We start from the raw sequence: 115,343 nt of genomic DNA on the forward strand, positions 1-115,343 counted from the left end.
GGAAAAGACCCGCGTGGTTCACATAGACGAGGGCTTCGATTTCCTCGGCATGACCATACGCAGAATGCGGAAACGAGGAACACAGAAGTACTACGTCTACACCAAACCGTCCAAGAAAGCGGTACAAGCGATCAAGGACAAGGTGAAGGAGAAGACGTATAGGTCGACCCTCCATATGGACCTGGACAAGCTGATCCTCAGCCTCAACAGGTCACTGGTGGGGTGGGCGAACTACTTCCGGCACGGAGTGTCCAAGGACGTGTTCGACGCGATCGACAGCCACGCCTGGTCGAGGCTGATGCGCTGGATACGCGCCAAGTACAAGGGCAAGAACCGGATCAGCCTGAAGGAAATCCGACGCCGCTTCTGCGGCACAGGATGGAGATTCGCCTACAACGGGGTTGTGTTCACCGGCGCATCCAGCGTCGCCGTGACCCGGTACCGCTATCGCGGTAACAAGATACCAACCCCATGGACCCCGAACCCAGCAACCGCAGTACCAACGGGTTGACCGGCGGGCAAGACACGTGGAGCGCCCGGTGCGGTGAGAGTCGCACGCCGGGTGCGGGGGGGGACTTGCGGGAAACGACCGGCGGCAACACCGGCACCGCGCCCGCAGGTCTACCTCACGGGAGTTTGGCCGGCGCCACTGCGGCGGATAGCCGATCTTGGACTGTTCTGCGGCTTGATGCTGCATGATCTTGATGGTTACTGGGATTCGCCGCGCTCAAGAACGAACGAGTCCACCGCACGCGGTATCCGACCCGCGAACACGCCCGTCGTGACATCATGCGGTACATCGAATTATGGTGTAAGTCTCGACGTCGCCACTCGGGACTCGACTATCGGACCCCGCTAGAGGTCCGCACCGAGTACGAGAACCGGCAGCTCGCAGCGTGAATTACCCGTTAAACAGCTGTCCGGAAATTTCGGGGCGGGCCAATGCCGAGCACGGTGAGGAGTCCGGACATGGTGTCCCGCTTCTCCTCCTCGGCCGCCGGAGGCGAAGATGACCCTAGACGCCACCGCGCACCTCCCATAGTTCGGGGAAGACCGGGCGGGCCGCGCGCTTTTCGAGCCAGGCGAGGCCAGTCGAGCCGACGCTGCCGCTCTTGGTGCCCATGGCACGGCGTACGACCATGATGTGGTCGAAGCGCCAGCGCAGAACGAGTTCGGCGATGTCGGTGAGCCGTTCCCCGAGGGCGAGCAGCGGGTGGTGCTGGGGAGTGGCGTAGATCCGTCGCCACACCTCGACGACGCCCGGGTCGCCGCTGTAGGGGGCGGTCACGTCCCGCTCCCTGACATGGTCGGGGACCGGCAAGCCCTGTCGGTGCAGGAATCCAAGCACCTCGTCGTAGAGGGACGGTGCTCGGTGCGTCTCGCTGAGCGCCGCGTGCAGGGCGGGGTCGCCCTGGTGCAGTCGGAGCATCGAGGCGGACTTGTCGCCGAGAAGGAACTCCATGTGCCGGTACGTCGCCGACTGGAAACCGGAGGCTTTGCCGAACGCCGCCCTGAAACCGTTGAACTGGGCGGGCGTCAGAGCGGCGAGGGGGGCCCACGCGGCGTTGAGGGCGGTCAGAGCGCGCCGGCTGCGCACCAGGGCGTCCATGGCGGCGTCCAGGTTGTCGTTGGCGAAGGCCTTGCCGGCCATGCGCCACTCGTGGACGATCAGGGTGAACCACAGCTCCATCACCTGGGTGGTGACGATGAACCCCATCTCGTCGGGAGCCTCGGTGAGGGGATGTTGGAGGGTGCTGAGGACGGACGCGTGCACGTAGGCGTCGTAGGGACTCTTTCCTTGGGAAGGCTGGGTCAGGGGATCGTCCGCACCCTGCCGGGTGAGTACGGACGTGCTGTCGTCCATGTGTGTGTCTCCTGGTGTTGTGGGCTGCCGGCCGGCGGGATCAGGCCGATGGGCAGCCCGGTCGTCCGGCCAGGCCGCCCTCACCGACCTTGCGTACGTGGCGCGTTGCCGCCGGCGTCAGGGCTGGTAGGAGTACCCGGCTGCGGCAAGTCGTGCGAGTGCCTCGATGAGGACCTCCTGGGGCGGGCCGAGGAAGACGCGGAAGTTCGCCGGTTCCTGCGCTGCGGCACCGGACGGGTCGGTGGCCCAGCGGTCGATGCCGAGAAGGACTCCGGTGCGGTTGAGGCATTCCTCACGGAAGGCTTCGAGTGACTCTCCGTCGCGAGGGCCGGGAAAGGGTATCTTCATGCGCAGGAAGGCGGTGCATTCGCCGAGTTGGCAGGCGTCGGGTGGATAGGCGAGGTTCCTGCGGATGAACTCGCCGATGGCGGCGCGTTTGGCCGCGTACTGCTGGTTCATGTGGTCGAGATAGTGCTGCGCCTCGGGGTTCTCCAGCCAGGTGCCCATGGCTTCTTGGAGAGGGACGGCCGCGGCGAAGCCGCGATGCAACTGGATGGTGTTGAGGAGCGTGTCCAAAGTCGCGGGGTCGGCGGTGGCCGCGCCGAGTCCCCAGCCGTTGCAGTGGAACTGCTTTCCCAGGGAACGTACGGCCAGCCAACGGCGGCGTGCGGCCGGAGGGGCGTGCTCAAGCTCCTCCAGCAGCAGGCGCAGTGCGGACGTCGGAGTGAGGCCGGGGTCGTGGACGGCGTAGTAGGCGTCATCGATGAGGACGGCCGCACCGGCGTGCAGTGTGCGGCGGATGAGATGACGGACGGTATCGGCGGGCCAGTTGATGGCGGTAGGGCTGTGCTGGGCGTTGATGACCACCACGGCGAGCTTGTGTCGTGGGTCGGCCATGACGGAGTCGAGTAGTTCGTCGAAGGCTTCGAGGGAAGGCTGGCAGCCCTCGTCGTCCCGCAGTGGCAGGAAGCGTGTCCGGTAGCCGAGGCTGTCGGCGATGCCGGCATACCCCCAGCCCGGGAGAGGAGCGACGAGCACGGGGGTCTGGTCGGGTCGGTCGACGGCGCCGACGGTGGGATCGTTGCGGAGCATGCGGAGGAAGTCGAACATGGTGTTGCGGGTGCCGCCGCTTGTCGCCGCGACCTCGTAGTCGCGTCCCGCTTCGATCCCGGACGGTAGCCGGTGGGTGGCCGAGATGTAGGAACGGAGGATCCGTTGGAGCCGGGGCAGGCCGTACTGGGAGATGACGTAGCCGTGGCTGTGGCTGGGCAGCGGAGTGGCGAGAGCGGCGGCGAGGCCGGGGGCCACGTTCGTCCAGGTTTCACCGAATCCCAGGTAGATGATGTCGCCTGCCGGGCTGCCCGCGTCGAGGTAGCGGTGCATCATCGCCACGTCGGTGAATCCGGTCGGCAGATCGGGCGCGGCGATGACCTCTCGGAAGGGGATTGGCACGATGTGACTTCTCACTGAGTGGGCCGGGGCAGCAGGCCGAAGACGCGCTCGCATGCCTGCCCGATGCTCAGCAGCGTGCGGTCGCTTCCCGGCAGCCCGTCCAGGGCCAGTCCGATGGGGAGGCCAGAGTCGTCCAGGCCGGCCGGCAGGGTCAGGCCCGGACAGCCGGTGGCACTGCCAGGTCCGGTGGTGCGGGTGTAGGCGGGGAACAGCGGGATTCTCTCCTCTCCCAGACGCGCTTCCTGCGTGCCGACGGGCACAGCGGTCAACGGAGTGGTGGGGCTGATCAGGGCAGCAAGACGGTGGGCGGCGAAAAGGTCACGGAAGACGTCCTGCAGAGCGGGCCGATGCACCGTGATCGCGTCCCTGTAGACATGGACCGGAATCCCGTCCTTACCGCAGATCCCGGAGAGGATCTCTCTGACGTCCGGGCTGGCGCACTGTTCGACGACGTCGGTCAGGCTCGGCGCCGTCGGCCAGGAGTCGAGATAGGCCCGCAGGGTGAGCGGAGTTTCGTGGAAGGCGATCGGAATGCCGGTCTGGACGATCAGTTCATGGGCGTGTTCCGGCAGTTCCACGTCCACCACGTGCGCGCCCTGGCTTTCCAGTTCAGCGCAGCGGGCCTCCAGGACACGGGTGAGATCGTCGGGGAGGCCGGCCCAGAACGGATCCCGGATCACGCCTAGGCGCAGGCCGTGGAGGTCGACCGGCTCCGGTAGGGGTGTCCCGGTGCCGGTGAGCGCCGCGTCGAGGACGGCGAGCTCGGCGACACTGCGCGCGAGGGGGCCTGCGGTGTCCCGTGTCGTGGACACCAGGATGATCCCTTCCTGGGAGTATCGGCCCATGGTGGGTCTGAGACCGGCGACTCCGCAGAGCGCGGCGGGAATGCGCACGGAGCCCCCGGTGTCGGTGCCGAGACCGGCGGGCGCGAGCCGTGCGCTGACGGCGGCGGCCGTGCCACCGCTGCTGCCCCCGGCGATCCGGCCCCGGTCGTAGGGGTTGCGTACCGCTCCGAAGGCCGCGTTGTCGCTGGTGATTCCGTAGGCCAGTTCGTGCAGATTCGTCTTGCCGAGGACGAGAGCCCCGGTGCTGCGCACCGCGTGGACCACGGCGGCGTCCCGCGTGGGCCGATGCCCACGAAGAGACGGTGTCCCGCCGGTGGTGGGCAGGTCGAGTGTGTCGATGTTGTCCTTCACCGCCAGGGGCACCCCGTGCAGCGGTCCGAGGGATGCGTGGCGGGTGCGGGTGAGCGCGTCGGCGCGCCGCGCGTCTGCCAGCAGCGCGTCGGCCGACACGGTGATGAAGGCGGCGAGATCACCGTGGGAGGCGATGGAGTCCAGCAACGCCTGCGCGTACTCGACGGCGGAGATCTCGCGGCGCCTGATGAGATCCGCCGCCTCGGTCAGGCTCAGTGCGGTCAGCTCCATCAGGCCGCTGCCGTGTCTCGGAGCAGGTGCGGGAGCTCTCGTGCGATGTAGGGCTTGAGCTCGGTGAGTGCCTCGCGCCAGGCCGTGACGAAGTACCGCAGGTCCTCCCGCGTCATCGGGAGGGAGAGGCAGAGCACGCCCCGGCGGGAGACGAAGACGCCCCGGTTCAGGAGCGCGAGATGCAGTAGTTCCGGCAGATCGGCCACGGAGGTCCAGCGGTCGCGTGCGTCGTTGGCGTTCGCGATGGGGCCCTCGCCCCAGTGCAGGTGGATCAGGGAGCCGATGCCGGTGATGTCCAGTTTCAGGCCGGCGGCCCGCGCTGCGTCGGTCAACTCGGTCTTCAGCGCTTCGCCCGTGGCGTTGAGGCGGGCGACCTCATCGGGGCCGTAGGTCTCCAGGGCAGCGAGTCCCACCGTGAGGCTGAGACCGTTCCCGCCGAACGCGCTGGCGTGGTACAGCGGGTCGGGTCGGGTGGGGTCGAACTGGGCCATGATGTCGTCCCGGCCACCGAACGCTCCCAGTGGCAGCCCGCCGCCGATGATCTTGCTCAGTGACATGAGGTCGGGGCTGACTCCGTAGCTCAGCTGCAAGGGACCGACCCGGAAGGTGGCACACTCATCGAAGATCAGCAGCGCTCCCTGCTCGGCAGTCAGGCGCCGCAGTCCCCGCAGATACGCTGCGGTGGCCGGGATGCATCCGGCGGCACCCAGCATCGGCTCCACGATGATGGCCGCTATTCGACGGCCGTGCCGCTCGAAGAGGTACTCGGCGGCTTCGAGATCGTTGTACGGCAGGAGAAACACGTCACGCAGGGTGCTGTGGGGGACGCCCCGGGCGAGGGTGGCTTTGGGGAAGGTGTCGGGCAGCCCCTCTTGGGCATGGTGCGGGCCTGTCATGGAAGTGAACATGTTGACCTGCACGTCGTTGTGCATGCCGTGGTAGCCGCCGACGATCTTGACTATCGCGTCCCGCCCGGTGAAGGCTCGCGCGGTCCGGATGGCCAGCATGGTGGCCTCGGTACCGGAATTGCAGTAGCGGACCTTCTCCAGCGCCGGGATGCGGGAGCACAGGTGCTGTGCGTGCTGGGCCTCCACTTCGCCCGGCGCACCCAGCGCGGTGCCCCGTGCGAACTGCTTGGCTGCCGCGTCCACCAGTGCGGGATGGGCGTGGCCGTGCACGATGGCGCTCATGTTGTTGACCAGGTCGAGGTACTCGTTGCCGTCCTCGTCGGTCAGGATGCAACCCCGGCCACTGGCCATGAACGTGGGGTGCGGAGTGAAGTGGTTGATGGTGCGGGTGTCTCCCCCGGGCAGGTAACCCTTGGCCTGCTCGAGCAACTGCCGGGACCGGGGGGTGCGCGCACGGTAGGTGTCGATGATGCTGTGTGCCTCTGGTGGGCGAACGTCGAGCATGGTTACTCCTTGGGAATGGGCGCGTAGTGCGGCTCACACCGGTCGACTGTTGAGGTGACGTCAGACAAGCGGGAAGATGTGGGAGTTCTGTGGCGGGAAGAGCACCGGAAGAAGCAGGTGGGCCGTGCCGGTCTGAAGACGGCAGTCGGGGAAGGCGGGAGCGAGCTGTTCCCACCGTGCGTGCCCGAAGACCATCTGCAGGAACATCTGCTCGGGCAGGGAGGCGTCGGATCCTCGGCGGTTGTGCCCGGCCCATGGCCGTACGGCGGTCAGCCGACCTGCTTCGAAGCGCATGTGCAGACCGTGCTGGTAGAAATGCAGCCGGAGGTCACCCGTGAAGGACTCGGCGGGAGTGTTGACCAGCCGCTGTTCCAGCACCGGTGCGATCCGGCGGAGCAGAGCTGCCACGTCCGGCACACGCAGGAACCAGCCCATGGACGGAGGCCGGCGTACCAGCACATCCCCCAGCACGTCGTAGGCGGGATGCTCGGCCCCGAGCCAGAGCATGTACTCCTCCGCCCCACCACCGCCGGTGCCGGAGGTGCCGCGGGCCGTCAGCTGCCGCAGCACGCTGGGCACTGCCTCACACCAGGGCACTTCGGGCAGCAGCTCGAACCCGGATACCGAGATCGCTGGTTCCGGGCAGGGCAGACCGGGCAGCCAGCTTGGGATGGGAAAGCTGGGGATCCCTCCGTACCCGAGCACCACGTAGCCCGCCGGTCGCGTGCCGGCCTCCACCATCACGACCTCGTTGTGCATCATGGCGCCGGGGCTGCGGCCGGTGAGCTCGTGCCGCCACTCGGCCTCATTCCGCAGGCACGACATCAGCACCCGCCGGCGGAGTTGACTGTCCGCATGGATGAGTGCCGGAACGTCGTCCACCGTGGCCGGACGCAGCGACACCGGCTCACCCTCCGCCGGCGCCGGCGGCAGTGTGTGGGCCTTCCCCCCTCGGCCCGCCCTGGCGACCAACGCCGGGTGGAAGTCGACGCTGCGGAAGTACAGGATGTCGACCAAGGCCTGGACCAGGTCCCCCCGGCCGGCGCTCACTGCCAGCAGCGCCTCCAGCTGGCGACTCATCAATCCCAGCCGCCGGTAGTCCGGATGGGTGGCCGCAAGCTCGATGGCGCTCACCCCGAGCGGCACACCCCCGTAGCTCCAGGTCTGCGGGATCACCATGAGGCAGGCGACCGGCATGCCGGTGTGCTGGTCCTCGACCACCGTCATGTCGTCGAAGCCGACCGTGGGGTGTTCGCGGTCGAAGAGGTCCTGCTGCCACTGGCCGACCGAGGTCGCTGGAGTGCCGTCAGGCCCTCTGTGGGCATCGGTGAGTAGCGACACCAAGGCCTCCCGATCCTTCGGGGTGGCCCGACGCAGCACGAGGCCGCCGGGCAGCACGTCACGCGGGGAGTCACCGGTCTGCAAGGAAGAAGACATTGACCCTAGCCCTTACTCATTGCGCATGAACGTTTCGCCGGGCGCCTTCCCCTGCAAAATTGGACACCAGTTCGTTTCGTTATGCGACAAATGTGGTGATAATTGATGCGTGCTCGTGGTTGATCGGCGACATCTGTGCGGCTGCCGAGTGCCGCTCGCGGTGTCGCACCGGGTGGTCCGGCGGAAGACCGTCAGCCGGCAGACGCGCGGTCCGTCGTAGTGACGGGCGCCTTGCAGCGTCTTGCGTTCCAGGGCCGCATTGAACGACTCCGCGGCGGCGTTGCCCGCGCTGGTGTCCACCGCACCCATGGACTGGTTAACATCCGACTCTGCTCAGACCGCGGCGAATTCGTGGCTGGTGTACTGCGCGCCGTGATCGGCGTGGAAGACCGCACCGGCCAGTCGATCGCGTCCGGCGCGATCGGAACACGATGATCCGCCCAGCGGGGATCTTCGATCGTGTCAGCGCCTCCAACAGGCACACCGCCGACGCGCCACCTCCGGCAATCGCTATGTCGGCACGATCTATCGGAGATTGAGCCGTAGTGCCCACTCGCCCCTTGGGTGCGGAAACGGGCATCCGGCGATGCGTGCGTCCGGGAGCGGACAGGGGGATCGGGCCGAGGACACCGCGCGCTGTGGCAGCGAAACGTCGGGACTACTGGCTGTAGGGGAAGGATCGAGCCGAAGCTCGGGCCGCCCATCTCGGTCGGCGTGCTGCAGCCGGGATCATTGAAGCTCTGGACCACGACGAACACGCCGGTTCCACTCGTCAGCCGAGTCGTTTGACTTCTCATAGTTTCACCTGCGCTATCCCCCGATGAGAAGCAGACCCGCAGGTCCGAGCCGACGACCAAGTTATGGCATGACCATAAATCCCGTCAAGGGTCATCCTTATTAGGGAGTGGGTCGGGCGCTGGGAAGACCGGACGGTAAACGCAAGTGAATCCTTGATGAAGCCTTGTCGTTGGCACTCCCGTAGGTGAGCGGGAGATGGGGGACGGTCGCTGGAAGGCGGCAGGTGGTCTTGCCGGCCCAGGGCTGACCGCATTCTCATTCCGTGAGACCAAGGACGATGAGCGGGCGTGCGAAGTCGTCTCGTGCCCAGCGGGTTCCTTCGGCGATGTTGGTGAAGCCGAGCAGGCGTAGCGCGCCGATGGTGTGGCTGCGCATGACGGCCAGGATCAAGGGCAGCGCGCTCCGCGATGGCCAGCGAAGCCGTGGCACCCGGGGAGGGCGCGTTGAGCACTTCTACGAGTGGGCCACTCGAGCGAATCGCGAAATCATCGAGCAAGCGCCCGGCCGGCGTCACCGCTTGGGCACGCACGCCCCGACCGGCCGGCGCCACATCGGCAGGCCGGAGGTCCGGAAACATCGTCTGGGCGTCGCGGACCAGGAACCGTGGCGTGAGCACCGGACCACAACACCACCCCGGCCACATGCGAAGACCCAGTAGCCCCGGCGGTGTGATGAACGATTCCGCAGTGCAGTATTGCCGAGGTGAGAACCCATTCGATACTCGTCATCCTGTTCGACGGAGTACAGCCCCTCGATGTGGCGGGGCCTCTGGACGTGTTCTCGGCGGCAGCGCGCTTCACCGGAAGCGCGAGCACGCCTCCCTATGTCGTTCGCACGGCTTCGCTTGGAGGCGAGACCGTACGGTCCGCCGGGGGTCTGCGACTGGCTCCTGATCTTGATTTGGCTGATGTCGAGGATCCCGACCTTCTTCTTGTACCAGGTGGGCCGGGCGTGGGAGACGTCGACAACCGACTCGTCACATGGCTACGCGAGCGTGCCCCTAACGTGAAGCGTGTGGTGTCGGTGTGCACCGGGGCGTATCTCTTGGCTGAGGCCGGGCTGCTCGATGGCCGCAGAGCGACGACTCACTGGGCATCCTGTGACTACCTCGCGAGCAACTATCCCCAGATACAGATTGATCCGAGCCCGATCTTCGTCCGGGATGGCTCCATCTCTACGTCGGCGGGAGTGACGGCCGGGGTGGACCTTGCCATGGCCTTGGTCGAGGAGGACTTCGGTCGCGCGGTGGCACACGAGATCGCTCGGCTCCTGGTGGTCTTCTTGCGTCGGCCAGGCAACCAGGCACAGTTCAGCGTGCCGCTTTCGGCGCAGATCGCCCGCTCGGATCCGCTTCGTGAGGTCCAGTACTGGGCCGTCGCCAACCTGGCTTCCGACCTGTCGGTTCCTGCAATCGCGCAGCGCGCCGGCTTGTCCACCCGTCAATTCGCTCGCGCGTTCGCCGAGCAGGTCGGGATGACCCCAGGCCGCTACGTGGACCTCATCCGTCTGGAGGCCGCGCAGCGCATGCTGACAGACACCCGCGACGGCGTAATCCGTATCGCGCGCCGTTGCGGATACGGGACGCCGGAGGCGATGCGTCGCGCGTTCATGCGTGAACTCGGCGTCTCGCCCACGGAGTACCGCCGTACATTCGCGAAGTCGTCGACGCTCAACCCTGACCCTCGATAGGACGACGTCGGCGATCTACTTCGGAGCCGAGCGCCCTACACGGAAAGCCGCCATCCAACGGCGTTGTCGTCATGACTCGATGTCATTCGGTTATCCGCTTGGGGCTGGGCGGACTCGGTAGGTGACCAGGTCGCGGGTGACGCGGCGGCCGTGATGGCCGGGCCGGCGTGCGGGGTAGCGGTGCCAGGCCTTCTTGAGCGTGCGTGGCCAGACGCGGGGGTCGCGTTGGGGATCAGCCGTGCATGCGGGTGCGGGTGATCGCTTTGGCCAGGCGGCCGGGGGGTACGGGCTCCTTGTCCCGCCACACCAGCGCCGCCGGATTCACCACGCAGGACGGCGTCCTCCCATCCGGACAACGATGGCCTTCCGGACGGCGCGCGACCGGCAGTAGCCGCACCGTCTGCTCGCGTCTTCCCGATCTACGAGATGGCAGATTTGTTGGTCTGCATGACATAGACGTCATGGTGGGACGCTTTTACGCTTGGTGAATCCAACGGTTGATCGGAATTGAGGCACTCATGACCCTGACGTCACGTCGAATTTTCGGCGTAGACATAAGGATGCTCTTGATATCGCACGGGTCCGTGCGACCGAACGCGAAGCGGTGTGTTGTCGTGATGCTCACGGCCACGTTGAGCCTGCTGATCGCGGGCTGCGGGTCCGACGACTCGTCGGGATCCGATTCAGGCAGCGCGGCAGCCACGGAAAAGCACGCCGCGCCGACCAGGACACCGTATCCGTTGACGATTGACAACTGCGGCCGGAAGGTGACGTTCGACGGGCCACCCAAGCGTGTACTGATCATGAATGGTGCGTCCGTCGGAGAGGAGCGCTGGTTCGCAATCCGCTCGCAGATCCCTACATGCTGGGGATAACTCCTGGTGCGTCTCTCGGCGCAGTACTCGTTCTGGCGACCGGCTCCGCGGCGTTTCACGGACTGGGAGTGACCGGCGCCGCCTTCGCCGCGGCGGTGCTCACCATGACTGCGGTGTTCCTGATCGCCCAGCGAAGCGGCCAACTCGCTGACACGCGGTTGATCCTTGCCGGAGTCGCAGTAGGTTATCTCGCAGTCGCAGCCACGAGCTTTGTGCAGCTGCAAACGAACGCGAACCAGCTTGCTGGCATCATGTTCTGGCTCATGGGCAGCCTCGCGGGGGCCGCGTGGTCTGACCTTCGCATACCGACAATTGCACTCGCGCTGGGCGTCATCTGGCTATTCGCTCAGGGGCGCGCCCTCAACGCGCTCATGATCGGCGATGACGCGGCGGCCGGGCTCGGAATCGACGTGCACCGTCTGCGACGTCGGCTGCTCGTGGTGACGTCGCTGATGACCGCGACCGTCGTCGTGGTCGCCGGCGGGCTCGGATTCGTCGGACTGATGATCCCCCACATCGCTCGCCTCGTCGTGGGCGCCGAACACCGACGCGTATTGCCAACGTCCATGCTCGTAGGGGCGACCTTCCTCGTGCTCGTCGACCTCGCAAGCCGCACGGTCGCTCGTCCCAACGAGTTGCCGGTCGGCATCTTCACCGCCGGTATCGGCGTGCCCGTGTTGCTGTGGTTGCTCCAACGCACCAGGCGATGGGAGGGATCGTGATGCAGCTCGAAGGCGTCAGCATCAACATCGCCACAACCCGAATCGTCTCCGACGTGTCGTTGCGCATCGCGCCAGGTGAGATGGTGGGACTTGTCGGACCCAACGGCAGCGGGAAATCCACGCTCCTGCGCAGCGCGTACCGGGTGCTTCGACCCAGCGGTGGGGCGGCGCTCATCGGCGGCGAGAGCGTGTGGAGTATGTCTGCGCGGGAGGCCGCACGCCGTCGCGCGATCGTCACCCAGCACACCGTGCTCGGTGCCGAGTTCTCCGTCAAAGAGGTTGTCGCCATGGGCCGAACCCCTCGAAAGGGGATGCTCGATCGAGACAGCGACCGGGATCGCCAGATAGTCGAACAGGCACTTGACGATGTGCACATGCGCTGGGCGGCTCAGCGATCGTTCAGGACGCTCTCCGGCGGCGAACAACAGCGTGTCCTGCTCGCTCGCGCGCTCGCGCAGGAAGCCGGGTTGCTGATACTCGACGAGCCGACGAACCACCTCGACGTGCGTGCACAGTTCGAGGTCCTCGACATGCTTCGGCACTTGGGCATGACGACGCTCACGGCACTGCACGATCTCGACCATGCGGTCTCCTACTGCGACCGCGTCGCGGTCATGGCGGAGGGCAAGCTCGTGGCGGTGGGGGTCCCGACCGATGTACTGACGCCCGACCTCGTGCATGACGTGTTCGGGGTGCGTGCGGTACTCGACACCCACCCGATCACAGGCCGGCCTCGCATCGCGGTCGCCTCCGCCACCGACGGTCCGATGACTACCGTAGGCGATGACGAGCGCGTATGAGTGATGAGCGAGGTCAGTCCCGCAGGGCCCTGGTCGCGGCACTGCCGGATTTCGACCGGCCGAGCCGACGTTTCCTGTCCATCGCCGGCACGCCGCCCGACCTGGGTGAGTTCCTGGCGGGGCCGCCGGTTCCGGGCCCCGGCTTAGCCGGCCGCATGGCCGGAAGTTTTCGTCCGCTCGAACTATTCCAGCACCAGAGCAACTGAAGGAGCCCCTGTATGCAGGTCGCGATCGTTCTCTATCCCGAGTTCACTTCGCTGGACGTTATCGGACCCTATGAGGTCTTGGGTCGCCTCCCGGACACCGAGGTCGTCTTCACCGCTGAGAATCCGGGCCTTGTCATCAACGACTTGCGTAGTCTGTCGATCAACGTCGTCGCAAGTCTCGCCGACGTGCCGAACCCGGACGTGGTGATCATCGGTGGAGGCCCGGGTCAGGCGGAGCAGATGTCTGACGGGAGCCTGCACGAATGGTTGCGAACGGTCGATCGGACCTCTGCGTGGACGGCTTCCGTCTGCACGGGGTCCTTGATCCTAGCCGCCGCTGGAGTCCTCAATGGTCGTCGGGCGACGACCCACTGGGCTGCGCTCGAGCAACTCGCCGAGTTCGGTGTGACGCCGACGAACGAGCGGGTCGTCATCGACGGTCACTACGCGACCGCAGCAGGTGTCTCGGCGGGCATCGACATGGCTTTGTCCCTGGCTGGTTTGATTGCGGGCGACGACGTGGCGCAGACCGTTCAGCTCATCATCGAGTACGCACCAGAGCCGCCTTATAACGCGGGATCCCCGGACTCTGCTCCAGCGGAGGTCGTTGAGAAATTGTTCAAGCGGTTCCCACCTCGCTGACTGCAGGGGTCGCCGGCCGGGCCACTTGTGGCGCCCGGAGTCGCCCGGTGAGGCGCCTCAGTGCACCTCGCCGGGAACCGCCAGTTCTAGGTGTGATGTCCGGGAAGGTTGGTCAGCCAGGTCATGGGTGGCTTGTACTACAGCCTCAGCCTCGATCCACCGCGTGGCCGGTCACGATCCTGTGCCAGGCACCGGCACGCCGACGGCGACGCCACAGCTTGTACGCCGTCTGCCGTAACACTCCTGCACATCCCGCCAGGGATATCTCAACGGTTCAGGATTCCCTGAATTCAGGAAATCCTGTACTTTGAGGGTGTGTTGACGCTCGCTTCGGACATCGAGGTGCTCGCGCGGTTCGGCCGCGCGCTGGCCGACCCGATTCGCTGCCGGATCCTGGTCTCGCTGCGCCGGGCTCCCGCGCATCCCGCCGAGCTGGCCGAATCGCTGGGCATCTCACGATCCCGCCTGTCCAACCATCTGGCCTGCCTGCGCGACTGCGGTCTGGTGGTCGCCGTGCCGGTCGGCCGCCGCACCAGATACGAGCTGGCAGACGAGCGGCTCGGCCGCGCGCTGGACGACCTGCGCGGCGCGGTGCTGGCGGTGGCCGCCGACCGCACCTGCGTCGAAGCGGACCATGAAGGCTGCTGCGGATGAGCGCGATCCCCCTGGTCGGCGCTCAAGGGTCCTCCGCGCAGCGTCGTGGCAGGCTCAGGCGCCGGATTCGGCTGCTGGTGGCCGCCACCATCACCTACAACCTCATTGAGGCCGTCGTCGCCATCACCGCCGGCACCGTTGCATCCTCGGTGGCGCTGATCGGCTTCGGGCTGGACTCGGTCGTCGAGGTCGCCTCCGCGGCCGCGGTGGCCTGGCAGTTCTCCGCCGCCGACCACGAGCGCCGCGAGAAGACCGCGCTGCGCGTCATCGCCGTGTCGTTCTTCGCGCTGGCCGCCTACGTCACCGTCGACGCTGTGCGTGCTCTTCTCGGCGCGGACGAGGCCGGGCACTCCACGGCGGGCCTGATCCTGGCCGCCCTGTCCCTGGTCGTCATGCCCGTCCTGTCGCAGGCGCAGCGCCGCGCGGGACGCGAGCTCGGCTCGGCCTCGGCCGTGGCCGACTCAAAGCAGACCCTGCTGTGCACCTACCTGTCGGCGGTGCTGCTGGCCGGGCTCGTGCTCAACAGCCTGCTGGGCTGGTCGTGGGCGGACCCGATCGCGGCCCTGGTCATCGCCGCCGTCGCGGTCAAGGAAGGCCGCGAAGCCTGGCGTGGGGACACCTGCTGCGCCCCGCCCACCACCTCGCCGGCCTCGTCCACCCCGCTCGCCGGTTCCGCCGCCTGCTCGGACGGCTGCTGCTCACCCGCCGAAAAGGACCAGCTCCGCTGATCGGCTGGGGCTGGGCGTGAAGGCGGCGCGTCGGTTGCCTGGGTGGTGCCGCCACCGCTGCCTGTCAGGATCGGAGCAGCGGTGGCGGCGTGTGTCACGCCGGCGGGTCGATCAGACCGTGTTGGTAGGCGCGGACGAGGCGGCGGGGCACCAGCAGTTCTCGCCCGTTCATGGTGATCGGGACGAGGTCGGGGCGCTGTGCCTTCCACTGGGCGCGGCGGTGCCGGGTGTTGCTGCGGGAGGTCTTGCGCTTGGGTACGGCCACGGTTACCAGCTCGCCTTCCTGACGCCGGGCAGTTCGCCGCGGTGCGCCATCTCACGGAATCGGACGCGGGACAGGCCGAACGCGCGCAGGTGGCCACGAGGACGGCCGTCGACGGAGTCGCGGTTGCGCACCCGGGTGGCGCTGGCGTCGCGCGGCTGACGGCTCAGCAGCCGTACGGCCTGGGCCCGTTGATCCGGGGTGCCGGTACGGATGAGCTCCTTCAGCTCCGCGCGGCGTTCGGCGTGGCGGGCGACGACCGCCTTCCTGCGCTCGTTGGCCGCGATCTTGCTCTTTTTCGCCATCAGACGCGTTCCCCCCTGGCGCGGATGAGGGCCACGGCGCTCTCGATGCCGATCTTGTCGATCGTCTTGATCGCTCGGGCGCTCAGCGTGAGCCGTACGAACCGGTTCTCGGTCGGCAGCCAGTAACGGCGGTGCTGGATGTTGGGGTTCCAGCGCCGCCGGGTGCGGCGGTGGGAGTGGGAGATGTTGTTGCCGAAGACCGGTTTGACGCCGGTGAGCTGGCAGTGGGCGGACATCAGCTTCTCCCGTATCGCTGCTTGAACCGCTCGACCCGGCCGGCGGTGTCCAGGACCCGGTTGCGGCCGGTGTAGAAGGGGTGGCTCGCCGAGGAGACGTCGACGTCGACCACCGGGTAGATCTTGCCGTCCTTCCACACGATGGTCTTGCTGCTGCTGATCGTGGATCTGGTGAGGAAGGCGAAGTCCGCGCCGGGGTCGCGGAACACGACCGGCCGGTATTCGGGATGGATGCCCTTCTTCATCGTTCCTCCCGGAACTCGATGTGGCGGCGAATGATCGGGTCGTACTTGCGCAGTGTCAGGCGGCCGGGGTCGTTTCGCCGGTTCTTGGTGGTCACGTACGTGTAGCCGGTGCCCGCGGTGGACCGCAGCTTGATCACCGGTCGTAGCTCGTTTCTGGCCATCCCTCTCGTCCTTCTGGTCGACGGTCGTGTAATGATAACGACAACCGTTTTCGTTTTGGCCTTGGGAGGTCACATGCCCACGCCCGTCGTCCTCGTGGCAGGCCTGTACGGCGACGCCCGGGCGACCGTGGTCGATCGGCTGCTCAGCGCACACCCGGGAGCCGTCGCGATCCACCACGATCTGACCGCCGTCGCCGCCGGACGGGTCGAGCGGGTCACCCGCGACGCCTCAGGCATCCTGGATCGGACCGAGGTGCGCCTGGCCCACGGCTGCGTCACCTGCACGGTCCGCGAGGACCTCCTCCCCTGGCTGATACGGCACGCGGAAACGGCGTCCCTGCTGATCGCCGACCTGTGGGACTCGGTCGAGCCACGCCCGGTGGCCGAGGCGGTGGGCCACGAGGACGCGGCCGACCTGCTGGCCCTGACCGGCGTGCTGACCGCGCTCGACGCCGCGCTGATGCCGGTGGACATCTGCCGCGGCGAGACCCTGGCCGAGACCGGGCAGCGTGCCGCCGCCGGCGACCAGCGCTACCTCGCCGAGGTGCTGGCCCGCCAGGTGGAGTACGCCACGGGGCTCTTCCTCCTCGGTGACGACGAGGAGGACATGGAGCTGTCCGCCGCGGTGCTCGGCCACCTGGCTCCGCACACCCCGGTCTTCTCCACGTCGCTGCCCGAGGTGACCTCCACCACTGTGTGCGTGCACGAACTCGGCGAACGAGTGGACCCGGCGACCGCCCAGCTTCCCGGGGAGGCGCGGACCGGCGAGATCACCACTGTGGTGTGGCGCCGGCTGCGCCCGCTGCACCCGGGACGACTGTTCGACGCGATCGACGAGCTGGTGACCGGCTCCGTCCGCTCCCGTGGCCGGTTCTGGCTGGCCAACCGGCATGAGCGGATGCTGGCCTGGGACGCCGTGGCCGGCGTCGTCTCGGTCGAGGACGCCGGGCCTTGGCTGGCCGCGCTGCCCGAGGCCGCCTGGGACCTGGCCTCTCCGGCACGCCGCACCGCCGCCGCCCTGGACTGGAACCCCGTCACCGGCGATCGGATCCAGCACCTGGTCTTCACCGGGCCCGACCTCGACCGCGAGGACATCTGCGCCCTGCTCGACTCCTGCCTGCTCACCGAACGAGACGCCCTGCCCGGCTCCGCGGAGTGGGCCGCCTACTCCGACCCGTTCGCCGACCTCATCGACATGAAGGAGATCGCGTGAAGCCCCGCCGTACTCCCCGGAAGAAGAGCAACCCGCTGCTCGGGGTCACCTACATCGACTACAAGGACACCGATCTGCTGCGCAGGTTCATCTCCGACCGGGGCAAGATCCGCAGTCGCCGCGTGACGGGCGTGACCGTTCAGCAGCAGCGGCGGCTCGCCCAGGCCATCAAGAACGCCCGGGAGATGGCCCTGCTCCCGTACTCGTCTCGTCCCCGGTGATCGATCTCCGCCGAGCCTCCGCTCCTTGAGCGTCCCCCCGCCCCGCCCGGACTTCCCATAGCCGGGCGCCTGCCTACAGGAGAACCATGTCTCGCCCTCTCAACCGACGTCTCTTCATGCGCCAGGGGGCCCTGGCCGCCGTGACCATCGCCGCGGGAGGCGGCCTGATCTCCGCCTGCGGCTCCGGCGAACCGGTGGCCGCCCCGTCCGCCGGCGCCTCCTCCGGGACGCGCCGGGCCGGTGGCACGTTGCGCGCGGCCTTCGTCGGCGGAGGCGCGTCCGAGACTCTCGACTTCTTCAACGGGCCGACCCCGCTCGACCTGGTGCGGGCCCGCGCGTGGCACGGCGGTCTCGGAGATCTCGACCCCGGCGCCGCGGACGGCGTGCGCTACGGGGTGCTCCAAGGCATCGACGTGTCGCAGGACCTGGGCACCTACACGCTGCACCTGCGGCCCGGGGTGCGGTTCACCGACGGGTCCACGCTGACGTCCGCCGACGTGCTGTACTCCCTGACGACGCTCGCGTCCGCGAGCAAGCTGCCGGTCTTCCGGATGGCCGCGGCCAACTTCGACCTCGCCAAGGCCAAGGCGGACGGCGACCTGAAGGTGGTGCTGCCGGCCATCCGCCCGATCGCGGACGGGCGCATGATCCTGTGCCAGGGCAACTTCCTCGTGGTCAAGGAGGGGACGAAGCAGTTCTCGATCGGAATGCCGAGCTGCGGGCCCTTCAAGCTCACCGCCTTCACCGCGGGGCAGGGCGCCGCGTTCACGCGGAACGACGACTACTACGGCCCCGCCCCTCGCCTCGACGGGCTGGAACTGCGCTCGATCGCGGACTCCGATGCCCGGGCGGGCGCGCTGACCAGCGGCGAGGTCGATTTCGTGCACGATCTGGCCCCCGTCACCGCGCACACGTTGTCCGGCAACAGCGCGATCGACGTCGTGCCGTCCAAGAGCCCCTACCTGGTGGGCCTGTCCTTCCGCATGAACATGAACGTCAAGCCGTTCGACGACCAGCGGGTCCGCGAGGCGTTCAAGCTCGCCGCCGACCGTGAGGCCATGGTGCGGACGGTGTTCTACGGCAACGCCACCGTGGGCAACGACCTGCCCGCGCTGGGTTTCCCCGACTACGCCGAGGGTCTTTCGCAGCGCGCGCACGACCCGGACCGGGCCCGCGCCCTGCTGAAGGAGGCGGGTGCCGAGGGCATGGAGGTCGTGCTGACCACCGGCCCGGAGACCCCCGGCATGGTGGAGGTGGCGACGCTCTACGTCGAGGACCTCAAGAAGATCGGGGTGAAGGCCACGCTCAAGGAACTGCCGCCCGGGCAGCTCTTCGCCGACTTCGCGTCCTACGCGCGGTTGCCGCTGGCGGCGTCCTACCAGGTGCCGGTCCCCGCCCTTTCGACCTACCAGATCACCACGGCCGGGGGCACTCCCGCAGCCTTCGGCTGGAAGCGCCCGGACGTCGACGCGCTCGTGTCCGAGGCCCGCGCGCAGAGCGATCCGGCGGAGGCGAAGAAGACCGGTGGCGAGGCGCAGAAGAAGCTGTGGGAGGGCGGCAACACCGTGGTGCCGGTCTTCAAGCCTTACGTCAACGCCCAGGTGAAGGGGCTGACCGGTATCCAGGACGACCTGTTCGAGCAGTTCCCCGGCTTTTCCCGGGCGGCTCTGCCGTGAGCTGGGCGGTCTTCGTGGGCCGCCGTCTCGCGCTCGCGGCCGCGTCCCTCGCCGTGCTGTCGGGCGTCGTCTTCGCCGCCACGGCGGTGCTGCCGGGGGACGCGGTGAGCGCCGTCGCGGGGGTGAACGCGTCCGCGGAGGACCGGGCCCGCGTGCGGGCGAGCCTCGGCCTGGACCGGCCGGTGGTCGAAAGGTACGCCGCGTGGGCGTCCCACGCGCTGCGCGGCGATCTGGGCACCGGGTTCGTCGGGAACCGGCCGGTCGCCCAGGTGCTGGCCGACCGCCTCCCCAACAGCGTGATCCTCGCCGGCCTGACCCTCGTCGTCGCCGCGCCGGCGGCGGTGCTGCTCGGGCTGTGGTCCGGGCTGCGGGCGGGCGGCGCCGCCGACCGGTTGGTCACCACCTCGGCACAGGTGGCGGCGGGGGTTCCGGAGTTCGTGTCGGCGGCACTGCTGATCACCGTGCTGTCGGTGCGCCTCGGGCTGCTTCCCCGGGTCTCGCTCGTGCCGCTCGGCGGCGGGCCCTTCGACGCCCCGCGGACCCTGGTGCTGCCCGTCCTCACCCTCACCGGGGTCGTGACGGCGACCGCCACCCGCCTGATCCGGGCGTCGGTGGCGGACGTCGTCGCGTCCCCGTACGTGGAGGCGGCCCGGCTCAACGGCGTGCGCGGCCCGCGCCTGGCGCTGCGTCACGTCCTGCCCAACGCCGCCGGCCCCGCCGTCCAGGCGCTCATGCTCGCCGCGGGCGCGCTGGTGGGCGGCGCCGTGGTGGTGGAAACCGTCTTCGACTATCCGGGGATCGGCAGGGAGCTCGAACAGGCCGTCGCCGCCCGGGACATCCCCATGGTGCAGGGCATCGCGATGGCGTCGGCCGCGATGATGCTGCTGATCCTCCTGCTGGGGGACGTCTGCGGGCGGTCGCTCGACCCGATGCGGGGGGAGCGGCGGTGACGGCCAACCTGGAGGCGCGGGTCCGGCCCGGCGGTCCGCGGGCGCGGCCGGGCCGGCGTCCGCCGCTGCTCGCCGCGGCCGGGACACTCGTGGTCGTCGCGATCGCCCTGGCCGGACCCCTGATCGCGCCGTACGGTCCGGCCGAGCGGCTCGGACTTCCCTTTCAGGGCCCCGGCGGCCGGCACCCACTGGGCACCGACTTCCTCGGACGTGACGTGCTGAGCCGCGTGCTGTGGGGAGGCCGGACGCTCGTCCTCACCGCGATCGGCGCGACCGTCGTGGCGACGGTCGTGGGAATGGCCGCGGGCGTGCTGGCCGGGCTCGCGTCCCGCCGCACCGGCGAGGTCGTGTCGCGGCTCGTGGACATGCTGACGGTGCTTCCCGCGCTGCTGCTCATCCTCGTGCTCGCCGCCGGCTTCCCCGGCAGCGACCTGGCCGTGGTGGCCGCCGTCGCGCTCGCCACCGCCCCGTTCTCGGTGCGAGTGCTGGGCGCGGCGACCCGCCGGATCGCGACCACCGGTTACGCCGAGGCGGCGCTGGCCCGCGGAGACGGCAGGTGGGCCGTGCTGCTCCATGACGTCCTGCCCAACATCGCCGGACCGGCCCTCGCGGACGCGGCGCTGCGCCTGGTCGCGGCCCTCCACCTCACGGCGACGGCCGGCTTCCTCGGCCTCGGCCGCGGGGCGCCGACTGCGAACTGGGGGCGCATGGTCAGCGAGAACCTCTCCGGTGCCTCCCTGTCCGCCGCGCCCTTCCTCGCGCCGACGCTGCTCCTCGTGCTGCTGTCGGTGTGCGTCGGCCTGCTCGCCGACCGGTTCGCCGGCATCGCGTCGGGCGGCCGGCGGTGAGCGGGGACGCCGAAGACCTCCTGCGCGTGGCGGGGCTGACGCTCGGCCCGGTCGGCGGCGGCCGGCCCGTGCTCCGGGAGGCGACGCTCACTCTGGCACCTGGACGGGTCCTGGGCGTGGTCGGGCGGTCCGGCTCCGGCAAGAGCAGCCTGGCGCTGAGCCTGCTCGGCCGCGTGCGGCCCGGTCTTGAGCGCCGGTCCGGCACGGTGCGGGTGGCGGGGCTCGATCCGTTCGACCCGCGGGCGCCGCGCCTGCTACGCGGCCGGGTGGTGTCGTACATGGGGCAGGACCCGGCGGCCTCGCTCAATCCCGCCCTGCGGATCGGCGCACAGGTGGCGGAGGCGGTCCGGGTCCGCTCCCCGGGGACGGCGGACGTCGTCGGGCAGGTCCGCGAACTCCTGGCGTCGGTGCGGCTGCCGACCGACCGGGCGTTCCTGCGGCGCCGTCCCCATCAGGTCTCCGGCGGGCAGGCGCAGCGGGTGGCCCTCGCCGCCGCCCTCGCCGGCGCGCCGCGGCTCCTGGTGCTGGATGAGCCGACCAGCGGACTGGACGTCCCGCTGGCCCGCCAGATGCGGGAACTCGTGGCCGCCTCGCTGCGGCGCGCCGGCCGCGCGATGGTGCTCGTCAGCCATGATCCCGGCTTGGTGGCGGACCTGGCCGACGAGGTGGTCCGGCTGGAGGACGGACGGATCGTCGCGTCCGGGTCGCCGGCCGAGGTGCTCCCCGCGCGCGTCACGCCGGAGGCGGACCACGCGCGCGCCGCGACCCGCCGGGCGGGCGCCGCTGGAGCCGGCGTGCTCGAGGTGCGCGGCCTGTCCGCGCGGCACGGCCGCACTACGGTCCTCCGGGACGTCTCGCTGACCGTCCCCGGTGGCACGTGCACCGCGCTGGTCGGGCCGTCCGGCTCCGGCAAGACCACGCTGGCCCGCTGCCTGGCCGGGCTGCACCCGATCGCGGGAGGCACGGTCTCGTGGAGGGAGGCGGAGACGCCGCACGCCCGGGGGCGCGGTCGAGCGGTGCAGTACGTGGCTCAGGATTCCGTCGGCGCGCTGAATCCGCGCGAAACCGTGCGGACGGCTCTGCTCCGGCCGCTCAGGGGCCTGCGCGGCATGCCCGCGCGGGACGCCGCCGCCGAGGCGGAGCGGACGCTCGGGCTCGTCGGCCTGGCTCCGGGTTTCCTCGCGCGGCGGCCGGGGGAGCTGTCCGGAGGCGAGCGGCAGCGGGTCAACCTCGCCCGCGCGCTGGCGGGCGCACCCCGCGTGCTGGTCTGCGACGAGATCACCTCCGCGCTGGACCGGGAGATCGGCGACGGCGTCCTCGACCTCCTGACCTCGCTGCGCCGGACGCTGGGCCTGACCGTGCTCCTGGTGACGCACGACCCGGCCGCGGCGGCGCGGTACGCCGACCAGGTCGTCGCGCTCGACGGCGGCCGGATCGCCGAGGCGGGCGTGCCGGGCCTGGTGCGGGCTTCGCCGAGCCCCGGCCGATGACCCGTTCCGTGTTCCACTCCTGCGTCCGGCGGCGGACCCGGCGGAATGAACGGGGCCGGGAGGACGCGTGGTGGTCGCCTCCTCCCGGCCCCCTGCGGGTGCCTCACATCGGAGGGACCATCTCGGCCAGGGCCTGCTTGTCGATCTTGCCGACGGGTGTCAGCGGCATGGCCGCGACCTCCACCACCTGGTCGGGGCTCTTGTAGCCCGCCAGGCCCCGCTCCTTGAGGAAGGCGGCGAGCTCACGCGTGCCAGGAAGATCTCCCGAGGAGACCAGGAACGCCACGGACCGCTCACCCCACCGCTCGTCCGGAGCCCCCACCAGGGCCGCGGACGCGATCGCGGGGTGGGCGAGCAGGTGCTCCTCCACCTCGGCCGCCGCGATCTTCTCGCCGCCGCGGTTGATCTGGTCCTTGACCCGGCCGACGACGACGAGATGCCCCGAGGGGAGCACGCGTACGACGTCTCCGGTGCGGTAGAAGCCGTCCGCGGTGAAGGCGACGCGGTTGTGCGCCTCGGCCCGGTAGTAGCCGCGCGGGGTGTACGGGCCGCGGGTGAGCAACTCGCCCGCGACGCCGTCCGGCACCGGGGCGCCGCCGGAGTCGACGACGAGGATCTCGTCGTCCGGGGAGATCGGGCGGCCCTGGGTGGTGCAGACGAGGTCCTCGGGGTCGTCCAGCCGGGTGAGGTTGATCAGCCCCTCGGCCATGCCGAAGACCTGCTGGACCGTCACGCCGAGCGCGGGACCGAGGGCGCGGGCGACGTCGTCGGGGAGCCGCGCCCCGCCGACCTGGAGCACCTTCAGGCTGCTCAGGTCCGCGCCGGTGGACGCGGCCTCGTCCATCCAGTGCGGGACCAGGGGCGGGGTGAGCGAGGTGATGGTCACGCGCTCACGCTCGATGAGAGGGAAGGCGGTCTGCGGGCTCGGGTCGGGCGACACCACGACCGTGCCTCCGGCGGTGAGCGTGCCGAGCACGCCCGGGCAGGCCAGGGTGAAGTTGAAGGCGATCGGCAGGACGGCGAGGTAGACCGAGTCGTCGCCGAGACCGCAGATCTCGGCCGCGGCACGGGCGTTGTAGGCGTAGTCGTCGTGCGTGCGCGGGATGAGCTTGGGCAGACCCGTGGTGCCTCCGGAGTGCAGGAGCAGGGCCAGGTCACCCGCGGCCGGCCCGCCCTGGGGCCGATCCCGCGGCACGTCCGCGGAGCCATGGGCGAGACCGTCCGCGGTGCCGGCCAGGAGGTCGCCGAACGCGGTGAACAGCGGATGGTTCCCGGGATCGCCGAGCACGATCGCCCGCCGTAGCGTGCCGCCGCCCGGCTGCCCGGCGAGGACCTCCAGGAGCATCTTCCGGTAGTCGAAGCGGGCGTGCCTGTCGGGGATGACGCAGACCGTCGCGCCGGAGACGTGCAGCAGATGGCCGATCTCGGTGCGGCGGTGTCCCGGCATGGCGTGCACCGGCACGGCGCCGATCCTCTGCAGGGCGAACCAGAGCAGGACGAACTCCGCGCGGTTGGGGAGCTGGACGACCACTCGATCACCCTGACGCAGCCCCAGCCGCCGCAATCCCGCCGCGAGCCGGTCCACGTCCGCCTGGAGACGGGAGTAGGTCCAGCAGCGGTCACCGTCGACGAGGGCGGTCCTCAGCGGACGGTCCGCGGCCCATATGTCCAGCAGGTCGCCGAACGTACGGCCGGTCCAGTGGCCGGCGGCGCGGTACCGCTCCGCGGCGTCGCCGGGCCAGCCCGGGTGGGTTGTCGTCATGGTGATCCCTTCTCGAGTTCTGATCCGTTGTGGCGCGTGCTCGGGTTTTGTGTCTAAGATCGGGCGACGAAAATGATAACCATTTTCCTTACTATGGCGCTGGATGTCCGTCCCGGATGGCCGTACCGGCGAGAACCCGCGCAAATCCGAGAGCCCGACCCGAGGGGTGTTCATCCGTGAGTGACGAGCAGTCCGTCATCGAGTACGCGCCGGACCATCCCGAGTCGCCACCACCCACCGGAGCAGTGGACGACGTGCGCGCCGCGGTGGCCGAGGCGCTGAAACTGCCCGCGGAGGAGATCGGTGAGGAGCGCGACCTCTTCGAGATCGGCCTCGACTCCCTCGCCCTGATGGGGCTCGTCGGCGCCTGGCGCAGCGAGGGCAGCGCCGTCACCTTCCAGGACCTGGTCGAGGAACCGACGCTCAGCGCCTGGTCGGCCCTGCTGAGGCGGAGATCGCCGCGGCCCGAATCACCTGGGCCCGTTCCGGCGCCCGCCGCCGAGCCGGCCTCCGAGGACGACGAGAAGACGCCGTTCCCTCTGGCGACCATGCAGCACGCCTACTGGATCGGCCGGCAGGACGGTCAGCCCCTCGGCGGGGTCGCCGCCCACTTCTACGTCGAACTCGACGGCGCGGGCGTCGACCCCGGACGGCTCGGCGTCGCCCTGCGGGCCCTGACCGAACGCCACGGCATGCTGCGGGCCCGGTTCGACGACGACGGCCGTCAGCACGTCGGCGACGCCACGGGCGGCCTCATGGTCCACGACCTGCGGGATCAGGAGCCGGACGACGTGGCGCGGACGCTGGAAAGCCTGCGCGAGCGGCAGACCCACGGCCGGCTCGACATCGCCGCCGGACAGGTGTTCCAGGTCTCCCTGTGCCTGCTGCCCGGCGGGCGCACCCGGCTCCAGCTCGACCTGGACATGATGGCCGGGGACGCCATGAGCCTGCGCGTTCTGCTCGCGGACCTGCGCCGGCTCTACGAGAACCCCGGCGAGCCGCTGCCCGCCCTGAGCCTCGACTACCGGCGATACCTCGCCGAACGCCCCCGGAGGCGGGGCGGCGAACGCGAGCGCGCCGCCCGATGGTGGCGGGAGCTGCTTCCCGAGCTTCCGCGGGCGCCCCGGCTGCCGACGACCGTCGACCCGCTGCGGCCGGTGTCGGCCGCCGACTCCGTGCTCACCCACTCGCGGCGGCTGCACTACTGGCTCGACCCCGACGCCAAGGCCGCGCTCTACTCCCGGGCGCGGGAACGGGGCATCACCCCGGCCGCGGTGCTGGCCACCGCGTTCGCCGAGGTCATCGCCGCCTGGAGCGACACCCAGCGCTTCCTGCTCAATCTCCCGCTGTTCGACCGGGAGATGTTCACCCCGGATGTGGCCGGACTCGTCGGCGACTTCAGCGGTTCCATCCTGCTCGACGCCGACCTGCGCGCCGCGCTGCCCTTCGCCGAGCAGGCCCTGCGGCTCCAGGGCGGCCTGCGCGAGGCGATCTCCCACGGCGCCTACGGCGGCGTCGAGGTGCTGCGCGACCTCGCCCGCGCCGAAGGCGGCCCGGTGCTCGCGTCCGTCGTCTACACCAGCGCCATCGGCCTGGGCGAGATCTTCGCCCCCGACGTGCAGGCGAGCTTCGGCCGCCCCGTCTGGATCATCTCCCAGGGGCCTCAGGTCTTCCTCGACGCCCAGGTGACCGAGCTCGACGGCGGCCTCCTGCTCAACTGGGACGTCCGCGACGGCGTTCTCGCCTCCGGCGTGCCGGACGCGGCCTTCGACGCCTACCGCCGCCTGGTCACCGACCTCGTCACCACCGGCGAGGCCTGGCTGCGGCCGTTCGAGCCGATGCCGGCCGATCGCCTGCCGGCGGTCCGCGCCGTCGCCGCGCTGCCGCCGTCTCCGCCGCCGGGCCATGCCGTGCACGTCCCGTTCTTCCGGCTGGCCGACGAGCACCCCACCAGGATCGCCGTCGTGCGGGAGGACGGCTCCACGATGACCTACGGCGAGCTGTCCACCTCGGCGCGCAAGATGGCCGCCCTGCTGCGCCGACACGGTGTGCGGGACGGCGACATCGTGACGGTCACCCTGCCCAAGGGGGCCGACCAGATCACCGCCGTCCTCGGCGTGCTCGCCGCGGGCGCCGCCTACGCGCCCATCGGCGTCGAGCAGCCGGCCGTCCGCCGGGCCCGCATCCACGAGGTGGCCGGCGCGTCCGTCATCATCACCGACGACGCTCACGCGCACCTGTCGGCGGACGTGCCCGGGCTCACCGTCGTCCGGCTCGCCGACGCGGAGGCCGAGGCTCCCGCGAGCGTCGCGCGTCCGGGGCCGGACAGCCCCGCCTACCTGCTGTTCACCTCGGGGTCGACCGGCACCCCCAAGGGGGTGGAGGTCCCGCACCGCGCCATCGTCAACACGGTCGAGGCGATGGGCGCCCAGTTCGATCTCGGCCCCGGCGACGGCACGCTCGCGATCTCGGCCCTCGACTTCGACCTGGCGGCCTACGACATCTTCGCGCCGCTGTCGGCCGGCGGGCGGGTGGTCGCCGTCGGCCAGGAGTACCGGCGCGACGCCCATCACTGGGCCCATCTCGTCCGCGAACATGGCGTCACCATCGTCCAGTGCGTGCCGGCACTCCTGGACCTGCTCCTCGCGGCCGCCGCCGGCCCCGGGCTCGGTGACACGCCGCGCCTGGTCCTGCTCGGCGGCGACTGGGTCGGGCTCGACCAGCCGGCCCGGCTGCGGGCGCTCGTCCCCGGCTGCCGGTTCGTGGCGCTCGGGGGCGTGACCGAGGCCGCCGTCCACTCCACGGTCTTCGAGGTGACGCGGGTCGACCCCTCGTGGCGGTCCATCCCATACGGCGTGCCGTTGCGCGACATGCTGGCCCGTGTCGTGGACGGACGAGGCCGGGACTGCCCCGACCACGTGCCGGGGGAGCTGTGGTTCGGCGGTCGCGGCGTCGCCACCGGGTACCGGGGCGATCCGGAGCGCACCGCGGACCGGTTCGTCGAGCACGACGGCGAACGCTGGTACCGCACCGGCGACCTGGCCCGTTACCGGCCCGACGGCGTTCTGGAGTTCCTCGGCCGCGCGGACCACCAGGTGAAGATCGGCGGGCACCGCATCGAGCTCGGCGAGGTCGAGGCGGCGCTCGAGGAACATCCCGGCGTGCTGCACGCCGTGGCCGCCGTCGTGGAGACGCCCGCCCGCCGTCTCGCCGTCGCGGTGTCGCCGGTGGGCGGCGAGCTGGACCCGGAGGCGTTGCGCGACCGGGCGGCGGAACGGCTGCCCGCCCACATGCTGCCCGATCGCGTCCTGGTGCTGGACACGATGCCGCTCACCGCCAACGGCAAGCTCGACCGCGCGGCCGTCCAGCGGGCCCTGGAGGCCGCCGCCCGGGATCGCAGCGCACGCTCGGAGGAGCCGGCCGGACCGGTGGAGGCCGCGGTCGCGCAGGTGTGGCGCGAGCTCCTGGACGTCCCCCACGTGGGACGCGGCGACGGCTTCTTCGCCCTCGGCGGTGACTCACTGGTCGCCACCCGCGTGATCGGCCGCCTGCGCGTCGCCGGCCTCGCGGGCGCTCGCGTGGCCACGCTGTTCGCCAACCCCGTCCTGCGCGAGTTCTGCGCGCACCTTCGGGACGGGAGCGAGCCCGGCGACGCCGCGCGGGCGGTCGTCACCCCGGATCGCCGTCACGCCCACGACCCGTTCCCGCTCACCGACGTGCAGGCCGCCTATCACACCGGACGCGACCCCGGGTTCGCCCTCGGCGGCGTGGGGACCTGGCACTACAGCGAGTTCGACGGCACGGACGTCGACGTGGAACGGCTCGGCCGGGCCTGGCGCGCCCTCGTCACCCGCCACGACATGCTGCGCGCCGTCATCGAGGACGGCACGCAGACCGTGCTGGAGACCGTGCCCCCGTTCGTGATCGAGTGCGAGGAGGCGGACGCGTCCGGAGCCGCCCACGCCCTCGCGACGCTGCGCGAACGGATGTCCCATCAGGTGCGCGACCCGGCGCGGTGGCCGCTGTTCGACATCGCCGCCGTCCGCTACCCCGGGCCCGCGGGTGAGGCCCGCACCCGCGTCGCCGTCGGTCTCGACTACCTCGTGCTGGACGCGCTGTCCATCACGAACCTCTACGCCGAGCTCAACACGCTCTACGCCGATCCCCAGGCCGAGCTGCCCCCCATCGACCTGTCGTTCCGCGACTACCTCACCCAGCTCCCGCTCGACCCGGCGTCCGTGGATCGGGCCCGGTCCCACTGGGAGAAACGACTGGAGGAGTTGCCGCCCGCTCCCGCGCTGCCGTTCAGCCGGGATCCGGCGCTGCTGGGACCGCCCCGGTTCACCCGCAGGCGACTGCGCCTCGACGCGGCGCGCTGGGGGCGCGTCAGGGACCGGGCGGCGCGCCATGGCCTGACTCCGTCCACCGTCCTGCTCGCGGCGTACGGGGAGGTCCTCACGACCTGGAGCGGCGCCGAGTCGGTCACCGTCACCCTCACGCTGTTCAACCGCCGTGACGTGCACCCGCACGTCCATCGCGTGCTCGGCGACTTCACGTCCCTGTCGCCGGCCGCCTATCACCGGGACGAGGGCGGCTGGCCGGCGGCGGCCTCCGCCCTGCAGCGGCGGCAGGCCGAGGACCTGGACCACCAGGACGTGCCGATCGCGTGGCTGCTGCGGGAGTTCGCCCGCCGCGCCGGCACCGTGGACGCCGCCGCGCCGGTGGTGTTCACCAGCGCGCTCGGCGTCGGTGACGCGGCACTCGCCGACCCCGCCAAGGGGTTCCCGCGGAAGGTATGGGGAATTTCCCAGTCGCCCCAGGTCTGCCTGGACAACCAGGTCACCGAGGAGTCCGGCGAGCTGGTCGTCACGTGGGACGCCGTCGAGGAGGTGTTCGGCGAGGGCGTGCTGGACGCCATGTTCGCCGCCCACACGCGGCTGCTCCACCACCTGGCCGACGGCGACTGGGCGGCGGCCCTTCCCGGCCTGCTTCCGGCGGCCCAGCGGGAACGGCGCGCCGCGGCGGCTCTGGAAGAGCAGGGCATGCCCATCCCGCCGCGGCTGCTCCACGAGGGCTTCTTCGCGCACGCGGCCTTGAGGCCGACGCGGGTCGCCCTGGTCACCGCCGACGGCGCCACCACGTCGTACGGCGCGCTGGCGGACGGGGCGCTGCGCGTCGCCGCCGCCCTCCGCTCGCACGGCGTCCGCGAGGGCGACCTGGTCGCCGTCGCGCTCCCCAAGGGGCCCGACCAGGTCATGGCGGTGCTGGGCGTCCTCGCGGCCGGTGCGGCCTACGTGCCGATCGGCCTCGACCAGCCCGCGGAGCGGCGCGACAGGATGCGGGCCGCCGCGGGGATCCGCCTCACCATCGGGCCGGCCTCGCCAGGGGAGGCCACGCCGCGATCCGCCGGGCACCGGGTGCTGGCCCTCGGCGAGGCGCTGGAGCATTCCCCGCTGGACGGCCCCGCGCGCCCGCCCGCCCACACGCTCGCCTACGTGATCTTCACGTCCGGCTCGACCGGGGAGCCGAAGGGAGTGCGGATCACGCACGCCGCGGCCTGGAACACCGTCTCCGACATCAACGCGCGCCACGGCGTCGGCCCCGCCGACCGGGTGTGCGCGTTGTCCGCGCTGGACTTCGACCTGTCGGTCTACGACGTCTTCGGCCTGCTGTCGGCGGGCGGCTCCCTGCTGATCCCCGGCGACGACCTGCGGCGCGAACCCGCGAAATGGCCCGAGCTCGTGCGCCGGCACGGCGTGACGGTGTGGAACACCGTGCCGGCGCTCCTCGACCTCCTCCTGGAGGCCGAGGAACACGCCCCCACCGGGGCCCTGCGCGGCCTGCGGGCCGCGTTGATCTCCGGCGACTGGATCGGCCTCGACCTGCCGGGCAGGCTGCGCGAGCGCGCGCCCGAGTGCCGTTTCGTCGCCATGGGAGGCGCGACCGAGGCGTCCATCTGGTCCAACACCTTCACCGTGGACGAGGTGGACCCGAGCTGGGCGTCCATCCCCTACGGGCGCCCGCTGACAGGTCAGCGTTACCGGGTCGTCGACGGCGGCGGCCGCGACTGCCCTGACTGGACGGCGGGGGAGCTCTGGATCGGCGGTGCGGGACTCGCCGACGGATACCAGGGCGACCCGCCGCGAACGGCGGAGAAGTTCGTCATGCGGGACGGGGAGCGCTGGTACCGCACGGGAGACCTCGGCCGATACCGCCCGGACGGGCTCATCGAGTTCCTCGGCCGGATGGACACCCAGCTCAAGATCGCCGGGCATCGGATCGAGGCCGGCGAGGTCGAGGCGGTCGCCGAGGCCCACCCGCACGTCACGCGCGCCGCCGTGGTGGCCGTGGGCGAGCGCACCGCCCGGCGGATGGTCGCCTTCGCCGTCGTCCGCGACGACGTGGACGGTGCTGTGGTCGGTGCTGTGAATGGTGCTGTGGACGGTGCTGTGGTCGGTGCTCCGGACGGGCCCGGCTCAGGTGTCCTCGCCGACCGCCTGCACGCCTGGTTCGGTGAGCGCCTGCCCGCGTACGCCGTCCCCTCCCAGGTGCTGACGCTGCCCGCGCTGCCGCTGACGGCCAATGGCAAGGTCGACCGCACCGCCCTGACCGCCCTGGCCCTGCGGGAGGTGCGGTCCACTGCGGCCGAAGCTCCTCAGGGCGAGGTCGAAACCGCTCTGGCCGAGCTGTGGGAGGCCCGGCTGCCCGGCGCGGCCCGGGACCGGAACGCCAACTTCTTCACCATCGGCGGGGACAGCCTGTCCGCGATCCGCCTTCTCACCGCCGTGGAACGGCGGTTCGGGGCCGGCGTCCCGATACGCAGGTTCCTCGCGGCACCGACCATCGCCGCCCTGGGCGCCGAGATCACCAGAACCGTGGCCGCCGACGCGGCCGAGATCGAAAGCGGGGAGCTGTGACCATCACCGAGCTGCTGGCCCGGTACGCACGTGACGGCGTCGACCTGTGGGCGCAGGACGGCCACCTGCGGTTCCGCGCGCCGAAGGGCTACCTGACCGAGGAACGGCGCGCGGAGCTGCGCGCGCACAAGGACGCGATCCTTCGCCAGCTGGCCGAGACGGAGGAGGCCGCCACGCTCCGCCACGACGAGGCCGCACGTCACGACGCCTTTCCCCTGACCAGCGTCCAGGCCGCCTACCTGATCGGCCGCGCCGACGCCTACGCCTACGGCGGCGTCGCCTGCCACGCCTACGTCGAGCTGGACTACCCCGACCTCGACGAGGAGCGCGTCGCCGCGGTCTGGCGCAGCCTCATCGCACGACACGACATGCTGCGCGCGGTCGTGCACGCCGACGGCTACCAGCGGGTCCTGCCCGAGGTACCCGGCCTGGCCGTCACCGTCACGCGCGCGGCCGGCGCGCCGGAGGCCGAGGCGGCCCGCCGGGAGACCCGCGCCAGGATGTCGACGCGCCGGAGCCCGGCCGACCGGTGGCCGCTCTTCGACGCGCACATCACGCGCGGACCAGGTGGGGCCGTCCTGCACCTGTCGTTCGACATGCTCGCCGTCGACCACGCCGGCGTGCGGATCCTCCTGGCCGAGTTCCACGCCCTGTACGAGGGGAGCGCGGGCGAGCCGGCGCCGCTCGCGGTGACCTTTCGCGACGTGGTGCTCGCCCGGCGGGCCCTGGCCGACACCCCCGCCTGCGCCCGCGACCGCGAGTACTGGACCGGGCGGCTGGAGTCTCTCCCGCCCGCTCCGGAACTGCCGCTCGCCGAGCCCTGGGCCGCCGGCGAGCGGCCCGCCGCCGGGCCCGTCGCGTTCCACCGCCTGGAGCGGTCGCTGTCTCCGGCCGCCCGGGAACGCCTGATCCGGCGCGCCGCCGAGCACGGCCTGACCCTGCCGACGGTGCTCCTCACCGCGTACGCCGAGGTCGTCGGCCGTTGGTCGCGCGGCGCCAGGTTCACCCTCAACGTGCCGACGGTCGACCGCCCGCCCCTGCACGAGGACATCGACCGGATCGTCGGCGACTTCACCACGCTCGAACTGCTCGAAGTGGACCTGACCGAGCCCGTCGGCTTCACCGAGCGGGTGCGGGCCGTGAGCGCCCGCCTGCTCGAAGACCTGGAGCACACCCTGTTCACCGGGTCCGACGTGCTGGCCGAGCTGTCCCGCCGCGCCGCCGCGCCGGTGCTGATGCCCGTCGTGTTCACCAGCGCCCTCGGGACGGCCGTACCGGACGGGACAGGGCCGGACGGGACAGGGCCGGAGGTCTCCTACGCGATCACCCAGACCCCGCAGGTGTGGCTGGACTGCCAGGTCATGGAGCGGGGAGAGGCCCTCGTCCTGTCCTGGGACGTCCGCGACGGCGTCCTGCCCGAGGGCCTCGCCGAGGACATGTTCGGCAGCTACGTCGCTCTGGTGGAGCTTCTGGGCGCGGAGGGCGGCGAGGCGCTCGCCGCGTGGACGGCCCCGGCCCGCGTCGAGCCGCCCCCGGCCCAGATCGCCCGGCGGGCCGAGGTCAACGCCACCGAGGGCCCGCTGCCGGACGGGCTGCTCCACGAAGCCTTCCTCGCCCGGGCGCTCGCCGCCCCCGGCGCGACCGCGGTGGAGACGCCGGACCGCACCCTGACCTACGGCCGGCTCCTCGGTCGGGCGGCGGCGGTCGCCGACCGGCTGGCCGCCGCGGGCCTGCGCCCCGGCGAACCGGTGGCCGTGTGGATGGACAAGGGCTGGGAACAGATCGTCGCCGTCCTCGGCACCCTGATGGCGGGGGGCGCCTACCTGCCCGTCGACACCGCGCAGCCCGTGGTCCGCCGCGACGCCATCCTCGCCGACGCCGCCGTGCGGATCGCGCTCACCCAGTCGTGGCTGGCCGAGATCGGCGACCTGCCCGCGGGCGTGTCCGCCGTCGTCGTGGACGGGCTGCCGGAAGGCGCCCCGCCCGATGCCCTGCTCGATGATCTGCCCGCACGCCGCGTGGCGCCCGACGATCTCGCCTACGTCATCTACACCTCCGGCTCCACGGGCACGCCGAAGGGCGTGATGATCAGCCACCGGGCCGCGTTGAACACCGTCGAGGACATCAACCGCCGATACGGCGTCACCGGGGACGACCGCGTGCTCGGCATCGCCGGCCTCGGCTTCGACCTGTCGGTCTACGACATCTTCGGCCCGCTGTCGGCCGGGGGCGTCCTCGTGCTGCCCGACGCGGCACGCCGCGGCGACCCCTCCCACTGGGCCGAGCTCATCTCCGGCCAGGGTGTCACGGTCTGGAACTCGGTGCCCGGCCAGATGCAGATGCTCTGCGACTGGCTGCGCTCCGAGCCCCCGAGCGCCGGCCGGACGCTGCGCCTGGCCATGTTGTCCGGGGACTGGATCCCGGTGGCGCTGCCCGACGAGGCGCGCACGCTCCTCCCCGGCCTGCGGGTCGTCTCCCTCGGCGGCGCCACCGAAGGCTCCATCTGGTCGATCGCCCACCCGATCGGCGAGGTGGACACCGCCAGGCCCAGCATCCCGTACGGCAAGCCCCTGACGAACCAGTACTTCGCCGTGCTCGACCACGCCATGCGGCCCCGGCCCGACTGGGTCACCGGAGAGCTGTACATCGGCGGCGCCGGGGTGGCCATGGGCTACCTCAACGACGACGCCCGTACGGCCGAGCGCTTCGTCACCGACCCGGCCGACGGCGCGCGGATCTACCGCACCGGCGACCTCGGACGTTACCTTCCGGACGGGACCATCGAGTTCCTGGGCCGCGAGGACGCCCAGGTGAAGATCCGCGGCTACCGGATCGAACTGGCCGAGGTGGAGGCCGCCGTGCAGGCGCACCCGGCGGTCGCCGCCGGGGCGGTCGTCGTGGACGACTCGGCCGCCGTGTCGGGCCGGCACGGTGGACGCCGCCTGGCGGCGTTCGTCGAGACCGCGCGCCGCGACCCCGGCGCCTCCGGGTCCCGGGCCGCCGCCGGAGTCCACGAGGCCGCGGCCGGCGCCGTACGGTACGCCTCGGCGGAGGTCGACGCCGAGCGGCTGGCCGCATTCCTGGAGGCGCTCGACGAGGTCGCGCTGTCGGTGATGAGCCGGGTGCTCACCGAGGCCGGGCTGTTCGCCGGCGGCGCCGCGCACACGGCCGAGGAGGTCTGCGCGGCGCTGCGCTCCACCCCCCGTCACCGGCACGTCGTGCGCCGCTGGCTGCGCGTGCTGTCCGGACGGGGCCGCATGGCGCCCGACAACGGAGACAACGGCACCTTCACCCTGCTGCGCGCCGCCTCGGCGGAGGAACTGGACGACGCCTGGAAGCGGGCGGCCGACCTGGAACGCGAGGTGGGCTGGAGCACCGAACTGCTGGAGGTGATGCGCACCTGCGCCGATCGGCTCGCCGACCTGGTGGCCGGCGACGTCGACATCCGCGCGCTGCTCTTCCCCGGGGCCGGCACGGACGCGGCCGACGCGGCCTACCGCGACAACCTGGCCATCCGGCACCTCAACCAGGCCGTCGTGGCCGCCGTCCGGGAGATCGCCGCGGGCCACGCGGGGGAGGAGCGGCTGCGCGTCCTGGAGGTGGGCGGAGGCGTCGGCGGCACGACCGGCGAGCTCGTGCCGGCGCTCGCGGAGTTCGGCGTGGACTACCTGTTCACCGACTCCTCCGCGTTCTTCCTCAACGAGGCGCGGGAACGGTTCGCCGACCACCCCTGGGTGCGCTACGAACGCTTCGACGTCGACGAGGACATCCGCGCACAGGGGTTCGTGCCGAACTCCTTCGACGTCGTGGTGTGCGCCAACACGCTCCACGCGGCGTCCGACGCGGAGACGGCGATGTCCCGGCTGCGTGAGCTGCTGGTCCCCGGAGGCCATCTGGTGTTCGTCGAGAACACCAAGGACGACCACGCGCCGCTGCTGGTGTCCATGGAGTTCCTGGAGGTCGCCGGGCGCGCCTGGACGGACCTTCGCGCGCACACCGGGCAGTCCTTCCTCACCACCTCCCAGTGGCGAGAGGTGCTGGCCCGTCACGGCGCCGCGGACGTCCTCACACTCCCCGAACCGGGCGACCCGCTGGCCGCGACCGGCCAGGAGCTGTTCCTCGCCCGGATGAAGACCGACCGCGTCCACACGACCATCGGCGAACTCGCCCGCGGCGCCTCGACCCGGCTGCCCGAGTACATGGCGCCCTCGGTGTGGCAGATCGTCGACGCGCTTCCCCGCACCGCCAACGGCAAGACCGACCGGGCGCTGCTGCGCTCCTGGCTGCCCCGCGAGACCGCCCAGGCCGCCTCGCCCGCCGACGACCGGCCGATGGACGAGCTGGAGAGCAGGCTCGCCGAGCTGTGGGCGGAACTGCTCGCGACGGAGCACGTCGGCCGCGGCGACGACTTCTTCGCGCTGGGCGGGGACTCCCTGCTCGTCGCCCGCATGGTCGGCCGGCTGCGGGAGCGGATCCCCCAGGCCGCCGAGCTCGAGTGGGAGCTCGTGCTGCGCCACATGCTGAGACGGCCCACGGTGGCCGGGCTCGCCGCGTTCCTGCGCGGCCTGACCGGCGAGACGCCGGCCGCCCGGTCCGAGGGGCCGCGCGACCCGGTCATCCACCTGCACGGCGCGCGCTCGGCCGACGAACCCACCACGGTCCTGGTCCACGCGGGCACCGGGACGATCATGCCTTACCGGGCGCTGATCACCGAGATCAGGCGCCGCTCCCTGGGCGTCGCGAATGTCGTGGGTGTGGAGGTGCCCGAGCTCGACGGCTACCTGGCCGCCCCGCCGGAAGGGCTCATCGAGCGGCTCGCCGCCGACTACGCCCGCGCGCTCGACGCGGGCGGCGGCGGACGGTTCCACGTCGTCGGCTACTGCCTCGGCGGCCTGATCGCGACCGAGGTCGCCCGTAACCTGGCCGAGTCGGGCGCGCGGGTGGAGACCCTGACGGTCATCAGCAGCCACAGCCCCCGATTCCGCCTCGACGACGAGCTGCTGTCGGAGTACGCGTTCGCCGTCATGATGGGCATCGACCCGGCCGACCTGGGTTTCCCCGGAGACCAGTACCGGGTGGCCGCCGCCGCGGACGCCGTCCTGGCCGGCAGCCCCGGTGTCATGCCCGACGGCGGGCTCGCCGCCCTCACCGGTGAGTTCTCCGACGTCGCCGAGCGGTTCCGTGCCCTCGCCCGCATGCCGCGCGCCACCCGCATCGCCCGGATGTGCGACGCGGTGCCCGCGTCCGCCGGGAACTACGAGCCGGACCACATGACCCGGCTGTTCTCCGCCTTCCGCCAGAGCGTCTTCGCCATCACCCGCTACAACGCCGAGCCGTATGCGGGCGACATCACCTTCCTCCGGCACGACGGGGCGTACCCCTTCCCCGGCAGCAAGGCCGCCGTCACCGAGTACTGGGAGGAGCTGACCCTCGGCGACCTGGACATCATCGACATCGGCGGCGACCACTTCAGCTGCCTGTCGGTCGAACACGCCCCCGCGATCCTGAAGATCCTCGGCGAGCTGACCGGCGGGGCGGTGATCCGATGACGGGGCGGCGTGTCGTAGGAGTGCTGGGCGCCTCCGGAGCGGTGGGCCGGGCCGCCGTGCGCGAACTCCGGGACCTCGGCCACACCGCGCTGCGCCTCGGTGGCCGCCGCGTGGACGCGCTGCGGGAGGTGAACGACTCCGCCGGCGATGTCGTGCGGACGGACGTGGAAGACCCCCGGAGCCTGGCCGCCTTCGCCGGCGGATGCGACGTCGTCCTCAACTGCGCGGGCCCGACCTACCGGCTGAGGGCCACCGTGGCCTCCGCCGCGCTGGCCGCCGGAGCGCACTGCGTCGACGTCGCCGGCGACGACCCCGCGGCGGAGGACCTCCTCGCCGCGGGCGACCCCGCCGAGAACGGCAAGATCGTGGTCCTGTCCGCCGGGGCGCTGCCCGGGCTGTCCTCCATCCTTCCCCGATGGCTCGCCCGGCAGGGCCTGGACGAGGTCTCCGCGCTGACCGCCCACTGCGGCGGGCTGGAGTTCTGCTCCCCGACCGTGGCCGTGGACCTGATGCTCTCCCTCACCTCCGGCGGCGCGGACGGCGCCGCGTACGGAGAGCCGCTGGCCGCCGTCCGCGCCGGGCGCCGGGCCTCCCGGGCGCTGCGGGCCGCCGAGGACGCCGAGGCGCCCGGCTTCCCCGGCCGCGTCGCCGTCCAGCCCTACCTCAGCGGTGAGACCGAACGCCTCGCCGCGCGCCTCGGGCTGGACCGGGTGGACTGGTTCAACGTCCACCCCGGCCCTCAGGTGTACGCCCTGCTGAACCTGCTGCCGGCCCGCCTCGCCGCCGGGGAGGACATGGACGGGCTCGCCCGGCGGCTGATCCTCGCCGCCGAGCTCGACCTCGCCGGGCGCACGCCGTACTACGTGCTCGACTTCCGCATGTCCGGCACCGCGGGCGGGGAGCCCGCGGAGCGCCGCCTGACCGTGCGCACCGCCAGCAGCTACCGGCTCACCGCGGCCGTCGGCGCCCTGGCGGTGGACGCGGTCCTGCGGGGAACCGTGCCGCCCGGCGTGCACTTCGCCTGCGACGTGCTCGACCCCGGCGTCGTCGCCGGACGGATCCGGAGCGGCGGGGCCGCCGACCGGTTCGAGCTGTCCGGCGGGTCGCACGATCTGGTGGAAGAAGGGGTGCTGTGAGCGGGCCGCCTCCCCTGCGCGTGGTCGTCTGCGGCACCAACTTCGGCCGCTTCTACATCCAGGCCGTGCTCGACCACCCCGGATACGTCCTGGCCGGAATCCTCAGCCGGGGCTCCGCCGCCTCCCGCGACCACGCCCGGCGCCTCGGCGTGCCGCACTACACCGACGTCGACCGGCTGCCGGACGACGTCGACGCGGCGTGCGTCGTGGTCGGCTCGTCGATCCAGGGAGGCGAGGGGACCGGTCTGGCCAAGGCCCTGATCGGCCGGGGCGTCCACGTCCTGCAGGAGCACCCCGTCCACCTCGGCGAGCTGACCGAATGCCTGAAGCTCGCCCGCGCCCACAAGGTGCAGTACCGGCTCAACACGCACTACCCGCACGTCGCGCCGGTGCTGTCCTTCATCGAGGCCGCCCGCGCGCTCGCCGCCCGCCAGAAACCCCTGTTCGTGGACGCCGCCACCCCGATCCACCTGATGTACCCGATGGTGGACATCCTCGGCCGGGCGGTGGGCTCCCTGCGCCCGTGGCGGTTCGCCGCCCCGGCCGCCGTGCCCGAGGAACTCGGCTCGCAGCCGTTCCGCGTCCTTCAAGGACTGCTCGGCGGCGTGCCGCTCACCTTGCGCGTCCACCACCAGATGGATCCGGCGGACCGCGACAACCACGCCCTGCACTGGCACCGGGTGTCCCTCGGCACCGAGGGGGGCGTGCTCACGCTCGCCGACACCCACGGGCCGCTGCTGTGGAGCCCGAGGCTGCACGTCGGCCGGGACGCCGACCACCGGTTCGTCCTGGACGGGCCCCGCACCGGGGACCTCGATCACGCCACCACCACGGTCGCCGGTCACACCGGGACGTTCCGCGACGTGTTCGCCCAGATGTGGCCGCGTGCCATCGGCCGCGCGCTCGACGGGCTGCGCGACGCCGTCACGGAGGGCGGGGACACGCTGCGGGCGGCGCAGTACGACCTGGCGGTGTGCCGCATCTGGTCGGACCTGGCCGCGCGGCTCGGACCACCGGAGATCGTCCGGCCCCCCGCCCCGCGCCCGCTCCCCGCCCGCGAGGTGTTCGCCGACCTGCCGCCGGACGACGGAGTACGCGAGGTATTCCGCGACCTGTCGCCGGACGGCGGAGCCCGGGAGCCTTCGGTTGCCGTCGAGGAGCGGGAACCGGCGCCGTCACCGGAACCCCCGGGCGCCGCGGAGGCGGCGGCGCCGTACGCGGCGTCGGCCGAGTTCTTCGACCTCGTCGCCGCCGGGCACACCGCCACCGCGAGCATTCCCGCCATCACCGAGGCGCTCGCCAAGGTGGACCTCTCCGAGGGGCCGGTGGTCGACATCGGCGCCGGCACCGGCCTGGTGACCGAGGCCGTCGCCCGGGCCCGGCCCGACGCGGAGATCCTGGCCTGCGAACCGGTCGCCGGCATGCGGGCCGTGCTCACCAGCCGCGTCTTCAGCGACCCGCACCTTCGCCGGCAGGTGACGATCACCGCCGATGCGGCCCCGGAGCTGGACCTTCCCGACCGGGTCGGCGCCGTCCTGCTGTGCGGCGTCCTCGGCCATCTGGACGAAGAGCGGCGCCGGCGGCTCTGGGAGCGGATCCTGCCGCGCCTGTCTCCCGGCGGTGTCGTCATCGTGGAGCTGATGGGCCTGGAAACGCCGCTGGTCCTTCCCGAAGCCCGGATGGCCACCGCCCGGGCGGGCCGCCACCGTTACGAGTGGTGGTTCTCCGGCGCCCCCGACGGCCCTCCCGACGGCGCTTTCGACGGCCCTCCCGACGGTGCCCCCGAGGGCGCGATGGGCCTGCACACCACCTGGCGGGTCTACCGGGACGGCCACGACACGCCGGTGCGCGAGGTGCGCGACTCCTACCGCTGGATTCCCTTCGGGATGCGGCGGGTGGCCGAGGAGTCCGGGCTCCAGGTGCACGAGCTCCCCACCCGGCCGGGCGCACCGCCTCTGGCGATCCTGACCCGCCGCCCGGCCGCCGGCTCACCCTCTCCGACGACGAAGGACGACCGATGAACCCGCCCACCCCGCCCACCGCCGTACCCGTGCCCGTGCCCAGCGAGCCCGGCGAGCCCGCCGGGTCCGCCGGGTCCGCGGCCGCCCCGGCGTGGGACGCCGCCCGTCCCCAGGGGTTCCCCATGCGCCGGGGCTGCCCCTTCTCCCCGCCCGAGGACTACGCCCGCCTGCGCACCGAGGAGCCCGTGGCCCGGGTCACCCTGCCCACCGGACGCGAGGCCTGGGTGGTCTCCCGCTACGAGGACGTGCGCGAGCTGCTCGCCGACCCGCGGATCAGCGCCGACATCCGCCGTCCCAACTTCCCCGCCCTCGGCGAGGGCGAGCAGGAGGTCGGGGCCAGGCTGCGTCCCTTCATCCGCACCGATGCCCCCGAGCACACCCGTTACCGCCGGATGTTGCTCCCGGAGTTCACCGTCCGCCGGATCCGCGCCATGCGGCCCGCCGTCCAGGCCATCGTGGACGGCCTCCTGGACTCCATGCTCGCGTCCGGAGGGCCCGTCGACTTCGTCCCCGTCTACGCGAACGCGGTCTCCACCTCCGTCATCTGTGAACTCCTCGGCATCCCCAAGGAGAACCTGGAGTTCTTCCGTGACGTCACCCGCGTCTCCGGTTCGCGCGCCAGCACCGCCGAACAGGTCGCCGAGGCCCTCGGCGGACTGTTCGCCCTGATCTCCGACCTGGTGGCGCGGCGCCAGGAGGAGCCGGGCGACGACCTGCTGTCCAAGCTCGTCACCGGCCATCTGCGGACCGGCAACGTCACCTTGCCGGAGCTTCTGTCCACCGTGGGCATCACCATCAACGCCGGGCGTGAGACCAGCACGAACATGATCGCGCTGAGCGCCCTGCTGCTCATCCAGCGCCCGGATCTGGCGGACGAGCTGCGGGCCGACCCCTCGCTCATGCCCGCCGCCGTGGACGAACTGCTGCGGGTGATGTCGATAGCCGATTCGATCCCGCTGCGGGTCGCCGCCCAGGACATCGAGATCTCCGGCACCGTGGTGCCTGCCGACGACGGCGTCATCGGCCTGCTCGCCGCCGCCAACCACGACCCCGAGCAGTTCCCCGACCCGGACCGCGTCGACTTCCACCGTCCGGACAACCATCACGTCGCCTTCGGCTACGGCGTGCACCAGTGCATCGGCCAGCACCTTGCCCGGCTGGAGCTGGAGGTGGCCCTGGAGACGCTGATCCGCCGCGTGCCGACGCTGCGCCTGGCCGTGCCGTACGAGGAGGTCGAGTTCAAGCACGACTCGGCGACCTTCGGCATCGAACGGCTGCCGGTGACCTGGTGAGCGCGCACCCCGCCCTGCCCGTGCCCGCCGCCGGCGGGTACGGCTCGTCATGGCGTTCGAGCCCGTGGATCAGATGCTGGAGCCCGCGTCCGGCGGCCCGGTTCCGTCTGGTCTGCCTGCCGCACGCCGGGGGCGGCGCGAGCGCCTACCGTCCCTGGTTGGCCCTGCTGCCGCCGGAGGTCGAGCTCCTGGCCGTCCAGTACCCGGGCCGGGAGGACCGCTTCCAGGACCCCCTGGTGGACGACATGGAGGAACTGGTCACGCAGATCGCCGACGCCCTCGTGCCGGCGCTCGACCGGCCGTACGCCGTGTTCGGCCACAGCATGGGCTCGGCCGTCGCCTGGGAACTGGCCCACGAGCTGCGCCGCCGGGGCGCCCACGGGCCGCTCTGGCTGTTCGTCTCGGGTCGCGAGGCTCCGGGAACCGCCACGGCCGGAGAGGTCCACCGCCAGACGGACGCGGTGCTGTGCCGGGAGCTGGAGCGGCTCGGCGGCACCAGCCTCGAAGTGCTGGCGGACGACGGCCTGCGACCGGTGGTGCTCGGCTACATCCGCAATGACTACCGCCTCATCGAGACCTACCGTCCGGCGCCCCGCGCGCCGCTGAGCTGCCCGGTCGCGGTCTTCACGGGCGAGTCCGACCCGGAGCTGACACCTGGGAGCGCAGCCCGCGGCGCCGGCGGCTGGGCGGACCTCACCACCGCCCGGACCGAGGTCCGCACCTTCCCGGGCGGCCACTTCTACCTCAACGGGCGGCGCCGGGAGGTCGTCGCGGCGCTGCTGCGGCGGCTGGATCCGTCGCTGGCCGAGAGCGGTCAGAAGTGGCCGAGCACCCCATGACCGCCAGGCCGTCCTTCCGAGCAGGAGCACTCCCGTGATCGACTACTACTCGACCTCGGCCGAGTTCTACGAGATGGTCGCCACCCGCCACACCGCCAGCAGCGGACCACCGCTGGCCCGTGTGCTCGCCGGCGTCGACGTCTCGCACGGTCCCGTGCTGGAGATCGGCGCCGGAACCGGCCGGATCACCGAGGTCATCGCGTCCGCGCTTCCGGACGCGGAGATCATCGCCGCCGAGCCGTCCGCCGCCATGCGCGCCATGCTCACCTCGCGAGTGGCCCGCGACCCCGACCTGCGCCGCCGTGTCACCGTCGTCGACCACTCGGCGCAGGACCTGGAGCCGCCCGAACGGCTCTCGGCGGTCGTGATCTTCGGGGTGGCGGGGCACCTCACCCCCGCTGAGCGGGGCTCGCTGTGGCGGCGGCTGTCCGGCAGGCTGCCCGACGGCGGCCTCATCATCGTCGAGCTCATGGGCGTCTCCTCGCCGCGTGTCATCCCGCCCGTGATGTCACTGCGGGAGACCATCGGCCGCCAGACCTACGAATGGTGGATCGGCGGCGAGCCCGCGCAGGGCGACGCCATGCGGTTCACCACCACCTGGAAGGTGCTCCGGGACGGCCGAACCGTGCGCGAGGTCGCCGACGACTACATCTGGCACACCTTCGACGTCGCCCGTCTCGCCCGTGAGTCCGGAATGACCAGCCGCCGCATCACCGAGGCGGCCGGGCAGGCGATTCCCGAGATCGGAGTTCTCGTCAAGTGATGCGCAATTCCTCACATCCCTCCCATCCGGTCGCGCAGCCACCCCCCGCGCCGGACTCCCCGGACACCCCGCCGCCTCCGTTGCGCGGCATCCTCCGCCAGGTCCGGGGCCGCCTCACAACGGCCGTCGTCCTCCAGGCCGCGGCGGCGCTGGCCGGAGTCACGCCCTTCGTCGCCGTGGCGCGGATCGCCGCCCACCTCACCGGCGGCTCCCGCCCCCAGGCCGGAGACCTCTGGCCTCTGGTCACCGTGGCCTGCGTCTCCGGGCTCGCCGCCCTCGCGCTGGGCTCGGCGGCGGGTTTCGTCAGCCACATCGCCGACAACGACCTGCAACTCACCCTCCGCCGGCGGCTCGCCGATCACGCCGGACGGTTGCCGCTGGGCTGGATCAGCGCCGGAGGCGCGAGCCAGATCAAGCGGGCCGTACAGGACGACGTGCGCGCTCTCCACACACTCGTCGCCCACACCCTGCTCGATGTCACGGCCCTGTTCGTCGCGCCCGCCGCGGCGCTGGTGTACCTGTTCACCGTCGACTGGCGGCTCGCGCTGCTGAGCATCGTGCCGCTCGCCGCCGGCGCGTACCTCTTCGGCCGGGCCATGTCCGGCGCGGCGGCCCAGATGGCCGAGTACGGCGCGACCCTCGGCCGGATCTCCTCGACCGCCGTCGAGTTCGTCACCGGCATCGCCGTGCTGAAGACCTTCGGTCGTGGACGCAGGGTCCACGACCGGTTGCTGGCGGCCACCGACGGCTTCTCCGACTTCTTCACCAGGTGGGTCCGGACCACGCTGGTCACCTCCACCGGAGCTCTGCTGGTCGTCTCCCCGGTGCTCGTGCTGCTCCTACTGGCAGCCGCGGGGACCGCGCTCGTGGCCGGCGGATGGACGACCGGCGCGGACCTCATCCCCTTCATGCTGCTGGGGCCCGCCGTCGCCGCCCCGATGAGCGTGGTCGGCACCCGCGTCCAGCAGATCAGGGCCGGACAGGCTGCGGCGGCCCGGATCTCCGCGCTGCTCGGCATGCCGGCCCTGCCGCAGACCGAGGCGCCCCTCACCCCGCAGGGGTTCCGCGTGTCGGTGCGCGGGGTCTCCTTCTCCTATGACGGGCACACCGACGTGCTGAGCGGCGTCGACCTCGACCTCGAACCGGGCACGATCACCGCGCTCGTCGGGCCCTCCGGATCGGGGAAGTCCACCCTCGCCTCCCTGCTGCTCCGTTTCCAGGACGTCACGGCCGGGGCGGTGACCATCGGGGGCATCGACGTCCGCGACATGTCATCCGCCTGCCTCTATCAGAATGTCGGCTTCGTCCTCCAGGACGTGCGGCTGCTGCGTGCCTCCGTCGCCGACAACATCCGTCTCGGCCGGCCCACGGCCACCGACGAGGAGATCGAACGGGCCGCGCGTGCCGCCCAGATCCACGACAGGATCGCCGCGCTGCCCGACGGCTACGCCACCGAGGTCGGCACCGGGGTCACCTTCTCCGGCGGGGAGGCGCAGCGCGTGTCCATCGCCCGCGCCTTGCTGGCCGACGCGCCCGTCCTCGTCCTGGACGAGGCGACGGCGCATGCCGACCCCTACTCCGAGGCGCTGATCCAGGCCGCGCTGTCGACGCTGGCCGCCGGCCGGACGGTCCTCGTCATCGCGCACCGGCTGCCCACGATCCGCCACGCCGACCAGATCGTCGTGCTCGACGGCGGGCGCGTCGCCGAGCGGGGCGGCCACCGGGAACTGCTGGCCGCGGGCGGGCGCTACGCCACCTTGTGGAAGGCACAGTCCACCGGGCGAGACGAGACGCGTGAAGAGGCAGCCGTCCCGGCTCCGGCCGTCCTCGGCCGATCCGACGACCCGACGATCCGCGAGAGGGAACCCCGCGATGATTCGTGATCTTCACCGCGTGCTCGGATCCGAAGGATCGGGGCCGCTGAACCGTCTTCTCGCCGTGCAGGCCGGTGCCGCCGTCCTCCAGGGCGTCGCCTTCGCCCTCCTGGTGCCGCTCCTGCGGGCCCTGCTCGATGACGTCTCCGGCGACGTCCGGCCGTGGCTCACCGCCCTCGTGATCTGTTCGCTCGGATACGCGATCCTGCAGGCGATCGGTCTCAGCCAAGGCTTCACCGCGGGTTCCCGGCTGTCCCGCGTACTGCACCGGCGCCTCGCCGGGCACGCCCTGGACCTGCCTCTCGGCTGGTTCACCGCCGGGCGGGCCGCGGAGTTCGGCCGGCTCGCCGGGCAGGACGTCATCCAGGTGATGAACATGCCGGCCCACCTGCTGCGCCCGCTGGTCACCTCGGTGCTGACTCCGGTCACCATCGTCGTCGCGTGCCTCTTCCTCGACACGCGGGTCGCGCTCGTGCTGGTGCTGTGCGCGCCCGTGCTGCTGGCCGTCCACGTGTGGAGCACCTCCGTGGTGCGCAGGCTGGACGACGGCCGCGACGGCGCGATCGCGGAGTCGGCCGACCGCGTCCTGGAGTTCGTGCGGAACCAGCCGGTGCTGCGCGCGTTCGGCAGGACGGCCGAGGGCTATGGCGCGCTCGACGACGCGCTGGTGGGGCAGGCCCGGGGGGACCGCCTGCTCATCCAACGCGGAACCCCGGGTCTGGTGTCCTTCGCCTTCGCCGCCCGGATGGTCTTCGCACTGCTGCTGGCCCTGACGGTGTCATGGACGCTGGACGGCTCCCTGGACGTCGCGACCATGCCCGCCTTGCTGGTGCTCGTCGGCAGGCTCACCGACAGCGTGTCCACCGCGGCCGACCTCGGTGCGGGGATGCGGATCGCACGGGGCAGCCTCCAGCGGCTGCGCGCTCTGCTGGACACGCGCCCGTTTCCCCGGCCCGCCGACCCCCGGCCGCCCGGCGGGGCCGACGTGGAGTTCGATCAGGTGAGCTTCGACTACCCGCGGAGCACGCCGGTGGGGATGGGGCGGGGGACGTTGCTCGCCGACGTGAGCTTCCGCATCCCCGAACGCAGCATGACCGCGCTCATCGGCCCGTCCGGAGCCGGGAAGACCACGGTCGCCCGCCTGCTCGCCCGCTTCTGGGACACGACCGGCGGCGTCGTGCACGTCGGCGGCGTCGACGTGCGGGACATCTCTCCCGAGGTTCTCGCCGCGTCGGTCTCGATCGTCTTCCAGGACGTCTACCTCTTCGAGGGCACGATCGAGGACAACGTGCGCATCGGCGACCCGGAGGCGAGCGAGGACGCGCTCCACCGGGCGGCGGCCCTCGCCGGACTGGACCAGGTGGTCCGGACGCTGTCCGACGGCTGGTCGACCGTGGTCGGAGAAGGCGGAACCGCCCTGTCCGGCGGCCAGCGTCAGCGTGTCGCCATCGCCCGGGCCCTCCTCAAGGACGCGCCGATCCTCGTGCTCGACGAGGCGACCGCCGCGCTCGACCAGGAGAGCGAGGCCGCGCTGACCTCGACCGTGCGGGCGCTGGCCGCGGACAAGACGCTGCTGGTCATCACACACCGGCTCAGCACCGTGCTGGCCGCCGAGCAGGTGCTCGTCATGGACGGCGGGCGGATCACCGAACGCGGCACCCACGACGAGCTGATGGCCCTGCGCGGCACCTACGCCACCTTCTGGGACCAGCGCGGCCGGGCCGAGGGATGGCGGCTGGAGCCCGCCCGATGAACCCGTCCACCCCGACGAGCACGATCGGCCGCGCCGAGGTGGCCGCATGACAAGGAGCACGACGATGAGCATCGAGCCGGCCACGGTGTGGGCGGACTGGGCACGGGCGGTGCCCGCCCTCGGGCCCTCCACCGTCCACGACGCCCCCGACGACCTGGCCGCCGCGGCGGTGCTGCTCACCCGCGCCGGACTCGGCCAGGAACACGTGGTCTACGAGCAGGCGGGGATCTGGTACTTCGCCGCGGGGAACGCCGTCACGCTCACCGTGGACGCGGCGCAGGTCGTCGCCCGTGCCCGGGGCCGCACCTGGATCGTGCCGATCGACGGCCGGCCGCTGGACCAGGTCGCCGGCGCGGTCGCGGCGCTGGGGCGGACCGGCGCGGCGGACCGTCACCTGTACGGGTGGGCCGCCTTCGAACTCGCCCACGTGCTCCACGGCGACCCCGCCGAAGCGGGGACCGAGCCGCTGCTGCACCTCATCGTGCCCAGCGTCGAGGTCGCGCTGCGCCCCGGCAAGGCCGAGGTGCGCGCGGACGGCGACGCCTGGACCAGGAAGATCCGCGCCCTACTCACGTCCGAGCCCGCGCCCGATGCCCGGGTCGCGGCCGATGCCCAGGTCGCGGCGGCCCTTCCGGCGCTGCCCGACGCCGAGCGGCTCATCGCCGCGGGCGGGCACGCCTACCGCCAGGCGGTCGCCCGGGGCGTCGCCGACATTCACGCGGGTCTCATCGGCAAGGCCGTCCTCTCGCGGGCCGTGCCGCTGCCCCCTGGTGACGTGCCCGACTTCGCCGCCACCTACCTCGTCGGCCGCCGGGCGAACACCCCCGCGCGATCGTTCCTGCTGAACCTCGGGGGCTGGCAGGCGGCGGGCTTCAGTCCGGAGACCGTGGTCGAGGTCGACCCGAGCGGCCGCGTCTCCACCCAGCCACTCGCGGGGACCCGCGCTTTCGGGCCGGACCCGGAGGAGAACGAGCGTCTGCGCCGCGAACTCCTCACCGACGCGAAGGAGGTGCACGAGCACGCGATCTCCGTACGGCTCGCCTGCGAGCAGATGGAATCGATCTGCAGGCCCGGGTCGGTGATCGTCGAGGAGTTCATGACGGTCAAGGAGCGTGGGTCGGTGCAGCACCTCGCGTCCCGGGTCGCCGGGAGGTTGGAGGAGGCCGTCGGCCCCTGGTCGGCGTTCGGGGCTCTCTTCCCGGCCATCACGGCGACCGGTGTGCCGAGAGCCGCCGCCCTCACGGCCCTGACCCGGCATGAGGCAGGGCCCAGGGGGCTCTACGGCGGCGCCGTCTTCCGGGCGGGGACGGACGGCTCACTCGATGCCGCGCTGGTCCTGCGGACGCTGTTCGGCAGGGGACGGCGCACCTGGCTCCGTGCCGGAGCCGGAGTGATGGGGCAGTCCGCTCCCGAGCGCGAATACGAAGAAACATGCGAGAAGTTGCGGAGTGTTGTCCCGTACCTGCGCTTTCAGAGTCTTTTGAGGGATTCCGAAAACCTTTCCGGCTAGTTTTATCGCGGTACGCAGTCGCTTTGGGGATCGGGGCGGATCCTCTGAGTATCGTGAGGGGGGAATAGGGCGTCGGTGAGCGTCACCTCGCCGGTAGGCATACCAGGGGGAATCATGACGGCTTTTACCGAGCACCGCCCTCATGCGGGCCACAGTCACCAGCACGGGCCGGGCTGCGGACACGTGGCGGTGCCCCACGGCGATCACGTCGATTACGTCCATGACGGATGTCTGCACAAATTGCATGAAGACCACGTCGATGAATGCGAACCGGCGAAGCACACCATCCATTCACATCACGATCACCAGCATGGCCCGGCATGCGGTCACGTTTCCGTACCCCACGAGGACCACGTCGATTACATTCACGACGGCCACCGCCACGCCCTCCACGAAAGCCACTGGGACGATCACTGAGCGCATTTTCATCCTGCTTCGCGAAGCCGAATGCCAAGGATCGCCTCGCCGGAGCGCGATGGCGGTGGGCGGCCGGTCCCCTGATGGAGGCTCCGGTCCGCCCCGGGTCCCGTGGAGTGGGATCGGAGTGTCCGCCTGGGGTGCTCAGACGCTACGAAGGACCGAGACCACGACGCCCAGGACCACGGCGCCGTCGCCGTCGATGACGTCGTAGGCGGGGTTGCGTGGTTCGAGATAGATGTGCCCGTCACGCCGGCGGTACACCTTGACGGTGGCCTCGCCGTCGATCATCGCGGCGACGATCTGGCCCGAGTGGGCCTCGGGCTGCTGCCGCACCACGACGACGTCGCCGTCGCAGATCGCGGCGTCGATCATCGAATCGCCCCGCACACGAAGACCGAACACGGTGCCACGCCCGGTGAGATCGCGGGGCAGGGTCAGCATGTCGTCCACGTGCTGTTCGGCCGTGATGGGACTGCCCGCGGCGATGTCTCCGACCACGGGTACGGACACCAGGTCGCCGGCCGGTTTCGGTGCCGAGGCCCGCAGGAACAGACGCACATCGATCGGCCGGGTCATCGTCGTGCCCCGGCGGAGGAACCCCTTCTCCTCCAGGCTCCTCAGGTGTTTCGACACCGACGAGGACGACCGCAGCCCGACCGCGTCGCCGATCTCGCGTGCGCTCGGCGGATACCCGTACCTGACCACCCAGTCCCGGATCGTGGCCAGGATCCGCTGCTGGCGCTGTGGCAGGGCCGAGAAGTCCAGATACTCGAACGGGTCGGGATCGTCGAAGGTGGTCACCTGCGGAATCCTAAACGCGGCGGCACCGGTGGCGCGTTCTTCCGGCCTTGCCACGCTCGTGCTCGTTCTGGGGACGGTCCTGCCGGGCCGCTTCCTCGGTGAGCCGCGGGGAAGCGGCGGTAAGCTGACCGCGCGGGCGCACTCGGAGAGCGATCATGAGAATCCTCGGAATGATTTCCGGTACCTCCCACGACGGCATCGACGCGGGCCTGGTCGCCTTCGACCTGCACTACGCCGGCGGCACGCTCGCCGGGGTGGTCGAGTACACGGCGGTCACCCCGTACTCACGCGAACTCCGCGCACGCCTGGCCAAGGCGCTTCCCCCCGCGGCGGTCACCCTCGCCGAGGTGTGCGAGCTGGACACGCTCATCGGCCAGAGCTTCGCCGAGGCCGCCGCCATGGCGATCAAGCGGGCCGGGCCGGTCGACCTGATCGTCTCGCACGGTCAGACCGTCTTCCACTGGGTCGATGGCGCCCATGCCAGGGGGACCCTGCAGATCGGCCAGCCCGCCTGGATCGCGGAGCGCACGGGAACCCCCGTGCTGTCCGACGTTCGCGTCCGCGACATCACGGCCGGCGGGCATGGCGCCCCCCTCGTCTGCCTGCTCGACGTCCTGCTGCTCGCCGGGCACCCGGGCACTGCGGCCGTGCTCAACCTGGGCGGGATCTCGAATATGACGGTGGTGCGCGGCCAGGGCGATCTCCTCGCCTACGACATCGGCCCGGGGAACGCGCTCATCGACGCCGTCGTGGCAAGCCGGGGGCTGAACACGCGCGGGTTCGACGAGGACGGGCGCATCGCCGCCTCCGGGAGGGTCGACGAACGCCTTCTCGCGGTCCTGCTCGATGACCCCTACTATCGGCTGCCCGCCCCCAAGAGCACCGGCAAGGAGCTCTTCCACGCTCCCTACGTCGAGGACGCGATGGCGAAGGCGGGCGTCCGGCCCGACGGCCCCGACCTGGTCGCGACCCTCACCGAGCTGACCGTGCGTACGGTCGCGCGTGAGGTGACGGCCGCCGGTGCCGACCTCCTCGTCGCCTCCGGCGGCGGATGCCGCAACCGCGTGCTGGTGGACGGCCTTCGCCGCGCGCTCGCGGACGTGACCTTCACCTTCTCCGACGAGTACGGCGCCCCCGCCGACGGCAAGGAGGCCATCGCCTTCGCCCTCATCGGCTGGCATACCATGCACGGCCTGCCGGGAACCGTACCGGCCGGCACCGGGGCGCGTGCCCCACGCGTCCTCGGCACGCTCACCCCCGGCTCGGAGCCGCTCGTCCTCCCGGCCCCACTGTCAGCCCCTCCCCGAGCCCTGACCCTGACCCGACCGGCGGTTCAGTTTCTGGCGGCCGCCGACAGGTCGAAGACGTGAATGATGTTCGGGGTGTCGGCCAGGACGTGCGGCGCGAGCGCGTGGTAAGCCCAGACGTGCACCCACGCGTTGCCGGTTCGCACGGTGAGCACCGTCTTGAACATCCCGGGCGCGAAGTAGGTCGACAGCAGGAACAGGAGGGAGAGGACGGCGTTGCCCGGGGTGTCGAACAAGGTCCACGCATCCCAGATGTGCAACGCGGTGTACGTCAGTCCTCCCAGGATCACCGTGGTCGCCGTCGACCCGGTGAGGCGCATGAAGCGCGGCACCAGGATCGCGTAGATGAAGATCATGGCGGGCAGCACGGCGCCGGCGAGGTACAACACGAAGGTCAGCGGTACCCCGAGCATCAGCTGACGGCCCGTGAGATCGAAGATTCCCGGATCCAGCACGGCGATCTGGACGAGAGACTCGAGCAGGAGGATCACGCCGATCAGCACAGCGTCGGCTCGCCGGTCATTGGAGCGCAGGTTGAGCGCCTCGGCTGGGTATCGCCGCCTGAAGAAGATCAGGGGCACCACAGCGTAGACGGTGAGGTTGTAGCAGGCCCAGGCGATGGACTCCATGGGCTGGACATGCTCATGGGTGCCGTAGATGGAACCGGCGAGGTGGAGCGCGAACGGATGCCATCCGGCGAGCCGGGCCAGGACGAAGCCCAGCGCCAACCCGCCGGCCCCGTACAGCAACATCAAGAGCGTTTCGCGGGCGGCGACCGCGCGTTCCGGGGCTCGCTCGGCGAGATCGGGTATCGCGCGCTTGCGGGTGAGCCCGTAGGTCAAGGCAGTGAGCAGGAACACCTCGGCCAACCCCAGGTTGGTCTGGATGAGGTACTCGCCCGGCGTACGTGTGGTGGCGGCCGGCCAGTCGAACGGGAGCGCGTCCCCCGCCAGGGCAAGCACCAAGGCGTTGCCGGACAGCCAACCCAGGACGGTGATCTGGACGCTGCGACGGCGGAGCAGTGTGGCCAGTCCACCGCCCGGCCGCGACCGGCGTCTCAAACGGTCGATCCGTGTCATGAACCTCTCCGTCCATTAAGTAACACAGCTGTGCTAGAAACGGATGGTAGTACAGTCGTGCTATAAAAAGTCAATGCCGAGAGTGGTGGATCCGGTCGAACGGCGGCGAGAGATCGCCGACGCTGTGCTGCGGGTGGTGCGCCGTGACGGCCTGGAGCACGCGTCCGTACGAAACGTGGCGCGCGAGGCGGGTCTGTCGATGGGATCACTGCGTCATTACTTCGCGACCCAGTCCGAGTTGATGGTGTTCGCGTTCCGCAGCGTCATCGAGCGGATCGAAGATCGTCTCGCTCGGTTGGAGCCCGAACCCGACCCGCGACGGCGGGCGGAACGGACGTTGCTTGAACTGCTCCCTCTCGACGACGAACGACGCGCCGAGAACGAGGTCTGGCTGGCCTTCACCGCACGAGCCGCGTACGACCCCGCGCTACGTCCACTCCGGGACGGTGGGTACGAAGCTTTGCGTGCCGGTTGCCACACCATGATCATGGATCTCTCCGACGCCGGCTTGGCCCCGGCCGACGTACCGGCTCAGACCGAACGCCTGCATGCGCTGCTGGACGGCCTCGCCGTGCACGCCGCCGTGCGGCCGGACCTCCATACCGCTGAGTCGCTGACCGCGAGCGTCGCGCGCCACCTCGACGGCCTCGCGATCGAACGCCGCGGCGACAGGCGCACAGGCGGGGAGGAGGAGAGCCTTGCCGAGGGTTTGGGGAGTACTTGCGCGAGGGGATCGGATGAGGACGGCAATTCCTGACACGACACAGAGCGTCCCGAAGCCCAGCACGCTCTCATCGCGGCGGCGAGTTCCTCGCTCAGACGCCGTGACATGGCGTTGTGCCCGCCCGGTCGTGCCAGACTGATGGTTCGAGTTGCCGTGCGACATCGGCGGCCGTGGCGTAGTGCTCGGTGGCACGGGCGGGGTCGCCCAGGAACTCCGCCAGCCGGCCCAGTGTGAGGCCGGCGGGGCCGAGGGTCATCGCCACGGTCGGCAGGCCGATCATCTCCTCCTGCGCCGGGAGGAGGAGGCGGTAGCACTTCTCGGCCACCTCGCGGTGGCCGAGGGCCATCGCGTTTTCCGCGCGGAGTGCCAGGTTGACTCTCAGGAAGATGTCCCGCCGCGGCCAGCGGTCTGCCGGCCAGGCGGACCGGGCGTCGTCCAGGCTTCCGGCGGCGACCAGCACCTGCTCACCTGCGCCGACGTACCCCTTGTCCCCCAGCGCGATCACTCCCGCGGCGTCCAGTCTCTGGGCCGCCGCAGATCGTGGACCGAGCCGGGAAGCGAGCCCGAGGTCCACAGCGGCGTGCCATCCGGGGCGGCGATGACCTGGATGTTCATCCCGTGCTTCTTATGCTTGCCCGAGTAGTACGGCCGATCGGCGGCCACCCGGTCGATCGGGATCAGCGTGCCGTCCACGATCACGAACGGGTATCCGGCCTAATTGGCGGCGCGTAACGCCTGGTCCAGGGTGGGTGCGCGGCGGGCGAGCAGGGCGATCGCCTCGCGGACGTAGCGCCAGGCGAGCTCGGCTCGGCCAGCGGGCTCAGTTCGGCCGTGACGCCGCTGATAGCGGAGAGTGACCGACCTGGATGGCAAGTTTTGATCTTTGTAGGCTGGCTTGTCGGCCATGATCACTAAAGCTGCTGTTGTGTCTTTCTTTATGCTCTCTTTACGGATAGTTTCCTGAACGTCGAATCCATGTTCGAGTGGCCTGTGTGGAAGTGCGGGCCACTCGCATGCACGCGGGAGAACCAAGTGACCCCGGCCTCAGGAAGAGGAGGGCTTCCGCCTTCCCACTCCATGAACAGGTGGCGTGGACGCCGCCTTGTGAACGCTGTCGCCGCGACGCTGAGCGCGACGCTGGTCATCGGCCTGGCGGTGGCGCCGTCATGGGCGCAGCAAGAACCGCCATCCCCTACTCAGAACCCTGCCGCCGTGCCCGCGGCCGAGGCGGGCACGCGGGTCGTCGACAAGGTCGTGAAAGCCGCCAGCGAGAAGGCGCGCAAGACCGGTCAGCGCGTGGAGATCCCGTCCCGGCGGACCGAGACGTCCACGCTGTACGCCAACCCGACGGCAGGACGCTCCGGATGGAGCAGTACCTGCAGCCCATCCGGGTCAAGAACGCCAAGGGCGACGGCTTCGTCCCGGTCGACACCACTCTCGTCGAGGCGGACGGTGTCGTCGGGCCCAAGGCCGCCAAAGGTGACCTGACGCTGTCGGCCGGCGGCGACACCGCCGTGATCAAGAGCAAGGGCGCTGGCGCGGTCACGCGGATCGATGCTCCCGGCAAGCTGTCCGCGCCAACCCTCAACGGCAGCACCGCCACCTACTCGTCGGCGTACGGCAAGGGCATCGACCTGGTCGTCACCGCCACCCCGGCCGGTTTCCGGCAGCAGATCGTCATCCGGCGACGACCGGCCGACCCGGTGACCTTCCGCGTTCCGGTGGACCTGCCCAAGGGTCTCTCCTTCGGCGAGAACGCCAAGGGGGCGCCGACGCTGAAAGGCGGTGACGGCACACGTCCTGTCGACATCCGACCGGCACTGCTGCTGGACGCGGTCGCGGCGGACCCGAACGGCGATCTCGACACCGCCAGGGTCGGCAGGGCCGCGGTCAGCCTGGACGGCTCGGCGCTGGTGTACACGCCCGATCCGGCCTTCCTCGCCGACCAGGCGACGTCGTACCCGGTGACCATGGCCGTGGTCGATGACGACTGGTTCGAGTGCACCCTGGGGAACTGCCCTGCCGGAACAGGCGAGTCGATGGACACCTTCGTCAATGACGTCGACCTAACCGACAGCTGGGACAACTTCCAACTGGACCGCATCCTGGTCGGCAAGTCCAACACCGGCACGAAACGCTGGCGTAGCTACATCCAGTTCCCGATGCCTCCCCAGGGTGACCTCTTCTGGGGGTCCACGATCCAGAACGCGGACCTGGAACTGTGGAACTACTTGTCCAACGCGTGTGGCGAGGTCGTCGGGTCAGGCGTCACCGCTAGGCGGATCACCTCCGACTGGGATGAGCTGACCCTGCTGTGGTCCACCCAGCCCACGGTCACCAACGTGGGCGCGGACACCGAGTACGGCGCCTACAGCACCGACTGCGCCGGGGGGATGAACTACGCGCACGACCTCATCCACTCGGTCAACGGGATCGTCCAGGCCTGGGCCGACGGCGAGCCGAACTACGGCATCCAACTTCGCGCGGGCAACGAGTCGGACCTGACCAACTGGCGGCGCTACCGCACCCGCGAGCAGACCGACGGCGGGCTGGCTCATGGTCCCAGGCTCACCGTCGACTTCGAGCCTCCGGCGCCGCCACGCAGGGAGACGGTCGTGATCTCCGCGCCCGAGCCGCTCACGTCGTTTCCCGAGTACGACGAAGCGGTGGCGAAGTCGATGTACGTCCCCGACGCGCCTGTGGCGCCCTCATCGCTGGTGATGAGCGAGGAAACCGTCTCCGCCGCCTGGATGCACCGTGACGGGCAGCCTTATCTGGTCGGAACCGACATGCTCGACTCGGTCGAGGCGTCGCCCAGTGGTCCCGACACCACGAGCCCAGACGAGGAGGACACCCTCGCCCCGCGCGTCCTCGTCGCCGAGCCAGCGAGCGACGCGACAGAGGTTGCCCTTGACGCGAAGGTGCGCGTGACGTTCACCGAGCCGATCGACGAGGCCGAACTCTCGGTGAAGACGTCACATGGCACCGTGATCGAGGGCACGATCACCCGCGACGCCGCGCAGAAGGTGGTGACGTTCACTCCCCAGCAGGCGCTGAGCCCGGGCACGACGTACACGGTCGACGTCTCAGGGGCCATCGATGAGTGGGAGAACGCGATGGATCCCTACTCCTGGTCGTTTCGGACAGTCGAGGGGGTAGCTGCCCACTGGACCTTCGACGAGGGCACCGGGAACACCGCCGCCGACTCGGCGGGCGATCACGACGCGACGCTGAACGACAGGGCGGCCTGGGGGCCCGGAAAGAGCGGAAACGCGGTTTCCAGCACGGATGGGCCGGCGGCTGGTTCCCCCGTGTCGGGCATGACGTTCGAGGATCACTCCGACGACGGGTACGTGCTGTTCACCGGCGCGGACGGCTCTCAGCTCACCTACACCCGGCAGGCGGACGGCACCTACGAGCGCGAGTCCGACCCCGCCGACACCTCCAAGGTCGTCAAGGATTCGCCCACCCAGTTCACCCACACCGCCGCGGACGGCGTCAGGACCGTCTTCACGGCGGTCACCGCGCCGGTCGCCGCTCCCGCGCACCTGTTCGCTGACACGGCGACCCCGGCGGTCGCGGCGGTCGAGGAGTCCGACTCACTGGAACTGGGGGTGAAGTTCACCGTCGACCAGCCCGGCCTGGTCACCGGGGTACGGTTCTACAAGGGGCCGGGCAACACCGGAACCCACATCGGCAACCTGTGGACCACAGCGGGGCAGAAACTGGCGACGGGGACGTTCACCGGCGAGACCGAGTCCGGATGGCAGACGCTCACCTTCGCCGCCCCGGTGCAAGTGGTGCCCGATACGACATACGTGGCGTCCTACTTCGCCCCGTCCGGGCACTATTCCTTTAACGACGACTTCTTCAGCTCGGCCACCGACAGCCCTCCGCTGCACGCCCCGGCCACCACCGAGGTGTACGGCGGCAACGGCGTCTACGCCTACGGCGCCTCTTCGCTGATGCCGTCCGGCAGTTTTCACGGCGGCAACTACTGGGTGGACGTCGAGTTCGTGCTCAACCAGGGGCAGCCCGATCCCGCTCTGTCCGGGGTGAGCACGAAGCACCTGTTCGGCGCGACCGCAACCCCGGGGACCGGGGCCTCCACCGACCCCGACCCGCTGGAGCTGGGGGTGAAATTCACCGCCGACCAGCCCGGATTCGTCACCGGGGTCCGGTTCTACAAGGGGCCGGGCAACACCGGAGCCCACATCGGGAACCTGTGGACCGCCTCGGGGGTGAAACTGGCAACGGGGACGTTCACCGGCGAGACCGAATCCGGGTGGCAGACGCTCACCTTCGCCGCGCCGGTCCAGGTGACTTCGGGAACCACCTATGTGGCGTCCTACTACGCCCCGGCCGGCCGCTACGCGTTCGACGCCGGGCACTTCGCCACGGCGACCGACAACCCGCCGCTGCACGCTCCGGCGACCACCGAGGTGTACGGCGGTAACGGGGTCTACGGCTATGGCCCGGCCTCGCAGTTCCCGACCAGCACCTACGGCGGCGGCAACTACTGGGTCGACGTGAACTTCGCCTCCAACCTGGCACGCTGGGTCGTCGGGGCTGTTCACCCGGCCGAGGAGCCGCTGGCGAAGACCGTCGGCCCCGTGCTCCGCACGGACGAGAGCCTCACCGTCAGCGCCTGGCTGCGGTGGGACGACAAGGACGGCGACTACAGGGTGCTCGAGCAGAAGGGCGAACACCAGGCGCCCTTCCGCCTGGGCAACACACCGGACCACGGTCTGGTGTTCACCTTCACCGGCGACGACTCTCCCGGCGCGACGGCCGAGGGCGTGCTGTCCAACGTCGAACCGCCGGTGGGCGAATGGTTCCATCTCACCGGTGTGTACGACGCCGTGGCCAGGAGCGCGACGCTGTACCTCAACGGCGAGCAGATCGGCACCGCTCAGCTGACCCACTCGGCGTGGAACGCCGACGCCGCCATGCGGCTCGGACCGGGCATGGCCGGTGCCGTCGACGAGGTCAAGTTGTACCAGCGGGCGCTGAGCGGCGCCGATATCGTCGGCCTGTACGCCGAACCCCTCGGTGCCGCAGCCCGGCGTGGTTCCGGGGCGAAGGAGAAGACGGCGCCAGCCAAGGCGGCGACGGCCGGTGCGGTCAGCGCCCCCGGCTTCGACTACGAGCACATCGACCTGCAGGACTGCAAAGAGACGCCTGGTGACTACCAGTACCGGCAGGCCCGCATCCAGGAGAAGCCCTATTACTCCTGCTGGTCCTCCTACCTCTATGTTCAGGATTTCGAGGAGGACCCGATAACCAGGACGATGAAGAAGTCCGCCAAGAGGTCCAGCCTGATCAAGCAGTTGTCGAAGGTCTTCGGAAGCGCGGCGTTCGAGGATGATGACATGTTCCGGTTCCGGGCGACCTGGGTCATCCACAGCTACCTCGGCGACGAGACCGGCGCCAAGGTGGTCAAGGGGGCGGGAACCGACCTGCTGCCCCAGGACATGAAGCTCTTCACGCGTCTCGACGAGATCGCGGTGACCGACGGGGACGGCCAGGTCAAGCTGTCGTCAGTCGATCTGGAGGGCCTGGATCTCAGTCTGGGCGTGTCCGTCGGCACGAAGAAGCCCGGCACGAACTGCAGCGTGCGGAGCGGGGACGCTCAGCGTAAGGACGTCTCTAAATGGCATGACGATCCTGACGACGTGTTCGTCATCCGGGCCGGCAGCCCCAGCCATACCAACGCGACCTGCACCATCCTTCCCATGATCTTCGTTTACGACGACCCGCTGGAGCCGATGCCGTTCCATCTGTGGAGCCAGTACGTCCTGGACGAGAACGGCAAGACGGTCGGCGTCCGGCGGAAGGGCGCGGGGAACGCCTCCGACCCGTTCTGGGCGCCCAATTTCCGCTGCGACTGGAAGGCATTCGGGGTGTCCCCCGAGGTGAACGACGGCGTGCCGGACCGGGTCGGAGGCTGTATCAACACCAGAAGTCACCGCGTGTTCAGGATGTCGAAGACGCGGGACGCGAACTTCATCGAGGTGGTTCAGCACATCGAGGACGCGCTCGACTGGAACACGAACGCGAACACGTTCCCGCCGATGCGGCCCTTGTACGACTGGACGAATCCGGAGTACCCGCCCACCAAGAAGAAACTCGGCAACGAAATCGTAAAGATAATTCCGGGGGACTGGGCCAACAACTATAGTGACCCCCTGGTGAGACGCCCGGAGGGCCAGCAGAGCATCAACAGGCAACAGTTCTCCAACATAGAGATGCACATGGACGTCGGCACGCCCGAAGAGACTCACTGGGTGCAGACCTACGGGACGAACTACTGCAAGTATTATTTCCGGGGGAAGTATCCGAACGCGTCGGACCCCAAGAGGCTGCCCGTCTCGGCCGGCCTTGAGTGCGACGAGTATCCTTTCGCCTCGACGTACCAAGGGGCCGCCACGGCGAACGGCGCATACTCTGTACGCGCGGTCAACGGTCGGCAGAACAATGCGCAGGGTGACGCGCTCAAGAGGTTCTACGCCGACTACCGGGTTGGCGCCGAGAACCCCTTCTGGGTGTTGATCGAGCCCTAACGCGATTGGAATCACCGGGCGGCGGCCGGGTGGCGGGCTGTTAAACTCGATGCCCCGCCACCCTCCGCCGAATATCACTCAGGACCGAATTATGCAGGATATGCTGCACGCCTTCCCTGCGGAAGGCCAATGGGATTTGCTGGTGGAGTACGGGCTGCACGAGAGGTTCAGCGCTCAATGGGTGGACATCGAAGACGTCGGCGAAGTCGCGAGGCGCCTCCGCGTTGATCCGGAATCGGCCACGCCCTGCGACTTCCAGACGGCCATGCGGTCGTACGCCATCGGCGACGGGACGATGCTCGTCTGGATCGGGGAACACGCGCCAGGCTGGTCGCACGTCCTCACGCTGAGCGGCGCGTCGACGCCCTGGAAGGCGATGGAAGCGCTGAGCGCGGGGCGGCGGCGCGTCCTCGACGCGTTCTGCATCGAGGACATCGGTCACCTTCAGGAGTTGCTCTACAGTTACGACGGCGCGTGCATCGGAAACGTGTGCCCGCCTTACCTCGGCGGCACGGTGGAGGTCGCGGAGTACGACGCGTACGCGACCGGGCTGGAACTCGCCGATGGCATGGGCACCGCCGAGCTCTTCGAGCGGTTCCTGTGCATGGCGGGACGCATCACGGGCCGGTTCATCGACCGGGAGTGGTTCTCATCGACGCGCACCCTTTATCGCATCCCAGAAGAATCGTGGAGCGACTGAGGTCGCGGCCCGGCGGTCCTGGAGGTCCGATTCCAGGGCGGGTGGCGAAATGGTTCGTCCGACTTGGTCGGGGTGGGAGCCCGCGACCGAAAGGACCGGTCTTGCCTTCTCGTTTTTCCAGATCCTGGCCGTGGATACTGCCCGGGTTCGTCGTGATCGCGCTGTGCGCGGGCGTCCTCACGATCTTCAAGGTCCCGGCGGCGACCGGCCTACCCTCGAAGGAGGGCGCGAACCGGTATCTGTTGTTCGCCCCTCCTCTCCCCAAGGTCCTGGATCTCGCCTCCGGCGCGACCCTCGGGCACATTCCCTCGCCGGACGGAAGCCTGATCGAGTACACCGCCCTCGCCCGGGAAAAAAGCTCCGGAGGCTACCTCGCGGCCACGGTGGTGCGCCATGGGGCCGCCGAGCCGCGGCCCGGTCCGCGCGGAGCCGTATCCAGCATCCACAGGCTCACGATGGACGACAAAGGAGTCGTCGAGGTTCAGGGCGCCATATCGGCCGGGATGGAAGGGGTCATCCGCAGCATCGCCGTGTCCCCGGCAGGTGAGATCGCCTACGCCAGGACGACCGCCGACGAGGACGACAAGCTCTCCTCCTTCGCCGGAGTCCTCGGCACCGGTCGGGAATGGCCTGTCCAGGAGCCTTACCGCCTCTACTGGAGCGATGAGAACACGCTCGTCTTTCCCTTCCGGGCCGAGCCCCCATGGACGCTGGGGATCGGGCCGGACGGTGAGAAGATCATCGCCGGCGGCGGAGTTTTGCCGACCCTCGACGTCAGGAGCGGGGCGGCCGGTACGTTGCCGGTTCCGCCCGACCTGACGTCCTATGGAATGGTGGAACTCCCTGACCACCGGATCATCTGGGCGACGGCCTCCCGGGACGGCGATGAGGACGTCATGTCGCTCGTCCTCTACGACGGGCCGACGGCCATCGGAACCGTATTCCGCGCGACGCAGGGCAAGATCGTGTCGATGACCCTGGACTCCACCGGTCGCCACCTTCTGGTCGGCCATGAGATCGTCAGACCCACCGGCACCGGTATGTACGATTTCCGGTTCGACCAGAAACTCGTCCGCGTCGACCTGCGGGGAACCTCCGGGCTGGCCACTCCCGCCACGGGCAGCCGCGGGGATCTCGCACTCCCTCAGGAGGTCGTCTGGCGGGGCAGTGACGAACTCGTCGCGGAAATAGCCTGGTAGCGCGTATGCGGTCAGGGCCGTGAGCCGGGAGGACACCTGACCCGGCGGCCGCTCGGGGTCTTCTGGGAAGGGAGGTAGGGCCCGCTGGGGGCTGGTGTGCGCTTAAGGGGCGGTCGGGCAGGAGAGTTCGGTCGGGCTTCGCCCTATCGGCGGTTTCGTACGATCTGGTCGATCGCGGCCATGAGTTCGACGTCCTCGGCGAGGGGCGGGTCGTTCTTGTCGCTGCAGCAGGCAGGCTTGGGCTGAGTTCGGCCCGCGCCATGGCCGGACCAGTCAGGCAGCTTGAAGGCCTCTTCCAGGAAGAGGTAGGGATCGGTGCGGTTGTCGTGCTTGTCGAGGATCAGGAAGGCGATGGTGTCGACTTCGGGGAAGCTCATCACCAGTCGCCAACTCTCGGGGAGTTGCACGACACAGAACCGGGGCCAGTCGCCTGGGCCGGACAGGCGGTAGTGCGCAGCGGCGCACCCCCGCTAAGCGCGATGTCGCGGTGGACCTCTACGAACGCTTCCTTGACGCGCCGGGGTGTCCTGGAGTCGCGCACGGTAGTGTCAATCTGCTTGGCCATGACGATATGAAAGCGGGCCGCGCGGGGGAATTCGCCGGTACGGCGGGCGCGTCGGCTCATGATCGGAGTAGCTCCTCCAGGTCATCTTCGTTGTATTCGACGAAGTCGGTGGTCTCGGCCAGCGCATCCTGCGCCCGTTGCAGCAGGTCGCGGTCACGAAGTGCATCGATCACCTTGGTAAGCCTGCGCCCGGCTTCGTCCTCGCCGATCTCGCGGAGCACCACCAGGACTCGGGCGAGTGAGGTAGCCGAGACACGCGCTACTCCCTCGCCTGGAACCGCCTCCAGTACGCCGTGGCCAATCCATGAGCGGATCGTGGGGATAGAAACCCCGAGAAGTCCTGCCGCTGTGGACAGGCGTACCGCAGACGGGCGAGGTCCACGATCGTGCCGTTGGGTCATGCGCCGGATCGCCGCGTGCAGAGCGCGGTCCGCGGTTGGTCGCTGAGCCAGGGACAGCAGGTCGGTGAGGTCCTCTACCACGAGCCGTGCTTGCTCGTCATGTGCGGCCATGCCTTCACCATACCCATCTTCTTTCAAAATGGAACCGCCTATTGAAAGTTGAGCTGGTCTCCGATCATGGTTGACCTCCTATTCTGGACGCTTGGCACTTGCCTGACTTTCCGGGTACCCCTGGCCCGCGGAGTCCCGGGAGATTGTTCAGCTTCCGAATATGAGCCGCCGGCGGCGTCGGTAGCCGGGTCTGGTCAGGGTCAGTAGCAGGCCGAGGATCGGCCCGGTGATCTTGCGGATGTGCGCCATTTCGTCCGGGTCGGCGTACTGGTCGACCCAGGCGAGTTCGAAGCGCGAGTTTTCGCTCCGGAGCGATTTCTCCAACGCCTTCCAGTCGGCGGTGGAGACGTACTGCTCGATGATCGGAAAGATCCTCCGCTCCTCCTCCTCGATGTGCTCGTCGAGGTGCTCGGACAGCGTGCGGACCGCGGCCTCGAATTCGGAGGCACCGCCTCGGCCGCTTGCGAAGGCGCGCGCCGCCAGGCGCGCTCGGTCGAGCAGGGGGTCGAGTTGGGAATGGTCGTCGGACAGGTCGGTAAGGTCCACGGCGGCGCCCGCCGACCGCTCGATCACCGGCCAGGCGGCCTCGTCCTCCCTGGCGTGGTGGTGGTGGATCATCGCGCAGAGGTCATCTGTGAAGCGGGCGATGGCGGCGGCACGGGTGGCGTCCGCCTGTTGGCGTCCCGCATCGAGGTCCTTGGCCAGCGTGAGGAGCCGGTGCACGTCGCCGCGCATGGCACGGTGGATGATGCGGATCCCTGTCAGGTCGGGGGTGTCCACGGTGGGTCTCCCTGATGTCCGAGTCGGTGTCGAAACACCGTGACTCGGCTCGCTAAACGCCTACCTGGCGGCTACTTGGCGAAACGCCGGGTGGACGTCCAGCGACCTGTGGCCGGCCGCGCCCTTCTCGGGGAGGGATCGCGAGTGCTCAGAGATCCCGGCTCGTCTTCAGGATCTCACCGCGGCGAGTGCCTGAAGGGCTTGTTCTCGCCAGTGAGGCGAGCCGAGTCGCCACGCGATGTCGGAGGCCGTGGCATAGTGTGCCACGGCTCCGGCGGGGTCGCCCAGGAACTCCGCCAGCCGGCCCAGTATGAGGCCGGCGGGGCCGAGGGTCATCGCCACGGTCGGCAGGCCGATCATCTCCTCCTGCGCCGGGAGGAGGAGGCGGTAGCACTCCTCGGCCACCTCGCGGTGGCCGAGGGCCATCGCGTTTTCCGCGCGGAGTGCCAGGTTGACTCTCAGGAAGATGTCCCGCCGCGGCCAGCGGTCTGCCGGCCAGGCGGACCGGGCGTCGTCCAGGCTTCCGGCGGCGACCAGCGCGCTGACGTAGAACTCGTCCATCGCCCCCGGCGCGCGGTCGCGGACGGCGGCGTACTCGGCCACCAACTCGTGGGCACGGCCGCACAGCCGGCGTACGGCCAGTTTGGACATGCTCGCGAAGATGGCGGAGGCCGGCCCTCCGGCCTCTCCCATCCGGTCGCCGAGGACGGCGTAGGCGGCCTCGGTCTGCTCGAACTCGCCCTTCAGCAGGAGGTGGAGGGCGTCGAGGTACGCGATGGCGACCAGGGCGGTCCCGAGTTGGCCGCTTGTGGAGTACTCGACTGTTTGTGCGGCATGCCGCTGGGCCCTGGGCCAGTCGTTGCGTGCGAGCGCGACATTACACAGGGCGTAGTGTCCGAGTGTCTGGTAGCCGAGCAGGCCGCCCCGGGCGGAGACCTCCAGCAACTCGTGCCCGAGGGCTTCCAGCTCGTCCTGGTGGCCGGGCACGAACGCGACCCAGTAGCGCGCGTTGAGCGCCAGACACAGCAGCCGGGGGTCGCCGAGGCCGCGGGCGATCTCGACGGCCTCGGCGCTCGCGCCTTCCGTGACCTCGTCGTCATGGCCCACCAACTCCTGGGCCAGCGCGGCGAGCAGCCGGCACCGCAGCTCGCCCGTCGCGGCGGGCAGGCAGCTCCGGATGGACTCCACGAGGTCGACGTCGAACACGAAGTCGGACTGCGAGATCCAGATCACGGGCGCGTCATTGGCCACGGCCGCGCGGGCGATCGCGGCGGGGTCGCCGATCCGCCGGGCGATCTCCAGCGCCCGGCGGCGGCCGGCCGCCGCCCGCACGAGGTCGCCCGCGTTCGCCTGCGCGGAGACCAGACGGCACAGCAGGTCGAGCCTGGTGTGGTCCGCGGGTTCTGTTCCGAGGTCGAGGGCTTCCAGGGCGCTCTTCAGCAGGGTCGCCGCTTCCTTGTGAGCGTAGACGGTGGAGGCCTGGGCCGCGGCTTGCCGTGCGTACCGCGCGGCCTCGCGCGCCGTGGCGGGCGTGGCGGCGGCGAGCGCGTGGTAGCCCAGCGCGCCGTGGTCTCCCGGTCGTAGGCTCTCCAGCGCGGCGAGGACCTTCGCGTGCAGTCTCGTACGGCGAAGCTGGGGGGTCTCCTCGTAGAGGGCCTCGCGGACCAGGACGTGCGTGAAGCGGATCCTGCCGGGGCTCGGTTCGGTGAGCAGCCCGGCGAGCACGCCCGCCTCCAGGCCGTCGAGCACGGTCTCCTCATCGGCGTCCTGGATGGCGATCAGCACATCGGCGTCGGCGTCCCTGCCCATGACGGCGGCGTTGCGCAGGGTCGTCTGAGCCGTCGCCGGGAGGCGGGCGATCCGCCTGCGGATGAGATCACGGACCCCGGGCGGCAGCGAATGAGCCGCCGACGTCCCCTCGGTCGCGAGCAGCCGGGCGATCTCGGTCACGAACAGCGGATTGCCCCCGGTCCGTTCGGTGACCGTACGGACGGTGGAACGGTCCGCCTCCATGCCGGACCGTTCCACCAGCAGGCGGCGGACCTCGTCCTCACTGAGACCCCGCAGGGCCACGTTCTCCGCCGCCTGGACGGCCAGGGAGGCTCCGGCCGCCACAAGATGGTCACCCGCCTCGGAGGGCCGGTGCGTCAGGACCACCAGGACCGGGATGTCGGCCAGCTTGGCCGCCAGGTGACGCAACAGCTGGAGGGTCGCGTCATCGGCGCGGTGCACATCCTCCAGCACGACCAGCAGCGGCCCCGGCACGTTCTCCAGGTAGTCCCCCACGGCCTGAGCCAGCCAGAACTCGCCGACCTGAGGAGAGTCCTGCCTCAACAGGGGCGCCAGCCGTGCCTCGATCTCGGCGTCTGGGGGATGGACGGCGAACAGGCCACGCAGCACCTCGCTCCACGCCCACGCGGGCGGCACCCCGCCGAGTGTTTCCGGGCACCGGCCGACCGTGACCTGCCAGCCCTGCTCGCTGAGACGCCGCAGCAGGGCGTCGGCCAGCGTGCTCTTGCCCGCTCCGGGATCTCCGCCGAGCCATGCCACCCGGAACCCGCGCTTGGCCTGCTCGGCGGCGGACACCAGGCGGGCGAGCTCGGTCGTACGGCCGATCATCTGGGGCGGCGCGGCCGGTGACGCTGCCGGCGGCGCGGCGGGACGGGCAGGAACAGAGGCGACCTGGGGCACCTCAAGGGCGTCGCTGTGGGTGAGGATGTCGGCCTCGAGAGCTCTTAGAGCGGGTCCTGGATCCACGCCCAGCTCTTCGGCGAGTGTGGCCCGGGTCCTGCGCAGCGACGCCAGGGCCTCGGCCTGCCGCGCCGAGCGGTAATAGGCGAGAGCGAGGAGCCGCACCGCGTTTTCGCGCAGCGGGTGGGCGGCGACGTGGCGCTCCAGTTCGGGCACGATCTCCGCATGACGGCCGAGCGCGAGTCGCGCTTCCGCGCGGTACTCGACGGCCATGATCTTCAGCTCTTCCAGCCGTGACGCCTCGGGAGCCGCCCAGTCCTCGCCGGCGACCTCGGCGAAGGCGGGGCCTCCCCACAGCGACAGGGCGTCGTCGATCATGTGCAGCGCCTTGGCCGGCTCTCCCTCGTTGAGAAGGGCCACCGCGGCGTCCACGAGCTTGGGGAAGAGCCAGGCGTCGACGGCGTCGGCATCGAGCCGTAGCAGGTATCCGGGCGGGGCGCTCACCAAGACGGTGGCCGGGGTCCGCGGTGCCCGGCCCGGCTCCAGGACGCGGCGAAGGTTGGAGATGTAGACCTGGAGTGCGGCAAGAGCCCTCGGCGGGGGCTGGCCCCGCCACAGATCGTCGATGAACCGGTCCGTGGAGACCACGTGCCCGCCGGCGCAGACCAGTCTGGCGATCACCGCTCGCTGGAGCGGCGGGCCCAGGTCGACTGGACGCCCTTCGACTTCTGCCCGGAACTGCCCAAGAACCCGCAAACGCACCATTTCCAGAGAAGCATAGGGTTCTCGCTCCTCATCCGCATATAGGGCGTGCCGTAATCCCGTGAACCTGCGTGTGGGTGCACTAGGTCACGGCGCCAAGTGGAGGCCAAGAGTCTGCTTAGGGCGCGATGTCAGCATCGGCGCGATCTGCAATCGAGGAGGGATCGTATGCCCCTATCGCGCCTGCCAGGCTTACTGGCTCGTCTCCGTACCCGGAATACCGGCGAACAGACCGGTCCGCCGCTACGGCGGCGGCGCCCCGTGCTGCTCACGCTGGTGCTGACCCTCGGGCTGTGCGCGCCGCTTGCCGTGGTGGCGACGCCCAAGCCCGTATCGGCTGTGGCGGGGGAACCCAAGTCCGCCCTGACCGACCTCACCGGCGGCTACGGGATGACCGGCTACCGACTATTGAACATCTTCGCCGGTGACGGCGAGTTCAAAACCCTGGAAGGGATCAGCGACAAAGGCCAGGTCGTGGGCACGGTGCTCGACCCGGCCAGCGGCCCTGCCCCGGTACCCTTCGCCTGGGCGCCGGGATCGCCCATGGAATTGATGCCGCTGAACGATCCGGACCTGAGGCACTGGCCGACCGGTGTCGCCGGGAACGGCACGGTCTACGGCCGCACCGGTGACGGTAGTGACGACCGCGGCTATGTCTACCGCGCCCGGCCGGGCGAAGGTTCCGCGTACAACGCCCCGGAGGTCGTGGCGACCCCCTCGCGTCCGGTCATCGCGGCGAACAGCCGGGGCCAGATGCTCGTCGAGGATGCCCGTGGGTTCGGGATCCTCGCCGAGGACGGCAGTCTCAACCTCTTCCCACGTGAGATGTGGGCGTTGGACATGAACGAGTCCGGCACGGCGGCCGGGTTCTTCTTCAAGCAAAAGCCTGACGGTACGTCGGAAGACGAGCCGGCCATCTGGCAGGGCGGTTCGATACAGCGTCTCGGCTTCCCGCCGGGCTACTCGGCGGCGCATGCCACAGAGATCAATAACGCCGGCGATGTCCTGGTGCGAGCGAATGGCGCAGCGGGAAAAACCGACTTTTTCATTCGCAGCAAGGCCGGCGCCTGGACGAAGCTTGACGCTCCGAAGGGTACCCCTGAGGGGGCGGAAGTGGCCTGGTACGACCTGAACGACCGGGGTGAGGCCGTCGGCGTTGTTCGCGCCGATCGCGTGAACAGCGCGGTGTTGTGGAGCAATGGCCGCGCGATCGTGCTGAACAGCCTGCTCAACCCCGGTAGGGGCCTGCGACTCGACGCCGCGGAGCTCATCAATAAGAACGGCGTCATCGTCGGTCGTGGCGTGAACGGCGTCGCGCCCATCATCTGGGTGGCGATACCGGTTGATCCCGTGGTGTTCGTGCACGGCGCCGCGGCCAGTCGGTTGTCGGTGTACAAAAACGGCGAACCGACCCAGGAACTGTGGCTGGGGTGCCATCTCCCTCCCCGCAGCAGTGTGGACCGTAACCTGCTCAGCCTCTACAAGGATGACATCCAGAATGGGGACGTGCCGCACGATATCCGGGCGGTCGACGCGCTGCAGCATGAGCATTGCGACCTGGCAAACGATACTATTGCCCCTAATCTGAATATTTACGGTGATTTGCTCGATAGATTGAGGGGCTCCGAGACTTACCGTGAGTACCAGGTCGACGGGCACACCGAACGCCGCACCACGGCGGGATGCGACATGGCGCAATCCGATCGGATGCCCAACCTGTTCATCTACGCCTACGACTGGCGCCAGAGCAATGTGGACAGTGCCAGGGGTCTGGCGGACTACATCGGCTGTGTGCGGAAGCTCTGGCCCACCCGCAAGGTGGACATCCTGACGCACTCGATGGGCGGCATCGTCACCCGGAGGTACATCCTTGACGACCCGTCCGCGAGCAACATCGACCGGGTGGTGACCATCGGTGCGCCGTGGCTGGGCGCGCCGAAGCTGGTGAACGTGCTGATGACCGGTGACTTCATCGATAGTTCGATCGTGAACGGCCCGAACGACGTCATCAAGCGGGTGGCGGGTAGTTTCCCGGCCGCCCACCAGCTGATGGCCAGCCGGATCTATGGGGACGCCGCGAGCGTGCCGGTGGTGCGGGAGAACGGCTGGGATCTCAACGAGAAGAACGGTGACCACGAGACCTACGACTACGACGAGGTGAAGGCCCTGACGAACGCCAGGTTCGCGGGGACGCATCCCGGTGACACTGCGGACGAATTCCAGTCGCGGGCCGGCCAGGTCGACTGGCGCGGGGATACCTCGGGCATCAAGTACACCCATGTCGTGGGGCTGCAGGCGGGCAGGAACACGATCGGCACGGTGGTGGCCAACCTTGAGGAAAAGTGCGAAGCCACGTGGCCCAAGCACTGCAAGGAGCGGAAATACATCACCCAGGACCTCGTCTGCGGTGACGGCACTGTGCCGCTGATGAGCGCCGAGCGGGCCGGTCGGGGCGTGGACTACAACGCCGAGAACGCCGAGGTGCTGCTCTTCAAGTCCAAGTCCGCGTCCAAGGCGAACAACTTCCAGGTGGAACACACGGGAATGACGGGGAACAAAGCCGTCGGCGACGCGGTGCTGGCGCGGTTGTTCACCCTTGACCCGCAGGGCCCGGCCGATCACAGTGGTCTGGGCCGTCCGGGAGCCGACATGGACTCCTGCATCACGGGCGGGGGCTCGAACCCCGGGCTGGCGACCGCCATGGCGGGGGGTGCGGGCACGGCCACTCCCGCGCCGGGCATGGGCCTGCGGTATGTGTCGGTGCTGGGTGGGACCGCGTTGACCGTCATCGACGGTCACGGGCACACCACCGACCCGCAGGGTGGCACGGCGGGATATGTCGATGACGTCACGTTGTTCGCCTCCGATCAGGACGATGCGGGTATGGCGACCATGCCTGCCGACACCGAGGAGTCCTACCGGACGCGGGTCACCGCGACCGGGATGCCACTGCAACTGACCCTGCTGGAAGGCACGCAACAGCACCCGACCGCGGCGACCCGCTGGATCGACATTCCCGTCGACAAGGGCACGGTGGTCGAGCTGACCACCCGCCCGGACGGCACCGATGTGCTGCGCGCCGACGCGAACGGCGACGGAGAGCCGGAGAAGGTCATCCCCCCGACGGTCCGGCTGGCGGGCGCCGACGCGGCCGATGTCACGGCGCCCGCGGTGACGGTCGACGCGGTGGCGGAGAACGGCTCGACCAGGTACGTGGTGTCGGCGTCCGACACGGGTAGCGGGGTGTCGGCGTCCGACACGGGTAGCGGGGTGGCCGACATCGCGTGGTCCACCGACGGCACCCTGTTCAACCGCTATGAGGCGCCGCTGTCGCTGGACCCCGCCGCGACGCCCACGCTGACCGTCTTCGCCCAGGACCGCGCGGGCAACCGTTCGGCGCCGGTCGAGGTGAAGCTCGCAGACCTGAAACCGAGCATGGTCACCACGGCCACGTTGGATCCGGCCCCGACCGGAGCCGGGTGGAGCGCGGGTGACGTGAAGGTCACGCTGAAGGCCACGGCCTCCACGGGGGGCAGCCCGGTGGCGAAGGTGACCTACCAGGCGTCGGGGGCGCAGAGCGTCCCGGAGACGTCGGCGGACGGCGCGCAGGCGGCGTTGACCATCACGGCGGCCGGTTCCACGACGGTCACGTTCTGGGCCACCGCCGAGGACGGAACCGTGGAGCGCAAGCGCACTGTGCAGGTCCGGGTCGACAAGGCCGACCCGACGGCGCAGGTGAAGGCCCCGGCCGACACCTCCGTGGTGTCCAAGATCGTGAAGCTGTCCGGCACCGCGGCCGACGACGCCTCCGGAGTCGCCCGGGTGCGGGTCGAGCTGCGCGACGGTAAGGGCCGCTACTGGGACGGCGACAGCTGGACGACCACCCAGACCTGGTTGCCGACGGCGGGAACGACGACCTGGGCCCGCACCACCGGCCTGCCGAGCGGCGATGAGCTGCCGCCGGGCGGGTATCGGGTGCGTACTTCGGTGAGAGACGAAGCCGGCCGCGAGGTGCCCGGGGGGACGAGCACCTTCACGGTGGCAGCCGATGCCAAGCGAGTCGTCTTCGAGCTTGCCAGTGAAACCGCTCTGTCAAGGACCACCGGCGCTGTCGCCCTGAACAACCGCGGCGTCGTCGTCGGCGGCGGCGGACTGGGCCCGGTTCGCTGGTCCGCCGGCAAGACCACGAAACTCGACCCGCCCACAGGTATGACGAGTGCCAGTGTCACCGCTGTGGACGACGACGGCTCGGCGTACGGACAGGTGGACGGCTCCCAGCGCACCTTCCCCGTGCGATGGGACCCGTCCGGGACTCCCACCGTGCTGGAGGCGTTGCCCTCCCACACTCGAGCCGGCGTCATGGGAGTCAGCCGTGACGGCAAGACGGCGGTCGGCGGGAGCGACAAGCAGCCGGTCCGCTGGTCCGGTACGGCGGTGGCGGCGCTGCCGCTGTTGAGTGAGGCCACCAGCGGCGTGGCGACCGGTGCGAACACGGCCGGGGTCATCGTCGGCACCCAGTACATCCGCGGGGACTGGTATCCCGAACGTGCGCGGGCGGTGATCTGGTCCGGCGGTCAGGTGCGCAACCTCGGCACGTTGCCCGGTCACCGGGAGAGCACGGCGACCGCGGTCAACGACCTCGGTGTCGTGGTCGGCACCAGTGTCGTACCTCTGGCCGTGGGACAGGGCGACCGTACCTATGGCTTCGTCTATGCCGACGGGGCGATGAAGCAGCTGGACACCTACTACACCGGTGCGAAGATCACGTTGCCGAAGGCCGTGAACGACCAGGGCGCGATCGTCGGCGAGTTCACCACCAACGGCGGGACGACTCATGCCTTCCTGGCCGAGCCGGGCGAGCTGGCCGTGGACCTGAACACGCTGCTGCCTCCGGGCAGCGGCTGGGAGCTGGTGCGGGCCAACGACATCAACGAGTACGGGCAGATCACCGGGGTCGGTAAGCACAACGGCGAGTCGCGTGGCTTCCTCATGACCGTCAAGCACGCTCCGCTGGCCCAGGACGTGGCGGCGGCCACGACCAGAGGGCACGCGGTGGATGTGGCGCTGGACGCGTTCGACCCCGATGTCCTCGACACCCTCACCCTGCGGGCGCTCGACGGGGCGGGGCAGGGCCCGGCCCACGGCACGGTCTCGGCTGTGAAGGACGGGCACGTGACCTACACCCCGGCCGCCGGCTTCACCGGGACCGACACCTTCAGCTACGTCGCCGACGACGGTGACCTGGTGTCCGCACCGGCTGTCGTCACCGTGAAGGTCGATCCTGGGGCCAACCAGGCCCCGACGGCGCACGACGTGACGGTGACCACGCCGGAGTCCACCCCGGTCAAGGTGACCCTCAAGGCCGAGGACGCCGACGGCGACGCGCTGACCTACCGCGTCGTCCAAGCCCCCGCCCACGGCACCGTGTCGGGGACCGGTCCGGACCTGACCTACACGCCCGAGAAGGGCTGGTCGGGAACGGACACCTTCACCTGGACCGCATCCGACGGCAAGGAGGAGGCCGCCCCGGCCACGGCCACCATCACCGTGACCCCGGCGAACCACCCGCCGTCGGTGTCGATCAAGGCACCGGGAAGCGCGGACGAGGGGGCGACGGTGGAGCTGACGGCTCCGGCGACCGACCCGGACGGCGACAAGCTCACCTGGAAGTGGAGCAGCGATGTCGGCACGCTGTCGGGCGACGGCGACACCGTGAAGCTGACGGTCAGCGATGGCCCGGCCGACGCGCACATCACCGTGGAGGTCAGCGACGGCAGGGAGAAGGCCACCGGCACCGCCACAGTGCACGTGAACAACGTCGCCCCCAAGGTGGGTGAGGTCTCGACACCGCTGGCCCCGCAGGCCGTCGGTACGGAGATCGAGCTGTCGGTCAGGTTCACCGATCCGGGCGATGACACACACACCTGCTCGGTCAACTGGAACGACGGCAGCACCTCGCCCGGAACCGTGGCCGACGCCACGTGCAGGGCCAAGCACACCTACGCCAAGGCGGGCATCTACCACCCGACCGTCACCGTCACCGACGACGACGGCGGCGCGGGCACCGCGACCGCGCAGGCCGTGGTGGTCTACGACCCGAGCGCCGGGTTCGTGACCGGCGGCGGCTGGATCAACTCGCCTGCGGGCGCCTACAAGGCGGACCCCGCACTGACCGGGAAGGCGAACTTCGGGTTCGTCTCCAAGTACAAGGAGGGTGCCACCACGCCCACCGGCAACACCGAGTTCCAGTTCCACGCCGGGAAGCTGAACTTCCAGGCAACGGCCTACGAGTGGATGGTGGTGTCGGGAACGCGGGTCCAGTACAAGGGCTCGGGGACGATCAACGGCAGCGGTGAGTACACGTTCGAACTCACGGCGGTCGACGGCGGCAAGGACGACCGGTTCCTGATCAAGATCTGGGACAAGGCGAGCGGCAACGTCGTCTACGACAACCAGATAGGAGAAGAAGGCACCGCCCTCGGCGGCGGCAGCGTCGTCATCCACACCGGCCACTAACAGAGGCCATTCCCAAAGAACCTGGGCCTACCCTGATGGGTGGGCCCAGGTGTCGTACCGATCGCCGCGCGCGGCACCGCCGGGTTCCTGCGCACGCTGGTGACGCAGCCCGTAAGCCTGGTCATGGAGCGCAAGATGCTGCTCGGCATCAAGCAGCGTGCGGAACGGCTGTCAAAGGCTGACGACTCCGTGCGCGCGGAACCGGGCGTGGACCTCGTCGAGTAGTTCCGGCCCTGGCGGGTCGACGTGGGCGAGGGGGAAGGTCAGGCCCAGGCGCCGGTACTTGCCGGCCGCCATGCGGTGGAAGGGCAGGACGTCGACGTGTTCCACGTTGCCGAGCCCGGCGACGAAGCGGGCGATGCCGTCGACGTTCTCCGGGTCATCGGTGACGCCGGGGACCAGGACGAAACGAACCCAGGTCGGGCGGCGGAGGGTGGCCAGGCGGCGGGTGAAGCGCAGGGTCGGTTCCAGCTCGCCGCCGGTCAGCCCGCGGTAGGTCGCGGGGTCGGAGGATTTGATGTCCAGCAGGACCAGGTCGGTGTCGGCGAGCATCGCGTCGGTCGCGCGGTCGCCGAGGAAGCCGGAGGTGTCCAGCGCGGTGTGCAGGCCGTCGTCGCGGCAGCGGCGCAGGAGTTCGGCCGTGAAGCCGGGCTGGAGCAGCGGCTCGCCGCCGCTGATCGTGACGCCGCCGCCCGCCACGGTGATGAACCTGCGGTATCTCTCCACCTCGGCCATGACCTCGTCGGCCGTCACCCGGCGGCCGTCGCGCATCCGCCAGGTCTCGGGATTCTGGCAGTACAGGCAGCGCAACGGGCAGCCGCACGTGAAGACCACGAACCGGGTTCCCGGACCGTCGACGCCGACCGAGATGTCCCAGGAACTGATGACGCCACCCGGAGGGGACGTGTCCGCCCCCTCCGGCCGCGTCACCTCCCCGGTGTTCACAGCGACCCGTGGAAGGTGCGGTTCACGACATCCTGCTGCTGCTCGCGGGTCAGGCGGACGAAGTTCACGGCGTATCCCGATACGCGGATGGTGAGCTGCGGGTAGCGGTCGGGGTGCTCCATCGCGTCCAGCAGCACCGCCCGCGTGAGCACGTTGACGTTCATGTGGAACCCGCCCGCGTCGATGTAGCCGTCCAGCACTCCGACCAGGTTGGTCACCCGATCGTCGGGGGTGCGGCCCAGCCCTTCCGGTGTGACGGTGTTGGTCAGCGAGATGCCGTCCCGCGCCTCCTCGTACGGCAGCTTCGCCACCGACAGCGCGGAGGCGACCATGCCGTGCCGGTCGCGGCCGTTCATCGGGTTGGCCCCGGGGGCGAACGGCTCGCCGGAGCGGCGGCCGTCTGGGGTGTTGCCCGTGTGCCGGCCGTACACGACGTTGGAGGTGATCGTCAGCACGGACTGGGTGTGCTCGGCGTCCCGGTAGGCGGGGTGCCGGCGGATCTTGGTCATGAACGCGCGGACCAGGCCGACGGCGATGTCGTCGGCGCGGTCGTCGTTGTTGCCGAAGGCCGGGTGGTCGCCCTCGACCTCGTAGTCGACCGCCAGGCCGCTCGCGTCCCGGACGACCTTGACTTGGGCGTGCTTGATCGCCGAGAGGCTGTCGGCGGCCACCGAGAGCCCGGCGATGCCGCAGGCGAGCGTCCGCTTGACCGGGTAGTCGTGCAGGGCCATCTCGACGCGCTCGTAGGCGTACTTGTCGTGCATGTAGTGGATGACGTTGAGCGCGTTCACGTACGTGGCCGCCAGCCAGTCCATCATCCGGTCGAACGCGGCGGCGACCGCGTCGTAGTCCAGATACTCGCCGGTCAGGGGAGGATACGCCGGCCCGACCTGCTCGCCGGTCATCTCGTCGCGACCGCCGTTGATCGCGTACAGCAGGGTCTTGGCCAGATTGACGCGGGCCCCGAAGAACTGCATCTGCCTGCCGACGGGGGCCGCCGACACGCAGCAGGCGATCGCGGTGTCGTCGCCGTGGCACGGCCGCATCAGCTCGTCGCTCTCGTACTGGATCGCGCTGGTCTCGATGGACAGCCGTGCGCAGAACCGTTTGAACGGCTCGGGAAGCCGGCGCGACCAGAACACGGTGAGGTTGGGCTCCGGGGCGGGGCCGAGGTTGCGCAGCGTCTGCAGGTAGCGGAAGCTCGTGCGGGTCACCAGCGTGCGCCCGTCCTCGCCCACGCCTCCGATCGACTCGGTCACCCATGTCGGGTCGCCGGAGAAGAGCTGGTCGTACTCGGGTGTGCGCAGGAAGCGGACGGCACGCAGCTTGATCACGAGGTCGTCGACGAGTTCCTGGGCGCGTTCCTCGGTGATGAGGCCCTCGGCCAGGTCGCGCTCGATGTAGACGTCCAGGAAGGTCGAGGTCCGGCCGAGTGACATGGCGGCGCCGTTCTGCTCCTTCACCGCGGCCAGGTAGGCCAGGTAGAGCCATTGGACCGCCTCGTGCGCCGTGGTGGCCGGCTGGGAGATGTCGCATCCGTATGAGGCGGCCATCTCGACCAGCTCGCCTAGCGCGCGCAACTGCTCGGCCAGTTCTTCCCGATCGCGGATCACCGCGTCGGTGGAGAACGTCGCGTCGAGGCTGTGCAGTTCTTTCTGTTTGGCCTCGATCAGCCGGTCGACGCCGTACAGGGGGACCCGGCGGTAGTCGCCGATGATCCTGCCCCGGCCGTAGGCGTCCGGCAGCCCGGTGATGACCCCCGAACGACGGGCGGCCCGGATTTCCGGAGTGTAGGCGTCGAACACACCGTCATTGTGGGTCTTGCGGTACTTGGTGAAGATCTCCCGCACCCGGGGGTCGAGCGTGCGGCCATACGCGGCCAGCCCGTTCTCGACCATCCGCAGGCCGCCCGCCGGCATGATCGCTCGCTTCAGCGGTGCGTCCGTCTGCAGGCCCACGATCAGCTCGTGGGTCCGCTCGATGTATCCCGGACGGTGGGCGGTGATGGACGACGGGGTCGTCGCGTCGACGTCGTGAACGCCGCGCCGCCGCTCCTCGGGCAGCATCCCGGCGAGTTTCTCCCAGACCAGCCGCGTCCGGTCCGTCGGGCCGGCCAGGAATGATTCATCACCCTCGTACGGTGTGTAGTTGTCCTGGATGAACGCGCGCACGTCGATGGCCGCGCGCCACGTCGTCCCCTGGAACCCGCGCCAGGCCTCATGCCCCGCCGTTCGCGTCCGGTCCGCTGTGACCGTCATCGGGAACCTCCTCGTGTCGGCGTCTCGCTCCAAACCTCGTCCACCACCGCCCGGACGGCATCGATCGGAGGTCCTCGGCCAGGGGTCCGAAAGTCCCGGCGGCGAAGGGACTTCGGGACCGGCGGCATCGACGTGGGCATGCCCAGATGATCCTCAGGCCGGGACACCATGCATGAGGTCACGTCCATGGTCACCGGCTGCCCGAACCGGGTGGTGGTGTCGGGTGCAGGATCCGGTCGAGGCGTACAGCGGCATAGCCGAGGGTCGAGAGTGCGATGACGATCAGCAGGTCGCCTGCGCTCAGCGGCCGGGTGCCGAGGAGTTCTTGGAGCGGAGGAAGGTAGAGCCCTGCCAGTTGCAGGGTGAGGGCGCCGGCGACGGCGAGGAGCAGCATGGGGTTGGCCAGCGAGCGCTGCCGGGTGCGCGACCCGATCGCCACGCCGAGTTGGGTGGCGCCGAGGGCGAAGAAGGCCATGCTCTGCCATGGGCGTCCGGTGTGGTGCGCCCAGATGGCGACGCCGAGGGTGACGGCGGTGAGGACGACGCCGATCCGGATCACGCGCTGCCACAGCCCGGCCCCAAGGATGCTTTGGGTGGTGGGCCGAGGCGGCCCGGTCATGGAGCCGGGTGCGGCGGGTTCGCCGCCCAGGGCCACGCCCGGTAGTCCGTGGGTGAGCAGATTGATCCACAGGATCTGGGCGGGCAGCAGCGGGAGCGTGAGACCGGCGAACGGGCCCAGCAGCATGACGGCGATCTCGGCCGCTCCGCCGGACAGCGCATAGATGAGGAACCGGCGGATGTTCGCGTAGATCCGGCGGCCCTCCTCGACGGCCGCGACCACGGTGCCCAGGTCGTCGTCGGCCAGGACCAGATCGGCCGCCTGACGGGCGACCTCCGTACCGCGCTCGCCCATCGCCACGCCGATGTCGGCGCGTCGCAGTGCGGGCCCGTCGTTGACGCCGTCTCCGGTCATCGCGAGGATGTCGCCGCGCTTCCGCATGCCCTGGACGATGTCGAGTTTCTGCTCCGGTGTCGCCCGGGCGTAGACGTTCGCCCCCTCTTGGCCTGGTTCGCGGGAGTCACGGCAGTCGACGACCTGGCCGCCGGGTTCGATGACGCCGAGGTCGGTGGCGATGGCGCGGGCGGTCCCAGGGTGGTCTCCGGTGATCAGAACCGGTCGGATACCCGCGCGTTTGCAGGCGGCGATGGCGGCGGCCGCCGCGGGGCGCGGCGGATCCAGGATCGCGATCAGCCCGAGCAGTCTCAGCCCGGTCTCCTCGACGGTTTCCGGAATGACGTCCAGATCGGTGCCGGCGACGGCGATGACCCGGAAGCCCGCCTCAGCGAGTCGGGCGGCGCGTTCGGACGCGCCGGCCGGCAGCGCTGGGTCGTCGGCCGGCACCGGTCGCCGGAGCAACACGTCGGGCGCTCCCTTGCAGATCACCCGGGCACGGCCATCGGGTAGCCGGTGCACGGTCGTCATGCGCTTGCGGCCGCTCTCGAAGGGGCGCTCGGCGACTCTGGGGAACCGCTGTTGAAGCTCTGACCGGTCCAGGCCCCGCTTGGCCGCGGCGGCGAGCATGGCCGCCTCGGTAGGATCACCCAACGCCGTCCAGTGTCCGCTGGAGTCTTGAGACAGCCGTGCGTCGTTGCACAGCGCCGCCGCGATCAGCAGGTCGGTGAGCTCGTCCGTCTCCGAAGCCGGCTCGTCTTCGACGATCTCACCCTCAGGGCTGTAGCCGGAGCCGGTGACCTTGGCTTCGCCGGTGGGGGTCCACAGCAGCCGGACGACCATCCGGCCCTCGGTCAAAGTGCCGGTCTTGTCGGTGGCCAGCACGGTGACCGATCCCAGGGTCTCCACCGCGGGCAGTCTGCGAATGAGGGCGTTGCGGGCCGCCATCCGGCGGGCTCCGAGTGCGAGACCCAAGGTCACGACCGCGGGCAGTGATTCCGGTACGGCGGCGACCACCAAGCTGATCGCGGTCACGATCATCAGCTCGACGGGTTCGCCCCGGGCCAGGCCGAGGGCCAGTACGATCACGCACAAGAGCACGGTGACACCGGCCAGCATGCGACCGACGCCCACCAGACGTCGCTGGAGCGGCGTCAGACCGGCCCCCTTGACCATCATGGAGGCCATACGCCCGGTCGCGCTCGCCGGACCCACCGCGGTGACCACCGCTCGGCCGCGTCCTCGTACCACGACGGTGCCCGAGGACACCGCCTCCTCGACGCTCTTGTCCACCGGCATGGATTCGCCCGTGACGGACGACTCGTCGACGAGAAGCGCCGCCGACTCCAGCACCTTGGCATCGGCCGGAACGATGTCCCCCTCGGCCAGCACCAGGAGATCACCCACAACGACGTCGGCCGCGGGAACCTGCGTCTGGGCGCTGTCACGGACCACGCGCGCCGTCGGGGCGGTGAGTTCCGACAGGGCCGTGATGGCGCGGTCCGCGCGAATCTCTTGCACCACCCCGACCGAGGTGTTCACCACGATCACCAACATGATCACGGCCATGTCGGTCCAGTCGCCCGTGGCGACGGTCAATACCGCGGCCACGAGCAGAACGAGGATCAGCGGGTCGCGAAGCTGGGCGGCCACTCGCCGCCACAACGGGACGGGCGGCTTCCTGGGCAGGAGATTCGGCCCGTCCCGTTCGCGTCTCGCGACCGCCTCCATCGACGACAGACCGGACATGACGGCGGGCGCGATGAGTTCTTCACTGGCCATTCGTCGTCTCCCCGTCGGTCTGGTCGAAGCGTGTGATGGTCTCGAAGGCCAGTCTTCACAGGGAGAGCGCCCGTCGGCAGTGACGAAGGTCCCGTCCGGCGAGTGCTGAAGGGCGGCGGATGATCTGACGCCCGTGCTCACCGCCGTGCGGGCCGGGAGCGAGGTGAACGCGGCCCGCGATGAGCCCCCGGCATCGCGAGGGCCGGCCCGGCAACGGATGTCCCGGTGGATGCGGGACTTTCGGCTCTGTCGTCCACCGGACGCCGACAAGAACCTCAGAACGTCGATGAAAGAGGTACGTCATGGCTTTCCCCATTGATACCGACCTCGGGATCCGTTGGCTGCTCGCCGCGGCGGGCCAGGCGCCCTCGGTCCACAACACCCAACCGTGGCGCTTCCGGATCGCGGGAAAGTCCATCGAGTTGCTCGCGGATCCGGACCGGCGGCTCAGACGGGCCGACCCGCGTGGCCGGTCCCTGCGTGTGAGCTGCGGTGCCGCGCTGTTCAACCTGCGCCTGGCCATCCGGGTGGCCGGGTTCCAGCCCCTGACGTGGCTGCTGCCCGATCCGCGGGCCGATCCACAGTTGCTGGCGATCGTCCACATGCCCGCCTTCGGGCAGCCCTCCTCGACCGAGCAGGAGCTGTTCGCCAACATCGGCACACGGCGCACCAACCGTGAGCCGTTCGACGAGAGGCGGGTGCCCCCATGGGTGCTGGCGGACCTGCGTATCGCGGCGTCCAGAGAGGGCGCCAACCTGGTCCCGCTGGGAGGGTTCGGCTCGACGGACCTGCTGGACTATGTCGCGATGGCCGAGGAGGAGCTGGGCCGGGATCACGACTACCTGGCTGAACTGCGGGCGTGGACGATGACGGGAACACACTCCGATGGCATGCCCTCCTACGTCCTTGGCCCACGCCTCGCCGGCGACCCTGCCGTGGTGCGTGACTTCGGCACCCACCCGGACCGGCCTGCCGCGCGTTTCGAGCACCATCCGCAGATCGCGGTGCTGACCACCCCCGGTGACCGCCCCGCCGACTGGCTTCGCGCCGGGCAGGCCCTGCAGAGGGTGCTGCTCCTGGCGAGCGCGCACGGTGTGTCGGCTTCGTTCCTCAACCAGCCACTGGACCTGCGGGACATGCGCCACCGCACCGATCCCCGCCACCGCCGCGGCCACGCACAAATGATCATCAGGCTCGGGTACGGCCCGTCCGTGCCCCGCGCCCCGCGTCGTCCTCCCGCCGAACTGCTGACCGGGCCTGCCACGAGACGGCCGAGCGGTCGGACCCGACACGAGAGGAACCGGTCACTGTGACCCGCCGCTCCGGAGATGTGACGATGCGCGTCGCCACGACGACCGCAGCCGACCACGCCGCGAAGACGGTGGACCTCGGCATCGCCGCGAGCACCGAGATCGACCCGCTGCTGACCCTCCTGGACACGACGGGTGACGGGCTGACCGGCGCCCAGGCTCGGACACGCCTGACCGCCGCGGGCCCGAACGCCGTGCGAACCCACCGCGCGCGCGGGCTGACCGTGCTGGCCAGGCAGCTCCGCTCGCCGTTGCTGATCCTGCTGGCTCTGACGGCGGCCGCGTCCGCGATGCTCGGCGAATCCACCGACGCTCTGATCATCGCGGTGATCCTCACGGCGTCGGTGGGACTCGGCTTCTTCAATGAGTACCGCGCCGAGAAGTCGGCCGAGGCCCTGCACACCCGGATCCGGCACAGTTGCCTGACCTGGCGCGACGGCCACCCCAAGGCCGTGGACGTGACCGAGATCGTCCCCGGTGACGTCGTCGAGCTCCAGCTTGGCCAGGTGGTGCCCGCCGACCTGCGGCTGTTGACGGCGACGGGACTCGAATGCGAGGAGTCGGCTCTGACCGGCGAGTCGATGCCGGTCGCCAAGTCGCCGGAACCCGTACGGGCGGGTGCCGCGCTGGCCGACCTGACCTGCTGCGCGCTGATGGGCACCGTGGTGAGCGCGGGATCGGGAAAGGGGGTGGTGGTGGCCACCGGCGGTCGAGCCGAGTTCGGAAAGATCGCGCTCGGGCTGGGCCAACGGCATCCTGACACCGAGTTCCAGATGGGGCTCACCCGGTTCTCGCTGCTGCTGGTCCGCGTGGCCGCGGTACTGACCGGGACGATCTTCGTCGTCAACCTGCTGCTGCACCGTCCTGTCATCGACGCTCTGCTGTTCTCGCTGGCCATCGCCGTGGGCATCTCCCCGCAACTGCTGCCCGCCGTGGTGTCCACGAGCCTCGCCGCGGGAACCAGGCGCCTGGCCGAGCTCAAGGTTCTGGTCAAGCGCCTGATCTGCATCGAGGACCTGGGCGACATCGACGTGCTGTTCACCGACAAGACCGGCACGCTCACCGAAGGGCGCATCGGTTTCATGCGCTCTCTCGGCCCCGACGGGCACGCCGCCGACGGCCCGCTGGCGCTCGGCCTGCTCTGCAACGAGGCGATCGTCGGTAGCGGTGGCCGCGTCGCGGGGGGCAACCCGCTGGACGTCGCCCTGTGGCAGGCCCCGGGCGCGGAGACGGCGATGGCGCGCCTGACCGCTTACCGCAGGCTCGCGGTGCTGCCCTTCGACCACGAGCGAAGAGCGATGTCGGTCCTGGTAGAAGACACGAATGGGCATCGGACGCTGGTCACGAAGGGCGCGCCGGAAGCCGTGCTGGCACGCTGTGCCAGTGTGCCGGCGACGGCCAGGGCCGCGCTGGAGGCCGAATTCGCCGCGGGTAACCGCGTGGTCGCCGTGGCCGGCCGGCCCTTCCCCGCCGGTCCGGAACAAGTACGGCTGACGCCGGCCGACGAGCGCGACCTCGTCCTGGACGGCCTGCTGGTCTTCCTCGACCCGCCGAAGAGCACCGCCGCCGGCGCCCTGAAGCGGCTCGCCGGCTTGGGCATCTCGGTGAAGGTCCTGACCGGCGACAATCCGGTTGTGGCCGCGAAGCTGTGCACCGACATCGGCCTGGCCCCGGGACGGGTGCTGACCGGCGAGGATGTCGACGCGGCGGACGACGACCACCTTCCGGCGCTCATCGACCAGGCGACCGTGTTCGCACGCGTCAGTCCCGAGCACAAGGCGCGTATCATCCGCGCCCAGCGGCGTGGCGGGCTGGACGTCGCCTTCATGGGCGACGGAGTCAACGACGCGCTGGCCCTGCACGCCGCCGACGTGGGCGTCTCCGTCGACAGCGCGACCGATGTCGCCAAGGACGCCGCCGACGTGCTCCTGCTGGAGAAGGATCTCAACGTGCTGGCCGACGGCGTCCTGGAAGGCCGGCGAATCTTCGCCAACACGATGAAGTACGTCCTGATGGGAACGTCGAGCAACTTCGGCAACATGGTCAGCGCGGCCGGCGCCTCACTGCTGCTGGGGTTCCTGCCGATGCTGCCCGCCCAGATCCTGTTGAACAACCTGTTGTACGACACCGGACAGCTGGCCATTCCGACGGACAACGTGGATCCCGAGCAACTGGCACGCCCGTCTCGTTGGGACGTGAAGCTCATCCGGCGGTTCATGCTCTTCTTCGGCCCGCTCAGCTCGCTGTTCGACTTCGCCACTTTCGCAGTGGTGCTGATCGGCTTCCACGCCGGTCCGGAGCTCTTCCGTACGAGTTGGTTCGTCGAGTCCCTCGCGACCCAGGCGCTGGTGATCTTCGTGATCCGGACCCGGCGCACCCCGTCCTTCCACAGTAGGCCCAGCGTCCCCCTGATGCTGGCCACTCTCGGCGTCATCGTGATCGGTGTCGTGCTGCCCTTCACCCCGGTGGCCCAGGCGCTGGGCTTCCAACCACTGCCCGGAGCGTACTTCGCGGCGCTGGCGGTGATGGTGCTCCTGTACCTGGGCCTGATAGAGCTGGGCAAACGCTGGTTCTACCGCGAGGCGCCCGCCGTCGCGGCGCGTCGTCCACGCTCCACCGGCCGTCGCACCCACCGCCGAGCGGGCCCCTTCACCACTGTCGACGTGACCACCATCCAGCCGTCAAGGTCGCGCGCACGTCGTTCCGCGGCGCGGCGATGACGGCTGCGCGCAGGTCGCCGTCGGGGGCGGCCGCCATGGCCATGAGGCCGCGGCGGCTCGCCATCCCGACGACCTGGTCGTCACGGAGCGCGGTACGTGGTCGACCGGCGACATCACTTCCGGGCTAGAGCGAGGTAGGCGATCGGGCCGAAGGGCTGGATGGCCAGAACCGGCCACCACAGCGCCTTGCGGCCGCGTAGCCGGTTCTGCGGGCGGCAGAACAGATCGACGGCGGCGGTCGCGGTCATTGCCATCTCCACCGAGGCGAGCGTCAAGAGGGCTGCCTGCTGCCGTGGCGTGAGATCCGCCCATCGCCTGGACCTGCGCGGACATCCACTCGTCCGCCGCTCCGCGGTCCGTGGGCTGAAGGATGCTGCCTTCACGTTTCCTTCCCTTCGGATATCGCGAACAGATCTCGCGGTGGGTGGCCGGCCGAGTCTCGGCCGGCCGTTCGTCAACGGTTCAGCACGACCTTGAGCGCCCCGGTCCTCGCCGCGTCGGAGAACACCTCGTAGGCCTTCTCGAAGTCGTTCAGGGCGAAGCGGTGGGTGACCATTCCGCTGACATCCAGCTGTTCCCCATCGAGCATCTTGAGCAAGGTCGGCGTGGAATAGCCGTCGACCAGCCCGGTGGTGATGGTGAGATCGCGGATCCACAGGTCTTCCAGGTGCAACGTGGCAGGCCTTCCGTGGACACCGACGTTGGCGACCCGGCCTCCCGGGCGGGTGAGGCGAGTGCAGAGTTCGAACGTCTCGGGCGTGCCGACCGCCTCGATCAGCACGTCGGCTCCGAGTCCGTCGGTCAGCGAGTGGACGACCTCCAGCGGGTCGTCCTCGGGCGTGATCGTGATGTCGGCGCCGAACCGCTTGGCCGCCTGGAGCCGAGGCTCCGCCTTGTCGATGGCGATGACCCGGGAAGGCGTGAACAGCCGGACGGTGCGGATGGCGGCCAGGCCGATCGGCCCGGCCCCGACCACCACCACGGTGTCGCCCGGGCTGACTCGGCCGTTGAGGACACCGACTTCGTATGACGTGGGCAGGATGTCGGCGAGCAGGACGGCCGCCTCGTCGGTCGCGTGGACTGGCAGCTTGTACGTGGACAGGTCGGCGAACGGAATCCGCGCGAACTCGGCCTGGACGCCGTCGATCAGGTGGCCCAGGATCCACCCGCCTCCGTTCCGGCACTGGCCGTAGACACCCCTCCTGCAGTAGGCGCACATGCCGCACGCGGAGATGCAGGACGCCACGACGCGGTCGCCGGGCACCAGCCCGCTGACCCCGCTGCCGATCTCGACGACGGTACCGACGGCCTCGTGGCCGAGGATCCGTCCCTGTTCGACCTCGGGGACGTCACCGGCCAAGATGTGCAGGTCCGTTCCGCAGATCGTGGCCGTGTCCACCTGGATGATGGCATCACGTGGATCGATGATCGCCGGATCGGGCACCTCGGTCCACGACCTCTGCCCGGAACCGCCGTACACCAGTGCTTTCATGTTCCCTCCTCGATGGCCTCGCGGTCTCGCCGCGGGAGTTCCACTGACACCAGCGTCCAGCGGATCGACGGCCGGACGCAGTGCTCATCGACCTGATTCCGGAGGACCAAGGCCCTCGAAGACCGCCTGGCCCTGGAAAGGCTCGGCGGGCGTCGTATGACGCGAGAGGAGATCGATGCCATGGTGACCACGATGGAGGATCACGTCCATGTCCTGGCGGACGGCGGACCCGAACCACCAGTTAGCTACCTACTTCGGTAGTATGTTCGGTGCGTCAACCCACCGAGTAAGGAGCAGTCATGAGCGTCGAACCGACCGCCGACCTCGTGCGGGCACTCCAGGAACTGGGCTTCTCCCAGTACGAGGCGCAGTGCTACGTCGGCCTCATGGCCGCCGAGCCGCAGACCGGCTACCGCGTCTCCAAGGTCACCGGAGTGCCACAGCCGAAGGTCTACGAGACACTCCGCAAGCTCGTCTCACGCGGTGTCGTGCGGGAGATCGCCGGAGACCCTACGGTCTTCAGCGCGATCCCGCCCGACGCGCTGCTGCGCCAGCTCGAGGATTCCTTCGAGCGCCGGCTGGCCGATGCCAAGGACTCCGCGCGCCGGCTTGAGCAGGCCGACATGCCGCGCGAGCTCGAGTACGTCGAACGCTTCGCCTCACGGGAGGACATTCTCCGCGTGGCGGTCGAATCCATCGCCGGCGCGGCCCGGAGGGTCTACCTCTCGGCCAGTGCCGCGGAGCTCGCCGCCCTCAAAGACGCGATCGAGGAGGCGACGGCGCGCGACGTCGACGTCGTCGTGCTGGCGTTCGGGCGCGGGGGCGCGGACCTTCGCGGCGCGCGCGTCTTCCGCCACGCCTCGACAGACGGCGCGCTGTTCCGCCACCACCAGGCGAAGCACATCGCGCTCGTCACCGACTCGCGCGAGGCCGTCAACGCGATCGCCGCCGACGGCTCGTGCTGGGAGGCCATCCGCACCGAGAGCAAGCCCGTGATCGCCGCGGTCAAGGGCTTCATCAGGCACGACCTCGACCTCCAGCAGGTCTTCGCCGACTTCGCGCCTCAGCTGATCGAGGCGTACGGCCCCGGCCTCCAGGCATTGGAGTCCTACAGCCAGGAACAGCACACGACGGAAGAGAGGACGAAGCGGGTCGCGTCCCCGAAGCGCAAAACCGGATGACACCCGCACGCGCGGCGTACACAAGTCCATGAGTCGTTGAGTCCGAGACCCGTCGGCTCGTTCTGATGCGGGTGGTCGCCAGGGCGGTTACGAGTCCTTGGCGTCGGCGAGGGTTCTGCGGACGACGCCGATGGAGACTTTGACTCCGGTCTCGCCCTGGCCGGCCTGTCGCACCGCCCGCCGCCGGTCACGCCTGCGGGGCGTGACCGGCCGGCGATTCCGGCGGCAGCCGGATGTCAATGTGTCACAGGATCTGGATGGCGACGACCTTCGGAGGGCGGTTCGGGAAGGTGATGTCGTGCCAGCGCTCGATCTTCACCGAGTCGCCGTTGGCGTCGTAGTAGATCAGGTCGTTGTTGCCCGTGGAGATCCGGTCGACCCACCATCCGCCGAAGTCGGTCTTTCCAGCGTTGGCGTAGCAGTCGACGCTCTGGCGGCCGTCGAGGTGCGACCAGATCTTCAGGAAGTTCTCGCCGCCAACGCATTGGACGTGGTCGATGGCGAAGGCGGGGCCGCCCGGGATGGTGACGGTGAAGGCGGCGGCTGCGGCGAGCGCCACGGCCATGGAACGGGCGTTCTTCTTGCTCTTCGAGATCACAGACTCTCCTCTTGCGGAGACGGCGCGCACGGCCCCGGCCCTGTTGGTGACGTCGCGTCTTGACGGAACGGTGCTTCGTCGGGCCGGCAGACGGCCGACTGCGCACCTAAGGGCCCCTCGCAGCTGCGCCTCTTCGTGACGCAATTGGGTGGTCCGGTGACTGAGGGTAACATCGCTCTTTGTCCGGCCCAGCACTCCGAACGCAAAGTGCATTATCTGTATTGAGCCCTGCTTTCGTAGATCGCTGATCTCGATGACTCGCGGAGCGGTCGTCGATGTCGGCCGCAGGCACTCAGCCGACGTTGACGTTCCAGATCTTGGGCGGCAGCTTGCGCGATCCCCTCGCCCTGTCTGCGCGTTCCTTGCTCTCGACCTCGGCATGGTCGCGGTGCATGGCGTTGATGCGCGGGCGAGTTGGCGGCTGCCGGGGATGCCGCGCGTAGGGGCATCCATCTCGACCGCGCGACACGGCCAGATGTGTAGGTTTGCGAGAAATGTCCTGAATGGTGATCGGTTGGTTCGCTGCTGAGCAGACCAGGTGCTCTGAATGGGACCCAGCGCACGTGTGACAGCCGGCGGCGACTGAGGATTGACCGGGGCGTCCCGGTCCTTACCGGGTCAGCATCCGGATCAATCTGCCTACCGAGCTGGACGGGTTGGCGGGTATCTCAAAACCGTCGCTCACGCCGCACGCCTCGGCGCGTGCCATCGCTGATGTGTGGTTCGCATACGGAAAATCATCCGGCAGGTTCTTGTCGTGGATGCCGAAATCACGCAGTTTCCTTTTCAGGGTGGCCTGGTTGACATGCGACCGATGTTCCGAGAAGTGCCAGAGCAGCCATACATCGAAGCAGGGGTTGCTGATGGCGACCTTGATCGATGCCCGTCTGGCCGCTAAAAGCGCCTTTTCGAGTGTCGCGTGGTCATCCACGTCGACCACGCACCACACATGTTCGTACTCGTCACCCGCGGGAGCCTCCGATGAAATGACCACGGCCTTCTGCACGACCCTCTCTGGATCGCGGCCGATGCCTTCCACGCGCAGCCTGTACACCTCGACGCCGGACGCCTGAAGATCCCGGATCAATCCCCTGAAGTATTGAGGCTCCGTGTTGGCGCCTTCAGTGACGATCAGGATTCGCGGTTTCTCCTTCTTCGTGTCACTGCGTCGCCGTAGATCTCTCGATCCACGTGAACGGCGCCCGCTCACTGCATCTCCCCGAGCACGACCGTTCGGAGCTCTTCGGGGGAGATCATGGGGACGGCGCCGTAACGACCCTGGAGATAGCGCCTCTCGAAGTTGTCCGTCGGCCGTACCGGGAACTCGGCAAGGGAGAACAGTTCTGTCGCGCCCTCGGCGCTCTTCTCCGTGAACCAGATCTCGTCTTTTGAGAGGTCGGTCCCCGGCATCTGGCCGAGCAGGCTCGTTTCGTGTGAGGTGAATATCAGTTGCGCGCCCGTCGGATTCAGCTCAGGGTCCTTGAACATCCCCACGAGCGCGGCGGCGAGGCGTGGGTGAAGGCTTGCGTCAAGCTCGTCTATTGCCATCACGTCGCCATGCCGCAATGCCATCAGCGCGGGGACGCCGAGTGCGAGCCAGGCGACGGTCCCGCTGCTCTCCTCATTCAGTGACAGAAGATAGGATTCCCCGGGGCTTGCTCCGGAATGCATGAATCTGATTTTTTTCTTGAGTTCACTGAGAATATTTTCCAGAGAAGGCGTGGGTCGAGATGGGCTATCTGAATCCAGGGTCCTTTCGAAGACGTCCTTCAGCATCCTGACGATATCGTCATCCAGGTCTACCTCATCCAGGACCATGCCGGTGATTCCGAGATCGGCGAACCTGAGCAGGCCTATCGCCTGCGACAGTATGGTTTCGTTCTCCATGACGTTGCGCGCCCACATGATGCGCGCACGGCGATCGACCTCGGTGTAATGGGCAAACCTTATGTGGTGAGTGATCCATTGGTGAATGGCGCCGAGCGCCTTGTGGTTACTGTTGGCCGCGGTTGAGAGGTAGAGGGCCGTGGGGCGGAGCAGGCGAGCTATACGCATGTTCTCACCTAGGAGGGAGCGCCTGAACTCCATGTCGCCCCCGCTGAGTCCGGTGCGCTCGAAGAGCACCCTTTTTCGCCCGGTCGGGTAGCTGTAGAGCCATTCCGCGTGGATGCCCGTCGCTGATGACTCGAAGCCGTAGGTGAAGCGCACTCCGTCGAGAACGAAGTCGATCTCATACAGGGACGTGTGGGTCCTGGAGTCGGCGTCCAGGGTGAACGGGTGATAGGGAAAGCTGCTTTTGCTGCCCCAGGTGGTGGCGCTGTGCGTAATGGCATTGATCATGAAGCCCAAAGCTTCAAGGAGTGCCGACTTACCGGAGGCATTCGCACCGAATATTCCCGCCACACGAGTCGTCGCCGCGATCCAGTCATGGTCAGCGGGTTTGGCGCCGCTGAAGCCGCTGCTGACCAGGGAAAGTTCAGCGGTGTCGCGGATGCTGCGGTGGTTCGCGACCCGAAACCTCAGCAACATGAGACGTCCTTTCAGGCTCCTCTGTGCAGTTTGGGGCCCAACAGAGGCGATCATGAACACTTTTGGCGCTGTAACTACACTCTACCTGCACTTACACATGGGGCTCCTCAGGCTGTCCACAAAGATCGCCCGAAATACAGGTGGTGCTGTGGGTGACTTCCGCGGCTCACGAGGGGAGGCACCAGCGGGCCCAGACGGTCTTGACGGGGCTGTCGGCGGAAGCCCTCTTGGCCGCGTCCCACCGCCGAGGACGGACCTGCGTGGCCGCCGCCCCTGACCGGTGCCGACCGCGGACCGGCGCCCCGCCGCCTTCGTCCTTGCTCACGCCGTCCTTGTCGACGCCGTCCCTGTTCACGCTGTCTGCGGTGACGCCGTTTCTGTCAATGCAGTCCCTGTTCACGCTGCCGCTCCCGTCAGGCGCCGGTGGCGTCCACTCGGGCGGATCGGCATGATCGACGGCTGCGGCCCGCTCCGCGGGGGACCTGCCATGGGGGAGTGCTCCGGCCGCCGGTGACGTCCGGGGACGGTGGCGGGGGTTCGTCCGGACGCGGTGACGGTGGTGCGGACCGGAGAGACGGCGGGCCGGAGGCGCGGGGCGGGAACGGCCGGGGACGCCGTGGGAGGCGTCGCGGCTGTCTGGCCCTGCGGGAAAGCGCTGCCGCCAGGATGACGCACCGGGCGCACGCGGGCAGGGGGCTGGCCCTGCGGGAGGGCGGCCTCGCCTCGCGGGAGCCGGACGAGGATCTGGTGCCAGGAGCGGTCGTACCGGCCTGGCCGCGGGCGGCCGACCGCGCAGGCCGAGGCGTTCCCGCACGGCCAGCCGGGCCTGGACCTGCGCGGGGGTGGGCTGTTCCCAGTCGTGGTGGGCTCGGTGCGGGAGGCTCGCGTCCTCGTGGGCGTACGGCGGGTGGCCGCACCAGCGGCAGCCGAGTCGACGAGCATCGCGCTGAATCGCGACTCGGCTGCGTCGAACTCGATCACGCGCAGGCGCACCCTGGCGCCGACCGCGGCACTACCACCGGCTTCCGCAACCCGGTCGACCAGCGCCGCCGATCCCGCTGCGCCACCACCCGAACCACCCGGCGACCACCACACGCAGTTGGCAAACGGAGATCACAAATCGTAACCACGCAACAACACGACTCCGGCCAAACGTGAAGATCCGCTTAACTGCGCGGTCATACTGCCGCTGCGGCGGCGCAAACTCGCCCTTATAGAACTTAGGCGGACATGGTGGACATGGCGGACACGGCGCCGTCCGCCGGTGGATCACATGGAGTCATCTTGAGAAGTTTCACTAGAAGGAATTTCATCGCCGGACTCGCCCTGGTCGGCGCGGTCGCGGCGGCGGCGCCCGCGGTGGCGGCATCTGCGGCGGCGGCGCCCGCGCAGGCGGTCGAGACGTGGAAGTTCATCGGCAAGGACGTGTTCACCGGGGAGGCCGAGAGCTCGCGCGACCAGGGCGTCACCACTGACGGCACTCACTGGTACTTCTCCAGCACCAACGGGCTGGAGATCACGGACCTGCGGTACAACACCATCTTCAAGAGCTCGCCGGCCATTCCGGCCCAATTGGCCAACCCCTCGCCGCTCGCCTACAAAGGCCTGAACCACATCGGCGACATCGACTACGCCAACGGCAAGCTCTACATCTCGCTCGATAGCAGCACGCGCGATCCCATTACCCGCGGCCGATACGAGACGCCGGTGTTCGCCGTCTACAACGCCGCCGATCTGAGCTTCACCGGCCAGGCCGCTGCCCTGAACCCGCCGCACGGCGTGAAAGACATCGCAAGCTGGGTGGCCGTCGACGCGGGCAAGGGCCTCGCCTACGGCATGGCCTATGACAACGCGACGGAAATCGCCGTCTACAACCTGCGCGACTGGTCGTTCAACAGATACATCCCGCTATCGCAGACGATCGACCAGGCCCAGGGCGGCAAGATCCATGACGGCTGGATGTACTTCGCCTCGGACGACGAGGGGAAGAACATTTCCCGCGCCAACCTGACGACCGGCGAGGTCCAGGTGCTCTTCAATCTCATGGTTCCCTACGATCAAGAGGTCGAAGGCCTGTCGTTCCTGGAGACACCGGACGGTCTGACCCTCAACATCATCAACCGGGAGCAGCCGGATCCGAACGGTCCCAGCAACGTCACCTTCTATCACTATCGGCTGCAGGCGCCGGGCACGCCGGTCATCAAGGGCTCGCCGAAGGTCGGCGGGTTCGTGACGGCCGACCCGGGCAAGTGGACCCCGCGTGCGGAGTTCAGCTACCAGTGGCTCGTGAACGGCGAGCCGGTGGCGGGCGCGACCGGGTCGCGGTTCCACCTCATCGGAAAGCACCTCGCCGACACGGTGACCGTCCAGGTGACCGGCACGTGGGCCGACGGGACGTCGAGAACCGTCGAGTCCCGGCCGGTGAAGGTCGTGCCCGGCTCCGACGCGGAGAGGTGAGGGGTCACGACGTAGATCCATTGGTGAATGGCGCCGAGCGCCTTGTGGTTACTCCGTCGGGCTCCTCAGGTTGTCCATGAAGATCGCCCGAACTCCGGGTGGTGCTGTGGGGGGCTTCCGCGGCTCTTGGGGGGAGGTGCCAGCGGGCCCAGACGGTCTTGCCTGGGCTGTCGGGGAGTGGGGTGACGCCGGTGTCGTGGGCGAGGGCTTCGACGATGGCCAGGCCCCGGCCGTGGACGGCCTCGATGTCGAGGTTCAGGTGTCGGGGCCGCTCGGGGCCGTGGTCGGTGACGCGGACGCACAGGTCGGCGGTACCGAGCCACAGGGACAGCCGGACCGGGGGACGGCCGTAGGTAAGGGCGTTCGCCAGCAGCTCCCCCACGGAGAGGACCACGTCGTCGGCGAGGTCGGGGAGCGCCCAGGCGGTAAGGACTTCCTTCACCATGCCGCGCGCCTTGCCGATCATCGACAGGTCGTCGGGCAGGTCCCAGCAGACGGTACGCAGAACGCCGTCCTGTGTCTCTGGCATCAGTGCTCCGTGAGTCGCGGGGCCCAAGGAGGCCCGGTCGGGTGGAGTGGGGTTACGTGACGGATCGGGCCGATGGGCGGCCGGTTGGAGGGCGCGGCCGGTGCGGGGGTGGTACAGAAGTGCCCGCTCGGCAGCGCGCATCAGGCCGCGCAGTTCGTCGGTGGTGCCGGCGTGGACGAGCAGTGGTTCGGGCGTAGGCCAGGTGGCGACGGCGTAGAAGTGCCGTGTGCCCACGCCGTACCAGACGGCCCACGTGGGCTCGATCATGTCGATCTGCCGGGCGGCGGCCTGGTCGACCAGGTCCCAGCGGCCAGGTTCGACCCGCGTCGCGGGTGCTCCCTTCCGGTGCCGTCCCCCAGGTCGCGGTTGGTCATCCCGAGTGCTCATGCGGCGGCTCCGTTCGGGCCCGCCATGCGCTCTTCGGAGCGGACGACTTCCCCGGGCGGTCGGCCGCTCCGGCGAGGCTCGCTCACCGCTGGAGGCCGCTCACGCCGGTGACGTCCGAGGTACATGACCGGGGAGGGTTCGCACCCCTCGGCGGGGACGGAGGGTGTCGGCTGTGTCGGCATCAGAGCGCGGACCGGTTCGTCCTTCGGCGGCGAGGCCTGCTCGAACGCGGACGGCCTGGCGGCGGTCGTCGGCTCCGGGGCGTGCTCGGGTGGGTGGGGGGTGAACCGCTCAGTGGTGTGCGCGGGTGTGCGGATGGGTGTCATGCGTTCTGGAGTGAGACCGTGTGGTGGCGAGGCGGTCGCCGTGCGTCGTGGGGTTTGTGCGGGCGTGCGGGCGGTCGTGGTGTGTTTCGGGGTGGCGGAAAGGGCAGGTGCGAGGCGCCTCGTCCGGGAAGGGAAGGCCTCCGGGACTGGGAGCGGGCGGAGCGGCCTCGTTACGGGCAGGCGGTCACCGAGCCCTAGCCGCCGCCGCGCGGCCATCCGCGCCTGGACCTGAGTCGGGGTCGGTTGCTCCCACTCATGGTGGGGACGGTGGGGCAGGCTGGCGGCCTCGTGGGCGTACGGCGGGTGGCCACACCAGCGGCACCCGAGCGGCATCGGCGGCTCGTCGGCCTGCCAGCGGACACGAATGACACGGATCCCCCTGCTGGGGAGGCGTCCTCTACTAGGGTTGTGCATCGGATCGGACCTCCTACGTCCGGTCAAGGGGCTTGTCCTGGCGTGCTGTGCCATGGCGAGCCCCGCTTCATGTACGGGGTTCGGTCGCCGCTCCGCTTCAGCGGCGGGACCGGTTCAGGTATCCCGATCGGGTTCGTGAATCCGGGTGGGCTTGTCTGTTGGCTTCGGCTCGTGGAGCGGGTGCGGTGGTTTGTCGGCCGTGATCCAGCTCGTGGAGGGGCCTCCGCGACCGGCGGGGTGAGGGCCGTCCAGCGTCCGTCGGTCTCTCCCCGCCGCCGGACGTTGCTTGATCGGCGCCGGTACGGCGGGTCGCGGGGCGGAGAAGTCGGCGCCGCTGTACGGCGGGCGCGCGGCCCCCGGTCTCCCTTGAGTTGGTGACCAGGTTCGGCTTACCGGCTGGTGATAAATCCGTGTCCATCGGATACGGAGACTGTCCGCCAGAGACACGCCCTCTCAACGTCTCGATCTTCAATTTGCACCTCCTTATCCGGACATATCTAGCCCTTTTGTGTCGTCGCCATCGAATGGCACAGGTGCATATAGAGGAGCAGGGCCGCTGACGGCTTCCGTGTTTCCCCTGGCTCTTCACAGAGTGCCTTCAGGTGGCTACGTTTTGCATCGAAAGTGCGGCCACACTCTGGCGACACTTCGTGTCCCCGTGTGGCACTTCCTGTGCCCGTGTATCCCCCTCGTCGGATGGAGCTGTAGGAATGGCTTCTTATGAGCACAAGTCAGCTAATAAGTCGCTCCACCTATTTGGCCCGGAGCTTCGTAAATTCCGACAAAGAGCTGATTTCACCCAAGGCCAACTGGCTGCGGCCACACGGTTCAGTCGAAGCTTGTTGGGCTTCATCGAGCGGGGTCAGCGCACACCGAGCCGTGACCTGGCTCAGCGCTGCGACGATGCCCTGAGGGCGGATGGGGAACTTGTCCGCCTATGGGTGCACCTGACTGGCGAAGTAAGCCCTCATTGGTTCCATGGTTGGCTTGGTGTCGAGCAGGAGGCGCATACTATTCACACCTGGCAGCCGCTGATCATGCCGGGGCTACTGCAAACCGAGGAATACGCGCGAGCGATACTGCACGGTAAAGCAGGCATACGCGATCACGAAGTGGAAGGATACGTATCCGCTCGCATGGAGCGGCAGGCCATCCTCGAACGTGATGAACCACCGATGCTTTGGGTGGTGCTGGACGAGGCTGTCTTGCACCGTCTGGTGGGTGGCCAGGAGATCATGCGACGTCAAATCGAACGGCTGCTCGTGGCCTCTGCGTCCCCTAGGATCGCCATCCAGATACTCCCGAAGGACCTGGGTGTCACCACGGGGGTCCTGGGTGGCTTCGTCATTGCTCAGCTTCCTGGTGGACCGGATACTGTGTATCTCGAATCCGCACTTAACGGGCAAGTTACTAATCGCCCGGAGGATGTCGAAGCCATCCACGCTACATACGACACGATTCGAGTGCAGGCACACCCCCGGCATGTGTCCACCGAATTGATCAGAGAGGCGGAGAAGCTATGGACCTGAGCGACGAGCTACGGAACGCCGCTTGGCGTAAGGCGACCAAGAGCGGTCCCAACGGTGGAGACTGCATAGAGGTCGCTCCACTGTCCGAGGGACGGGTGGGACTGCGGGACACCGAAGCTCCGGAGAAGGCGCCCTTCGTGGTGAGTGCGAGCGTCTGGGACGCGTTCATCGACGGCGCTAAGAAGGGCGAGTTCGACTTCTGAGCAGTCCTAGGACGGGAGACGGGAGGCCCTCGGAGGTAGTCGAGGGCCTCCCGTCGCATCACTCGTGTTATGGGGGTTTGTCATCGCCCAGGCGCTGGACAGTCCGGATACCGTGTACATCGAATCCGCGACTCACGGGCAGGTGTCAAATCGTCCGGAAGACGTCAAGGTGATCCAGGGCAGCTACGACACGGTACGGGCTGAGGCCCAGCCTCAGCCTGGTTCGATCGAGTTGATCAGGGAGGCGGAGAAACGATGGACCTGAGTGACGAGTTGGAGAACGCGGCCTGGCGTAAGGCCACCAAGAGTGGGCCGAATCAGGGTGACTGCCTTGAAGTGGCTCCACTGTCCGAGGGGCGGGTGGGGCTGCGGGACACCGAAGCTCCGGAGAAGGCGCCCTTTGTGGTGAGTGCGAGCGTCTGGGATGCCTTCATCGACGGCGCCAAGAAGGGCGAGTTCGATTGCGACACGATGTCGCAGGAGGTGAGTGAGCCGAGGCGTATGGAGGCCCCCTGATCAGGGGTTCCTCGGCTCCGAGCCAGTGCCTGGAGCCCGTCCCCACTCTGGCATGCGTCGCGGGTAACTGCGGGGTATGGAGCCCAGAGGGAAAGCCCAAGGGGCCCCGTTCCACCCCGGGCCTACAGGCGAGGGGAAGGCAATCAAGTATGGCCCGGCCGACTCACGCCGACCGGGCCAACTCGTTAGTCGACGAGCATCGCGCTGAATCGCGACTCGGCTGCGTCGAACTCGATCACGCGCACGCGCACCGTCGCGCCGACCGCGGCACTACCACCGCGGACGAGCCCGTGCACACCAGAATCTGACTCAACGAAGAGCCCGAACGGCTTGGCGGACTTGACGAGAACGTCGAGCTCGTCGCCAGCTTTTAGGAGGGTTCCGGTCATACGGCTCACCCCCTTTCCATCCTCAGGGCGAGTCGGACAGCGGCGCGAACGCAGCCCCAGGTTCCTTCCATCGCGGGGTAGCGCCGGCTCCGGGCTCTGCCCAGACATCACGCAAGCAGACGCTACAGGCTGAGGAGCCGATCCACAGGTCTTGACTATTCCTCGATGGTTGAGGTTGCGCCGCGTGCATCGGAGCCCACAGTGAAGGCGGCGTCGACGAAACCGTCGAAGGCGCCATCCATCTCGCGCCAGTTCTTGATCGACTGCTTTGGGAATCGGCGAGTTCGGCGGCCCGGTCGGCAAGCGTGGCCCACTGGGTGGACGGCCCACCCCGCACGGTCGGCACCAGGGCGTTCGGCGAGCCACAGCTCCTCCTCACACGCCTTCAGCGCGACCGGTACGTCACCCTGCCCGGATCAGTGCAATCGCGGCCGCTCGCCGGCGCTTCTCGGGGAATGACGATCGCGCCGCCGCGCAGCCGAGACCGGCGGCCGCTGCGCGACGGCGCGAGGAGGTTACGCGGAGATCACCGCACGACGTGGACGGCCTTGCTGGCGACGGCCTTGCCGTGCACCGTCGCGACCACCGTGTGGGTGCCGGGAAGCGTCGAGGCGGGGATCGTCACGACGAGGCTGACCTTGCCCTTCGCGTCGGCGGTGGCGGTGCCGAGCGGGACCGGCGTGGTGTCCAGCCGGAAGGACACCTTGTCATTGGGCATGAAGCCGGATCCGTGGATCTCGACCTGGCCGCCCGCGACGTGCTTACCGGAGACCGCGATCTTCTCGGGGCTCATGTTCGGCGGCGTGCAGCCGTCGGCGCAGATGCGGAAGGTGCTGAGGACGGCCTTGTGATCGCTCGGCCAGACGGCGTTCGGCGTGAAGATCACGTCGTCGCTGTCGTCGGCGACACCCACGTTGCGCACGACCGTCTTCTGCGGGCCGACCAGCTGTGAGGAGGTCAGCGCGATGTTGTCGCCGGGCGCGTAGAAGATGTAGTCGATCCGGTCGCGCTCGTCGGCCTTCGGGGCCCAGGTGGTCTGCGCGATCGGGTTGTAGGACGGCCACGTGATGCCGGGGTTGCGCACCGGGTCCGGGTGCTCGACGCGGAAGGAGTCCAGCAGCCCGCCGTCGAGCAGGGTCTTGGTGGTCTGCCAGGGCACGACGGTGCCGCGGTGGTCGAAGAGGTCCTTGGTCGCCTCGGTCCAGTCCTGGACCGAGGGTTCGTTGAAGTCGCCACCGACGAGGACCGGACGGCCCTTCTCCTGCTCGATCGCCGCATCGGCGAGCACCTGCTCGGCGCTCTGGATACGACCGGACTGGGCGTTCATGTCGAGGATCGTCTTCACATCGGTGACCGGGGCGGGGAGCTCACCCCAGCCCTTCCAGGCCTGAGGCCAGTTGCCGACGGCGCCGGGGCCGTAGGCGCGCGGGAGATACTCGGAGTACCAGCGGTACTCGAGGTGTCCTCCGTAGACGGCGACCTCGGTGCCGTTCACATCGAGGATCGCCTTGGTCCAGCGCCCGCCGACCGTGGTGCTCGCGAGGATCGGGTAGCGGGAGATGATGCCCGTGTCCGTCGCGGTCAGCTGCTGGTAGCCGAGGATCGCGGCGATCTGCGCCGGTGCGTTGTTCTTCTCCGGGAGGAAGGCGACGTCGGTATCGGTCTGCTGGATGATCTTGGCGACCTCACCGGGGCCGTTCGGGATCCCCGAGGCGCCGTTCCAGAGGTTGAAGCTCAGCACGTTCAGCTCGCTCACTCCGCCGACGGCCGGCTTCGGAGGAGTTGAGGAGGCGATGTTCAGGTCGATGGGACCGGCGACCGCGGACGCGGGAACAGCGCCGAGCAGGGTACCGACGATCGTGGCGGCGGCGAGCAGTGCGGCGGCCGGGCGGCCGGCGGCACGGCGCCAGCGCCTGCCTCTGGGTTCGAGGGGCGCAGGCGAAAGAGGGGCGTGCATGGGGTCCTTCCAGGATAGATGCAAGATTGCATCATCGACGTTCCCACGACTCTCACGCCCATCACGCCGAGGGTCTCGAACCTTCACGACGTGTTCGCCGTGACCTGCACCGACGTCACCAATCGGTAACGGTCCCATAACCGTCTCTACGAGGAGCTCGGGCTCAACTGGATCACGAGGCCCTCGCCCCCACCGATCTCGCGCAGGCGATCGCCGGCATCCGCGGGCTTGGGCTCCGCGGTGTCAATGCCGTACAAGGAGGACGTGATCGCCCTGGCGGATCAGATGGACCCGTCCGCGACGGCAATCGACTCCGTGGAACGACGACGGTGTGCTCGCCGTATACAACACCGACTACTCGGCGATCGCCCCTTCCCAAGCGTGACACCTCCTGGCACGGTCGTTCCAAGATCGAAGACGGCGTGGTTGGCAGCGGTCAAGGGCTTCCTTGTTGCTGAGCAGCACGCTGGTTCAGCGCTCTCCGCTCACTCGGCTGGAGCAGACGTGGTCCACAGCGCGGAGATAGGCAGGCATGCCAGGCCATCCCCGAAGCTCAGTGATTCTGTGCCACAGTAGAGGACGAATCCGGCCCGAAAACGTGAGCCGAGCCTTCGCTGCATGAGTTTCAGGCCGCGAAAATCATCTGCCCGTACCGTCTCCGCAGCCTTGACTTCGATGCCGACGATCTGGCCGGCGTTGTCTTCGAGTACCGCGTCTACTTCGTACTGGTCGCGGTCGCGGTAATGGCACAAGCGCGCCGGAGTCCTGGCCCAGGTGAGCTGGCGGGCCAGCTCGCTGAGCACGAAGTTCGCCATCAGGCCGCCGAGCGGCGCGTCGGCAGTGGTTCCCAAGGTGAGATAGTTGGCGAGGCCGGAGTCGATGAAGATGACCTTGGGGGTCGCGATCGCCCGAGTCGTCAGATTCGATGACCAGCCCGGCACCAGCCGTACCAGATAGATCGTTTCCAGGATGTCGATATAACTGCGAACCGTTGGCGCCGAGACGCTCAGCTCAGGGGCGAGACGGTTGACGTTGAGCAGTCCGCTTGTCTGGGCAGCCAACAGTGAGATCAGCCTGCGCATGTCACCGGCCTTCTCGATGTCCGCCACCTGCTTGACATCACGGCTGAGCAGATCCGCGACGTAACCCTCGTAGAACCGCTGTCGCCGGCGCGGCGCTTCTCGGCGCACTGCTTCCGGATAGCCTCCCCGGGCCATCCTGGCGAGATAATCGTTGCGTCGCAGTGTCGATGGTGCGCCGCGTGCATCGGAGCCCACGGCGAAGGCTGCGTCGACGAAACCGTCGAAGGCGCCATCCATCTCGCCTTGCGACAACGGCCAGAGTTCGACGGTTTCCGAGCGGCCCGGCAACGTGTCAGGCAGGCTTCGCAACGTGAGCAGTCGCGCGGACCCGGTCAGCAAGAACCGGCCAGGGCGTGGATCACGGTCGACCAGATGTTTGATCGCCAGCCAGAGGTCAGGAACCCTCTGGACTTCGTCGATGAGCATCAAGCCATCGTGGCGGACGAACCGGACCGGATCCTCGATGGCAGCCGCCCGAGTGACCGGATCGTCCAGGAACCGTGCCACCCCATTCGGCCCTCGGCGCAAGACAATCTCGGCCAGAGTGCTCTTGCCCACCTGGCGGGCCCCGTTGATCACAACGACCCGGGTGTCGGCCAGTGCCTCTGTGACCAGGTCGGCTGCCCGTCTGGGAACGTAGTCCATCGCGCTTCGCGCCCGTCGATCCTAGCGGCACCTTTAGATCTGCCGTAGGTGCTCCTTTTGATCTGCCGAACAGGTTCCTTCACTTCTGCCGCTTCGTGGCATTTCGATCTGCCGAAGCGACCCGCCAGACAACACTGCTGGACCTCACGTCGAGATGCAACCCGTCGAAGGGGCTCGGCGAGCTCACAGGGGTCGGCTGTGCCCTCTCTTGGATCTCTCGATGTAGGGGATCGAAGCCGTCATGTCACTGGCGGACCCATGGCAGCACCTCGCCGATGCCCACCGGCAGCGGGGCGAGCCGGTCCTCCGACTGGCCCTGGTTCTGCTCCCGGCGATCGCGTCGGCGGGAGCATGACCCCGCCCAACATCCTCAAGGAGAAAGCGCTCTTCGTGGTGAGTGCGAGTGTCTGGGACGCCTTCATCGACGGCTCAAGCGGCCGGTCTCTAGTGGCGGACACCCGTGGGTGTGCGTCTCTCTGAGCAGTGCCCCGCTGATGGTCATGAAGCAGGGGCCGGTTTCGCGTTCCTTGCCGGCGCCGATACCACAATGGCGAGCGCCCGCGCGGCAGGGCGACCGGATCAAGCGGAACCGCAAGGAGATCCGGGAGGCGTACGGATTCCGGGCGAACACCGAGAAGGACCAGGAGCGGCCGGCCGGCCATGCGGGCGGCACTACGGAATGAAGGTGACCTCGGGGAACCTCGGCGACGGGCCGTCCAGCAGGTGGCCCCTGCCGCGCAGGTGCCGGTCGAAGAAGGCCAGCGGGTAGGCCCGCTGGACGGCCTCTCCGCGCTCGGGGGCGAGCGTGCCGATCTGCTCGGCGAGCTGGGCGGACGTCCACTTCAGCAGTGCCGCCACCTGCGGGGCGATCACTTCCAGGTCGCCGTAGGAGACGTGCTCGACCCCTTCGGTCCTGATGTTGAGCTTCCAGCCCTTCAGATTCGACCAGAACGTGGCCAGGTCGGGGATCTGGTCGCGAACGGCCTTGGTGGCGGTCATCAGCATGTACGGCCGGGCCAGCCCCGCGGTGACGACCGGGCCCGCCGCCGGGCCGTCCATGGCCAACCCGGCCTTGATCCGCCGGTCCTCGAACATGGCGGACGCGACCGTGGGCCCACCGGCCGAGTAGCCGAACATGCCGACCCGGCTCAGGTCGAGCAGGCCGCGCAGCCCCTTGGGGAGCTTGCGGTGGTCGGCGTCGGGGTTGCCGCCGCGGTCGAGCACCGTGAGCTGGTCCAGAACGAAGCGGGTGTCGGCGATGCGCTGCTCGTAGATCACCCGGCCGGTCCCGGCGCCGTCGTGAACGGGGCCCACCACCCGGCCGCCGGGGAACTCCACCAGGCCGTCGTAGGTGTGGTCGATCGTGGCCACCACGTATCCCCGGCCGGCCAGTTCCTCGACCACCACGGTGTTGGCCGAGCGGAAGGAGTCGTTGCCGGGGGAGTACAGCACGACGGGCAACCGGCCCTCGCGCCGGTCGGCGGGGGCGCCCTCGTGCCCGTGGGTCTGCGGCAGCAGGACGGCTCCCGGAGGCAGGCCCTCCTGGCGCAGGTACCGGGCCGCCGCCTTGGGCGGCAGCCAGGGCGCGACCGGGTACGCGGCGACCTTCCTGGCCGGGTAGGTCAGGCTGATCATCAGCTCGCGGTCGTGGCCGGCGCCCGCGAACGGGTCCTTCCTTGAGCGGTCGACCAGATGCAGGGACACCGTGCCGAGCGGGGAGGGGCCCGTCGGCGCCGGAAGGGTCAGCTGGGGCGGGGCGGCGGCCTGGGGCCGGACCTGGGTCTCGAGCCGTGTCCTGGCCTCGGCGGCCGTCGGTACGGCCAGCGACGCGACGGCCAGCAGGGCGGCGGCGCACACCACTCGCGGGGAGATCACACGCACTCCTTCTGATCATTGGAAGTGGGAGTGCTCCGAAGCTAGTGACCCGCCCCGGCCAAGGTCGTCTACCCCAGGGCTCATTTCGCGCCGGCGGGCTACGCCTTTCGGCCGATGCCGGGTTCAGCGCACCCTGGGGAGTGATGTCCAGAAGCGGCGCAGCACGTCTGCTCCCCGTTCGGGGTCCTGGAGCATCCAGTAGTGGGTGAGGCCGTCCAGTTCCGCCAGCTGGGCCCCGAGTCGTTCGGCCATGTCCCGGTCTTGCGCGGGCTGCGCCATGGGGTCGCCGGTCGGGGCCAGTACCAGTCCCGGGGCGGCGGCGGGACGGTCGAGGTCCTTGCCCCAGTCGGCGTGGAGGTTGGGCCAGGCCGAGCGGTAGAGCGCCAGGATGGCGGCGCTCATCTCCTCGTCGTGGACCTCGTCGATCTCCTTCGCGAGTTCGGCGCCCATACCCCGGGTACGGAGGAAGTCGCCGAAGGTGGGGCCGCTGCCGGTGGGTGACGTGCGCAGTCCGGCGAGCGACTCCTCGCCCTCCGGGCTCTTCTGCCAGAGGGTGGCCGCCTCGTGCCACTGGTAGTCGGGGTGCCAGCCGTGGGCGACGTCGGACACCCAGCTGCGTACCGGCACGTCGTAGGCGGAGACGACCCGCATCGTGAGGTGGGCGCCCCAGTCGTGGCCGACGACGTCGACCGGCCCCTCTATGGCACGCAGTTCGCCGGCGAGCCAGGCCGCGTACGTTTCCTTGTCCCGCAGGTGGGCCGGGCGGGGGCTGCCGAAGCCGGGCAGCCGCAGGGCCACGGTCGGCTGCTCGATCCGTTGCCGGATGTCGTTCCAGATGGTCGGTGTCTCCGGCACTCCGTGCACGAATACGACGGTCATGGTCACTCCCCTACGAGTAAGTGGATTGGCTATCAACTTCACCGTAGCACACCAACCTGATAACCTATCCACCTAGCATCGTGAGGGAGGGAAAATGCGGGCCGACGCGGTACGGAACAGGCAGAGGATCTTCGACGAGGCCCACCACGCCATCACCGCCGGGGAGATCACGCTCACCCTCAACGAGCTCGCACGCCGGTCCGGCGTAGGGGTCGGGACGGTCTACCGGCTCTATCCGACCCAACGGGCGATGCTGGAGGCCATCCTGGAGGACTCGGTACGCGGCCTCATCGGCGTGGCGGCCGAGGCGGAGCAACACCCGGAGCCCGTCCAAGCCCTCATCGAGTTCCTCCACACGGCACTCTCGGCCGCCCTCGCCCGGCCCGGCCTCATCGACATCCTGATCACCGCGACCGACGAGACGGACTCCCTGCGCCAGGCCAAGGCCGAACTGGGCGCAGCCGCTTCCCGCCTGCTCGAACGTATTCACCCGGCTCCCGCTCTCACCGGCGAGAACCTGCTGAAGCTCCTGTGCGGACTGATCCACGCCGTCAACGAGCACCCGGCGGACCGGCAGCCCGCCGCGACCGACGCCTACTTCCGCGTCCTCCAGGCCGGCCTCACGCCCAGCCCCGCCCCGTAGCCGCCACCGACCGCTCACGCGCCGCGTGCGGCGAGGGGGTGCTCACGGCAGGCGTTGTGCTCGCAGGACGGTGTCGTGGGTGTGGTGTGTGCCGGTGGGGGCCGGGGCGGCACGGGGGCGGGTCTCGTTGATCAGGACGTTCCACGTGGGGTCGAGGAGTTGGGCGATGGCGTCGGGCTGGTAGTAGTCGGCGGGATCGAAGTCCTCGCGCGGAGTGAGATCCGCGCGGGCGTGGGTGGCGAAGAGCAGGGTGCCGCCGGGGGCGACAGCATCCAGAAGGCCGTGCAGCGCCGTATGGCCTGGCCGGCACCTGAGTGGGAAGTAGTGGACGGACACCAGGTCGAAGGCGCCTGCTGGGGGCGGCGTGGTGGTGAGGTCGGCCCGTGCCCACGACACGCGCCCCTCGATGTCGGTGGCAGTGGCGGCGGCACGGTGCAGGGCGACCTCGGAGATGTCGACCGCGGTGACCTGCCAGCCGCGCCGGGCCAGCCAGAGCGCATCGGCCCCTTCGCCGCATCCGACGTCGAGCGCCCGGCCCGGTGGCAGGCCGGTGATCTCGGTGACGAGTACGGGGTTGGGGTTGCCGCTGAATATCTGGTCGCGACTGCGATATATCTCGTCCCAGTGCTGAGCGTCCATGGTGCTCGGTCCTCTCCTTGGTTTCTCGGTCGTGGTCGGCGTGCGGGGGCGCTCAGATCGCTGCCGTCAACGTGGCGTCGCCGTCCTCCGTTCCCAGCTGTCGTCCTGGCCGGACGAGGAGGCCGCACGCGAGAGCGCCGAGGGCGAACACCGCCACGGTCACCCAGAAGGCGACGGTATTGCCGTCTACGGATGCCTGCGCGGCGGCATCGGGAGTCTCGGGGTGGTCGGCGAGGTAGCTCGACGTAGCGCTGATCGCGATGGTGTTGAGCAGGGCGGTGCCGATGGCGGCTCCGACCTGCTGTCCGGCGTTGACCATGGCGGAGGCGGCGCCGGCGTCGGCGGGGCCGACCCGGTCGGTGGCGAGGTTCATCGCCGGCCCGAAGATCAGGCCGAAGCCGGCGCCCGCGATCAGCAGCCCCGGCAGGATGCCGCCGGCGTATCCGCTGTGCACGGTCAGCCCGGTGAACAGGGAGGTTCCCACAGCGGTGAGCAGAAATCCGCCGACGACGACGGGACGCGGTCCGGTGCGGGGCAGCAGGACGCCTCCGGTCACGATCGCCATCACCACCATGGACACGACCATGGGCAGGAACGCCGCACCGGTCATCAGCGCGGAGAAGCCAAGTACCTGCTGCAGGTGATAGGCGAGGAAGAGGAAGACGCCGAACATGCCGACGCCGGCGATCGCGACCATCAGATAGGCGCCACCGCGGTTCCGGTCGCGCACGACCCGCATCGGCAGCAGGGGCTGGGAGACCCGGGTCTGGATCCACACGAACAGTCCCAGAAGCAGCAGGCCTGCGGCGAGGGTGCCCAGGGTCACCGGGCTCGTCCACCCGTCGCGCTCCGCCGCCGAGCAGCCGTACACCAGGGCGAGGACACCGAGCACGGAGGTGACCATGCCGGGCAGGTCCAGGCGCGGGCGGGGCGACACGGCGGCCTGTGCGGGGACCAGGGCCGGGGCCGCAGCAAGGACCATGGCGCCGACCAAGACGTTGACCAGCAGGCACCAGCGCCAGTCCAGGAACTCGGTCAGCGCCCCGCCGAGCAGCAGCCCGATGGCACTGCCGCTGCTGGAGACCGCACCGAAGACGCCGAACGCCTTGCCGCGTGTCGTGGAGTCGATGAAGGTCGTGGCCATGAGCGAGAGCGTCGCCGGTGCCAGCAGCGCGCCGAAGAAGCCCTGCAGGGCACGCGCGATGACGAGCATGACGAAGCCGTTTGCCAGACCGCCCAGTACGGAGGCGAGGGTGAACCCGGTCGTGGCCAGGAGCAACATGCGCTTGCGGCCGAGCATGTCGCTCAACCGGCCTCCGGCCAGGAGCGTGCCGCCGAAGACGAGGGCGTAGGCGGTGACCACCCACTGCCGGTCCGCGCTGCTGAAGCCCAGGTCCGCCTGCACTGAGGGCAGCGCGACGTTCATCACGGTGGAGTCGAGCACCAGCAACAGCTGGGTCAGGCTCAGTACGCCGAGGATCCACCAATGACGGGATCCGGACGGCCGTGCGCTGTCCACCTGGGTGGCCCGGTCAACTGCGGTGGGTTCCTTCATGATTGTCCCTCCTGGGATCGGTCATCGATGTCGGGATACAGCGGCGGGTGCCAGCCGGCCGTTCGGCCTGGCGATCGGGGGCGGCATGCGCCGCGGTCAGGAGAGCGACCGGGAGTCCGTGTGGCATCGGCCGCCCGCCACGCCGGCGCCTTGCCTCAAGCCGGCCGGGCCTGCGCCGACCACCGCGACGTCGTTCCCTCCATCGCTGTTGACCTCGGGATTTCGGGTCATCGTGACCACCTCCGATGCCAAGGTGCGCCCACCTCGGCAATCGGGCAAACTTCTTTGCAGAAAGCGCAAAACCCGGGCAGGGTGGACGCATGAGTGATGACTTCGATGCGGTGCTGGCCGCGGTCGGGCCCCGGCTGCGCGAGCTGCGCCGTCGCCGCGGCGCCACCCTGACCGCCCTGTCGGAGACCACCGGCATTCCGATCAGCACCCTGTCCCGACTGGAGTCCGGGCAGCGCAAGCCGGGCCTGGAACTCCTGCTGCCCCTGGCCCGGGCCTATCAGATGCCGATCGAGGAGTTGATCGGCACTCCGTCCGATCTCGACCCCCGGGTGTATCCGCAGCCGTTCACCCGCAACGGCATGACCGTCGTCCCGCTGACCCGCAAGCCCGGCGGACTGCAGGCGTTCAAGCACATCCTGCCCGCCGGCCTGACCGACGGCCGCGAACCCGACCCCCGCTCACACGAGGGCTACCACTGGCTGTACGTCCTGCGCGGCCGCCTGCGCGTCGTGCTCGGTGACAAGGACTTCATCCTCACCGAGGGCGAAGTCGCCGAATTCGACACCCACCTCCCGCACTGGTTCGGCAACGCCGACGAACACCCCGTGGAATTCCTCAGCATCCTCGGCCCCCAGGGCGAACGCGTCCACATCAAAGCCAGCTACCGCCCCGACGCCCCCCGTCCCCTCTGAACGACCCGCAGGCACGTACCACGTAGGGCGCGGGCGACAGCAGGCGGGCGGGATCCCGCGCTAGTCGGCGGAGAGGTCGAATAGGACTTCGCAGTTGGCGGGGCCGTGCCAGGCGGCCTTGAGGACTTGCCGGTGTTCGATGTCGACGGGATGGGTGGACTGTTGGAAGACGGCCTGGGACCGGGCCGAGTCCTCTTCTTCCAGGGCGTACACCATGAGCGGTCCCGCCGGGGTGTTCACCAGGAGGACGGTCTCGTGTCGCACGCCCTCCTCCTCGAACGTGGCGAGGATCTCGTCCCGGCGAGGGCCGGACAGCGTGGCGAACCATTCACGCAGCCGGTCCACCTGGTCGGGCTCGACTCTGCTGACCGAAACCCTGAGCATCACGCACCCCCGTAAGTGTCGTCGCCGGACTCATCCGAGACGGTCCAGCCATGAGAAGAAGAGAGGGAAGACCCGCCGGGCCGCGTGGTCGGAGAGCATGCCGTGGCCCTCGCCCTCGATGGCGACCCATTCCGATCCGGACGGCAGGTCGTCCACGTGGGTGCGGACCGCCTCCACGGGGATGCGCGGGTCTCGTTCGCCGTGCGCGACGAAATGCGGCACGGCGGCGAACGGGACATGTGCCGCGAAGCGACCGGCCGCCGTCCGCAGGAAGGCCTCGACCTGCGGATGCCCGGACCCGTCGAGATCCGAGGGCCGCAGGAAACCGCCGAGCAGGAACACGCCGCGTACCTCGGGCGCGATCCGGGCGACACGGCTCGCCAGGTAGCCTCCGTAGCTCATCCCTCCGACCACGACCGGGCCGATCGCGGTCCGGCGCAGCACGCTCAGCGCGTCGTCCGCGTCGTCCACCCCGTAGTGTCCGGGCAGCGGAGCGCGGACCGCGGGATCGACGAGTCCGCTGCCGCGCAGGTTCGGCTGGACGACGCGCCAGCCGGCCAGTGCCAGCGACTCGGCGAACGGCGACCAGGTCGCCAGGTTCGACCCGTTCGGGCCGCCGTGCAGGAGCAGCACGGTGCCGCGCGCCTGGCCCGGGGGGTCGCGCAGCAGGGTGGGCAGGGGACAGCGCGGCCCCTCGATGACGGTGCAGACGGCGGAGGGCAGGCCGTCGGCACCCGGCGGGGCAGGGTTCAGCAGGACCTGTTCCCCGCCGGCCAGCCGTCCCGCCTCGACCAGTTCGAGCCGGCGCGGCTGCCCGGGGGAGGTCCAGCTCAGGCCGACGAGGTCGCCCTCGGCCCGGACGTCGTCCACCACGATCTGGGCGGGCTCCACCACGCGGCGCAGCGCCCCCGAGCGTACGTGCCAGGCGTACGGGACGCGTCCCGGCCAGGCCTCCAGGACCACGACGACCTCGTGCTCGGACAGCCAAGGCCCGGCCGAGATCACCGGGCCGTCCCAGTGCGAGACGCCGTCGCGGTCCACGCACACGACCCGGCGAGCCCTGCCCTGGCGCAGCAGCAGGGCGATCCGGTCGTGTCCGGGGAACGCGGGCACGACGCACTCGGCCGTCGCTCCGGGGGGCAGCCGCACCTCCCCGGCGACCGGATGCGCGACGGCACGCCCGTCGGGGGTCAGGACCGCGCGCGGCTCGGCGTGTTCCGGTTCCGCGTGGACGCCGGCCAGCGGTATCGGCAGGCTGCTCGCCCGCTCGGCCGCGAGGTCCTGGAACACCTCGGCCACCAGGCGCCCGCCGGTCCACTCCGGGCGGGAGTGCCACCGGGACCCGATGGTGAGCCTGGTCCACCGGCCGTCCGCGAGCAGCGCGAGGTGGCGATCGGACCAGGCGTCGGTGCTGACCACCGGACCGGCGGGGGTGAGCGCGAACGCCGGTCGTGAGGCGTCGAGCTGTGCCCGCCGGAACGGGGCGGGCAGCGGCCCGGTGATCTCCGGCGACCGGTCGGGCAGCGGAACGACGTCCGGCATCATGGCCTTTCCCACTCAGGAGGGCGTGTACTGCTTCGCCCGCAGCACCACCGGCACGAGGCGGTCCCCGACCAGCAGTTCCACCCGTTCCCCCGGCCGGTGGCTCTCGACCCACGCGTCCAGGTCGTCCAGGCTGCCGAACAGGAAGTCGCCGCAGGAGCGGATGACGTCGCCCGCACGGACCCCGGCCAGGTCGGCGGGAGCGCCGACGGCCACGTCCTGCACCAGCATGCCCTCGCCGCGAACGGCTCCGACGGGGATCACCCCGAGCTCGGTCTTGTGCATTGTGTGGTAGTTCTTCGGCGTTCCGTCCAGGTAGTCGCCGAGCAGCTCCAGGAAGTGGTCCCAGTGGTGCAGGAAGCCGTCGCGCTCGAACCTGCCGTTGCCGTCCGTGGGGAAGCCGTCCTGCCGGAGCTTCAGGCGGGTGTGCGTGTCCCCCGAATCCGCCGGTACGTCCGTCAGCTCGAACGTCATCCGGATCTCGGCGTCGCAGGCGATGAGGCGGATCACCAGCTCCAGGCGGCGGAGCCGGTCCAGGACCTCGATCCGCCCGCTGTAGGTGGTCGGCATGCGCGCGCCGGCGTCGTACACCCAGCACAGCGCCGCCCCCTCGCGTTCGGGCATGACACTGGCCACCGTGCCCAGCCAGTGCTCGGCCGCCCCCGGGTCGAAGATGGTCTGCCAGACCCTCTCCCGGGGGTGCCGCAGCAGGCGCTCCAGGCTGTTGCTCACCATCGTGTACTCCTTCTCATGCTGACTGACGGTCGGCCGGGGGCGGCGTCAGCTCCGCGACCCGGGAACGCGTGATCGTGACACTGGCGAACACGGCGAGCGCGAGCATGATCGCGCCGGCGACCACGAACGACATGCGCAGCCCGGACAGCGAGGCGAGGACGCCGCCCAGCAGCGCGCCGAACGGCATCGCCCCGTAGGTGACCAACCGGTGCACGCCGGTGACCCTGCCGAGCAGGTGGTCCGGTGTGCCGGACTGTCGCAGGGACATCTGGTTGACGTTCCAGATCGCGGCACCGAGCCCGGCCAGGACCTCCCCGGCCCCCGCGATCCACGGGTTCGGCGCGGCGGCGGTGACCAGGCACGCGACCCCCGCCACGACGAGCGCCAGCCGGAGGCTGATCGCCGTGCCGAACCACCTGTTGAGCCGCCCGGCCGGCGCCGCGCCGAAGAGGGCGCCGAAGGAGCCCACGGCGAGCAGCAGGCTGAAGCCGAAGGCGCCCAGGCCGAACACCTGCTGGGCGAAGAGCACGAAGATGGCGCTCTGCGCGAGGCACGCCACGTTGAACAGGCCGGCGATGCCGGTGATCGCCCTCAGCACCGGCTGCCGCCACAGCCAGGAGAAGCCCTCGCCGATGGCCTGCCGCATGCCGCCCTCGCCGAGGGTGTTGCGGGCCACGTGATAGTCGCCGCGCATCCTGCGCAGGAGGAGGGCGCTGACCAGGAAGGACAGCGCGTCGCCGAAGAAGGAGAGCGACCGCGACATGGTGAACAGCAGACCGCCGAGGGGCGGGCCGACGAACGACTCCACCGTGTTCCGCGATCCGACCAGCCACGAGTTGGCCCGCTGGATCCGCTCGGGGTCGTTCGCCACCACCCTGGGCAGCACGGCGGCGCTGGCGCTGTCGAATACGGTGTCGGCGATCGCGATCAGGAAGCCCACCACCATCAGCAGGGCGATGCCGGCGGACCCCGTCGCCACGGCCACCGCGAGCCCCGCAGTCAGCCCGGCGCGGACCAGATCGCTGATCCACATGGCCCGTTTGCGGTCCCACCGGTCGGCCATGACGCCCGCGGGCAGGGCGAACAGCAGCCAGGGCAGCCTGCCGACGACGACCACCGACGACACCACGATCGGGTCGCTGGACAGCGTGGCCGCCAGCAACGGCAGCGCCGCGGAGGAGATCCCGTTGCCGAGGAGCGACACGGTCGTCGCCCCCCACAGCATGGGGAAGTCGGGCGCGAGCGCGGACAGGCCGAACCGGCTCGGCCGGCCGGGTGGACTCGTGTTGCGCAGGGTGTCCGCCATCATCGGTCCTTTCTGTCGGGTGCACCGGCTGGGAGAGGCTCGGGCGCGAGGTCGAGTCGCAGCAGGCCATGCCGGAGCAACTCGGCCACCAGCTCGCGGCCCTCGTCGGCGGACGGCCCGCCTTCGCCGGAGGCCGCGCGGACCAGCTCGTCCACCCGCCACGGGGTACGGGCGAGCAGCCGCCGCACCAGGGGGGCGCAGACGGCGTCGAAGTCGTAGCGCTTGCCTGCGGACACCAGGACGCACCGGCGGCCGTCCTCCTGGAAGGCCACCGGCCGGGGCGAGGCCAGCACCACGACGGTGTCCGCCGGGCAGTCGCCGCCCTGCCCGGCCGCCGCGTACGGCAGCGAGTGCCGGGGCCTGGCCTGCTCGCGCCCGTCGCGTTCGGCGACGTACCGGCGCAGCCCGTCCTCGGTGAGCAGGGCGCCGATCTCCTCCCGCAGCACGGACAGCCGGGCCGCCGTTTCGTCGTCCCACCCGGTGAACGGCAGGTCGAAGCGCGCCTCCGCGAGGCGGCGCTGCCGCTCGACCACCCACTTCAGGAAGTCCTCGACCACCGGCCGCCGGAAGCCGATGGTGAGGTGGACGGTCGTGCCGCCGACGGGCCGGACGGCGTGCCAGTGGCCGCGCGGCACGTACAACGCCTCGCCCTCGCGCAGCTCGAACTGCCGCAAGGGGGCCGCGGGGCATTCGTTGAGGGGCTCGTCGCCGGGCAGCGGCACAGGACGGCCGACGCCGAACAGCTGCCATTCCTTGCGGCCGTAGATCTGCAGGATGAGCCCGTCATGGTCGTCCCAGTGCGGGTCGAAGGCGCCGACCTCCCCCCAGGAGGCGTAGAGGTTGACGAACACCTCCGCGCGCAGGTCGTGTTCGAGGGCTTCGGCGAGGTCCCGTACCGCCGGAACGGCCTCGTCCACCGAGCCGAAGACCAGCGTCGCGCCTTCGCGCAGCCGGGCGTGCAGTTTCGTGCTGCTGACGCGGAGCGCGGGTTCCCTGCCGACGCCTCGGCCCGGGATCGGCTCGACGTAGGACGACGGGGGCAGCGACTTGTTCGCCTTGGCCACCTGCATCCGCAGCGGCCAGGCCCGGTGGCCGTCGAGCAGCCGGTTGAGCTCGGCCCAGGGCAGCAGGTGGTGGAAGCGGTCCGGCTCGCCGGTGTCGTGGTAGCAGTCCCTGCCCCAGTACCGGTCGAGGAACCGTTCACCGGTGATGGTGCCGAGAACGCGGTCCAGCGCGTGGCCGCCCGCGCCGGTGCCGCCGGGGTCGCCGGGGTTCGGCCCTGGCAGGTCGGACAGGGGGTCCAGCTCGCCGACCACGAGCAGCCTGCGTGTCTCCGCCATGATCACCCCCGAGGTCAGACGTCGGCCCGGTGGACCGGCAGGCGTGCCGCCGGATCCAGGTCCAGCAGGAGGCGGCGGGCGTGCTCGGCCTCGTCCGGCCGCCCCAGCCGCTCCGCGCACACGGCCGCCGCGTTCGCCGCCGACGCCCCGCGCAGCGTGCCGGAGCCCGCGGCCCGCAGGAACGTCTCCAGCGCGGCCTCCCAGTCGCCGCGCCCGGCGAGGTAGGCGCCGATCGCGTAGAGCGGCTCGGGATCGACGGGGTCAAGGGCGAGCAGTTGCCCGACGGCGTCGTCGGGCGCGCTCGCCGTGCCGGCCAGGGTGTCCAGCTTGAGGTGGGCCTCCAGCACCAGCCCCCGGTTCTCCCGCTGGTAGTGGGCCTGCACCGGGTTCTCGGCCGACCGCGCCAGGGCGTCGTCGTGTTCCATGGCGGCGCGCATGTGCGCGACCACCGGCTCCCGGTCGCGGCCGGACAGCTCGTGCAGCGCGGCGGCGCGGTGGTAGCGGCTGGTCACCAGGTGCGCCAGCCAGCCCGGCTCCTCGCCGAGACCGGCGAGGGACCGCTCCGCCTCGGCGAGCCATCGGGCCGCCTCCTCCCGGTCGCTGCCACGGGCGCGGGTGGAGACCAGTTGCAGGGCCGCGAGGGTGCGCAAAGCCGGGCGGACGGCGTCGCGGGCCAGCCGGCCGAAGATCTCGTACGGGATGGGGGACTTCCTGTTGAGCTGGTAGGCCGCACGGGACACCTCGTAGACCAGCTGCTGGCGGAGCGGGTCGGCGTCGATGGCGACGGTACCGACCAGGCGTACGGCGTGGCGGTGGAAGCCGAGTTGCGTGAGCAGGGCCACGACGACGACCCGGCGTGCCGTCGGCAGGTCGGCCCAGCGCTCCAGTGCCTCGACGAGGGCCCGCCAGCGCGGCGAGCGCACCTCCTCGGGGAGCGCCGCGGGCTGCCGGCACAGGTGCCGGTGGCTTCTGGCCTGCACGATGACCTGGTAGCGGGAACTGGTCACGGATACCGTGCTGAACCAGTTGGGCACGACCGCCTCCTCCTCGCCGGTGAGCATCCGGGCGAGGTGGACGGCATGCCGGGAGCGCAGCGGGACGGGGTCGGCGGCATCGCGCAGGTCGAGCCACCCGGTCCAGCGGCGAGCCAGTTCGGCCGTATCGAGCGCGTCCGCCGTCGGGAACCACAGCTCGCCGAATGACCGGGAATCGTCGCGCTGATAGGCGAAGGAAGGCACGTGGGGCTCCTAAACCACTGGGCAGGGCAGGTGGGAAGGCGGGGTGAGCGGTTCGAAGACCTCCGAGCCGTGGCACACGACGCGGTACACGACGTGGTCGTCGGCGGAGGGCAGCCGCACCTCGACCGGCTGGCGTCCGAACAGGGACTCCGCCGCGTCCAGCAGCGCCGCCGGGTCGGCCGGGGCCCGCCGGAGGGCGCCGCGCCCCGCGATCCGGCTTTCGACGAAGTCCAGGTGCGCCGCGCCGGCCGCGGCCACGGCGTGTCCTCGGTCCCGGTCGCGGCTCTGCAGGCTGCTCGACGGGCGCGCGCCCAGTGCGAGCCTGGCCGCCACCGCCTCGTAGACCGCGTGCCGTACGGCGTCGGCGGTGTCGCCTCTCGCCGCGGCGCCGCAGGTGAGGGCGGTACCGCCGGTTCGGTGGAGCAGGGCGAGCACGATGTCCGGGTACGGCCGGGCCACGCGGACGGTGCGCAGGCCGACCTCGTGATCGCGCAGGCCGGTGAGCAGTCCCGCGGGCAGCACGGAGTCGTGCAGGTGGTCCAGGTCCTCGAACTGGATGTCACCGGTGCGCCAGCCGCGGGCCAGCACGTGCCGCTCGATCACTTCCAGCAGCGCGGATGTCCGTGCCCGCCGCCGGTCCGTGCCCGCGCCGGTGCCGGCCGACGTCTGCACGCACCACCGCTCCTCGGGCGGCGGCGGGTCCCAGCCGAGGAAGACCGCCTGGGCCGGCACCGCCGTCTCGGCGCCGTCGCGCATGCCGGTTCCGACCACCCAGTGGCAGGGCGGAGAACCGGCGTCCAGCAACGCGGCGGGTTCGACCCGGGGGAGTGCGCCGGGATCCGCCAGCAGCGGCAGCACACCGGCCGCCGACACGTGGCTCACGTGCTGGACGTACTCGCCGAGCGCGCGCCGCGCCGCCCGGCCAGGGTCGTCGTCGCAGGCTCCGCCGCTGATTCCAGTCTCGTCGCTCATCCAGGCGACGTGGACGGCGCCATTGATCAGAGGGCGCACCGTGGGCCCGGCGGCCCGCACCGCTCCCCGGTGGGTCATACTTACTCCTAGGCGAACATCGACCGTCACTCCAGGTGCGGACGCGGCGGGGTGCCTGCGCAGGCGACCCACCCCACCACGTCCTTCCGATCGGCCGCTCCCAGGTCACGGGTGGGCGGACGACCTACGCGTCAGTAAGACTTGTTGCCGAGCACGTCGAACTCCGCGGCTTCCTCGTCGACCTGACCCAGGTCCCAGCTGATCTCCATGGACGCGTTCACCTCCTCTCGTAGTTCGTGGAATCCTGGCGGGCTCGGAGGTATGGCGCATCTCGCAGATTGCTAGACTGAGCGGTTCACGTGCTGTCGGAATCGGTAGTCGTCGGCCCGCCTAATCCGGCGAGGAGAACCTCGACGAGCAATTTCCGCTGCCGAATCCTGTCTGCACATATCCCGCCATATAGCGGTATTTCGGGTAAAACCGGTTTTGTGGGGCCCAAACGCGGTCTTCCCAGGTCAATGCCACCGCTCCGCGTTATCGGATCATCGCGATGCGGGGGAGGACGCATCCTCGCGCGGACGTACTGCGCCCGGTGAGGCGTCCGATTCGTACAAGCCATCGCAGGCAGGGTGGCGGGATCATGAGGATATGGAATTCGACCTGACCAAGGCGGCGACCTTCATGGTCACGCACGCGCCAACTCGGGCGGCTCGGGGGCGTAGAAGCTTCCGACTCTCCCTGGTCGGGGTGGGGTGCTGGGCGGGACATGCTAGCTAGCATGCTAGCTAGCATGTGGCCAATGACAGGGCAGGAAGACCGATGCTGGATGGGGAACTGGCCGAGATCGTCGCGGACCTACGCGCGCTCGGTGGTGATATCGCCGATGTCGAGGTGAAGACGTCGCGCACCGAACTGCCGAAGTCCACACGTGAGACCCTCTCGGCCTTCGCCAACACCCATGGTGGGGTGCTCATCCTGGGCCTCGATGAGACGAAGGGGTTCGCCCCGACGGGTGTGCGGGACCCGGCGAAACTCGCCGGGGACCTGGCCTCCCTGTGTTCCACCGACATGGAGCCTGCCCTGCGACCGCTGATCCGCGTCCACGACTTCGAGGGCTCGAAGATCATCGTTGGCCGAGGTCCCGGAGGTAGATCCGAGCCAACGGCCGTGTTTTTACAAGGGCGCGGGAATGACGCGAGGTAGCTTCATTCGGGTTGGTGATGGCGACCGCCGGTTGTCCAGCTATGAGGTCCAGGTGATGTTGTCTTCGCGTGGACAACCTCGCGAAGACGAACAGGGAGTACCAGGAACCGGGCTCACCATGCTCGATCCGGTGGCCCTGGACTCGCTGATAGCGCGGTTGAGGGTCAGTCGGCCGTACGCCTTCAAGGACCTCGACCGCCATGACGTGCTCCGGAGGGCGAAGATCCTCGTCGCTGCGGCCGGTGGTGAAGTACTTTCACTGGCGGGTCTGTTGGCACTTGGCTCTTATCCGCAGGAGTACTTCCCCCAGCTCATGATCAGCTTCGTCCATTACCCGCGCAACGATGAGGTTCCGGCGACCGGGACGCGCTTTCTCGACAATGTCACCGTCGAGGGCCCCATCCCCGTCATGGTTCGTGACGCGTTGGCCGCGATCCGACGGAACATGTCCCGGCGGGCGATCATCAGAGGCTCGGGGCGGGAGGACGTCTGGGAGTACCCGGAGACCGCTCTTCGCGAGGCAGTGGTCAACGCGCTCGTACACAGAGACCTGTCCAGTGCTGCACGCGGTACACAGGTTCAGATCGAGATGTACCCGGACCGGCTGACGATTCGGAATCCTGGAGGCTTGTTCGGTCCTGTAACGATCGACAGTCTGGCGGACGAGGGCGTCTCCTCGGCGCGGAACGCGACTCTGATGAGGATTCTCGAAGACGTTCCGATTCCCGGAGAAACGCGTACGGTATGCGAGAACCGGGGCTCGGGTATCCGCTCCATGGTCGCCTCCCTATTGGCCGCCGGAATGAGCCCGCCGCATTTCGATGACCATGTTGCCTCGTTCGTCGTCACCATTCCCAACCATGCTCTCCTGAGTGAGGAGACGGTGTCGTGGATCGAAGGCCTTGGTGAGCGGGGGCTCACTGACAGTCAATGCGTCGCGCTGGCGATGTTGCGTGACGAGCAGGTACTGGACAATCGGGCCTATCGCAGCGCCACAGGCGTGGACTCGAGGGTTGCCACTTTCGAGCTTCAGGATCTTGTAGCACGAGAGCTGGCCGTCCAGAGCGGAGGACGGAGATGGGCTCGCTACGAGTTGTCCCCGCGTTCGATCCGACCGGCCGTACCTGAGGCATTGTCGTCGCCGCGTGCCGACCGGCGCCCGCAGGTACTGCGGGCGCTCGGCGATGAGACGTTGTCACGGGCCGAACTCGCCTTGCGTACTGGGCTCACCGATCAGACCGTCCGGCGCTGGTTGGCCATCCTGCGAAAGGAAGGCGTCGTGGAACTGCTTGGAAGTTCCCCGAGGAGTGGTGCGGCCCGATATCGACGCGTGCGGCAGGGATCTTTGTTCGTTTCTTCGTGAATTCCGAGAGCGCTTGAGCACGTCGGGAAGGACCACCGATCCGACATCGAACCTGGCCGTGTTGGAAGACCTGCCGCAGGCTGCGGACGCGTGGGTGTACTCCGCCCGGGGAGGTGTCCGATTCGTACAAGGCGTCGCGGGTCGGGCGGCGGGATCATGAGGATATGGAATTCGACCTG

At 69.8% G+C, this 115,343-nt stretch carries 89 protein-coding genes and 2 pseudogenes (1 of these 91 running past the window's edge); 46 read left to right on the forward strand and 45 right to left on the reverse strand.

Features of this window, described 5'->3' with window-relative positions:
- The coding region (locus tag AB0M95_RS20655; RefSeq protein WP_363766824.1) for a group II intron maturase-specific domain-containing protein at positions 1–511 on the forward strand (511 nt) is incomplete at its 5' end.
- A gap of 206 nt (positions 512–717) precedes the next feature.
- A pseudogene (locus AB0M95_RS20660) lies at positions 718–900 on the forward strand (IS3 family transposase); the annotation flags it as partial.
- A gap of 115 nt (positions 901–1,015) precedes the next feature.
- Here the strand turns inward: AB0M95_RS20660 and AB0M95_RS20665 are convergent.
- The 5 genes from AB0M95_RS20665 to AB0M95_RS20685 all read right to left on the reverse strand — a co-directional run bounded on the left by AB0M95_RS20665 (position 1,016) and on the right by AB0M95_RS20685 (position 7,592).
- Positions 1,016–1,864, reverse strand: coding sequence for a tryptophan 2,3-dioxygenase family protein (locus tag AB0M95_RS20665; RefSeq protein WP_363766827.1), 849 nt, complete (start codon positions 1,862–1,864; stop codon positions 1,016–1,018).
- A gap of 117 nt (positions 1,865–1,981) precedes the next feature.
- Positions 1,982–3,316, reverse strand: a complete 1,335-nt coding sequence (locus tag AB0M95_RS20670) for a pyridoxal phosphate-dependent aminotransferase (RefSeq protein ID WP_363766830.1) — start codon at positions 3,314–3,316, stop codon at positions 1,982–1,984.
- A gap of 11 nt (positions 3,317–3,327) precedes the next feature.
- A complete protein-coding gene (gene iaaH, locus AB0M95_RS20675; RefSeq protein WP_363766833.1) occupies positions 3,328–4,743 on the reverse strand; it encodes an indoleacetamide hydrolase in 1,416 nt (471 codons plus the stop codon).
- Positions 4,743–6,155, reverse strand: coding sequence for an aspartate aminotransferase family protein (locus AB0M95_RS20680; RefSeq protein ID WP_363766836.1), 1,413 nt, complete (start codon positions 6,153–6,155; stop codon positions 4,743–4,745). Before AB0M95_RS20680 ends, iaaH begins: the two co-directional genes overlap by 1 nt.
- A 60-nt stretch (positions 6,156–6,215) precedes the next feature.
- On the reverse strand, positions 6,216–7,592 hold the full coding sequence (locus tag AB0M95_RS20685) for a GNAT family N-acetyltransferase (RefSeq protein WP_363766839.1): 1,377 nt from the start codon (positions 7,590–7,592) through the stop codon (positions 6,216–6,218).
- A gap of 1,500 nt (positions 7,593–9,092) precedes the next feature.
- Here AB0M95_RS20685 and AB0M95_RS20690 point away from each other — a divergent pair.
- The gene (locus AB0M95_RS20690) at positions 9,093–10,079 is read left to right on the forward strand and encodes a GlxA family transcriptional regulator (RefSeq protein WP_363766842.1); all 987 of its coding nucleotides are present in this window, start codon (positions 9,093–9,095) and stop codon (positions 10,077–10,079) included.
- Positions 10,080–10,554: 475 nt separating this feature from the next.
- On the opposite strand, the gene AB0M95_RS20695 is transcribed toward AB0M95_RS20690, so the two are convergent.
- The gene (locus tag AB0M95_RS20695; protein WP_363766845.1) at positions 10,555–10,884 is read right to left on the reverse strand and encodes a hypothetical protein; all 330 of its coding nucleotides are present in this window, start codon (positions 10,882–10,884) and stop codon (positions 10,555–10,557) included.
- Between the two features lie 27 nt (positions 10,885–10,911).
- Between AB0M95_RS20695 and AB0M95_RS20700 the strand changes: the two genes are divergently transcribed.
- From AB0M95_RS20700 to AB0M95_RS20725, 6 genes are all read left to right on the forward strand, one after another.
- On the forward strand, positions 10,912–11,676 hold the full coding sequence (locus tag AB0M95_RS20700) for an iron ABC transporter permease (protein ID WP_363767072.1): 765 nt from the start codon (positions 10,912–10,914) through the stop codon (positions 11,674–11,676).
- Positions 11,676–12,476 (forward strand): ABC transporter ATP-binding protein, encoded by an 801-nt coding sequence (locus AB0M95_RS20705; protein WP_363767075.1) that lies wholly within the window; start codon positions 11,676–11,678, stop codon positions 12,474–12,476. Before AB0M95_RS20700 ends, AB0M95_RS20705 begins: the two co-directional genes overlap by 1 nt.
- Positions 12,473–12,682 carry a hypothetical protein gene (locus tag AB0M95_RS20710; protein WP_363766848.1) on the forward strand — a complete coding sequence of 70 codons (210 nt, stop codon included), beginning with the start codon at positions 12,473–12,475 and terminating at the stop codon, positions 12,680–12,682. The genes AB0M95_RS20705 and AB0M95_RS20710 overlap by 4 nt, the downstream gene beginning before the upstream one ends.
- A 12-nt stretch (positions 12,683–12,694) precedes the next feature.
- Entirely contained in the window at positions 12,695–13,324 is a 630-nt protein-coding gene (locus AB0M95_RS20715) for a DJ-1/PfpI family protein (RefSeq protein ID WP_363766851.1), read from the forward strand.
- Between the two features lie 315 nt (positions 13,325–13,639).
- Positions 13,640–13,978, forward strand: coding sequence for a metalloregulator ArsR/SmtB family transcription factor (locus tag AB0M95_RS20720; protein ID WP_363766854.1), 339 nt, complete (start codon positions 13,640–13,642; stop codon positions 13,976–13,978).
- Positions 13,975–14,706, forward strand: a complete 732-nt coding sequence (locus AB0M95_RS20725) for a cation transporter (RefSeq protein WP_363766857.1) — start codon at positions 13,975–13,977, stop codon at positions 14,704–14,706. Before AB0M95_RS20720 ends, AB0M95_RS20725 begins: the two co-directional genes overlap by 4 nt.
- A gap of 94 nt (positions 14,707–14,800) precedes the next feature.
- Here the strand turns inward: AB0M95_RS20725 and rpmF are convergent, their stop codons facing one another.
- The 5 genes from rpmF to rpmG are packed head-to-tail and all read right to left on the reverse strand — an operon-like array spanning position 14,801 to position 15,915.
- Positions 14,801–14,971, reverse strand: coding sequence for a 50S ribosomal protein L32 (rpmF, locus tag AB0M95_RS20730; protein WP_358525949.1), 171 nt, complete (start codon positions 14,969–14,971; stop codon positions 14,801–14,803).
- 2 nt (positions 14,972–14,973) lie between these two features.
- Entirely contained in the window at positions 14,974–15,273 is a 300-nt protein-coding gene (rpsN, locus tag AB0M95_RS20735) for a 30S ribosomal protein S14 (RefSeq protein ID WP_363766861.1), read from the reverse strand.
- Positions 15,273–15,509, reverse strand: coding sequence for a 50S ribosomal protein L28 (gene rpmB, locus AB0M95_RS20740; protein WP_358525952.1), 237 nt, complete (start codon positions 15,507–15,509; stop codon positions 15,273–15,275). Before rpmB ends, rpsN begins: the two co-directional genes overlap by 1 nt.
- The gene (locus AB0M95_RS20745; RefSeq protein ID WP_363766864.1) at positions 15,509–15,754 is read right to left on the reverse strand and encodes a type B 50S ribosomal protein L31; all 246 of its coding nucleotides are present in this window, start codon (positions 15,752–15,754) and stop codon (positions 15,509–15,511) included. Before AB0M95_RS20745 ends, rpmB begins: the two co-directional genes overlap by 1 nt.
- On the reverse strand, positions 15,751–15,915 hold the full coding sequence (gene rpmG, locus AB0M95_RS20750) for a 50S ribosomal protein L33 (RefSeq protein WP_363766867.1): 165 nt from the start codon (positions 15,913–15,915) through the stop codon (positions 15,751–15,753). The genes AB0M95_RS20745 and rpmG overlap by 4 nt, the downstream gene beginning before the upstream one ends.
- 73 nt (positions 15,916–15,988) lie before the next feature.
- Here rpmG and AB0M95_RS20755 point away from each other — a divergent pair, with 73 nt between their 5' ends.
- From AB0M95_RS20755 to AB0M95_RS20780, 6 genes are all read left to right on the forward strand, one after another.
- Positions 15,989–17,128: a GTP-binding protein gene (locus AB0M95_RS20755; protein ID WP_363766870.1), complete on the forward strand. Its 1,140-nt coding sequence runs from the start codon at positions 15,989–15,991 to the stop codon at positions 17,126–17,128.
- Positions 17,125–17,349: a 30S ribosomal protein S18 gene (gene rpsR / locus AB0M95_RS20760; protein WP_363766873.1), complete on the forward strand. Its 225-nt coding sequence runs from the start codon at positions 17,125–17,127 to the stop codon at positions 17,347–17,349. Before AB0M95_RS20755 ends, rpsR begins: the two co-directional genes overlap by 4 nt.
- 86 nt (positions 17,350–17,435) lie before the next feature.
- Entirely contained in the window at positions 17,436–19,025 is a 1,590-nt protein-coding gene (locus tag AB0M95_RS20765) for an ABC transporter substrate-binding protein (RefSeq protein WP_363766876.1), read from the forward strand.
- The gene (locus AB0M95_RS20770; RefSeq protein WP_363766879.1) at positions 19,022–19,975 is read left to right on the forward strand and encodes an ABC transporter permease; all 954 of its coding nucleotides are present in this window, start codon (positions 19,022–19,024) and stop codon (positions 19,973–19,975) included. The genes AB0M95_RS20765 and AB0M95_RS20770 overlap by 4 nt, the downstream gene beginning before the upstream one ends.
- Complete coding sequence (locus AB0M95_RS20775) at positions 19,972–20,823, forward strand: ABC transporter permease subunit (protein WP_363766882.1); 852 nt, start codon at positions 19,972–19,974, stop codon at positions 20,821–20,823. The genes AB0M95_RS20770 and AB0M95_RS20775 overlap by 4 nt, the downstream gene beginning before the upstream one ends.
- Positions 20,820–22,313, forward strand: a complete 1,494-nt coding sequence (locus AB0M95_RS20780; protein WP_363766885.1) for an ATP-binding cassette domain-containing protein — start codon at positions 20,820–20,822, stop codon at positions 22,311–22,313. Before AB0M95_RS20775 ends, AB0M95_RS20780 begins: the two co-directional genes overlap by 4 nt.
- A gap of 103 nt (positions 22,314–22,416) precedes the next feature.
- Here AB0M95_RS20780 and AB0M95_RS20785 read toward each other — a convergent pair whose 3' ends face one another.
- Entirely contained in the window at positions 22,417–24,075 is a 1,659-nt protein-coding gene (locus tag AB0M95_RS20785) for a (2,3-dihydroxybenzoyl)adenylate synthase (RefSeq protein ID WP_363766888.1), read from the reverse strand.
- 176 nt (positions 24,076–24,251) lie between these two features.
- Here AB0M95_RS20785 and AB0M95_RS20790 point away from each other — a divergent pair, with 176 nt between their 5' ends.
- The 10 genes from AB0M95_RS20790 to AB0M95_RS20835 all read left to right on the forward strand — a co-directional run bounded on the left by AB0M95_RS20790 (position 24,252) and on the right by AB0M95_RS20835 (position 47,729).
- Positions 24,252–30,992, forward strand: coding sequence for an amino acid adenylation domain-containing protein (locus AB0M95_RS20790; protein WP_363766891.1), 6,741 nt, complete (start codon positions 24,252–24,254; stop codon positions 30,990–30,992).
- Complete coding sequence (locus AB0M95_RS20795) at positions 30,989–36,541, forward strand: amino acid adenylation domain-containing protein (protein ID WP_363766893.1); 5,553 nt, start codon at positions 30,989–30,991, stop codon at positions 36,539–36,541. Before AB0M95_RS20790 ends, AB0M95_RS20795 begins: the two co-directional genes overlap by 4 nt.
- Positions 36,538–37,677: a saccharopine dehydrogenase NADP-binding domain-containing protein gene (locus AB0M95_RS20800; protein ID WP_363766896.1), complete on the forward strand. Its 1,140-nt coding sequence runs from the start codon at positions 36,538–36,540 to the stop codon at positions 37,675–37,677. Before AB0M95_RS20795 ends, AB0M95_RS20800 begins: the two co-directional genes overlap by 4 nt.
- Positions 37,674–39,698, forward strand: a complete 2,025-nt coding sequence (locus AB0M95_RS20805) for a Gfo/Idh/MocA family oxidoreductase (RefSeq protein WP_363766899.1) — start codon at positions 37,674–37,676, stop codon at positions 39,696–39,698. Before AB0M95_RS20800 ends, AB0M95_RS20805 begins: the two co-directional genes overlap by 4 nt.
- On the forward strand, positions 39,695–40,990 hold the full coding sequence (locus AB0M95_RS20810; RefSeq protein WP_363766902.1) for a cytochrome P450: 1,296 nt from the start codon (positions 39,695–39,697) through the stop codon (positions 40,988–40,990). Before AB0M95_RS20805 ends, AB0M95_RS20810 begins: the two co-directional genes overlap by 4 nt.
- A complete protein-coding gene (locus AB0M95_RS20815) occupies positions 40,987–41,829 on the forward strand; it encodes an alpha/beta fold hydrolase (protein ID WP_363766905.1) in 843 nt (280 codons plus the stop codon). The genes AB0M95_RS20810 and AB0M95_RS20815 overlap by 4 nt, the downstream gene beginning before the upstream one ends.
- A 34-nt stretch (positions 41,830–41,863) precedes the next feature.
- The gene (locus AB0M95_RS20820) at positions 41,864–42,592 is read left to right on the forward strand and encodes a class I SAM-dependent methyltransferase (protein ID WP_363766908.1); all 729 of its coding nucleotides are present in this window, start codon (positions 41,864–41,866) and stop codon (positions 42,590–42,592) included.
- A complete protein-coding gene (locus tag AB0M95_RS20825; RefSeq protein ID WP_363766911.1) occupies positions 42,592–44,475 on the forward strand; it encodes an ABC transporter ATP-binding protein in 1,884 nt (627 codons plus the stop codon). Before AB0M95_RS20820 ends, AB0M95_RS20825 begins: the two co-directional genes overlap by 1 nt.
- A gap of 10 nt (positions 44,476–44,485) precedes the next feature.
- Positions 44,486–46,219 carry an ABC transporter ATP-binding protein gene (locus AB0M95_RS20830; RefSeq protein ID WP_363766914.1) on the forward strand — a complete coding sequence of 578 codons (1,734 nt, stop codon included), beginning with the start codon at positions 44,486–44,488 and terminating at the stop codon, positions 46,217–46,219.
- Between the two features lie 64 nt (positions 46,220–46,283).
- The gene (locus AB0M95_RS20835) at positions 46,284–47,729 is read left to right on the forward strand and encodes a salicylate synthase (RefSeq protein ID WP_363766917.1); all 1,446 of its coding nucleotides are present in this window, start codon (positions 46,284–46,286) and stop codon (positions 47,727–47,729) included.
- Positions 47,730–48,020: 291 nt separating this feature from the next.
- On the opposite strand, the gene AB0M95_RS20840 is transcribed toward AB0M95_RS20835, so the two are convergent.
- Positions 48,021–48,143, reverse strand: coding sequence for a hypothetical protein (locus AB0M95_RS20840; RefSeq protein WP_363766920.1), 123 nt, complete (start codon positions 48,141–48,143; stop codon positions 48,021–48,023).
- 147 nt (positions 48,144–48,290) lie between these two features.
- Positions 48,291–48,950: a transcriptional repressor LexA gene (gene lexA / locus AB0M95_RS20845; RefSeq protein ID WP_363766923.1), complete on the reverse strand. Its 660-nt coding sequence runs from the start codon at positions 48,948–48,950 to the stop codon at positions 48,291–48,293.
- A gap of 155 nt (positions 48,951–49,105) precedes the next feature.
- Here lexA and AB0M95_RS20850 point away from each other — a divergent pair, with 155 nt between their 5' ends.
- Positions 49,106–50,320, forward strand: coding sequence for an anhydro-N-acetylmuramic acid kinase (locus AB0M95_RS20850; protein ID WP_363766926.1), 1,215 nt, complete (start codon positions 49,106–49,108; stop codon positions 50,318–50,320).
- Here the strand turns inward: AB0M95_RS20850 and AB0M95_RS20855 are convergent.
- The gene (locus AB0M95_RS20855; protein ID WP_363766929.1) at positions 50,284–51,336 is read right to left on the reverse strand and encodes a hypothetical protein; all 1,053 of its coding nucleotides are present in this window, start codon (positions 51,334–51,336) and stop codon (positions 50,284–50,286) included. The genes AB0M95_RS20850 and AB0M95_RS20855 overlap by 37 nt on opposite strands.
- A 73-nt stretch (positions 51,337–51,409) precedes the next feature.
- Here AB0M95_RS20855 and AB0M95_RS20860 point away from each other — a divergent pair, with 73 nt between their 5' ends.
- Positions 51,410–52,093, forward strand: a complete 684-nt coding sequence (locus tag AB0M95_RS20860) for a TetR/AcrR family transcriptional regulator (protein ID WP_363766932.1) — start codon at positions 51,410–51,412, stop codon at positions 52,091–52,093.
- A gap of 58 nt (positions 52,094–52,151) precedes the next feature.
- On the opposite strand, the gene AB0M95_RS20865 is transcribed toward AB0M95_RS20860, so the two are convergent.
- Complete coding sequence (locus tag AB0M95_RS20865) at positions 52,152–52,565, reverse strand: hypothetical protein (RefSeq protein WP_363766935.1); 414 nt, start codon at positions 52,563–52,565, stop codon at positions 52,152–52,154.
- A 26-nt stretch (positions 52,566–52,591) separates the two neighbouring features.
- Positions 52,592–52,858, reverse strand: a pseudogene (locus AB0M95_RS20870) (transposase family protein); the annotation flags it as partial.
- A 566-nt stretch (positions 52,859–53,424) separates the two neighbouring features.
- Here AB0M95_RS20870 and AB0M95_RS20875 point away from each other — a divergent pair.
- From AB0M95_RS20875 to AB0M95_RS20885, 3 genes are all read left to right on the forward strand, one after another.
- Positions 53,425–58,623 (forward strand): DUF4082 domain-containing protein, encoded by a 5,199-nt coding sequence (locus AB0M95_RS20875; protein WP_363766938.1) that lies wholly within the window; start codon positions 53,425–53,427, stop codon positions 58,621–58,623.
- Positions 58,624–58,714: 91 nt separating this feature from the next.
- Positions 58,715–59,323 carry a hypothetical protein gene (locus AB0M95_RS20880; RefSeq protein WP_363766941.1) on the forward strand — a complete coding sequence of 203 codons (609 nt, stop codon included), beginning with the start codon at positions 58,715–58,717 and terminating at the stop codon, positions 59,321–59,323.
- Positions 59,324–59,424: 101 nt separating this feature from the next.
- Positions 59,425–60,522, forward strand: coding sequence for a hypothetical protein (locus AB0M95_RS20885; RefSeq protein WP_363766944.1), 1,098 nt, complete (start codon positions 59,425–59,427; stop codon positions 60,520–60,522).
- 143 nt (positions 60,523–60,665) lie between these two features.
- Here AB0M95_RS20885 and AB0M95_RS20890 read toward each other — a convergent pair whose 3' ends face one another.
- The 4 genes from AB0M95_RS20890 to AB0M95_RS20905 form a co-directional block, all read right to left on the reverse strand.
- On the reverse strand, positions 60,666–60,929 hold the full coding sequence (locus AB0M95_RS20890; protein WP_363766947.1) for a hypothetical protein: 264 nt from the start codon (positions 60,927–60,929) through the stop codon (positions 60,666–60,668).
- A gap of 214 nt (positions 60,930–61,143) precedes the next feature.
- Positions 61,144–61,599 (reverse strand): hypothetical protein, encoded by a 456-nt coding sequence (locus tag AB0M95_RS20895; protein ID WP_363766950.1) that lies wholly within the window; start codon positions 61,597–61,599, stop codon positions 61,144–61,146.
- 147 nt (positions 61,600–61,746) lie between these two features.
- Positions 61,747–62,379 carry a hemerythrin domain-containing protein gene (locus AB0M95_RS20900; RefSeq protein ID WP_363766953.1) on the reverse strand — a complete coding sequence of 211 codons (633 nt, stop codon included), beginning with the start codon at positions 62,377–62,379 and terminating at the stop codon, positions 61,747–61,749.
- A 168-nt stretch (positions 62,380–62,547) separates the two neighbouring features.
- On the reverse strand, positions 62,548–65,835 hold the full coding sequence (locus AB0M95_RS20905) for a BTAD domain-containing putative transcriptional regulator (RefSeq protein WP_363766956.1): 3,288 nt from the start codon (positions 65,833–65,835) through the stop codon (positions 62,548–62,550).
- A 258-nt stretch (positions 65,836–66,093) separates the two neighbouring features.
- On the opposite strand from AB0M95_RS20905, the gene AB0M95_RS20910 reads away from it, so the two are divergent.
- Together AB0M95_RS20910 and AB0M95_RS20915 are read left to right on the forward strand one after the other, a co-directional pair.
- Complete coding sequence (locus AB0M95_RS20910) at positions 66,094–72,348, forward strand: Ig-like domain-containing protein (protein WP_363766959.1); 6,255 nt, start codon at positions 66,094–66,096, stop codon at positions 72,346–72,348.
- A gap of 39 nt (positions 72,349–72,387) precedes the next feature.
- Entirely contained in the window at positions 72,388–72,573 is a 186-nt protein-coding gene (locus tag AB0M95_RS20915; RefSeq protein ID WP_363766962.1) for a hypothetical protein, read from the forward strand.
- Here AB0M95_RS20915 and pflA read toward each other — a convergent pair.
- The 3 genes from pflA to AB0M95_RS20930 form a co-directional block, all read right to left on the reverse strand.
- A complete protein-coding gene (gene pflA / locus AB0M95_RS20920) occupies positions 72,520–73,293 on the reverse strand; it encodes a pyruvate formate-lyase-activating protein (RefSeq protein WP_363766964.1) in 774 nt (257 codons plus the stop codon). The genes AB0M95_RS20915 and pflA overlap by 54 nt on opposite strands.
- Positions 73,290–75,551, reverse strand: a complete 2,262-nt coding sequence (gene pflB / locus AB0M95_RS20925) for a formate C-acetyltransferase (RefSeq protein ID WP_363766967.1) — start codon at positions 75,549–75,551, stop codon at positions 73,290–73,292. Before pflB ends, pflA begins: the two co-directional genes overlap by 4 nt.
- A gap of 190 nt (positions 75,552–75,741) precedes the next feature.
- Positions 75,742–78,285 carry a cation-transporting P-type ATPase gene (locus AB0M95_RS20930; RefSeq protein WP_363766970.1) on the reverse strand — a complete coding sequence of 848 codons (2,544 nt, stop codon included), beginning with the start codon at positions 78,283–78,285 and terminating at the stop codon, positions 75,742–75,744.
- 302 nt (positions 78,286–78,587) lie between these two features.
- Between AB0M95_RS20930 and AB0M95_RS20935 the strand changes: the two genes are divergently transcribed.
- Both AB0M95_RS20935 and mgtA read left to right on the forward strand, forming a co-directional pair.
- A complete protein-coding gene (locus tag AB0M95_RS20935; RefSeq protein ID WP_363766973.1) occupies positions 78,588–79,598 on the forward strand; it encodes a hypothetical protein in 1,011 nt (336 codons plus the stop codon).
- Complete coding sequence (gene mgtA, locus AB0M95_RS20940; RefSeq protein WP_363766976.1) at positions 79,595–82,315, forward strand: magnesium-translocating P-type ATPase; 2,721 nt, start codon at positions 79,595–79,597, stop codon at positions 82,313–82,315. Before AB0M95_RS20935 ends, mgtA begins: the two co-directional genes overlap by 4 nt.
- Positions 82,316–82,428: 113 nt before the next feature.
- On the opposite strand, the gene AB0M95_RS20945 is transcribed toward mgtA, so the two are convergent.
- A complete protein-coding gene (locus AB0M95_RS20945) occupies positions 82,429–82,569 on the reverse strand; it encodes a PLDc N-terminal domain-containing protein (RefSeq protein WP_363766979.1) in 141 nt (46 codons plus the stop codon).
- A 200-nt stretch (positions 82,570–82,769) separates the two neighbouring features.
- Entirely contained in the window at positions 82,770–83,807 is a 1,038-nt protein-coding gene (locus AB0M95_RS20950; RefSeq protein WP_358526013.1) for a zinc-dependent alcohol dehydrogenase family protein, read from the reverse strand.
- A 299-nt stretch (positions 83,808–84,106) separates the two neighbouring features.
- Between AB0M95_RS20950 and AB0M95_RS20955 the strand changes: the two genes are divergently transcribed.
- Positions 84,107–84,988, forward strand: a complete 882-nt coding sequence (locus tag AB0M95_RS20955) for a helix-turn-helix domain-containing protein (protein WP_363766982.1) — start codon at positions 84,107–84,109, stop codon at positions 84,986–84,988.
- 244 nt (positions 84,989–85,232) lie between these two features.
- Here AB0M95_RS20955 and AB0M95_RS20960 read toward each other — a convergent pair whose 3' ends face one another.
- The 4 genes from AB0M95_RS20960 to AB0M95_RS20975 all read right to left on the reverse strand — a co-directional run bounded on the left by AB0M95_RS20960 (position 85,233) and on the right by AB0M95_RS20975 (position 88,515).
- Positions 85,233–85,586, reverse strand: a complete 354-nt coding sequence (locus tag AB0M95_RS20960; protein WP_358526018.1) for a beta/gamma crystallin domain-containing protein — start codon at positions 85,584–85,586, stop codon at positions 85,233–85,235.
- Between the two features lie 610 nt (positions 85,587–86,196).
- Entirely contained in the window at positions 86,197–86,796 is a 600-nt protein-coding gene (locus AB0M95_RS20965; RefSeq protein ID WP_363766985.1) for an RloB family protein, read from the reverse strand.
- Positions 86,793–88,115: an ATP-binding protein gene (locus AB0M95_RS20970; RefSeq protein ID WP_363766988.1), complete on the reverse strand. Its 1,323-nt coding sequence runs from the start codon at positions 88,113–88,115 to the stop codon at positions 86,793–86,795. Before AB0M95_RS20970 ends, AB0M95_RS20965 begins: the two co-directional genes overlap by 4 nt.
- A gap of 166 nt (positions 88,116–88,281) precedes the next feature.
- A complete protein-coding gene (locus AB0M95_RS20975; protein WP_363766991.1) occupies positions 88,282–88,515 on the reverse strand; it encodes a hypothetical protein in 234 nt (77 codons plus the stop codon).
- An 884-nt stretch (positions 88,516–89,399) separates the two neighbouring features.
- On the opposite strand from AB0M95_RS20975, the gene AB0M95_RS20980 reads away from it, so the two are divergent.
- Positions 89,400–90,572, forward strand: a complete 1,173-nt coding sequence (locus AB0M95_RS20980) for a hypothetical protein (protein ID WP_363766994.1) — start codon at positions 89,400–89,402, stop codon at positions 90,570–90,572.
- Positions 90,573–90,576: 4 nt separating this feature from the next.
- Here AB0M95_RS20980 and AB0M95_RS20985 read toward each other — a convergent pair whose 3' ends face one another.
- On the reverse strand, positions 90,577–91,488 hold the full coding sequence (locus AB0M95_RS20985) for an ATP-binding protein (protein ID WP_363766997.1): 912 nt from the start codon (positions 91,486–91,488) through the stop codon (positions 90,577–90,579).
- Positions 91,489–92,938: 1,450 nt separating this feature from the next.
- Here AB0M95_RS20985 and AB0M95_RS20990 point away from each other — a divergent pair.
- The 4 genes from AB0M95_RS20990 (at position 92,939) to AB0M95_RS21005 (ending at position 94,476) form a co-directional block, all read left to right on the forward strand.
- Entirely contained in the window at positions 92,939–93,757 is an 819-nt protein-coding gene (locus AB0M95_RS20990; RefSeq protein ID WP_363767000.1) for a helix-turn-helix transcriptional regulator, read from the forward strand.
- Positions 93,748–93,960 carry a DUF397 domain-containing protein gene (locus tag AB0M95_RS20995; protein WP_363767003.1) on the forward strand — a complete coding sequence of 71 codons (213 nt, stop codon included), beginning with the start codon at positions 93,748–93,750 and terminating at the stop codon, positions 93,958–93,960. Before AB0M95_RS20990 ends, AB0M95_RS20995 begins: the two co-directional genes overlap by 10 nt.
- A gap of 64 nt (positions 93,961–94,024) precedes the next feature.
- Positions 94,025–94,225 carry a Scr1 family TA system antitoxin-like transcriptional regulator gene (locus tag AB0M95_RS21000; RefSeq protein ID WP_363767006.1) on the forward strand — a complete coding sequence of 67 codons (201 nt, stop codon included), beginning with the start codon at positions 94,025–94,027 and terminating at the stop codon, positions 94,223–94,225.
- A complete protein-coding gene (locus AB0M95_RS21005; RefSeq protein WP_363767009.1) occupies positions 94,216–94,476 on the forward strand; it encodes a DUF397 domain-containing protein in 261 nt (86 codons plus the stop codon). The genes AB0M95_RS21000 and AB0M95_RS21005 overlap by 10 nt, the downstream gene beginning before the upstream one ends.
- A gap of 185 nt (positions 94,477–94,661) precedes the next feature.
- On the opposite strand, the gene AB0M95_RS21010 is transcribed toward AB0M95_RS21005, so the two are convergent.
- The 3 genes from AB0M95_RS21010 to AB0M95_RS21020 all read right to left on the reverse strand — a co-directional run bounded on the left by AB0M95_RS21010 (position 94,662) and on the right by AB0M95_RS21020 (position 98,549).
- Complete coding sequence (locus tag AB0M95_RS21010) at positions 94,662–94,865, reverse strand: hypothetical protein (protein WP_363767012.1); 204 nt, start codon at positions 94,863–94,865, stop codon at positions 94,662–94,664.
- 526 nt (positions 94,866–95,391) lie between these two features.
- Positions 95,392–96,822, reverse strand: coding sequence for an endonuclease/exonuclease/phosphatase family protein (locus AB0M95_RS21015; RefSeq protein ID WP_363767015.1), 1,431 nt, complete (start codon positions 96,820–96,822; stop codon positions 95,392–95,394).
- Positions 96,823–97,307: 485 nt separating this feature from the next.
- Entirely contained in the window at positions 97,308–98,549 is a 1,242-nt protein-coding gene (locus AB0M95_RS21020; RefSeq protein ID WP_363767018.1) for an ATP-binding protein, read from the reverse strand.
- A 494-nt stretch (positions 98,550–99,043) separates the two neighbouring features.
- Between AB0M95_RS21020 and AB0M95_RS21025 the strand changes: the two genes are divergently transcribed.
- Complete coding sequence (locus tag AB0M95_RS21025) at positions 99,044–99,232, forward strand: hypothetical protein (protein ID WP_363767021.1); 189 nt, start codon at positions 99,044–99,046, stop codon at positions 99,230–99,232.
- On the opposite strand, the gene AB0M95_RS21030 is transcribed toward AB0M95_RS21025, so the two are convergent.
- Together AB0M95_RS21030 and AB0M95_RS21035 are read right to left on the reverse strand one after the other, a co-directional pair.
- Positions 99,222–100,424 (reverse strand): lipase, encoded by a 1,203-nt coding sequence (locus AB0M95_RS21030; RefSeq protein ID WP_363767024.1) that lies wholly within the window; start codon positions 100,422–100,424, stop codon positions 99,222–99,224. The two genes, AB0M95_RS21025 and AB0M95_RS21030, sit on opposite strands and share 11 nt — an antisense overlap.
- Positions 100,425–100,547: 123 nt before the next feature.
- Complete coding sequence (locus AB0M95_RS21035; RefSeq protein WP_363767027.1) at positions 100,548–101,303, reverse strand: alpha/beta hydrolase; 756 nt, start codon at positions 101,301–101,303, stop codon at positions 100,548–100,550.
- 94 nt (positions 101,304–101,397) lie between these two features.
- Between AB0M95_RS21035 and AB0M95_RS21040 the strand changes: the two genes are divergently transcribed.
- Positions 101,398–101,946 carry a TetR/AcrR family transcriptional regulator gene (locus AB0M95_RS21040; protein ID WP_363767030.1) on the forward strand — a complete coding sequence of 183 codons (549 nt, stop codon included), beginning with the start codon at positions 101,398–101,400 and terminating at the stop codon, positions 101,944–101,946.
- Between the two features lie 42 nt (positions 101,947–101,988).
- Here the strand turns inward: AB0M95_RS21040 and AB0M95_RS21045 are convergent, their stop codons facing one another.
- Together AB0M95_RS21045 and AB0M95_RS21050 are read right to left on the reverse strand one after the other, a co-directional pair.
- Positions 101,989–102,585 carry a class I SAM-dependent methyltransferase gene (locus tag AB0M95_RS21045; RefSeq protein WP_363767033.1) on the reverse strand — a complete coding sequence of 199 codons (597 nt, stop codon included), beginning with the start codon at positions 102,583–102,585 and terminating at the stop codon, positions 101,989–101,991.
- A gap of 52 nt (positions 102,586–102,637) precedes the next feature.
- Complete coding sequence (locus AB0M95_RS21050) at positions 102,638–104,140, reverse strand: MFS transporter (RefSeq protein WP_363767036.1); 1,503 nt, start codon at positions 104,138–104,140, stop codon at positions 102,638–102,640.
- A 320-nt stretch (positions 104,141–104,460) separates the two neighbouring features.
- Between AB0M95_RS21050 and AB0M95_RS21055 the strand changes: the two genes are divergently transcribed.
- Positions 104,461–105,063 carry an XRE family transcriptional regulator gene (locus tag AB0M95_RS21055; protein ID WP_363767039.1) on the forward strand — a complete coding sequence of 201 codons (603 nt, stop codon included), beginning with the start codon at positions 104,461–104,463 and terminating at the stop codon, positions 105,061–105,063.
- 60 nt (positions 105,064–105,123) lie between these two features.
- On the opposite strand, the gene AB0M95_RS21060 is transcribed toward AB0M95_RS21055, so the two are convergent.
- The 7 genes from AB0M95_RS21060 to AB0M95_RS21090 are packed head-to-tail and all read right to left on the reverse strand — an operon-like array spanning position 105,124 to position 112,658.
- The gene (locus AB0M95_RS21060) at positions 105,124–105,447 is read right to left on the reverse strand and encodes a DUF6176 family protein (protein WP_363767042.1); all 324 of its coding nucleotides are present in this window, start codon (positions 105,445–105,447) and stop codon (positions 105,124–105,126) included.
- A gap of 30 nt (positions 105,448–105,477) precedes the next feature.
- Positions 105,478–106,992, reverse strand: coding sequence for an alpha/beta fold hydrolase (locus AB0M95_RS21065; RefSeq protein ID WP_363767045.1), 1,515 nt, complete (start codon positions 106,990–106,992; stop codon positions 105,478–105,480).
- A gap of 12 nt (positions 106,993–107,004) precedes the next feature.
- The gene (locus AB0M95_RS21070) at positions 107,005–107,724 is read right to left on the reverse strand and encodes an SRPBCC domain-containing protein (RefSeq protein WP_363767048.1); all 720 of its coding nucleotides are present in this window, start codon (positions 107,722–107,724) and stop codon (positions 107,005–107,007) included.
- Between the two features lie 13 nt (positions 107,725–107,737).
- A complete protein-coding gene (locus AB0M95_RS21075; protein WP_363767051.1) occupies positions 107,738–109,033 on the reverse strand; it encodes an MFS transporter in 1,296 nt (431 codons plus the stop codon).
- Positions 109,030–110,370: a cupin domain-containing protein gene (locus AB0M95_RS21080; RefSeq protein WP_363767054.1), complete on the reverse strand. Its 1,341-nt coding sequence runs from the start codon at positions 110,368–110,370 to the stop codon at positions 109,030–109,032. Before AB0M95_RS21080 ends, AB0M95_RS21075 begins: the two co-directional genes overlap by 4 nt.
- Before the next feature lie 14 nt (positions 110,371–110,384).
- Positions 110,385–111,608: a hypothetical protein gene (locus tag AB0M95_RS21085; protein WP_363767057.1), complete on the reverse strand. Its 1,224-nt coding sequence runs from the start codon at positions 111,606–111,608 to the stop codon at positions 110,385–110,387.
- A 9-nt stretch (positions 111,609–111,617) separates the two neighbouring features.
- Entirely contained in the window at positions 111,618–112,658 is a 1,041-nt protein-coding gene (locus tag AB0M95_RS21090; protein ID WP_363767060.1) for a YcaO-like family protein, read from the reverse strand.
- Positions 112,659–113,417: 759 nt separating this feature from the next.
- On the opposite strand from AB0M95_RS21090, the gene AB0M95_RS21095 reads away from it, so the two are divergent.
- From AB0M95_RS21095 to AB0M95_RS21105, 3 genes are all read left to right on the forward strand, one after another.
- On the forward strand, positions 113,418–113,801 hold the full coding sequence (locus tag AB0M95_RS21095; RefSeq protein WP_363767063.1) for an ATP-binding protein: 384 nt from the start codon (positions 113,418–113,420) through the stop codon (positions 113,799–113,801).
- Positions 113,802–113,919: 118 nt separating this feature from the next.
- Positions 113,920–115,164, forward strand: coding sequence for an ATP-binding protein (locus AB0M95_RS21100; protein WP_363767066.1), 1,245 nt, complete (start codon positions 113,920–113,922; stop codon positions 115,162–115,164).
- A gap of 164 nt (positions 115,165–115,328) precedes the next feature.
- Positions 115,329–115,343 carry the start of a hypothetical protein gene (locus tag AB0M95_RS21105; protein WP_363767069.1) on the forward strand. 513 nt of this gene lie beyond the right edge of the window, so 15 of the gene's 528 nt are visible here — the first part of the coding sequence; its start codon is at positions 115,329–115,331; its stop codon lies beyond the right edge, outside the window.

Source organism: Sphaerisporangium sp. NPDC051017 (assembly GCF_040683095.1).
Lineage (GTDB): Bacteria > Actinomycetota > Actinomycetes > Streptosporangiales > Streptosporangiaceae > Sphaerisporangium.

Bases quoted from the DNA above. Each gene is read 5' to 3' on its own strand.
- AB0M95_RS20665 (WP_363766827.1), bottom strand. From the start codon at position 1,864: ATGGACGACAGCACGTCCGTACTCACCCGGCAGGGTGCGGACGATCCC.
- iaaH (WP_363766833.1), bottom strand. From the start codon at position 4,743: ATGGAGCTGACCGCACTGAGCCTGACCGAGGCGGCGGATCTCATCAGG.
- AB0M95_RS20680 (WP_363766836.1), bottom strand. From the start codon at position 6,155: ATGCTCGACGTTCGCCCACCAGAGGCACACAGCATCATCGACACCTAC.
- AB0M95_RS20685 (WP_363766839.1), bottom strand. From the start codon at position 7,592: ATGTCTTCTTCCTTGCAGACCGGTGACTCCCCGCGTGACGTGCTGCCC.
- AB0M95_RS20695 (WP_363766845.1), bottom strand. From the start codon at position 10,884: ATGATCAGTACACGCTTGGGTGGCCCGTCGAACGTCACCTTCCGGCCG.
- AB0M95_RS20705 (WP_363767075.1), top strand. From the start codon at position 11,676: ATGCAGCTCGAAGGCGTCAGCATCAACATCGCCACAACCCGAATCGTC.
- AB0M95_RS20710 (WP_363766848.1), top strand. From the start codon at position 12,473: ATGAGTGATGAGCGAGGTCAGTCCCGCAGGGCCCTGGTCGCGGCACTG.
- AB0M95_RS20715 (WP_363766851.1), top strand. From the start codon at position 12,695: ATGCAGGTCGCGATCGTTCTCTATCCCGAGTTCACTTCGCTGGACGTT.
- AB0M95_RS20725 (WP_363766857.1), top strand. From the start codon at position 13,975: ATGAGCGCGATCCCCCTGGTCGGCGCTCAAGGGTCCTCCGCGCAGCGT.
- rpsN (WP_363766861.1), bottom strand. From the start codon at position 15,273: ATGGCGAAAAAGAGCAAGATCGCGGCCAACGAGCGCAGGAAGGCGGTC.
- rpmB (WP_358525952.1), bottom strand. From the start codon at position 15,509: ATGTCCGCCCACTGCCAGCTCACCGGCGTCAAACCGGTCTTCGGCAAC.
- AB0M95_RS20745 (WP_363766864.1), bottom strand. From the start codon at position 15,754: ATGAAGAAGGGCATCCATCCCGAATACCGGCCGGTCGTGTTCCGCGAC.
- rpmG (WP_363766867.1), bottom strand. From the start codon at position 15,915: ATGGCCAGAAACGAGCTACGACCGGTGATCAAGCTGCGGTCCACCGCG.
- AB0M95_RS20755 (WP_363766870.1), top strand. From the start codon at position 15,989: ATGCCCACGCCCGTCGTCCTCGTGGCAGGCCTGTACGGCGACGCCCGG.
- AB0M95_RS20765 (WP_363766876.1), top strand. From the start codon at position 17,436: ATGTCTCGCCCTCTCAACCGACGTCTCTTCATGCGCCAGGGGGCCCTG.
- AB0M95_RS20785 (WP_363766888.1), bottom strand. From the start codon at position 24,075: ATGACGACAACCCACCCGGGCTGGCCCGGCGACGCCGCGGAGCGGTAC.
- AB0M95_RS20800 (WP_363766896.1), top strand. From the start codon at position 36,538: ATGACGGGGCGGCGTGTCGTAGGAGTGCTGGGCGCCTCCGGAGCGGTG.
- AB0M95_RS20810 (WP_363766902.1), top strand. From the start codon at position 39,695: ATGAACCCGCCCACCCCGCCCACCGCCGTACCCGTGCCCGTGCCCAGC.
- AB0M95_RS20825 (WP_363766911.1), top strand. From the start codon at position 42,592: ATGCGCAATTCCTCACATCCCTCCCATCCGGTCGCGCAGCCACCCCCC.
- AB0M95_RS20835 (WP_363766917.1), top strand. From the start codon at position 46,284: ATGAGCATCGAGCCGGCCACGGTGTGGGCGGACTGGGCACGGGCGGTG.
- AB0M95_RS20850 (WP_363766926.1), top strand. From the start codon at position 49,106: ATGAGAATCCTCGGAATGATTTCCGGTACCTCCCACGACGGCATCGAC.
- AB0M95_RS20855 (WP_363766929.1), bottom strand. From the start codon at position 51,336: ATGACACGGATCGACCGTTTGAGACGCCGGTCGCGGCCGGGCGGTGGA.
- AB0M95_RS20860 (WP_363766932.1), top strand. From the start codon at position 51,410: ATGCCGAGAGTGGTGGATCCGGTCGAACGGCGGCGAGAGATCGCCGAC.
- AB0M95_RS20875 (WP_363766938.1), top strand. From the start codon at position 53,425: ATGGAGCAGTACCTGCAGCCCATCCGGGTCAAGAACGCCAAGGGCGAC.
- AB0M95_RS20880 (WP_363766941.1), top strand. From the start codon at position 58,715: ATGCAGGATATGCTGCACGCCTTCCCTGCGGAAGGCCAATGGGATTTG.
- AB0M95_RS20895 (WP_363766950.1), bottom strand. From the start codon at position 61,599: ATGGCCGCACATGACGAGCAAGCACGGCTCGTGGTAGAGGACCTCACC.
- AB0M95_RS20905 (WP_363766956.1), bottom strand. From the start codon at position 65,835: ATGGTGCGTTTGCGGGTTCTTGGGCAGTTCCGGGCAGAAGTCGAAGGG.
- pflB (WP_363766967.1), bottom strand. From the start codon at position 75,551: ATGACGGTCACAGCGGACCGGACGCGAACGGCGGGGCATGAGGCCTGG.
- AB0M95_RS20930 (WP_363766970.1), bottom strand. From the start codon at position 78,285: ATGGCCAGTGAAGAACTCATCGCGCCCGCCGTCATGTCCGGTCTGTCG.
- AB0M95_RS20935 (WP_363766973.1), top strand. From the start codon at position 78,588: ATGGCTTTCCCCATTGATACCGACCTCGGGATCCGTTGGCTGCTCGCC.
- AB0M95_RS20945 (WP_363766979.1), bottom strand. From the start codon at position 82,569: ATGGCAATGACCGCGACCGCCGCCGTCGATCTGTTCTGCCGCCCGCAG.
- AB0M95_RS20950 (WP_358526013.1), bottom strand. From the start codon at position 83,807: ATGAAAGCACTGGTGTACGGCGGTTCCGGGCAGAGGTCGTGGACCGAG.
- AB0M95_RS20955 (WP_363766982.1), top strand. From the start codon at position 84,107: ATGAGCGTCGAACCGACCGCCGACCTCGTGCGGGCACTCCAGGAACTG.
- AB0M95_RS20970 (WP_363766988.1), bottom strand. From the start codon at position 88,115: ATGTTGCTGAGGTTTCGGGTCGCGAACCACCGCAGCATCCGCGACACC.
- AB0M95_RS20985 (WP_363766997.1), bottom strand. From the start codon at position 91,488: ATGAGCACTCGGGATGACCAACCGCGACCTGGGGGACGGCACCGGAAG.
- AB0M95_RS20990 (WP_363767000.1), top strand. From the start codon at position 92,939: ATGGCTTCTTATGAGCACAAGTCAGCTAATAAGTCGCTCCACCTATTT.
- AB0M95_RS20995 (WP_363767003.1), top strand. From the start codon at position 93,748: ATGGACCTGAGCGACGAGCTACGGAACGCCGCTTGGCGTAAGGCGACC.
- AB0M95_RS21005 (WP_363767009.1), top strand. From the start codon at position 94,216: ATGGACCTGAGTGACGAGTTGGAGAACGCGGCCTGGCGTAAGGCCACC.
- AB0M95_RS21010 (WP_363767012.1), bottom strand. From the start codon at position 94,865: ATGACCGGAACCCTCCTAAAAGCTGGCGACGAGCTCGACGTTCTCGTC.
- AB0M95_RS21015 (WP_363767015.1), bottom strand. From the start codon at position 96,822: ATGCACGCCCCTCTTTCGCCTGCGCCCCTCGAACCCAGAGGCAGGCGC.
- AB0M95_RS21020 (WP_363767018.1), bottom strand. From the start codon at position 98,549: ATGGACTACGTTCCCAGACGGGCAGCCGACCTGGTCACAGAGGCACTG.
- AB0M95_RS21025 (WP_363767021.1), top strand. From the start codon at position 99,044: ATGGTCATGAAGCAGGGGCCGGTTTCGCGTTCCTTGCCGGCGCCGATA.
- AB0M95_RS21035 (WP_363767027.1), bottom strand. From the start codon at position 101,303: ATGACCGTCGTATTCGTGCACGGAGTGCCGGAGACACCGACCATCTGG.
- AB0M95_RS21040 (WP_363767030.1), top strand. From the start codon at position 101,398: ATGCGGGCCGACGCGGTACGGAACAGGCAGAGGATCTTCGACGAGGCC.
- AB0M95_RS21045 (WP_363767033.1), bottom strand. From the start codon at position 102,585: ATGGACGCTCAGCACTGGGACGAGATATATCGCAGTCGCGACCAGATA.
- AB0M95_RS21050 (WP_363767036.1), bottom strand. From the start codon at position 104,140: ATGAAGGAACCCACCGCAGTTGACCGGGCCACCCAGGTGGACAGCGCA.
- AB0M95_RS21055 (WP_363767039.1), top strand. From the start codon at position 104,461: ATGAGTGATGACTTCGATGCGGTGCTGGCCGCGGTCGGGCCCCGGCTG.
- AB0M95_RS21060 (WP_363767042.1), bottom strand. From the start codon at position 105,447: ATGCTCAGGGTTTCGGTCAGCAGAGTCGAGCCCGACCAGGTGGACCGG.
- AB0M95_RS21065 (WP_363767045.1), bottom strand. From the start codon at position 106,992: ATGATGCCGGACGTCGTTCCGCTGCCCGACCGGTCGCCGGAGATCACC.
- AB0M95_RS21070 (WP_363767048.1), bottom strand. From the start codon at position 107,724: ATGGTGAGCAACAGCCTGGAGCGCCTGCTGCGGCACCCCCGGGAGAGG.
- AB0M95_RS21075 (WP_363767051.1), bottom strand. From the start codon at position 109,033: ATGATGGCGGACACCCTGCGCAACACGAGTCCACCCGGCCGGCCGAGC.
- AB0M95_RS21080 (WP_363767054.1), bottom strand. From the start codon at position 110,370: ATGGCGGAGACACGCAGGCTGCTCGTGGTCGGCGAGCTGGACCCCCTG.
- AB0M95_RS21090 (WP_363767060.1), bottom strand. From the start codon at position 112,658: ATGACCCACCGGGGAGCGGTGCGGGCCGCCGGGCCCACGGTGCGCCCT.
- AB0M95_RS21095 (WP_363767063.1), top strand. From the start codon at position 113,418: ATGCTGGATGGGGAACTGGCCGAGATCGTCGCGGACCTACGCGCGCTC.
- AB0M95_RS21100 (WP_363767066.1), top strand. From the start codon at position 113,920: ATGCTCGATCCGGTGGCCCTGGACTCGCTGATAGCGCGGTTGAGGGTC.